Genomic DNA, 109,911 nt, shown 5'->3' on the forward strand with positions numbered 1-109,911 from the left:
TCGGCCGACTGTGTAAGCAGATCTTTCAAAGCACCCATCTCGTCATTCACTTCAATTCTGAGTGCCGGAACACCTGCGCCAGGTATTTTGCGGGGTTTCCTTTTACCAGTGGCTGAATCATCGCTTTAAATTCGTTGATCGTGCGCACGGTAGTGGATTTCCGCAGGCTTACAATTGTCTGGGCCAGTGTGCGGGCGTTGGTCACCTCTCCATATTCCTGGAAAATCAGTTGAAGCTGTTTCTCCGAATAAGTTTTAATGATGTCTGCCGCCGTTTTCTCCGTCCGGTTGTCCATCCGCATGTCGAGCGGACCGTCGAACCGGGTGCTGAAGCCTCTTGCGCCGGTGTCGAACTGGTGGGAAGATACCCCCAGGTCGGCCAGGATGCCATCAGGCTGCGCTTTGTGCAGTCGCAGGAACCTTTGCAGGTGCCTGAAATTCTGCTGTACAAAGGTTACCCGCTCGTCCCGGATACGATTGGCGTAAGCGTCTTCGTCTGGTCAAAGACAATGAGCCGTCCCCGGGTCCCAGTTTTTCCAGGATAGCCCTGGAGTGGCCGCCGCCGCCAAATGTGGCGTCAACGTAGGTGCCGTCCGGGCGAATGTTCAGCAGGTCAATTACTTCGTGCAGAAGTACGGGTAAGTGATATCCGGATGTTTCCATACGCTGCTATATTAAGTCTCCCAGGCTATTGCTCCCGCCGGCCATCACCTGTTGCGCCAGGTCACTGAAATTTGCCGGTGAGAAATTTTCAAAGAACTCCCGGTACTTGGTCTTGTCCCAGATCTCAATTTTATTGGTAGCCGCGGTGAGCACAATGTCCTTGTCCAGCCCCGCGTACATAGTCAGATTTTTAGGAACCAGCAGTCTGCCTGCACTGTCCAGCTCAAGAATCGTTGCGCCGTTTAGAAAATAGCGCCTGAATTCCCTAGCTTTAGGATCGAAATCATTGAGTTTACTGATTTTCTCAAAAATGGGCTGCCACTCGTTCATCGGGTAAAGTGTTAAACACTTTTCGAAACCCCGGTTAAGCACAAACTGGTTGCCCGCGCTCTCTGCCAGCTGCTTTTTAAAGCCGGCGGGGAGCAGGAAGCGACCTTTGCGTCGAGCGTTGCTTCATATTCACCGAGAAATCCAGTCAAATTCAGTGTTTTACCTATTAAATTCCATTTTCTAACACAAAATAACACTTTTTCCCACTTTCTAACGAAAAAATGAGTTGCAAATTTTTTCCACAGGGGGAATTGTGTGTGGGAATCAGCGTTTGAGGGGTTAAAACTGCGTGTATTCGTTGGTTTTTGTGGATAAAATGTTGACAGGGCTCGATATTCGGTGGATTTCGTGTGGATAAAGTCGAGGCCTTCGCTGGAACGCGCCATCATGGCGCAGTAAGGTATTTGCTGAAAATGGGGATTTTGATCAGGAAAGGGTGTTTTTGATGATGTAGTGGCGAAAAGTGTTAGTGGGAAATAAGCGTGGAATTTTGAAAAGTCAGGTGTTATTATAGTTACGGTGTAAAAATGTGGGAGTAGTGGTGAAAAGTGGGGAAGCCCGTCCCACACCATATTTTGCAAAATTTTAACGGTTGCCAACCGCCCCCTTACTTATATTTACATTTCAATCTTAATTTTCTTAACTTTGCGCTTCTTTATGCGGAAATTTCTCTTATTCATCAGTTTCGGGGCAATCATCATGGCGGCGGGCTCTTCCTGTAACAGGGAGCTGCGCAGGATTGAGAAAAGCAATGACGTGGAAAAGAAACTGGCTTATGCGGACAAGCTGTATGGTAAAAAACGCTATCAGCTCGCCCAGACTCTCTACGAAGAATTGATTCCCGTATATAAAGGAACCGAAAAGTTCGACAGCCTGTACTACCGTTACGCGTATTGCTCTTACTACCTGAAAGATTATACGCAGGCCGGCTTCCACTTTAAAAACTACATCGACGCGTTCCCGAGCAGTCCCCGTGCTGTGGAGGTAGATTATATGCAGGCTTACTGCTATTATAAGCTGTCGCCCAAGGTTACGCTCGACCAAACGAATACCTCCAAGGCTATTTCGGCCATGCAAACGTTCATCAATAACTACCCGCAGGCTCCCAAAGTGGCCGAGGCAAACCTGGTGATCGAGCTGTGCCGCAAGAAACTGGAGAAAAAAGAATACAACACTGCCGAGTTATACTATAATCTCGGCCACTATAAAGCAGCAGGGGTATCTTTCACCAACCTGATGCGCAACTACCCGGATTCTGAGCTGAGCGACAGTTATAAGTTCATGGCTATCAAGGCCTACTACCTGTACGCAAAGAACAGCATCTTCGAAAAACAGAAGGAACGCTATGAAACAGTGGTGACCGAGTACGGAGTTCAACGAACGGTATGCGGCCAGCAAATTGCATGGTGATGCCGAAAAATATTATACCTTAGCTAAGAATAACTTAAAAACTCTGGAATGATGAGCAAACTAAAGAGAAATCTAACCAGTAGTCTGAACCCCTGGGTTGAAACTAAAAATACTACTGATATCAAGAACAGGACAGGTAACCTGTACGAGTCTATTGCCATTATTGCCAAAAGGGCAAACCAGATCAATATATCTGTAAAGGAAGAGCTGCATTCCAAACTGGAAGAGTTTGCCAGCCATACAGATAACCTGGAGGAAGTGCACGAGAATAAGGAGCAGATCGAGATCTCCCGTTTTTACGAGCGTATGGCTAATTCTCCTATCCAGGCTACCCAGGAATTCCGGATAACAAAATTTATTTCCGCAAGAACGACGACGACCTGTTCAGCTAATATTGCGAAAAATATTAACTTCATAGCGGCAGAATATTTACTATTCTGCCGTTTTTGTTTATAGTATGTTACAAGGCAAAAAGATCCTGTTAGGTGTTTCGGGCAGTATCGCCGCTTACAAGTCGGCCATATTGGTGCGGTTGCTGGTGAAAGCCGGCGCCGAGGTAAAAGTGGTGATGACACCAGATGCCGCGCACTTCATCACCCCGCTTACGCTTTCCACACTTTCTAAAAACGAGGTGGGTACCGCCATCAGCGAAGGTTCCAGCTGGAGCAATCACGTGATGATGGGCCGTTGGGCGGATGCCATGCTGGTAGCTCCCGCTTCTGCCAATACGCTGGCGAAAATGGCGAACGGTTTGTGCGACAACCTGTTGCTGGCTGTTTACCTGTCGGCCGCCTGCCCGGTATTTTTGCGCCGGCAATGGATGAAGACATGTGGCATCACCCGGCAACGCGCGCGAATGTGGCGAAGTTATTGAGCTTCGGGCACAGGCAGCTGCCGGTGAATAACGGTGAGTTGGCCAGCGGGTTGTTTGGAGAGGGGAGGATGTCAGAACCGGAGGATATTGTGGCGTTTTTGTCGGCACATTTTGCCGGGGAAATACGAAGCCTGACGCTGGTTCACCTGCCTGGTATGGGCAGTCTATCGGAGACGACGTATCTAAGACAGCGAAGCCGCTCACGGGCCAAACCGCCCTCGTAAGCGCAGGCCCCACTGTAGAACTCATTGACCCTGTACGTTTTATCAGCAATCACTCTACCGGTAAAATGGGCATTGCCGTCGCAGAAGCCTTGGCGGATGCCGGCGCCGATGTGAAACTGGTGCTGGGACCAACGTCGATCAGTACTTCGCACCCGGGCGTGACGATCATCCCGGTACAGTCGGCCGCCGACATGCTGGAACAATGCAACACTATATTCCCCGATGCAAAGATCGCCGTAATGGCCGCCGCAGTTGCGGATTACCGTCCCGCCAAAGCCGCCGATCAAAAGATCAAGAAGGACGAAGATGTGTTAAGTCTTCAGCTGGAGAAAACAACGGATATCCTCAAAACCCTGGGTACAAAGAAAAAAACAGGTCAACTGCTGGTCGGTTTCGCCCTCGAAACCAATAATGAAAAAGAATTCGCGTTAAAGAAACTGCAAACCAAGAACTGGATATGATCGTGCTCAACTCCCTCCGCGATGCGGGCGCCGGTTTCGGGCACGATACCAATAAAGTTTTGCTGCTCGACAGGCTCGGCAACGAAACGCCGCTTCCCCTCAAAAGCAAACAGGAAGTAGCCAAAGACATTGTACTCGCAATAATAGCACTGCAACATGCGTAAAATTCTTCCCTTACTGATACTGAGCCTCTGCAGCTCCATGCTGGTCCGCGCCGGGAACTGCGCGCCACTGTAAGCGTGGTGGCGAACCAGGTAGGTACCTCTGTAGACCGCAAAGTTTTTACCACGCTTCAGAACCAGATCACCGAGTTTTTAAATAACCGCCGGTGGACAGACGACTCCTATGCCCAAGGCGAGCGAATCGACTGTAATTTTTTGCTGAACGTAACACAGTCGGTAGGAAACAATACTTACAAGGCATCGCTGACAGTACAGGCAACGCGGCCGGTATTTAATTCCAGCTACACGACCAGTGTAATGAACACAATGGATAACAACATTACGTTCAAGTACGTCGAGTTCCAGCAGCTGGAGTTCAACGAAAACCGCATCGCCGGGAACGATGCCCCGGTATCTAACCTCACCGCCACACTGGCCTATTATGTATATATCATCCACGGGAATGGATTATGACTCGTTCAGCCTGCGCGGCGGCGACCCGTACTTCAAAAAGGCGCAGGTGATTACGAACAATGCGCCCGACGGTAAAGATATCTCCGGCTGGAAAGCCTTTGAAGGTAACCGCAACCGCTACTGGCTGCAGGATAACATCCTCAACTCCAAGTACAGCCGCTTCCATGAAGCCATGTATTTGTACCACCGCCGGGGACTGGATATCATGTACGACGATGCCGCCAAAGGCCGTGGCGCTATCATGAATGCCCTGCAATTACTGCTTGCTATTCATGAAGATACGCCCAATACTATGCTGCTCGCCACCTTTTTTACCGCGAAATCAGAAGAACTGATGCGCGTGTTTTCGAAAGCCTCGCCGCAGGAAAAGCAGCGCGCATCCGCTATGTTGCAGCGTATGGACGTGCCCAATGCACAGAAATATGCGCAATTGAAGTAATTTTGCCTTCCAATAAAGAATTATGAGGAGAACAGCGTTACTGTTGACCATTTGTACCCTTATCGCCGTGGCTTGCGGCGATAAGGGCAAAGTGCCGAAGGAAGTTATCGGGAAGGATAAAATGAAAAAGATCCTGATCGATATGAACCTCGCCGATGCATTTGGGCGCGACATTACGGAATATGATTCGATCCCGATGACCGATTCGCTGCGCGAGCTGCGCGTGAAAAAATATTATTCCCAGGTGCTGGCGTTGAATAAAGTCAGCATAAAGGAATTTATGGATAGCTACCGCTGGTACGAGGCGCACCCGGACGTGTACGAAGAAGTGCTGAAGAACATGCTCAACGACGTAACCGCCCGCAAAGCGCATTTCGATACGCTGGAAACCCGCCGTCAGCAGCACATTACGGATTCAATGAACAAGCGTGAGCAATTCCTCACGGATTCTATTAAAAAGGCGAACCCGAAAGACTCTGCGGATATGCATAAAATAGATTCGATCAAGATCCGGCAACGGTCGATCGCCGATTCTATCCGCACACGCGATCAGCAGCGGGCAGATTCGCTGCTAAGAGTAAAGGCCCGCGCCTCGATGGATTCTACGGCTAAAGTGAATAAAAAACGCTTCCAGTCAGATACGGTAAACCTGCGTAAACGGCAGGATTCGATCCGGAAAATACTACAGCAGAACAAACGCGTAGTTTTATAAGAGAAGGAAGGGCTAACCGTAAGGTGGCCCTTTTTATGCGCCCACGTTGTTCATCCGCAGAAAACTTATATTTGCTCATTAACCACTTTTTTACACCAAAACATTAAACGCTTTATGCACAAAGTCGTTGCAAACGCCGGGGCGGCCATACATGATATAGCCGACGGCGCAACAATTATGCTCGGTGGGTTTGGCTTGTGCGGTATCCCGGAAAATTGTATTGCGGCCCTCGTAAAAAAGGGCATTAAGAACCTTACCTGCATCTCTAACAATGCGGGCGTGGATGAATTTGGCCTGGGCTTACTGCTTAAAACCCGGCAGATTAAAAAGATGATGTCCAGTTACGTAGGGGAGAACGCCGAATTTGAACGGCAGTTGCTTTCCGGTGAGCTGGAGGTAGACCTTATTCCCCAGGGAACGCTGGCTACGCGTATCCAGATGGCGGGCATGGGTATTCCTGCATTCTTTACACCGGCCGGTGTTGGTACGGAGATCGCGGAAGGAAAGGAAGTGCGCGAATTCAATGGTCGGCATTATTTGATGGAGATGGCCTTACATGCGGATTTCTCCATCGTGAAAGCCTGGAAGGGCGATACGATGGGCAACCTGGTATTTCGCAAAACCACGCGCAACTTCAGTACCTCCATGGCGAAGGCGGGTAATATTACCATCGTTGAGGTGGAGCACCTGGTGCAGCCCGGCGAAATAGATCCCGACCATGTGCATGTACCCGGCATTTATGTGCACCGCATCTTCCAGGGCGGCGGCTACGAAAAGCGTATCGAAAAGCGCACGGTAAAAATGTAATCCCATCCACCTAAAAAGTTATGAAACATGTCTCTCGATAAATACGGTATCGCCAAAAGAATTGCGCAGGAGTTACAGGACGGAATGTATGTAAACCTGGGCATCGGCATTCCCACACTGGTGTCGAACTTTGTGCCGGCTGGCATTTCCATCATGCTGCAGAGCGAAAACGGCATGCTGGGCATGGGGCCTTATCCCGCTGATGAAGATATTGATGCGGACCTGATTAATGCAGGTAAAGAAACGGTGACGGTGTTGCCCGGCGGCTGCTTTTTTGATAGTGCGGAGAGTTTCGGCATGATCCGCGCCGGCAAGGTAGATCTTACCGTGCTGGGCGCCATGGAAGTGTCGGACACCGGCGACATCGCCAACTGGAAAATCCCGGGTAAAATGGTGAAAGGCATGGGTGGCGCCATGGACCTCGTGGCTGCGGCCAAGAACATTATTGTGGCCATGATGCACACCAATCCCAAAGGGGAAAGCAAATTATTACCCCAGTGCGGCCTGCCCTTAACAGGCGTTAAATGCGTAAAGAAAATCGTTACAGAACTGGCGGTGCTGGAAATCACCCCGATGGTTTTAAACTGTTGGAACGCGCTCCGGGCGTAAGTGTGGACGAGATCGTGTCCAAAACGGCGGGGCGTTTGGTAGTACCGGAGCTGGTGCCTGAAATGCAATTATAACTCGTTAACAATTCACCGCTTCCGCACAATAAATCGTAAATTAGCCGTATGCTGTTGTGTCATAATGGTAAATTCATTCCGGCAGATAAAACGGTGCTGTCGGCCGACAACCGCTCGTTCCGCTACGGCGACGGATGTTTCGAGACAATGAAGGTGTACCAGGGACAGCTCCTTCTTGCAGATCTGCATTTTGAGCGTCTCATGGCGAGCCTGCATATACTTCATATCGATCCTGCACAGTTTACACGCGAATATATTACCGGCCTGGTACGGGAGTTGTGTCAACGGAACAACGTGAGTGAGCTGGCGCGCGTGCGGCTTACGGTATATCGCAGCGGAAGCGGTTTGTACTTTCCTGAATCCAATGCACCCGAGTTCGTGATCCAATGCTGGGAATTATCCCGCAGCATTTTTGAATTAAATGAAACGGGTTTACATATTGATGTGTTTCCCGATGCGCGGAAGAATACGGACAAGCTGTCTACCATTAAATCGAACAACGCGCTGCCTTACATACTCGGCAGCATTTACGCCCGGCAGCACGAGTTGCAGGAGGTGATCATGCTTAATCCATACGGCCGTGCAGCGGATACCACTATTGCGAATATTTTTTTGTGGTGCAGCGGGAGAAGATTTATACACCGCCTTTAACCGAAGGCTGCGTGTGTGGCGTGATGCGTAAAAATTTACTGCGCATGGATCTGCCCTTCAAAATAGAAACAACCGTTAAGCCTCGAAGATATTGAGAATGCTGATGAAGTATTTTTAACAAACGCAATCTACGGACTGCGTTGGGTAGGCCGCTTCCGCGACAGCAGTTACGGTAATGCCACCGCCGCCATCCTGCACGATTTGCTGCATGAAGGCATCTTATAAAATTTCCCGATGAAAGAAATGGTAAATATCTGCTGGCTACGCCGCGACTTGCGTTTGCACGATAATGCTGCACTCTACCACGCATTGAAGGCGGGTGAAGACGTAGTGCCGGTATTCATTTTCGATACCAATATCTTAAACGACCTGGAGCAGAAAGAAGATCGCCGGGTGACGTTTATTTACGAGGCGCTGGAAGAAATGCAGGCAAAACTGGAAAAGGCGGGCAGTACGTTGGATGTGTTTTATGGTACACCGCAGCAGGCCTTCGAGCATTATACATCTGCCTACAAGGTAAAAGGTGTTTATGCCAACCACGATTACGAACCGTATGCGCGGAGTCGTGATAAAGCGATCGGCGAATACCGGCTACGAAAGAGATTTCTTTTACAACCTATAAAGACCAGGTAATTTTTGAGAAGCGTGAAATAACGAAAGATAACGGGGAACCTTATACGGTTTTCACGCCTTACAGTCGCCGCTGGCTGGATAAACTGAATGATTTTTACCTGAAGTCATATCCCGTTGAAAAGTATAAAAAGCACTTTCATAAGCAGGCGCCAAAACTAATTCCTTCTTTGAAGAAGATGGGATTTTTGGAGACGGACAAGCACTTTCCGGCGAAAAGCGTGAAAGAAGAGATTATCAAACATTATGATGAGCACCGCGATTTTCCCGGCATTAATGGTACATCGCGGCTCGGTGTGCACCTGCGTTTCGGCACGATCAGCATCCGGGAGCTGGCCACCACGGCAAAGGCGCTGAATGCTACTTTCCTGAAGGAACTGATCTGGCGCGATTTTTACATGATGATCCTCTGGCATTTCCCGCAGGTGGTACAGCAGTCGTTTCACGCGCAATACGATAACATCAAATGGCGCAATAACGAAAAGGAATTTGCACGCTGGTGCGAGGGACAAACGGGTTATCCCATTGTGGATGCGGGGATGCGCGAACTGAACGAAACCGGTTTTATGCACAATCGCGTGCGTATGGTGGTGGCCAGCTTCCTCACCAAACACCTGCTGATCGACTGGCGCTGGGGCGAAGCGTACTTCGCGGAAAAACTGCTGGACTATGACCTGGCTGCGAATAACGGTGGCTGGCAATGGGCGGCTGGTTGCGGCAATGATGCGGCGCCCTACTTCCGCGTATTTAATCCGCATCTGCAAACGCAGAAGTTCGATAAGGACCTGAAGTACATCCGCAAATGGGTACCGGAGTTTGAGAGCCTGCAATACGTGCAGCCCGTTGTGATACATGAAGAGGCGCGTAAACGTGCGCTGGAAACCTATAAAAAAGCGCTCAACAAATAGTTTTCAATTGATACGGCGAATTGCGGGATTGGTGCAAACCTTCCCGCAATTCGTGTTATTGGCGGTTGTCTCCGGCGCAGTGCCGGCGTAATATTGCGGAAGATTAAACCCCAAAAATGAAAAAGATATTGTTTGTCATGCTGCTGGCATTACCTTCCTTTATCGCCTGCAGCAAAGAGCGGTCCGGTGGCGAACCGGGATTTGGCACTTCGCACCAGCCCTTTAGCGGTACTGCCTGGCAGTTACCTGCGGGTATCATCCTCACTTCCGGACAAGTACACGAGTACAGCTATTGTACGGGTACCGATAAAGGTGCGTTCGACCAGCATCAGCTGCGCGGCGTTCCCGGCGGTGTATTCAAGGTATGTTTCGAACTCACCAATACGACTACACGTGAGATATTGGTGAGCTTTCCAGAAGATTTACTGATTCAAAGCGATAACAGCAATTACTCCAACGGTCTGCTGATCGGTATCGGCAACGTATGGCTGGCGCCGGGCGAAGTGCGCAAGGTATATGCGAACGCATTTTGCCTGAATGAAGATCGTGCTGTGCCGGGTGCATATGATTACAGCGGTGCGTTGTTATCATTCCGATTCGGACCTTCGAAGGTGCCGGCGAAGTTAAAGACTGTTGCCGATCTGGTGCGTAATAAAGGATTGCAGGCACATCAGTGTGCAGATGCGCAGGGTCATATTGATTACAAGAAATTAAAAAGCGTAGCGTGTGTGCAGGCTGCCATCTGGGAAGTAACCGGTGGTGGTGAGCTGCAGCCCGCTACGAGAAAGGAATTACAAGCAGTAACAGCGTTATAGGATAACAGAAGTGTGTGTGCAGGCGGCCTTCTATTGGGCCGCCCTTTTTTATTTCGGCTGAAAGTATTGGTGGTAGCTGTTTTAGCAAACGCACGCAATAAATATTTTATGAGCTTGATGGATGTAATAGAAATTATCCTACATTTGCAACCCACACAGTGCGAGGTAGAGCAGAGGTAGCTCGTCGGGCTCATAACCCGAAGGTCAGGGGTTCGAATCCTCTCCTCGCTACAAAGCAAAAAAGCCGGACTTATAGTCTGGCTTTTTTTTATGCAGGAAAACGGCGACCTTTTCTCAAAGCCGCCGTCCGCAATAGTTATACCGCCTGTTGCAATCGATCCACCGCTTTCTTCCCCTCCACTCCAAGGTCGATGCTAAATTGATTCACATACAAATCAATATGCTGCCGCATCACCGATTCATCCATTTCCTGCGCATGTTCTTTCACATACGGAGGCAAAGCGGGATAGCGCTCAAATGCATACTCCAGGCTTTCACGGATCAGTGCATCGATCTGTGCCTTCACGGAAACGGGTAAACTTTTACGTACCACAATGCCGCCCAGCGGGATGGCGTGGCCGGTCGTTTGTTCCCAGTATTCACCCAGGTCTACCAGTTTATGCAATCCTTTCTGCTGATAGGTAAAACGGCTTTCGTGAATGATCACACCCGCGTCTACGCGGCCATCCAGTACGGCGTTTTCGATATCGGAAAAATGATCAGCTCCTTGTTTTGTGCATGGGGAAAGCTGTGGAGAACAGCAGGTTGGCAGTGGTGTTCAATCCTGGGATAGCGATTTTATAATCAGCCATCTTATCCATATCGAGCGGACCTTTAGAGATGAGCAGTGGTCCGCACCCACGGCCCAGCGCGCTACCGGCGTTGAGCAATTCGTAGTGCTCCATCACTTTAAAATAAACGCCGAAGCTCAGCTTCGTTACATCCAGTTTGCCTTGCAGGGCCCATTGGTTCAGCGTTTCCACATCTTCTAAAGCGGCGTTGAAAGTAAAACCCTTCGTATCGATCTTACGATTAACGAGGGCGTCAAAAATGAATGTGTCGTTCGGGCACGGTGAAAATCCTAATGTCAGCTCCATGATTCTTCTTTTTGATCTGTTAGTTCGCTTAGGGTATGGATGAGTGCCTGGTTCAGGTTTTTAATGGCCAGCGGGATGTTCCATTTGCTTTTATCGCGGACCTCTACATAATTGGAAATGCTGCGCAGCTGTAAAAAAGGCACCCTTTCGCTCAGGCAAATATAGTGAAAGGCGGCGCCTTCCATGCTTTCTATATCGGGATTGTATTTGCCCGCCAACTTGTCGATCGTGGGCTGGGTACCGGTAACAGTGTTGATTGTCACGCTTTTAGCAGGGCGCAGGGCGGGCATTTTGGTGATGCCGTAGGTGTCGTGGTAAAGGCTGCGGCCGCGGAAAGGGAAGGTGTCTTCTTTCCAGAGGCCGGTGTCGAACAGGTCTTTGTAAGCGTCTTTTTCTTCTACGCCCAGGTCGCCGAGCACTTCTTCTGCGATGAATACGACCTCACCCAAGGGCCAGCTGTGGTGGAAGCAGCCTGCAATCCCCGCCTGTATCGCCAGCTGGGGACGAATGGTGAGCAGGGCCTTACCTACATGCCAGGCGGTGTGCATCATGCCGATACCCGCCGCCAGCACGTGTATTTCGTTTTTGAATAATGTGTAACTATCCGGACCTGTTTTGGTCCCTTTTTCTTCCAGGTAGGCGATGAACGGCCCGATTTCGGCTGCCGTGGCAGCTGTCACCAATATCTTCATAGGGTGAAATTACGCGAAAACCATTAACCGACCGTTATCGTACATCACAGGGATTTGCATCATATCTCAAAGCCCTCATAATTCCCGGATTAGTGGTAACTTTGCGCCAAATTTTTGAATATAATGATCTATTTAACGCGAGTGGAGTCTTTTAATGCCGCGCATAAGTTATCGAACCCGGGATGGAGCAAAGAGCAGAACCAGGAAGTGTTTGGCAAATGCGCCAACGAAAACTGGCACGGACACAACTATGAACTGCATGTTACCGTTAAAGGCAATCCCGATCCGGAAACGGGTTTTGTATATAATGCCAAAACACTCGGTGTGCTTATAAAAGATGTGATTATTGAGCAGGTGGACCACCGCAACCTGAACGTGGACGTACCTTTCATGGCCGGTAAGTTTACCTCTGCGGAAAACTTCGCCATCGCCATTTGGGAAGAACTGGATAAACACCTGCCAGACGGGGTGGAGCTGCACTGCATTAAACTCTACGAAACACCGCGGATCTATGTAGAATACTACGGCGGTAAATAATCAAATTGACCAAAACACATCACCATGGCCTATCATAAAGAGGAGCATTACGACGAGCAGATAACCAACGGACTGATTGAGAATTACCGGAGCAGCATCCAGCTGCTGGGCGAAGACCCCAGCCGCGAAGGCCTTCTGAAAACACCGGAGCGTATGGCCAAGGCCATGCAGTTCCTGACGCAAGGCTATACCCGGATGCTAAAGAGATTCTCAATGGCGCTAAGTTTACCGAGGCTTACAGCGAAATGGTGATCGTAAAAGATATTGAACTGTTCTCCATGTGTGAGCATCACATGCTGCCGTTTTTCGGTAAAGCACACGTGGCCTATATTCCAAACGGTTATATTACCGGCCTTAGCAAAATTGCCCGTGTGGTGGATGTGTTCGCACGCCGCCTCCGGTGCAGGAGCGACTTACCCACCAGATTCTCGACGCCATCCAGGAAACGCTGCAGCCGCAAGGTGTAGCCGTGGTGATTGAAGCGAAGCACCTGTGCATGATGATGCGTGGGGTACAGAAGCAGAATTCGCTGACCACTACCTCCGCTTTTTCGGGCCAGTTCGAACATGTAGCCACCCGCTCGGAGTTCATGAAACTGATAAAATAGGTCGATATCTTCTTTTTCCGTTTCTTTGCCCGACAAATGCAAAAAATTTAACTAATGAAGCATGCATACGTATTTCCCGGACAGGGTTCCCAGTTTCCGGGTATGGGCAAAAATCTCTATGAAACCAACGAGAAGGCAAAATCCTTGTTCGAGCAAGCCAATGATATTTTAGGTTTCCGCATTTCGGACATCATGTTCGAAGGCACCGATGAGCAGTTGAAACAAACGAATGTAACGCAGCCTGCCGTATTCCTCCACTCTGTAATCGCCTTCCTTTGCCTGGAAGATGCGCAGCCCGACATGGTGGCGGGTCACTCCCTCGGTGAGTTTTCGGCCCTGGTAGCCAATAAGGTGCTGTCTTTCGAAGACGCGCTGAAACTGGTAGCCATCCGCGCCAACGCGATGCAGAAAGCCTGCGAGCTCAACCCTTCAACCATGGCCGCTGTACTGGCCCTGGACGATGCTAAAGTAGAAGAAATCTGCGCCTCTATCACCGATGAGGTGGTGGTGGCCGCTAATTATAATTGTCCTGGCCAGCTGGTTATTTCCGGCTCTATCCAAGGCATTGACATCGCCTGCGAAAAAATGAAAGCAGCGGGTGCCAAACGAGCACTGGTACTGCCTGTAGGCGGCGCCTTTCACAGCCCGCTGATGCTTCCGGCACAGGAGGAACTGCAGGCGGCCATCGAAGCTACCGCCTTCAACACCCCGGCCTGCCCGGTTTACCAGAACGTGGTAGCCCGCGCAGTAACCGATCACATGGAAATCAAACAAAACCTGATTGCCCAGCTGACCGGCGCGGTAAGATGGACACAGTCCGTACAAGCGATGATCGCTGATGGGGCTACGCGTTTTACAGAGGTAGGTCCCGGTAAGGTATTGCAGGGATTGGTCGCTAAGATCGACAAAACCGTTGCGACCGACGGCGTAAATTAAGCACAGGAATTGCAGCATACAGGCCGGGTGGTAATAACCATCCGGTTTTTTTATTTTATATGTTGATGCTGATGAAACACCTGTTAACCATTTTTTTGTTAGCCATGATGGCCATTTCCTGCAGGCAGCGCGCCGGCACTGAAACGAAAGCGAAGGAGAAAGCAGACAGCCTGCGCGTTGAGCCCGCTGCTAATCTGTTGCCTTCCAAACTGGTGGCGCCCAAAGCGGTTGTGCCGCCTAAACTCGACGGTCTGCCCGACGATAGTTGCTGGTTTCTCGCCAACTGGCAGCCCATTGATCAGAACTGGGTTGGCCAGTTGTACGATAGCCTGGACTTTGCCGGTCGTTATAAGGTAGCCTGGGATGCCGGGCAGCTTTACATCCTGGCCCAAATTACCGACGACACGCTACGTACGACCAACAAGCCGCTCGAAAGTTATTTAAACGACGATGCGCTGATCCTGTACATAGATGAAAACCACTCAGGCGGCGATCATCAATATAACTATAATGCATTCGCCTATCATTTAAGATTGGACGATCGCACGGTAGACGTCGGGGCAGACAGCAGCGCGCATTTATTCCCCGGCCACTGTACCGTTAATCGGAACACCCGTGGCAATACCACCACATGGGAGATAGCAGTAAGATTATACCCCGACAACTATAAAGACAATGCGACGAATACACCCGTCGAACTAAAAGAAGGAAAACATATTGGCTTTGCCATCGCCTATAACGACGCGGACCGCGGCCCGGCCCGCGATAACCTGGTGGGCAGCGTATACATCGATGGCGACAATAAAAACATTGCCTGGATCGACGCCAGCGTGTTTGCCGATTTATTGGAGGCGAAGTAACATTTACGCATGACGTCCGTTTAACAATCACAAACGCTTCAACATCATGAAATACATACTGGTGCTTGTGATGATGGGAGTCGTGATGACGGCATGTGAAAATGATACAAAAGCAGATCAACCCATTGTAAAACGATCGCTGGAAAGCGATGCGGCAACACCATCCAACGGTGTAGCACATCTTGTATTACGGTCGCGGTACGAACTGGCCATCGTGCGTGCCGATTTTTAATATCCCACTATATATGAAACAAATTATGCTTGCAGCCGCAGCACTGGTGGCGATGACTTCCTGCGCCAAAGAAAAGAAAAAGCCCGAACCCGCTGTCCACATCGTGCCTGCGCCTTTCTGGGTAGAAACTTCCAAACGCCAGGATACCCCGGTATTTGGCAGTGAGCACGAAGGCCATGTTCCCTTGTTTTCGATCAGGCATGGCAACGATACCTCCCGGATCATGGTGGTAGAGCAGGGGAGCGACTTCCTTGGGCTGAAGGCGCTGGATCACACGGCCGGGTTTAACCAGTATGCATTTAAATACGATAAAGAAACCGCTACCCTTATTACCGATAACTTCCTGAAACGCTGGGGCAGCGGTGTGCCCACCGGTGAAAAAATCACTTTTGAAGTGCTGAAGTGACAGCTTGGGCAACTAATCTAGCTATTTTTATTGTTGAAAGGAAGCGTAACCTTTACGCTACCGGGCCGTTTAACAGGGGCTAACGCTTTTGTGACTCCGAACATTTGCGCAGAAATGAATTGAGTGTAAGCCTTTTAACCCGGATCCGTTTAACAATACCCTTTTATATGATTAAAAAGCTCATGATTGGCGCAGCCGCATTATTAGCCCTGGCTGCCTGTAAAAAAGAAAAAGACGAACCTACTGGTATGGACCTCGTATTCCGTGTTGGCGAAGTTTGGGTAGAAAGCTCGCTGAAAGAGGATACGATTTACTTTGAGGGCCGTGATGGTAAAAACCTTCTTGTTCAGATCAAGTACCGCAGCGAAATCGACACCGCTTATCTCGCAGGCTGGTATCCGGACAGGATTATGTTCAAACCTACCGCTAACGGTACTCCTACCACGTATTCGTTTAAACTGGACCAGCAGACCAAAATCCTGCATTCGGACAATTTCCTGACCAAATACGGCAGTGGTAAAGTAACTACCGAAAAAGTTACATTTACTGCAGTGAACCCGTAACTTTTCGTCAGCATGCACGTTACACTATAAAATCACATTGCATGAAATGGTTGCTCCCTCTACTGACCCTTGTTATATTGAGTTCCTGTGCCAAAGAAGGCGATACGGCCGCTAACGGCCTCGATTTTGAAGGCAGCAGCAGGCGCTGGGTAGAAACTTCGTTAAGAAGAGACACCATTTATTTCCCCATGGCAACGCCAGAAAAGGCTACGCAGGGAGCGGCCGCGGTATTGCGCCTACGCTCATACCTCGAGATCTGGGATTCAAGGCACTTCAACAGCGACTACACTTTCGTGCTGTCCGGCGATAGCATGCGTTTAAACAACGTGGGGAGTGTAGACCGTTTTGGTGATAAGTTTTATTTTAAAATGAATGCCTCCGGGACCCGCTTCCAGATAGATAATTTTTACAACCGCGCAGAATTACCCGCACGGCTGGAGTTTGAAAGATTTTAGTGTGATGCAGGAATTATAATAAGATGGGCAGCCGGTAACAGGCTGCCCATCTTCGTTTTATACAAAGTCGATGCTCGCGTTCCACCACTCGGGATCGAATTTGGCGTTGTACTTTTTGTAAAAGTTGATACCCGGTTCGTTCCATTCCAGCACCTGCCACGTCATGCCGTGAAACTTCTTTTCCTTTCCTTCTTCAATGAGGCGGTCGAACAGCAGCCTGCCGATACCGCGGCCGCGGTAGCTTTCGGTCACCAGCAGGTCTTCGAGGTACATGCGGCAGCCTTTCCAGGTGGAATAGCGCACATAATACAACGCAAAGCCGATGATGCGTTCATCATCTTCCGCCACAAAGGCTTTCCACACCGGTTGCGGACCAAAGCCGGTTTCTTCGAAATGTTCCAGCGTTACCGTTACTTCGTCCGGCGCCTTTTCATATATGGCCAGCTCGCGGACGAGGTCCAGCAGTGCGGCGCAGTCTTCGCGTTTTGCTTCTCTTATCTTTATCATGTTGATGGGTATGGCGAAAAAATTAATTCCCGTACATTTAGGGGAAGTGCAATAAAATACAAATATACATGAAGGAATTACTCCGTCAGGCGGCAGCCTATAACGTTTGGGCCAACGAACGTATCCTCCGCACCCTCACCGAACAACCAGATGAAGTGCTGGACTTACCGCTGCCCAGCAGTTTTCCCTCTCTCCGCGCGACTGTGTTGCACATGTATGGCGCCGAATCTATCTGGCTGCAACGCTTCCAGATGGCCGAACGCGCCGTGCCGCCCGCACATGAAGGCAGTTTTGCGGAGCTGGCCGACAAATACAATGCTGTATCCAACGCGATCTTCAATTTCGTAGACAAAGCGAGTGAGGCCCGCCTGGACCACACCATGGAGTATTACAATCTCAAAAAGGAACACACCAAACTGCTGGTATGGAAGGCGCTTTACCAGTTGTGCAATCATAGCACCTATCACCGCGGACAGCTCGTAACGCTTTTACGGGCGGCTGGGGTTGCTAAAATCCCTAATACCGATTATATTGTGTTTCCGGGTAAAAAATGAGGACAGTGAGTCGTGCCAACCGAGCTACCTTTTATTTATTTTGAATAGTATAAACACCACGTATGAATTCGACTGCCTTTTACCCCAATGCACCACGGCACCTGGTGGCCGTAGATTGTATCATCTTTGGGTTTGACAAGGGACAACTGAAACTCCTGGTCGTAAAGCGCTTGCCTGCGCCATATCATGGTGCATGGTCGCTGATGGGTGGTTTTGTGCAGGATGGCGAAAGTCTGAATGCCGCCGCTGCCAGGGTATTAAAAGTAAACACCGGTCTGGATAATATTTATATGGATCAGCTGCATTGTTATGGTGATGTAGACCGCGATACGGGAGGCCGTGTAATTTCAGTGGCCTATTATGCACTTATCCGCATCAGCGAGCATTTACCACAGCTTTCCGCCGAATACGATGCGCACTGGCTGACGTTGCAGGAAATTCCCGAACTCATTTTCGATCATGGCACCATGATTAAAGATGCCCTTGCACGGCTGCGCGATAAGGCGCATTTTCATCCTATCGGGTTTGAGTTGCTGCCGGAGAAATTCAGTTTGCCGCAACTGCGGAACCTGTATGAAGAAATTTACCAGCGGGAACTGGACAAACGTAACTTCCGTAAAAAGATACTGTCGATGGACGTACTCGAGAAGCTGGACGAAAAAGATAAAAGCACCTCGAAGAAAGGCGCCAATCTGTACCGGTTCGATAAAAAGAAATACGGTGAACTGATGGAGCGCGGGATGGTGTTCGAGATATAAAGTGACAGGGGCGGGCAACCGCTCCTTTTCTTTATTGGATCTCCGACAAATCAATCCCCATCTTCTTAAACCCCTTTTCGCCCTCCTGGGTAATGATGTAGTGCTTATCCTCCGTTTTCACTTTGGCAATCCATTCTTTTTCGATGAAATGATGGAGCAGCAGCGTCCCCAATTTGCCACCAATGTGATCGTAACAAAGCTTTGCGGGTTTAGGGGAATCTGTCTTTTTCATATGAAGGCGGTTTTTGCGTAAATATAACAAAGGATTTTTTTGTTGATGAAAATCAATTTCCCGGTTCGTGCCGCGCTGTGCCGGTACGGCCACTACTTTTGCTCTGCTCAAATAGCTGAGCTGTATAGCTTGGTCTGCAGCAATCCAATTCTTACCTTAAAATTGTCGAAGTAATATCATCAGATATCCACATCTTCCCCGGCGGCCTGGCCGTCGGGGAATTTTTATTGCAGGCTAAAGTCATGGGACATGCCCCAATTACCCATCCCGGTTACATCCTTCGTTTATACTAGGTTTATCTTTCGTTAATGGTTCGTTTATCCTTCGTTCGCGAACCTAGGTTGAACCTACCTTGAACCTAGGATGAACCTAGGATGAACCTAGGATGTAGTAAGGACGTCCGTGGGGTGTCACGTCCTAAACCAGGTTTACACCCAGGTTAATAATCCGGATTAAGGTTTACTCCTGTTATTGTTAATCCGTATAAAGGTTTACTGAAATAGGTTTACACTAATCCACCTGGTCATTACCATTTTGCCGCTGTGGTAAGTGCCGAACCGCCCCGCAACCCGGTATAAAATATGCCGGGGCATAAGAACGTTTAAGGTGTAGAAACCGTATCTTTATAAAGGTTAATATGATTTATTTAAATCAACTCAAAATGAAGGCTCTTAAGATCGGTCTGTGCTTTTCTTTGCTGAGCGCGACTATTGCCTGTAAGAAAGGCGGCGGGGACAATAAGCCGGATGGCGGCGGCGGACCTGCAACAGGCACCAGGGCGGAACTCACGCTCGACTCCGTGTACCTATATGGCAAGGAAGTGTACCTATGGTACGAGCAACTTCCTAGTTTTGCCGATTTCAACCCCAGGAAATATACCACTGAAGGTTCCGAAATTGCCAACATCACCAGGGAACTGTACAATATGACCCAGTTAGCGGTGAACCCGCTCACGAACAGGTCGTACGAATACAACGAATTTTCACCCGCACATTCCAAATATTCTTATGTAACCACTCGCGATGGCCTTACCAATGGCCGCCAGGCCTCCGTAAACCTGGAGGAAAGGGGGAAGACTACGGCTTTGAACTGGCGGCTATCAACACCAACGACATCCGGGTATTATATGTAAACCCTGCATCGCCGGCCTTTAAGGCAGGTGTGGTGCGTGGCGACAGGATCACCGCGATCAACGGTACGAATGTAAACTCGTCCAGTTCACTGCTCACCAGTGCATTTAACGGCCCGTCCATGACCCTGACGGTCACCAAGTCGGTGTGGGTACGCAAACCTACAACCTGGCGAAAGCAGTGTATACGAGTAGTCCTGTGCTGAAAACTGCGGTACTTCCCGGTAATGTTGGCTACCTGGCCCTGGCGCGTTTTTCGCGGCTGAGCAAGGCGCAGGCGGACCTGGATAAAGCATTTGCTGACTTTGCCACGGCCGGCGTGAAGAAGCTGGTGATTGACCTGCGTTATAATGGCGGCGGGTATGTGAATACGGCGGATTACCTGCTGAATCTCATCGCACCGAGCTCGCTGAACAATAAAGTAACGTACACCGAATACTATAACGACCTGCTGCGCACCGATAAAGCGCCCATTCTTAAAAACCAGATACTGTACAACGAAGACGGCACGCCGCGCAAGCTGAGCAACGGTCAGATCGCTACATATGCAGATGTATCGTTCTCGGTGGCCGATAATACCATGAAGTTTTCTAAAGCGGGCGCCTTGCAAGGTGTTACCCACGTATACTTCATCGTTACCCGCAACGGCTTCTGCGAGTGAGCTTACCATCAACGCCTTAAAACCTTACCTGAACGTGAAAACGGTCGGTTCCAAAACGTACGGCAAGCCGGTAGGTTTCTTCGCGATCAATATCGATAAATATGCGGTGTATTTGTCCAGCTTCCTGATCCGCAACTCCGCCGGCTCCGCCGATTACTTCGAAGGGATGGCGGCCGATGTGGCAGCGCAGGACGATCCCCGTTACGATTTTGGGGATCCGCAGGAAGACTGTGTGGCTAAGGCTTTGACCTCGCTGGCCAATGCCCGCCTGGCGCCTTCGGCCCCTGTAGAAACGCGGTACATGCCGCAGGGCAGCAAGCTCGAGGCCGGTTTGATCCAGACGTATGAACACCGGAAATTAAAAGAGTAATAGCAGATAGACCTTATAACGAAACGGGGCGGTATACATCGCCCCGTTTTTCATTGTATTTGTATTTAAAAAGCTGTATTTTAGAAAAGTTAGAATGTTTTAGTACAACTGTTACCAGTCGTTTAGTTAGCAGCATAACCCAAAGCACTTAATAGATGGAAGAAAAATTCTGTTGCGCCAGGTTGGGCATCCGGCACAACGCCCCAAGAGAGGCCGGGATGAATTTCCGGGTCGTAAAATACCATCCCGACGGACGGCTTGACAAGACCAACCTGTACCGATTTTACTTTACGCCGGGCTATGCACCGGACGATGCCAAGGTCATGCACATCAATATCCGGTATTGCCCGTTTTGCGGCACAGACCTGTATGAATATTATAATACAGACGATTTCATCAACGAGGAGCCGGGTTTCTTCTAAACAAAAAAGACCTCCGGGTGGGAGGTCTTTCGAAAATTATATACATACGTTTATTTACCGTCGTAAGCCCATTTGATGTAGCTGGCGCCCCAGGTAAATCCGCCGCCAAATGCGGCCAGTACCAGGTTATCGCCTTTCTTCAGTTGCTTTTCCCAATCCCACAGGCACAAGGGAATAGTTCCGGCAGTGGTGTTCCCATAGCGGTGAATATTGATCATCACTTTATCTTCGGGCACATTCAGGTAAGCGGCGGTGGCGGAAATGATGCGCATGTTCGCCTGGTGAGGAACGAGCCAGGCTACGTCTTCACCCTTCAGGTTGTTGCGCTCCATGATTTCGGAGGCAGCGCCGGCCATGTTGGATACGGCGTATTTAAACACCATTTTACCTTCCTGGTACACGAAGTGTTCGCGGGCAGCCACTGTTTCGGCAGTAGCGGGCTTTACAGAGCCACCGGCTTTCATGTGCAGGTACTCGCGGCCGTGTCCGTCGCTGCGCAGGATGCTGTCTACCAGGCCCAGGCCTTCTTCGTTAGGTTCCAGCAGCACGCCGCCGGCACCGTCGCCAAAGATGATGCAGGTGGTACGGTCGGTATAGTCAATGATAGAGCTCATTTTATCGGCGCCAATTACCATTACTTTTTATAACGGCCGCTTTCAATGAAGCGTGCACCGGTGTCGAGCGCGTACAGGAAGCCTGAGCAGGCGGCACTGATATCGAACCCGAATGCATTTTTAGCGCCGATCTTGTCGGTCACTACGTTTGCGGTGCTGGGAAATACCATGTCGGGCGTTACAGTCGCTACAATCAGCAGGTCGATTTCTTCAGGCGTAATACCGCGTTTTTGCAGATCTCCAATGCCACCGGGACGCAAAGGTCCGAAGTGCCTTTTCCTTCCCCTTTCAGTATATGCCGCTCTTTGATGCCGGTTCTCGTCATGATCCACTCGTCAGTCGTATCAACTATTTTTCGAGTTCCTGGTTCGTCAGTACGTAGTCCGGAACATATCCACCCACCGCTGTAATAGCGGCTGTTAGTTTACTCATATAGCTTATGATGTAGTTATTAAAATGGGCGTAAAAATACGATATAAACGAATATTTCCTACAAAACCCTAAAAAGGTTTATGCAGCAATGCTTCACTATATTATATCTCTGTATATACCTATATACCTGATTATTATGAGATAAAGGGATTATTTTACCGGCTTTTAGCTGCCTCATCAGCCTCTGTTGTGTCACTCACTTCAACCGCAACAAGTCCACTGAACACGGTTTTTACGTAAGTTTGTTGCTTACCCAATCTCCTCAACCTATTATATGATCGCTTACCTTAACGGGAAATTGACCTATAAATCGCCCGCGCTTGTACATTTAGACGTGCAAGGCGTTGGGTACGAAGTATTAATCAGTCTAAACACCTATTCTCACATTCAACAGCTGGAAAGTTGTAAATTGCTTACCCATCTCAATATCAAGGAAGACGCGCATACGCTGTACGGCTTTTTTGATGCAGCGGAACGCGATATTTTTCTCCAATTGATCAGCGTTTCGGGAATCGGCACCAATACGGCCCGTATGATGTTATCGTCGCTTCAACCTGATGATATTCGCCGCGCCATCCTGATGGATAATGAAAGGATGCTGGAAGGGGTGAAGGGTATAGGCGCCAAAACAGCCAAAAGGGTGATCCCCGGAACTGAAGGATAAGATGAAGAAACACAAGGAAGAAGATATATTAAATATATCTGTAACGCAGGACAATACAATCCCTGAAGACGCGTTAAATGCCTTGGTCACGCTGGGAATAGCCCGAAACATGGCCGAACAGGCGATCCGTAAAGTGTTGAAGCAGGAGCCACAATTGAATGATCTGGAAGCACTTATCAAAAAATCCCTGAAAAGTTTATAAATTAGTTATCTGACCTCTATAAAACCTTTTTCGCTTGGCAAAAAACACATTTTACGGTGCTTTTGCAGTAATTGGAGTTGTATCTTTTATAATAGTTGACACGGCCGCGAGGGACAATAGATCGAATTTTAATACCTATGGGAATGAGCATCGGAGTAGTCTGACCTGGAAACCAGATACCACGGCAAATCCCGCGCGTCCGGATACCCTGAAATATCCTATCCGCGACCGGAGAGGTACCAGTGTAACTGAACCAGTCAAGAGTGCAATTGATCTAAAAGACCCATCCAGCATCTCCCGAACGGTAGAATATGACCCGGTGACAAAGCAGTACACCGTTAAGGAGAGAATCGGCAACCAGAATTACAGGCAACCCACGTACTTAACGTTCGAAGAATACTACGCTTTGCAATCCCGGCAAAGTGAAGAAGACTATTGGAAAAAACGTGCCAGTACACTCGGCTCTCTTAACCAGCGCAGCTCAGGCCCCAGCCTTAACAACGGCGGCAAGTTGTTCGACCGTGTATTCGGTGGTACAAAAGTGGAAATCAAGCCACAGGGAAGCCTGGGGCTTACATTCGGTTATGAAGGTCAGAACATCAAGAACCCCGTACTGGTAGAACGCGCCCGCAAAAACGGCGGCTTCGCGTTCGATATGGACATCAACATGAACTTCACCGGTAAAATCGGTGATAAGCTCAAGATTCTCACCAACTATAATACGCAAAGCACGTTCGACTTCGAAAACCAGATCAAACTGGAATACACCGGTTATGACGATGAGATCATCAAAAAGATTGAAGCCGGTAACGTGAGCTTCCCGCTCCGCAGCCAGCTGATATCCGGGATACAGTCGCTCTTTGGTGTTAAAACACAACTGCAGTTCGGTAAGTTGATGGTGACCAGCGTACTTTCCAACCAGAAGTCGCAGAAACAAACCATGACCCTGCGCGGTGGTACGCAAACCAACGACTTCGTGATCAAGGCAGACGAGTATGAAGATAACCGCCACTTCCTGTTAAGCCAGTACTTTCGCGATACCTTCAACTATGCCATGTCTAACCTGCCGGTTATCCGCTCGCAGGTAAATATCAACCGCCTCGAGGTTTGGGTAACCAATAAAACCGGGGCTACCGTTAACACCCGCGACATCGTAGCCCTTATGGACCTCGGTGAATCACGCCCTTTCAATCCAAATATTAATTCGCTCACCAGTTCGCGTTTGCCGGACAGGGGATCGAACGATTTATACGGCCGCCTCGTAGCCGACGCCACCACCCGCAACTCCAGCCTCGTTGTAACACGCCTGCAGAACCTGGGTTTAACGGCTATACAGGACTTTGAGAAAACATTTGCCCGCAAGCTGGACTCTACCGAGTACACGTATAACAGGCAGCTCGGTTTCATTTCCCTCAACATTCAGCTGAACCCCGACGATGTGCTGGGTGTGGCTTATCAATATTCTTTTAACGGACGTACCTACCAGGTAGGTGAGTTTTCGCAGGACATTCCGCCGGACCAGAACGCCAGCGCCAACCAGCGCATCCTGTTCCTGAAAATGTTGAAAGCTACCTCCGCCCGCCCGGCGCTTCCCATCTGGGACCTGATGATGAAAAACATCTATAGCACCGGCGCTTACCAGGTAAACCGCGCAGATTTCGAAATGAATGTGTGGTATAAAGACCCGGGGTCCGAAACACGCGCACCCAGTGAAAAACGTTACCTGCCCGATGGACAGGGCGCTTACGCCGGGGCTCCCATCATCACCATTCTTAACCTCGACCGCCTCAATAACCAGAACGACCCGCAGCCCGATGGCGAGTTCGATTACGTAGAAGGGTACACGATCCGTTCCGAGAACGGCCGTGTGATGTTCCCGATGCTCGAACCGTTTGCCTCCGGTATACGGCCGGCACTGGGCGGTAACGCCGCGCTGGAATCGCAATACGTGTACCAGCAGCTGTACGACTCTATCAAAGTTGCCGCACAGCAGTTCCAGCAGTTAAACCGGTACATTCTCCGTGGCTCCTACAAATCCAGCAACAGTTCCGAAATACAACTGGGAGGTATGAACATTCCCTCCAGCTCGGTGATCGTTACCGCCGGCGGACAGGTCCTGCGCGAGAACGTGGACTATATTGTATCGCTGGGCGTATTAAAAATTATCAACGCGGGTGTACTGGCTTCCGGTGTGCCCATTAACGTATCATTTGAGAACAACTCGCTGTTTGGGCAGCAGGTACGTAACTACATGGGTACCCGCCTGGACTATATGGTGAATGATAAACTCACGCTCGGCTCCACGGTGGTGCGCATGAGTGAAAGGCCTTACTACCAGAAAGTGAACTACGGCGATGATCCGATCAAAAATACCGTGGTAGGCCCGGATGCGAACTATGCCTCCGAATGGAAAGGACTCACCCGCGCCCTCGATAAACTGCCGAACTACCAGACCACGGCGATGAGTAATATCAACTTCACCGGCGAGGTGGCGCGCCTGTTCCCTGGTCACAGTAAACTGATCAACGCCGCGGGCAGCAAAGAAGGCCAGACCTACATCGATGACTTTGAAGGTGCCCGTAACGGTTACGATCTAAAGTTCCCGGCTACCAGCTGGGCGCTGGCCTCTACGCCGGCTGGCGCTACCGATGCTGCCGGCAACATCATGTTCCCCGAAGCGCTTTACAATGACTCGCTGGAATATGGCCGCAACCGTGCTAAACTCGCCTGGTATATTATTGAACCAACCCTGCAGATCCCGGGCTCGCCCAACCTGCCGTCCAATATCAACACCGAGGAGCAGAGCGATCCGCGCGTGCGCCTCGTGTACCAGAAAGATGTGTTCCCGAACCGCTCTACCGACTTTGGTCAGAGCCAGTTGAGCACCCTGGACCTGGCTTACTACCCAACCGACCGTGGTCCGTACAACTATGAGCGCACACCGGCACGCATCACTGCGGCAGGTAAACTCACCAACCCGCGCCAACGCTGGGGGATTATGCGCGCCATCGATAATACGGACTTTGAAACGGCGAATATCGAGTTCATCGAATTCTGGATACAGGACCCTTTCATTACCAATCCGTCCAGCACCGGTGGCTCGCTGTACTTTAACCTTGGTAACGTATCGGAAGATATCCTGAAAGATTCCCGCAAGTTTTTCGAAAACGGCTTGCCTAATCCATCTGAAAGAAATAAACTGGATTCCTCTGTGTGGGGCCGCATCCCGGTATACCAGCAGCAGATCACCCAGGCTTTCGATAATGATCCGGCCATCCGCCAGTACCAGGACGTTGGTTACGACGGTTTGCGTTCTGAAGACGAGCGCAGCTTCCGCCAGGCGTACCTGAACGAACTGGCCGCCAACTTTGGTACCGGTTCCGCGATTTACCAGCAGGCACTGGCCGATCCATCGAACGATGACTACCATTATTATAGAGGTAATGATTACGACGCGGCCGGCTTCGGCATCCTGCAACGTTATAAAAGGGTGAACAACCCGGAAGGCAACTCGCCGGTTTCCGACAATAGTGCCCAGTTCTCTTCCGCGGCTACCAACTACCCGGAATCAGAAGACCTGAACAGGGATAACACGATGAACGAAACGGAAGAGTACTTCCAATACCGTGTGGACCTGTCGCCGAACATGCAGGTAGGTTCCAACTATGTGGTGGATAAATTCACGACACCGGTAACCCTTCCAAACAAGCAGACCATCAACGAAACCTGGTACCAGTTTAAAGTGCCTATTTCTGAGTATACTTCGAAAGTGGGCGGTATCCCGGATTTTAAGTCCATCCGTTTTATGCGTATGTACATGACCAACTTCGAGGACTCAACCGTATTACGTTTCGCTAAACTGGAACTGGTACGTAACCAGTGGCGCCGTTACCTGTACAAACTGCAACCCGGCGATCCGGTGGGTATTGACAATACGACCAACTTCGTGGTGTCGGCCGTAAACATCGAAGAAAATGCGAAGCGTACACCTATTCCGTACATGCTGCCCCCGGGCATCCTGCGCCAGAATACGCTGAGCACCAACAATACCAACATCCTGCTGAACGAACAGGCCCTGTCGCTCCAGGTGTGTAACCTGAAGGATGGTGAAAGCCGCGCGTTGTATAAAACACAGACTGCGGACCTTCGCCAGTATAACCGCCTGCAGATGTTCATCCACGCAGAAGCAATGAATGATAACGCCTCGCTGCAGAACGGTGATGTGAATGCGCTCATCCGCCTGGGTAGCGACTTCACCGAAAACTATTATGAATACCAGGTGCCGTTACAGAAAACCGACTGGAACACCCGTCCGCAAACAGAGCTGACGGTATGGCCCGAAGCGAACAACGTAGACCTGGTGCTGGACAAACTGAGCCAGTTGAAACAGAAACGTAACCTGGCCGGTGTATCGCCGTTAATGCCTTACAGCGAAACCGATGCCCAGGGCCGCACCCTCACCGTAGTAGGTAACCCGAACCTCGGCGATGTGCGCAACCTGATGATCGGTGTAGCGAACCCGCAGAATGACGGAGTGGCGAAATGTGCGGAAGTATGGTTTAATGAAATGCGCCTGACAGGCCTGGATGAAAAAGGTGGCTATGCAGCGGTAGGCCGTGTAGATGTACAGCTGGCCGACCTCGGTACTTTCACTGCGTCCGGCAGCATGCACACCGCTGGCTTTGGCGGTATTGATCAGCGCGTAAACGAACGTTTCCGTGATAACTTTACGCAATTCGACGTGGCGACGAACCTCGACCTCGGTAAACTCTTGCCGAAGCGTATGTCGCTGTCACTGCCGGTATACGCCGGTTACTCACAGGCGGTAAGCACGCCCGAGTACGATCCGTATGACCTCGACATCAAACTGAAAGATAAACTGCGCTTAGCCAGGTCGAGATATGAAAAAGACTCGATCCGCCGCGACGCACAGGACTTCACTTCTATCAAGAGCCTGAACTTTACCAATGTACGTGTATTGAATACCGGCCGTTCTAAAACGCACCTGTGGGATATCGAGAACTTTGATCTCAGCTACTCTTTCTCGCAAACCAACCGCCACACGCCGCTCGTCGAAAACGACGTGCTCACAAGACAGCGTGCCGGTTTAGGTTACAACTTTGCGGGACAGGAGAAGTACATTGAGCCGTTCAAAAAGATGATTAAAGCGAAAACGCCATGGCTGGCCTTAATTAAAGACATCAACTTTAACTATGTGCCATCTATGTTGAGTTTCCGTGCGGACGTGACCCGGCAGTTCGGCGCCACCCGCATGCGCAACATCGGCGATGATGCGGGCTTTAAACTGCCGGAAACGTATGATAAATACTTTACGTTCGACCGCTACTACGGCCTGCGCTGGAACTTCACCCGTAACTTGTCGTTAGACTTTAACGCGGTAAACAATGCCCGTATCGATGAGCCGTTCGGACGCATCAACACGAAAGAGAAGAAAGATTCGTTGCGCGGTAACTTCTTTAAACTGGGCAGAACGACGAATTACTACCACAGCGCTACCGTTACCTATAACGTACCGCTGAATAAAATACCGGCGCTCGACTGGACATCCACCTCCCTTACGTACGGAACGGATTACCGCTGGATAGGGGCATCCATCCTGGCGAAATACCCGGGCAACGCGATCGAGAATACGCAGATGCGTACGGCGAACGTGGAGTTGAAGTTCAGCGACCTGTATAACAAATCTAAATTCCTGCGCAAGATCAATACACCAACGATGCGCCTGAATAACCCGGCAGCACCGAAAGGTAATACACCGGCGGCCGCGGCCAACCAGGCGAAAAAGGACGAGCCCCAGGACGTATCGCTGGCGGCGCGTATCCTGCTGCGCCCGTTACTGTCGCTGAAACGCGTAACGATCAACTATACCGAGAACAGCGCCACCCGCCTGCCGGGTTACATCGACAGTACGAAAGTGCTGGGGATGAACTGGGCGTCGATGGCGCCGGGTTATAAGTTCCTTTTCGGTTACCAGCCTGATAAAGCCTGGCTGAACGAGTTCTCTAAAAAAGGACTGATCACCCCGGATACTACGTTCAACATCCAGATGCAGCAGCAGTTTACACAGCGTTTTGATATGATGGCGGTGCTGGAACCGGCAAACGATCTGCGTATTGAACTGAACGTGGTAAAAGAGTTCTCCAAAACCTTTACGGCTTTGTACAAAGACTCTACCGGCGTGGGTGATTACGGCAGCCTGAACCCGTACAGCTCCGGTGGTTTCGACATTACCTTCATCGCGATCAAAACGATGTTCGGCAAAATCCAGACCGACGAATCCGGTGTATCCACCACCTTCCGCAAGTTCGAGGATTACCGTAAACGCGTATCTGAGCGCGTCGCCAATAAGAACCCGTATAATGCCAATGCACCGGTATATGATCCGAAAGATCCCGAATACCGTTATGGTTACGGCCGCTACTCGCAGGATGTGCTGATCCCGGCGTTCCTTGCCGCTTACACCGGCAAGTCGCCCGAAAAGGTATCGCTCATTGAAAACTATAGCGCCAATACCCGCAGTAATCCATTTAAGAAAATACTGCCGCGCCCGAACTGGCGTATCTCTTATAACGGCCTGTCGAGGTTGGAATGGTTCCGGGATATCTTCCAGAGCTTTACCCTGACACACGGTTACAATGGCCGCCTGTCCATGAGCTCTTACAATACCTCGCCTTACTTTTACGATCCACTGGTGATGGGTTATCCGTCTTTCATCGATACTGTTTCGGGCAACTACATCCCGTATTTCCTGGTGCCGAACATGACTATTACGGAAGACTTCGCGCCGTTGCTGGAAGTAGATATGACGTTCGTAAACTCGCTGAACCTGAAAATGGGGTGGAAGAAAACACGTACACTGTCGCTGAGCCTGGTGGATTACCAGCTCACGGAAATGCGCTCGAACGAGTTTACCGTTGGTGGCGCTTACCGGGTGAGAGGCTTCCCGATGCCGTTCCGCATAGGTAAGGACGGCGGCCGCAGGCTGGAGAACGACCTGAACTTCCGGCTGGACCTCAGCTTCCGCGACGACCGCAATACCAATAACAGGCTGGATGCCGACCTGGTAGTGCCCACGAGCGGACAAAAGGTGATCGGCATTATGCCTACGATCGACTATGTGGTGAATAACCGCATTAACCTGAAGTTCTTCTACGATCGGAGACAGTCGATACCGGTAATATCTACCTCGTTCCCGACCACCACCACGAGAGGAGGGGTAACGCTCCGGTTTATGTTAGCACAATAGAAAAGGAGAAATAATACAAGCGGGCGGTCCAGCAATTGGGCCGCCCGTTTTGTTTTATTTTGCCTGCATGATCTAAATCATGCCGGGTTGTACTAGCTTCGCGTAGTTTTGCATCATCGCATGAAGTACCTTTTACCATACCGCTGCTCCTGGGAATGCTGATGCAAAGCTTCAGCAAGGAGATTATTATGGTAGGGTTTAAACTGAACCAGGCGTTTATCGCCAGCGAGTTGTGCGAAAATAAAGCGCGTCCCGAGTTGAACTGTAACGGCCAGTGCCAGCTGAAAAAGCAGCTGACGAAAGAGGAGAAGCAGGAAGACAACGGGAACAGCGTGAAAAGCAAATACGAAGTATATTTTGAGGACGTGGCTGCCGGCATCAATTATAAAGCCTATTGCGCCTCAACTCCGTTAATAACGGTTTATACACCCGAAATTCCGGTTCCCCCGATTTCGGCGATCTTTCACCCGCCCAGTATCTAATTTTACACCGGACCCCATACTGCACATGAACAGGCCTTGCCCTGTACATTCACTATTCCTGTATGGTTTTGTAGCTCATCTGCCGTCAGCTGGCAGCTGGTTTGTAATTGTTTGTCCGTGAGGACATACGTGTAAAATTATGTACTTATGAAGCAGTTTTATTCGACACTGTTCTTATTGTTGATATCGATTATCGCTTATTCGCAACACACCATAGAAGGTCGTGTGCTGGATGCACAAACGCGCGAAGCCTTGCCGGGCGTGAGCGTACAGGCCGGCGCCAATGGTTGCCTTACCAATGCACAGGGGCGCTTCGTCCTGCAGGCGACTGCCGATTCACTGAAGATTACCTACGTAGGGTATAATACCCGTAAAGTGCCAGCCGGCAGTGGTTTCACCGATATATTGATGGAACCTTCATCCACGAAACTCAATGAAGTAATTGTTTCATCCAATCGGATAGGACAGCTGCGCACCGATGCGCCGATTGCGATCAGTACTATTTCCAAACAGATGCTCAATGAAACCAAAGCTACTTCGCTGGAGCAGGTGCTCAATAAGGTGAGCGGTGTTTATATGGTAGATCTGGGTAATGAGCAGCATACCATGGCCATCCGTCAGCCGATCGGGTATAAAAGTCTTTTTCTTTATCTGGAAGACGGCATACCGATCCGTACTACGGGCGACTTTAACCACAACGCCCTGATCGAAATTAATATGGCCGCGTTAAAAACGATCGAAGTGATCCGTGGCCCGGCTTCCTCGCTGTACGGCAGCGAAGCCGTGGGCGGCGCGGTGAATTTCATTACTGCCTCTCCCTCTCAAACACCGATGGTAAAAGCACAGGTAGAAAGCAGTAACTGGGGCTACCGCCGCGCGGATGTTACCGCTTCTTCCACCATGGGTAAGTTCGGTATTTTGATTGGCGGCTATTACGCGAACCAGCAGAACGGTTATATGGACCACAGCGATTTCCGCAAGCTGGCCCTCACCTTAAAAACCGATTACCAGATTAGCGGGAAAACAAAATGGACCAACGGGATCAGCTTAATAGATTATAAAACCGACCAGACAGGCGGACTTGATAGCACGCACTTTTTTAATAAAGACTTCCGCAACTTCCATACGTTTTCTTACAGGGCGGTAAAGGCTTTTCGCTGGAAAAGCTCTTTAGAGCACACCTGGAATGCGAATAACTTCACGAGCTTCAATGTGTTTTTCCGGAGCAGTGAAATCGGCCAGAACCCATTCTACGCCATTCGTTCCACGAGCAATCCATTAAAGGCGAGAGGTGAAATTAACAGCGATGCGTTTAAGAGTTACGGCATGGTATTGCAGCACAAAAAGCATTTTAACTGGAAGAATGCTTCACTGATCGCCGGGCTGAGTGCGGATTTTAGTCCCGCTACTTATTATGCTATTTACATTGATGTGGATAAAAACGCGGCAGGCTTCTTCACCGGTTTTACGAAGAAGGATTCTGTGCTCACGGATTACAACGTAGACCTGCTGAATACGGCCGCTTACCTGCAGGCCGATGCGGAACTGCTGCCTGGTCTGAAAGTAGTTGCCGCGCTGCGTTACGACCGGATGGACTACGACTTTAATAATCATCTGCCGCCATCTGCATTTACGGGGGCGCCGGACGAGCAGAACTTCTTCCATTCCTGGACGCCGAAAGTGGGCGCCACCTATAATTTCGGCAACGACCGTGGTGTGTATGCGAACTACAGCGTGGGTTTTGCGCCGCCGAATATCTCCGAACTGTATCGTGGCGTAAAAGTGCCCACGTTGCAGCCTGCTACTTATCACAATTACGAAGCGGGCGGCTGGTTTGGCTTTGCAAGTAACAAAGGTTACCTCGACCTGAGCATTTACCGCATGAATGGCACGAACGAAATTATCAGTGTAAGACTGGATGATGGCTCTTCCGAAAACCAGAACGCCGGCAAAACCACGCACACCGGGGTGGAATGGAACCTTCGATACGCCCCTGGCTAAATCGCTGCTGTTAAGGGTGAGCGGTACGTACGCGGAGCATCGTTTTGTACACTACCAGGAAAAGGGAATAAAGTATGATAACAATGATATGAACACCGCGCCCCGTGTAATCTCCAATACAGAACTGACCTACAAACCAGCATACATAAAAGGACTGCGCCTTGCTGCTGAATGGCAGTATGTGAGCCGTTATTATATGGATGTGGCCAATACCGAATATTATAACGGTTACAGTTTGTTCAATGCCCGCGCAGGGTATAGCGTAGGGCCATTTGAATGCTGGATCAACTGCCGCAACGTTGCCGACGAAGCGTATGCGGTAACGGTAGATAAAACAGCTTCCGGTAAAAGCTACCGGCCCGGCCCGAAACGTACGTTCAATGTTGGATTGGGTTACTCATTCAATGGTAAAAAAATATCTAAATGATGAAGTGGATATATGCGTTGCCGTTAGTGCTGTTAAGCTGTAAACCGCAACAACCTTCCGAACACCGGATCTCGAAGGGCGACAAAGCCGCCTGCCCTTACCTTACCACCGACGCTAAGGGAAACGCGGTGCTCAGCTGGGTAGAAGGGGAGGCGCTGTACTTCGCCGTAGCGGACAACGATCAATTCGGCGCACCCGTCAGCGTTGCCTCCGCACAACATATTCAGCCGCATGCAGAGAACCTGCCGAAGATGCTCTTTCGCCCGAACGGACAGGTAATTGCTATGTTTGGCACCGCCGCTAATGATGAACGAAACAAATATGCCGGTAAAGTATACTACACCGTATCGCCCGATGGCGGCCGGCATTGGGGGCCGGCCATTCCTTTGGTAAGCGATACCTCCAGCTACGATCAACGCTACTTCGATATGGCATTATTACCCGATGGCCGCGCTGCCGCCGTATGGCTCGATGACCGGAAAAATACCACGGCCGAAGGATCATCCTTATACTACGCCGTGTTATCCGGCGAACGTTTCGGGCAGGAACGTTCTATCACAGATCGTGTTTGCCAGTGCTGCCGCACGGATTTGTATGTAGATGAGGAGGCCGGTATTCACGTGGTATACCGCGCGATATTCAACGATACGGTGCGAGATATGGCACATGTATTGTCCACCGACGGCGGCGCTACTTTTGGCTCGCCGCAGCGTATCAGCGCCGACAACTGGGCCATTAAAGGCTGTCCGCATACCGGCCCCACAATGGTGAAAACCGCAACAGGTTTACACTTTGCCTGGTTTACGATGGGCGGGGGAGAAGGTGTGTTTTATTGTCAATCGAAAGATAACGGCATAAGCTACACGAAAAGGGAAAGCATTGCTGCATTGCCAACGGCTAAACATCCGCAGCTGGCGGTGTTGGGCAATACGTCGCTGGCACTGGCGTGGGATGAAGCAGTAAATGTTGGCGGGAAATATAATAATCGCGTGGGACTGCAACTGAGAAACGCTTCAGGCGTTCACACCCGGTTTATTACCACCGATTCGGCCTTCGCGAGTTACCCGGTCTTACAGCCGGTGCGCAAACATGAATTGCTGGTCGCTTATAAAAAGCGGGAAGGCGAGGCGGAACGGGTGTACTGGCAACTCATCAACCTGGAATAAAACTAAAAAGGGCAAGCCGTTTGGCTTGCCCTTAATATTGTCAGCTATAGCTAAAAGTGAATGATTTTTCACCTTGCCAGCGTTGGCTCATTGCCCACCGTCCGTAGTTGCCTCTGCGAGATTTGCCGGAATACATACGGATTTGCTCGATCCACTGGGGATAATAGAGCCGGAGAATGTAAATAGTAACAAATGTGAACATAGGGATATGGTTATAGGATTAATAGGCACGTTAATCGTCTTACATTGATTCACACTGAACAAGCTGTAAAGATCTAAGGTTCATCGGACAACCGGCTGATTTTTTCTCATAGGGATCTATCAAAGCCGGAAAATATCAAATAGAAGTCCGCTATCTACTGCTACATATGATAGCGGACTTCAAATATAATTTATTTATATAAGACACGCATAACATTTTAATGTTATTTCTGCGTTACTGCTTATGAATGTAGTAAGCATTGGCCTGGGCGGTGGGGGTAACCACGAGGTCGTTGATGCACACATGTTTGGGTAATGTGCTGCAATAGAACACGATATCGGCAATATCTTCGCCCTTCAGCGGTTCAAATCCCTTGTATACATCGTCTGCTTTACGCTGGTCGCCTTTAAAGCGCACGAGCGAAAACTCTGTTTCCGCCGCGCCGGGGTGGATAGCGGTAACTTTAATCCCATAAGGCAACAGGTCGATGCGCATGCCCTGCGTTAATGCATCCACCGCCGATTTGCTGGCGCAGTACACATTCCCCTTGGCATATACGGTTTTAGCGGCCGTAGAACCGATATTAATAATATGGCCTTTGCCCCTTGCCTTCATTAACGGAATAACGGCTTTAGACACGTATAACAGGCCTTTTACGTTGGTGTCCAGCATGGTATCCCAATCGTCGGTGTTGCCCTCGTCGACAGGCGTAAGGGCAAGCGCCAGACCGGCGTTGTTGACGAGGATGTCAATATTTTTCCAATCGCCGGCAAGTGCGGCAATGGCCTGTTCGGTAGCGGCTTTATCGCGAACGTCGAATTGTAACGTTAATACCTGCACGCCAAAATCCTTTTCCAATCGGGCTTTCAGGGTTTCAAGACGTTCCTGGCGGCGGCCTGTAATGATCACATGATAGCCTTCGCGCGCGAACTTTTCCGCACAGGCCTCACCGAAGCCGGAAGTGGCGCCGGTTACGAGTATGGTTCCTTTCATAATGATTTCGGGTTGATTACCGCAGCAAAGTTACCGTACCTTTTCGTAAAATCTTGTTTCCATTAATGTCTAAACCTTCGAGTATCCACAGGTAAGTGTCTGGTTTAGAGGGGTGGCCATTCACATTTCCATCCCAGCCCACGCGGAAGTCGGTGGAGTTGTACACCAGCTCGCCCCAGCGGTTAAAGATCCGGAAGAAGTTATATTGCTGAAACCCTACCGGTATAAACCGGAAGCGGTCGTTCTGCCCGTCGCCATTGGGACTAAAGGCATTGGGCACATAGAGTTCGGGCCCGGCATAGTATTTTATGTTGATGGTGTCGTAACCATAACAGCCCTGCACATTATCTACCCGCAAAACATAGGTTACATCATCGTTCCCCGTCACCTGCGGGTCGCGAATGTACGCATTGCTTAATCCCGCAGCCGGCCACCAGGTGTAACGGTCGCCCCCGCGCCCCTGCAACGTAAACAATTGTCCTTTCGCGATAATGGTATCGTTGCCCGCAAAGGGATTTACTTCGTACAGCGGTACGTTTTGGGTGATGGATTTATCGCAGCCCCGGTCCGATCGCAAAACGAGGTTCACCGTGTACACGCCGCCCTTACCATAGCGGTAACTGGGCTGCAAAGCCCGCGAGGTATCGCTTTCAACTTTATCTACACCGAAATCCCACCGCCGGTAAATGATGCTGCCATAGCGGTAGCTGGAGGTGTCTTCAAAAAATACCGGGTCTTCGCGGCACAAGCCGTTGACGGAGAAGCCTGCCCGGAAGCCCGGGTAGTTGTTTACCAGGCCGGTAGTGCTATCCGTGCACGGCAGCCCGCGGTTCACCACGAGTTTTATTTTATATACGCCCGTATCGGTATAATTATGGTAAAAAATATCGCGGCTATGGGTAATGGTATCTGTTCCATCTCCAAAATACCAATGGAAGGTTGAGGTAAATCCGGCGTTGCTGTTATTAGGGATCGCCACCGCCAGCAGTGGCTCGTCTACACAGTTGTTCAACACCGTTGGCACCGATGCGCGGATCGTGGTATTGCAATCATATACGGTGATTAATATGTCTTTGCTATGCGTACCAATATAAGCCTTCGTTCGCCGGTCATATTCCGTCACGCACACCGTCACCACGAACTTGCCCGCTCTGTCGGGCGTGCCCGTTATAATCCCGGTCGACGATATGCTTAGCCTGGGGTTGCCGCCCATCGGGTCGCCGCCGGAGTAGGGGGCAATGTAACTTACCGTGGTGCTGTAGGGAGGCGACGATATGGCCTCATTATTCCGCGATGCTCCGCCGGCTAATGCGTTACAAAGACTGTACACCAGGCTGTCGCCATCCGCATCGTAGGCAGAGTAGTTATAGACCAAAGGCAGTCCTGCACAAATCACTACTGCTTCATCTTTATTAAAATAAGCGCAGTTGTTATCGGGTTTGCCTTCACTCCCGGGAATCATGGTATAAAAAGTAGAGCCTTCGCGTTCGGAATCGTGTATGTTGGTGAGTGCTTCGCCGCGGCAGCAACGTTGATAGGCAATATAATAGCCGCCGGGAATCGAAGGAAGATGTACGGTGTCACTATAAAAAGCTACTTCAAGGTAAATGGATTGTGGCGCAAGACAGGGATTTTTAAGCGTATCTCTTAAGGGGCGTGTTTCTTTGATATAAAACAGGATCTGCGGACCTACACGGTTGCCAATGGAATTGAAGATGTTGATCGGGACGGGATTCTCGAATATCCAGGCATCCCTGGCGGGTGCCACATGCGAAGTCGCCGTCGCGATAAAGTTTTAAGGTGATTTTATATTTATAACCGGCCACACGGTTGGATATCCCAACTGTTTCATAATAAATTTCCCCACCTATAATATGGTATGCTGCCGCGATATACGGAATCATCAAACAGCAAAGTACCAGCTGAAGGAATTTGCTCATGGGAAGGGGTGTGAAAACGGTGAATAACGTGCTCTCTGAATTTACAAAAAAACGAGCACCTGCCGAAATAAATCTGGCTTAACGAAGCAGGGTAACAGTACCTTTTCTTTCTACATATTTACCACTCTGATCCTTACCGGTTACTATCCAAACGTAGGTGCCAACTTCCGCCGGCGAACTGCCGCGGTTACCGTCCCAGCCCTTTAAATAAGCGTTTGTCTGGAAGATTTGCTGGCCCCACCTGTTGAAAATACGGAACGATTCGAGGGTCATGCCCACGGGTAAGGGTCGGAATACATCGTTTACGCCATCACCATTGGGGGTAAATCCGGTCGGTACGTAAATCTCCGGGCCTTTAATAAAACGAACGAAGATATCATCGCTGCCCATGCAGCCTTCCACGCTGTATGCGTTTACGTGGTAAGTAATATCGCGGTTTAAACGGGTAACAGGATTGTAAATGTTCACGGCGTCCAGTCCATCAGCTGGCGACCATTCATAACGCACACCACCGGTGGCGTGCAGCTGGAACGGTTGCCCGTAAATGATGATGGTATCGTTGCCGGCAAATGCAGGCACCGGCGGCACCACGTTTACGCGTACGGTATCGCGCACCGGTTTGGGACAACCCAGGGTGTCCGTCACTACTACGATGTAATCTATCGTATCGAGCGGCGCGGCCACTGTGAGTTGTCGTGTGGGGGCAGACAGCCATGTAGTCGGTGTCCATTGATAAAACGCGCCGCCACTGGCTCTTAAAGAGATCTTATCACCATAACAAATACTGGTATCCGCACCGGCATATGCCACGGGCGGATCTACTGTGCGCAGTAACACTTCATCATCAGTGAAACAGCTGCCCAGTGAAGCATGCAGGTTATATGCGGTTGTTGCTGGCGGCGTCACGCTGGCATTCGGGCCGTTGCCCACCACTTGTCCCGTGCCCACGTCCGTCCATACATATGCATAAGCGCCATCGCTTTTTGAGCGCAGCGTAACCATATCGCCGGTGCAGATCAGGCTATCGGGGAGGGCTTGTATTAAAAGCGTATCCTTCACATCCACTTTCACATCTACCGTATTTACGCAACCGGTATTATCAGTAAACGTGAGGCTGTACGTGGTATCTACTTTCGGGTATACAACGGGCGATTGTGTTTGCGGGTTCAGTATGTTATAAGTAGCGGGTTGCCATGAATACGTGCCGGGTGTTAAGGCGGCAGCATGTAGTTGCAACGAATCGCGGTAACAAAGCAGTGTGTCGTTTGTCAGCACCGGCAATGGCGGTTTGTCGTACACGGTGTACGTTTGTTCCAGGGTTTGTTCACAGCCCCTGTCTGTCCGCACCGTCAATTTCGTCACATAGGTGCCGGGAGTGGTGTATTGAAATGTGGGACTTCGCTGGCGCGAGGTGTCGTTGGTTAACGTAGGTACGCCGAAGTCCCATTTGTAATAATTGATATTGCCGATGTCGTTGGTGGTAGTGTTGATGAATTGCGATTGTTTGCTGGTACACAGGCCATTCAGGCTAAAGGCCAGCGTCAATTTTGGGAAAGCGTATACTGTTGTCACAGCACTGTCGTTACAGTTGCTGCCCCGGTCTACCACCAGTTTGGCCTTGTACATGCCCGGTGCGGCATAGGTGTGTGGCAGTGGATCGAGACTGAGTGTGGTGAGCGTTTGTCCGTCACCGAAATCCCAGTAGTAAGACTTGCCGGGTGTACTATTATTGACAAAGTTGATGGTAAGCCCATCGCAATCGGCGTATTTATCCGGCATGGCAGCCACCACCTGTTTTACGCAACCGGTAATGCTGAACTGAAATTCTTTATTGTGCTCGCCGATGTAGATGCCATTACGATACTCTTTTGCCGTTACCGTTACAATGTATAATCCTGAAGCCGGCGCCACACCGGATATTACCCCGGTAGTGGGATTAATGGTCACATTAGGTCCCAAAGGTTGTTCGGCGGTAAACGGTGCGCGATAAGACACGGAGCGGTAAGGCGGCGTGGCGGACGTGCGTGGTTTCGGATTAGACTGGGAGGCGCCGTCGAAAGCCGCAGTAAATGAATACACGAGTGAATCGCCATCAGCATCGGTAGCAGCATAGTCATAGATGAACGGCATGGTTGCACATACGATCACCACTCTTTCCTTATTGAATTTGGCGCTGTTGTTCTGGTCAAAGTTGCCCGTGTTACCCGGAATAAACACCGAATATGTAGCGCCCACATTATTATTGGCGGAGTTGATGTTTGTAAGGTTCGTTCTGCGGCAGCAACGTTGATACGAGGCCGTGTAACCCGCTGCGTTTTCCGGCAGCGTAACGGTGGTAGAATAATAGCCAATGGCGTAACAGATGTTCGGCGGGTTCACGATACAGGGGTCTACCTGCCCTGTGTTGTAGTTCTCCACCGCGGTGCGCACAACGCTCTGCGGATTGGATACAAGTTGTTTGGTACCTGCGTCGAAGAAAGAAAAATCTACCTGGTCATCAAATTGCTGTTCGGTAGCGTCGCAGCGGACGAATAATTTGAGGGTAACGCGGTAGCGGTTGTTGGTGCCGGATTTGCCGAGGTAATCATAATACATCTCCCCGCCGATTATGTGATCGGCCTTAACGGCAATGCATATCATGCCGAGCAACAGTGTTAAAAATACTGATCTCAACCTATGGTCCTCTTATACGGTTATTTGTCCTTTAAAAAGGCTACGAACTATGAATGTTGGCAAAACGCTACAAACTGCTGCAATATTATATTGCAGTCCTCGTAAACCTCCCATAAACCCATATGCGCAACGTTTTCAAAAATATGCACACTGCTTACCGGGGGACGGTTACTTGCGGCAACACGCTGTCTGGTGGAACAGCGGTATCGTCTTTCCCAATGATAAATAAAACGGGTACTTTGGTATCTTTCAATACAGCGGTCCTGTCCGGGCGCTGTATCATCGCTTCATAGTAGGCGACCAGCGAAGCGGCTTCGGCCTGCAAGCCGCGGCGGATGTATTCATCCACACGTTGTGGCTGTGCTTCCCTGAAGGCGTTGCTGAACATGTTTGGCAGTGTTTGCCGCACAAACGCTTCTGCGCCATATTGTTCGATCATACGAATCGATTTACGCCGTCCTTCTTTCTTTTCGTCGGTATCCGGTTTGGCGGTGGAATGGAACAAACCAAACCCCTCCAGCATCTCCGGATGCTTGTCGGCGAAGGCCAGTGTTACATAACCGCCCATCGAATGTCCGATCATCGTTACCTGCACAACTTTTTCCTGCAACAGGATGGCGTGAATAAAACCGGCCATGGCTTCCATGCTCACATCGGCAAGGGGCGATTTGCCCGAGCCCGGCAGGTCCGGCACTATTACCCGGCAATAATTAGAAAGATAGGCCTGCTGGTGTTCCCACACACTGCCGTCTTCTCCAAATCCATGAATCAGTACGACTACCTTTCCTTTTCCTTCGTCGCGGTATGCGCCCTTATGGTTTCCGTTGTTTAATTCTTTCCACATTTTGCCTGCGAATAAAACGTAATATGATCGAGGTGTATACCATTAACAAGATACTAAAGATAACGGCAGCTTTCGAAATGTAGTCGCCATATTTTACGTAAAACGTAATATCAGACCTGAGTGTTACATTTCCATCGATAACTGCCTCTTTCCAGTATTCGGTAGGAGCAATAATCCCGCCATAAGGATCAATGAAACAGCTAACGCCGGTATTGGCGCAGCGGGCTATCCAGCGGCGGGTTTCAATAGCGCGCAGGCGGCCGTATTCCGGTGTTGCTTATATCCCTGCGTTTCGCCCCACCAGCCGTCGTTTGTTACAATAGCGATGAGTTCGGCCCCCAGTTTTACTTTCCTGCCTACAAATTCACCGTATATTGATTCGTAGCAGATGATGGGGACGATCGATGTTTTATGTTCGTGATCTTCAAAGATTTCTACACCCGGTGTACGGCCATAGCTGCCGCTGATGCCGCCCATGTCCATCGCCCAGTTCTCCATAAATTTCAGGTAGCGCGAATAGGGAATGATTTCCACACCAGGCACCATTTTGTATTTATGATACACCTGTATGTTAAAGGACGTATCAATCATCAGGGCAGAATTGAATGCATCCCATAACATGCCGTTTTCGCTTTTGCGGGCAGTGGGCGACGCCTCTTCTTTTGTATTATATCTTTTAAGTGTAACCGCTCCCGTTATGATCTTTGCATTTGGGTATTGTTGCAGAAAAGCACGGATCGATTGTATTTCAGCACGATCGTTCAACTCATGTTCAAAAGCGCCTGGCTGAACAGCGCCGTTTCGGGCCAGATGATGTACTCGGTATGTTCGGTCGTTTTTGTGCGCTGAGCCGCAGGAATTGTTGCACCACTTCCGCGGGATCTGCTTCAAATTTTTGATAAGGGTCTATGTTGGGTTGTACGATGACCACCCTCGCCTGGTTGCCGTTAGCTACGTCCGGGCGTATACTTTTTACATAAGAAATCAATAATGGAATGGCCAGCAGCGCCAATGGTTTCCAGCCCTCTTTCCAAAGTACGAAGCTACCGGGCACCGCCTTCATTTCCCGGCGTTTACGCCATACTTCATACAGGCTGATGTTCATTAACAATACCCACAGGGTTCCGCCGTTTGCGCCGGTCACATCGTACCATTGCACCCAGTCGGGGTGCGTGGCGAATACGTTGCCGATGGTGAGCCAGGGCCAGCTAAGCTCCCAGCGGAGATGGATGTGCTCAAACAACAGCCAGAAGGAGACCAACGCAAAATAGCCTACGTTTTTACCCAGCTTTTCCCTGACAGATTTGTAGCCCATCCAGGGGAACGCCATTAACAGGGCATTGGCCACATTGGCCAGTACACCGCTGACAGGAATGGGTGTGTTACCTACCCACCAGGTAGTCAGCACGTTCCATAACACAGTGGTCAGGAAAATGCAGCCGAAGTACGACAATGGGTTCTTTACCCTGTCGGCGATGACCAGCAGGGGAATGAACGCAATGAATATCAGGAAGGTAAGGGGAGAAGTGGGCCATGCTGCCCATAATAACAGACTACTGAGTACCGCCAGGGCTAAAGGAATGAGTTTGCGCATATTTCCAAAAATAGTGGATTGATGTTAACCGGGTATAAAAAAGGAAGGCATTGCCTTCCCTTTCTATATTTTAACATTTTGATATTAGCGGCTGTAGTTCGGCGCTTCCTTGGTGATCGTCACATCGTGCGGGTGATTCTCTTTTACGGTAGCGGAAGTGATTTTCACGAACTGTGCGTCCTGCAGTGTTTTGATGTCTTTAGAACCGGTATAACCCATACCGGCACGCAGGCCACCTACAAATTGCTGTACCACTTCGTTCAGGTAACCCTTGTACGGAACGCGGCCCACAATACCTTCCGGTACCAGTTTCTTGATGTCCGCTTCCACATCCCGGAAGTAACGGTCTTTGCTGCCTTCGCTCATAGCCTCTATAGAGCCCATACCGCGGTATGATTTAAATTTACGGCCTTCGAAAATGATGGTTTCTCCGGGGCTTTCTTCCACACCTGCGAAGATGGAACCTGCCATGATCGAAGAAGCACCTGCCACTAACGCTTTGACCATATCGCCGGTGTAACGGATACCGCCATCGGCAATTACGGGAACGCCTGTTTTACGCAGTGCGGTAGCTGCTTCCATGATCGCTGATAATTGCGGGAAGCCGGCGCCTGTTACCACGCGGGTGGTACAGATGGAACCAGGGCCTACACCCACTTTCACCGCGTCTGCGCCAGACTGTTGCAAGGCCAGTGCGCCTGCCGCAGTAGCTACGTTACCGGCTATCACCTGTAGTTTCGGGAAGGCTTTTTTCAGTTTTTTTACAGACTCGAGTACGTGTATGGAGTGACCGTGCGCGCTGTCCAGCGATACCACGTCAACACCCACGGTCATCAACGCTTTGGCGCGATCAGGATGTCGGCGGTGATGCCGAGCGCAGCGCCTACAAGTAAGCGGCCGTATTCATCTTTCACCGCGTTCGGGAAAGAAGTGAGCTGGAGGATATCTCTATAAGTGATCAGGCCAACCAGCTTGCCGCTTTTGTTAACAACCGGCAGTTTTTCGATCTTATATTGTTCGAGGATTTTTTCTGCTTTTTTCAGGTCCGTGCCTTCGGGAGCAGTGATGAGCTTTTCGGTGGTCATCACGTCTTTGATCAGGCGTTTGGTGTTCTTTTCGAAGCGGAGGTCGCGGTTGGTGAGGATGCCTGCCAGCTTGTTGTCTTTATCAACGATAGGAATACCACCAATTTTGTTTTCCTTCATCAGTCGCAGCGCCTGGCCGATCGTTTGGTCGGGTGTAAGTGTTACGGGATCGAGGATCATGCCGCTTTCGCTGCGTTTCACCTTTCTTACCTGCTCGGCCTGTTTTTCGATGGACATGTTCTTGTGCAGAATACCGATACCGCCTTCACGCGCCAGGGCAATGGCGAGATTCGCTTCTGTAACGGTGTCCATGGCAGCAGATACCATCGGAATGTTCAGTCGTATATTTTTGGTAAGTTGGGTAGAGATGTTTACCTCCCTCGGTAACACTTCAGAGTAAGCCGGCACCAGGAGTACATCGTCAAAGGTGAGACCGTCAGCTACAAATTTCGGTTTTGATTTTCCCGCAGGCATGTTGCAATTATTGAGTCGAATGAAAAATAATTGCACGCAAATGTACGAGTATTTACGCAGAAAACGAAACATAACATTTTGCTATCATCACGTCAGCATGTAGCTGTTTCCAGGCAAAGCCTTTACCATGGCGTGTATTTCAAGATTTAATAAAGCCGCGGCCACCTGGCTGCCGGACAGCTGGCATACACGATATATCTCATCTATATGTAGTTGTTTGTTATGTTGGAAGAGCGACATGATCTGTTGCTCCTCTGTATTCAGTTCTACAAACAATTCTTTTTGACGATTTACAGGCAACAATGCTTCGCTATTCCAGCCCATCATGTCGGCAAGGTCGTGCGCGCCGGTGATCAGGGCTGCTTTGTTCGAGCGTATTAACTGCAGGCATCCCATCGATCGTTCATCATCTACCCGCCCGGGAATGGCTGCTACGTCGCGGTTATAGCTGAGTGCAATATCGGCAGTGATGAGCGAGCCACCCTTTTCGCCGCTTTCGATGACGATGGTCACATCACACATGCCGGCCACAATGCGGTTGCGGCGGGGAAAGTTTTGTTTATCAGGTTGCGTGCCGCTCATAAAGTCGGTGAGGAGGCCGCCGGTGGCCAGCATCTGGCGCGCGATCTGGTGGTGGCCGGGCGGGTACATCCTATCGAGACCGTGCGCCAGTATACCAATCGTGGGTGTTTGGTATTCCAGCGCGGCCTTGTGCGCCTCTACATCAATGCCATAGGCGAGCCCGCTCACAACGGTTGCCCGCAGGGCAGCGAGTCCCTCTACCAGTTGGCGGCAAATAGTTTTGCCATAAGCAGAGGGTTTTCGTGTGCCGATCACATTGACCATACGCGGGGCGTTAAGATCGGCCGTTCCTTTGTAGTACAACATTGCAGGCGCGTCCGTACAGTGCTTCAGGCGTTGCGGGTACGTGGGATCGGTATAAAAGATTGGTTGTATGCCATAACGCTGCATAAAATTCAACTCCTGCGCGGCCCGTGAAAAGTCGGAAAATTGCTTAATGGCTTTCGCTCTCACTGTACCGATGCCGGGAATTTTTTCCAGGTCGGAACTGCGCGCTTTAAAAATGGCGGAGGCGCTGCCGAAACGGTTTAAGAGTTCTTTGGCGACAATATCGCCGATTTGCGGAATGAGGGTCAACGCAAGCTGGTAGCGAGTTTCTTCGGTCATAAACGGTTGGTTAACAATACAATTACTTTCAATTTACGCCTTTCTTCCGAAATTTATTTACTTTAATTGTATGATGATGAGATACTTTTCCTGCATAACGTTGCTGGCCGCACTTGCCGCCTGTCGCACAACACAGCCGGTTACGACACCCTCGCCTACCGCGTCTTTCAGCCATAACGGCGCCGCCTGGGCCGCCCTGTGGCAGCAACGCGCCGGCGAGTACCGGGCATTGTGCTTCCAGGCCTACAAACTGGCCCGCCTTCAGTTGGATGCCGCGCTCCGCGATCCTTCATCCAAGCCGCGCGCTATCGTTACCGACATCGACGAAACGGTGCTCGACAACAGTGCGTATACCGCCATGCAGTCTGGTTTCCATAACGGTTATACGAAAGAAACCTGGGCGGACTGGACCAGCCGCGCCGATGCGGACTCTGTTCCCGGCGCCCGCGCCTTCCTGCAATATGCGGCTTCCCGTGGCGTAGCGGTATTTTATATTACCAATCGTGTAGAAACCGAGCGTAAAGCGACCCTCCAAAACCTGGACCGCTGGTCGTTCCCATTTGCGGATGATGAGCACCTTATCCTGCGTAAGGATGTGTCTTCCAAAGAAACACGCCGGATGGAAGTGGCTAAAACCCACAATATCATTATGCTCCTGGGCGATAACCTGGGCGATTTCGCGGCTGTATTCGACGAGCGCAGCGCCGATGACCGGCAGCGGATAGTAGATAGCCTGCATGGCGCGTTCGGTGAACGGTTTATCGTTACGCCCAACGCGATGTATGGCGATTGGGAGTCGGCGTTGCGGGCGTATAACAATAAGCTGACGCAGGCGCAGAAGGATTCGGTGTTTAAGGCTGGGTTGAGGGATTATCCGAAGGAGAAGGTGCCAAAGAAGTTGGTGATGTAAACCAAGCGCTAAAATGCTGAAACAGAAAACGGCGATGTATCCCTACATCGCCGTTCCATTTATACAAAATCATCGCTACAAACTTATCACCTTCAATACCGTCCGCCTGTTCTGCGCTTTTCCTGCTTCGGTATCGTTGGTCGCTACGGGCTGTGTTTCCCCATAACCTTTCGCTGTTAACCTGCCCGGCGCAATGCCTTTACCTGCAAGGTATTTCACCACTTCTCTCGCGCGGTTTTCCGACAGCAGCAGGTTGTCTTTATCCGCACCTACGTTATCTGTATGGCCGCTGATTTCCACCTTCATGGTGGCATTGTCGTTCAGCAGTTTTACAAGTTTATCCAGCTCTGTATGCGAATCGTCTTTAAGTGTAAACTTCCCGGTTTCGAAGAAGATGTTTTTCAATGTTACGACTGCATTGGCTTCCAGTGGTTGCAGCGGGATATTTTTCTCGAAAGGTTTGCCGTCTGCGCTGGCCTGCAGGGAGAAGTTATCAGAATAGAAAAGATAACCCGGACGGCTTACGTTAAACGCATAGTCCTTGCCCAGTGGCAGCGGCACCAGGTAGCTGCCGTCTTCGGCAGATTTTACCGTGGCGATATTGAAGCCGGTTTGCAGGTCTATGAGTTCCAGGTTGCCGGCAAGGCGCTTTTCGGTTTTGATATCATAAATGAAACCTTTTACGTACGAAGTTTTCTGGGCGCGCGCCGCGGAGGTAACTGGAAACTGTAGATGTCCAGTGCACCGCGGGTGTCCGAGCGGTCGGAGGCAAAGTAGGCGGTGAGGCCGTCGGCGGCTACTACCATGCTGGCGTCTTCGTCCATCGTGTTAATAGGGTAGCCCATGTTTACCGCTGGTCCCCAGCTGCCATCTTCCCGGCGGCGGGAGTAAAATAAATCCTGTCCGCCGAAGCCGGGGTGACCATTGGATGCGAAGTATAGCGTCTGGTTATCCGCATGCAGGAACGGCGTGGTTTCATTCCCCTTTGTGTTGATGTTGGAGTCGAGGCGTTCCGCTACAGACCAGGAGCCGTTAGGTTGCCTTCTGCTTACAAAAATATCATTGCCCGCGTCGGTGGTGCCACGCACGAAATAGAGCGTTTGCTTGTCGGGAGAGAGGCAGGGCTGCGTTTCCCAGGCGTAGGTATTGATGTTTTTGCTGATGCCTACCGGTTTGGTCCAGCCATTATCCGTTTTATAAGAAACGTAGATATCGCAACTGCCCTGGCCTCCGGGGAAGTCGCAGCCGGTAAATACGAGCATCTGGCCATCTTGCGAAATATTCTGGGCGCCTTCGTTAAAAGCTGTGTTGATGGGTTCTCCCATATCCGGGCTTTTGCCAGGGCTGGGCGCTGTCGCGGCGCGATATAAAGAAGTCCTCGTTGCCCGACAACCGTCGGGTAAAGATCAGGGTTTCATCATCGATCGTCAGCGACGGGAAATACTCGGGGTAAACGCTGTTGATGTTGTCGCCGAGATTGCGAGGCTCAAACGGTGCGGGATTTTGTTTGGCCTTTACCGCAAATTCAAAATTGCCCTTTAGCGTAACTCCTGCCGGACTTGGATTTTTGGTGCCGGCCATATACTGATTGATCACGGCCAGTGCCTCATCATACCTGGCCAAACCGCCCAGGGCTTTGGCATATGGGATACGGGCGGGACGAATAGCCCCGGTATCAAGATTTATAAGTTGCTGAAATGCATCTACCGACAGTTGGTATTGCCTTGCGGCTAAATAGGACATGCCGAGCTGGCCGTATGCATCAATAAATTTCGGTTGGGATTTAATGGCGTTTTTAGCAGGTCGATGGCTTCGTTGGGGCGGGCGCCGGCCACGGCGATCGCCTGATCGAAGTATTGTTGGGCTTTTTTTCCGGCGTTATCATAGCGTACACCACGGGCATCCGCCTGCAGGCTCAGTAGCGTTAAACATATGCCAGTGAATAGGATACGTGTCTTCATATGTTGTAAAGGTGATCAAAATAACGCAGAAAGGAAAGGTGATATTGTGTTTTTATTGATGGATAAGCTGTTACTTTTTTGCGGTATGGTCGTCTTTATATTGGAAGTTGCCCAATGCGGCTTCCGCGTAGCGAACCCCAAAATAACTCATAAACTGGTCAGTAGCTCATCACTGACTAATAGCAAGAAGAAAAAAGCGGGGTATTTACCCCGCTTTCTATTTATGGTACATTGATGTATTTGTGGATCTGGAGCGATAGCTGCCATTGTGGATGGTCTTTGATGTAATCGATGATCAGGGGCGTTATTTCATCGCGTTTGCTCCATTCGGGCGCCAGGTATAGTTTACAACCCGGGCCCACCAGTGCGGCATGTTTCTCTGCCCACGCAAAGTCGGACTTATTAAAAACCACTACTTTCAGTTCGCTGGCTTGTTCGCAGGCTTCAGGCAGCGGGGCTTTAAACTTCTTGGGCGATAATGTGATCCAGTCCAGCTCGCCGCTGAGCGGGGAGGAGCCGGAAGTTTCTATATGCGTGCGGAAGCCTTCCTGGTGGAGAGCGGCAGTGAGCGCATCAAGGTTATGCATGAGTGGCTCGCCGCCGGTAATAACGGCAATCCGACCGGGGAAAGACGCCGCTTCGCGCACGATGTCGGCAATAGCCAGCTGCGGATGTTTCTCCGCATCCCAGCTATCTTTTACATCGCACCAATGGCAACCCACATCGCAGCCGCCCAGGCGGATGAAGTAAGCTGCCTGTCCCTGGTAAAAGCCTTCTCCCTGGAGGGTGTAGAAGTATTCCATTACCGGAAGCGTAGTGCTCGTATGTGTTTCTGTTATAAGCATGATTGTACTGCAAAGTTCCGGTATCTGCCCGAACTTTATAAAAGTTTCCCGTGGGGAAGCCCGGTTTTAGTTCAGGTGTTCTTTTTCACCGATGGCTGCGTGATACGTGTTTTTCAGCAACGCAGCGATGGTCATGGGGCCTACACCACGGAACGGGGGTGATGAAGCTGCACTTAGGCGCTACCTCATCGAATTTCACGTCACCTACCAGTCGGAACCCGCTTTCTTGCTGGCGTCCGCAACACGATTAATACCCACATCAATAATGATGGCACCTTCTTTTACCATGTCGGCGGTAACATAATCGGGGCGGCCAATGGCGGCTACGATGATGTCGGCCTGCAGGCAAAGCTCCTTCAGGTTTTTAGTCTGGGAGTGGCAAAGGGTTACGGTGCAGTTGCCGGGCTGTGTGTTACGGCTCAGCAAAATGCTCATCGGTGTGCCGACGATGTGGCTGCGGCCGATCACTACTGCGTGTTTGCCTTTGGTGTCGATATTATAATGCTCCAGCATCAGCATGATGCCATAAGGAGTGGCGGGAACGTAAGTGGGCAGTCCGCTAACCATTTTACCCACGTTCATGGGGTGGAAGCCGTCCACATCTTTACTTGGGTCGATGGTGTTGATAACCAGCTCTTCGTTGATGTGTTTGGGCAGCGGGAGCTGTACCAGGATGCCGTCGATGTCGGCATTTTCATTGAGCATCTGGATGTTATCCAGCAGGTGTTTCTCAGAAATCTGCTCGTCGAAACGCAGCAGGGTAGAGTTGTAGCCGATTTCGGCGCACGCCTTTACTTTGGACGCTACATAAGTTTCACTGGCTCCACTGTTGCCTACCAGGATGGCGGCGAGGTGGGGCGTTTTTTTTTCCTAAAGCTTTCAGCTCCGTTACTTTTTGTGCTAACAGGTCTTTGGTCGCCTGGGATACTAATTTGCCGTCTAAAATTTGCATGCGCAAAATTACGAAAAAAACGGGCGCAAAAAAAAGGCGGGGCCGCTAAGACCCCACCTGATTTCTAGTGGTTGCTAATGAACAGAGTCTTTATTTACTGCAAGGGCCTTGGCGCGGCATCCAGGATTTCCCTGTCGGCCTTGTCTGCATACTTTTCGAAGTTGCGGACAAATTGCGCTGCCAGATCGGCCGCCTGCTTGTCATATGCGTTTTTATCGGTCCAGGTATGTTTCGGATCGAGCAACTCGTCCGGTACGCCCGGGCATGATTCGGGAATGGCCACGCCAAAAATGTCGTGTTCCCGGTAAGCCACCTTGTCCAGTTCACCGGCAAGGGCGGCGGTGATCATAGCGCGGGTGAAGGCCAGTTTAATACGTTGCCCCGTACCATAAGCGCCGCCTGTCCAGCCGGTGTTGATCATCCATACGTTCACCTTATGCGCACGCATCTTTTCGCCCAGCATTTTCGCGTACTGAGCAGGGTGCAGCGGCATAAAGGGAGCCCCGAAACATGCGCTGAACGTGGATTTAGGTTCCGTAATACCTGCTTCCGTGCCCGCCACTTTAGCTGTGTAACCAGACATAAACTGGTACATAGCCTGTCCCGGCGTCAGTTTGGAAACAGGAGGCAACACACCGTATGCATCGCAGGTCAGGAAAAAGATGTTTTTGGGAATGTTGCCAATTGAGGGCTCCAGTGCATTATCTATATAATGTAAAGGATAGGACACCCGGGTGTTTTCCGTGATGCTGCCATCCGTATAATCCACGCTGTTGGTGTTGCCGTGGAACATAACGTTTTCCAGCAGTGCCCCGTCCTGGATCGCGGCGAAGATCTGCGGCTCTTTTTCCGCGCTCAGGTCGATGGTTTTGGCGTAACAGCCGCCTTCGAAGTTAAATACGCCGCTTTCGGTCCAGCCGTGCTCGTCGTCACCAATGAGCTTACGCTGCGGATCGGCACTCAGCGTGGTTTTGCCGGTGCCGCTCAGGCCAAAGAAAATGGCGGTATCGCCCTTTGTTCCCTGGTTGGCCGAACAGTGCATTGGTAATACGCCGTGTTCGTGCGGCAGCACGTAGTTTAAAATGGTAAAATTCCCTTCTTGATCTCGCCCGTGTAAGCCGAGCCGCCGATCAGGATCATCTTTTAGCGAAGTTGACCAGGGAGAAGTTGTGCTGACGGGTACCGTCTGTTTTAGGATCGGCAAAAAAGCCGGGTGCCTGGATTACTGTCCATTCCGCGTCCATGTGGTCCGCTTCCTCTTCGGAGGGACGAAGGAACATATTATAAGCAAACAGATTCGCCCACGGTGTTTCTGTGATCACGCGGATGTTGACGCGGTACGCCGGATCGGCGCACGCATAACAATCGCGTACCCATACCTGCTTGTCTTTCAGGTAAGTCGTGAGTTTGGAAAACAGTTTGTCAAAATGCGCTGCTTCGAATGGTTGGTTAAAGTCGTTCCAGTTCACCGTCTTCGCGGTGCCTTCGTCCTTTACAATGAACTTGTCTTTGGGGGAGCGGCCGGTAAACTCGCCGGTATTAACGGCAAGTGCCCCGCTGTCGGTCAGGCGGCCCTGACCGCGGGCGATCGTTTGCGAAATCAGTTCTTCAGGTGAAAGCTGATAATAGATGTTCGCTGGGTTCTCTATGCCCAAGTCTTTAAGTTCAGTAAGGATATCTCTCACACTACTGATTTGCATAAAGAAAGATTGTTTTGGTGTAAAAGCAAAACTAGTGCATTTTGAAATCATCTAATTTGTTAGGTGTTGTACCATTAAAAAATAGCCAATCGTGGTTTATTTGCCGACAATATTGGAAAATATTCAATGAATATCGATTGCGCTAATGTGTAATTTAAATTATTGCTAATAGTTTTACAGGTGTTTAGCATACGCTTATTCCTATTTTGATAGTTGCCCATTTTCCTGTAGGTTTGGCCACTCAATCGCTTCCAAAGCAGTAAATAATTGACAATATCATCATATGAAGTCTTTACCACTTGATCCACAGATCTTTATTAAGAATCGCCAGCGCTTCACCGAAAAAATGATACCTCAATCTATCGCCATTATTAACAGTAATGACGAGCTGCCTACTAACGGCGACGCCCTGCACGCATTTAAGCAAAACTCTGATCTGTACTGGCTTACAGGCATCGACCAGGAAGATACCATGGTCATCCTGTACCCCGATCATCCGGATCCTAAGTTCCGCGAAGTGCTGGTCCTGGTACGCCCCAACGAACTCAAGGAAAAATGGGACGGAAAACGTCTGCGCCGCCACGAAGCCACCGCTATATCGGGTATTTCCACCATCGTGTGGCTCGATACGCTCGACGGCGTGCTGCAACCCTGGGTACACGAAGCCACCAACATTTATCTTAACACCAACGAAAATAACAGGAAGTCGAACTACGTGCCGGTGCGCGATTACCGCTATGCAGCGCACATGCGCGAACGCTACCCGCTTCATAACTTCCAGCGCGCCGCAGTGATCTTCAAACAATTGCGCGCCGTGAAAACTGCCGAAGAAATCGGCGTGATGCAGGTGGCCATGGACATTACCGAAAAGGCCTTCCGCCGCGTGTTGGGCTTCATTCGCCCGGGTGTATGGGAGCACGAAATTCAGGCCGAAATACTGCATGAGTTCCTGCGCAACCGCGCTACCGGCGAGGCTTATGGCTCTATCATCGCCAGCGGCGACCGCGCCCGTACCCTGCATTATGTAAGTAACAACCAGGAGTGTAAAGACGGTGAGGTAATCCTCATGGACTTTGGCGCTGCCTATGGCGGTTACAATGCTGATCTTACCCGCTCGGTGCCTGTGAACGGCAAGTTCACCACCCGCCAGCGTGAAGTGTACGATGCCTGCCTGCACCTGCACGACTTCTGCAAGGCGTATCTCAAACCCGGCATCAAAATCGGCGAATACCACGAGGCGGTGGGCGATGAGGCCACCAAACAGTTTATCAAATTGGGCCTGATCACCGAGGCCGATGTGAAAAATGAAGACCCGGAAAACCGCGCCTACCGCAAATACCTGTACCATGGTATTTCGCATCACTGGGCGTAGATGTGCACGACCTGGGCCCTTCCATGTACCAGCCGCTGCCTGCGGGCTCCGTGCTCACCGTAGAACCGGGCATCTATATAGAGGAAGAACAACTCGGCATCCGCATCGAGAACAACATCTGGGTAACCGATGGCGGTAATATCGACCTGATGAAGAATATCCCGATCAAAGCGGACGAGATCGAAGCGCTCATGAAAAAATTTCCCCGGACTGCGCGTTGTTACGGCAACGCGCAGTTGATATATCTAAAAACGCTAATGAAACAAGTACCTAATATCCTGACCCTGGCCAATCTCTTTTGCGGCGCGCTCGCCGTTATTTTTATCCTTCATGCGCCGGAATATATCGCCACGTTCAACGGGGCGGATTATATGGTGACCAATCCCGCCCCGGTTTACTGGGCGTCCGGACTGGTGGTGCTTGCCGGCGTGTTCGACTTTTTGACGGCATGGTAGCCCGTCTCCTGAAAGTACAAAGCCCCATGGGTAAGGAGCTGGACAGTCTGGCCGACGTGGTGAGCTTCGGCGTGGTGCCGGGCATGGTGCTGTTTCGCCTGCTGCGGAGCGCCTACATGCAAACCCCGGATGTGTTCGATGTATCGTACTTTAACCTGGCCCCGGCCTTGCTGGTGCCTTGTTTTGCAGCGTACCGCCTGGCAAAGTTCAACCTGGATACCCGCCAGGCCGAACATTTCATGGCGTACCCACCCCGGCGGTAGGCTTGCTGGTGGCATCTTTCCCGCTGATCATGCTGTTCAATCCCTTTAACCTGGCGCATTATTTCGAAAATGTGTACGTGTTGTACTTCATCATCGGCCTGCTCTGCTACCTGATGGTGTCGTCAATTCCCATGATCAGCCTGAAATTTAAAAACTTCAGCATAAAAGATAACTGGCCGCGATTTTTGCTGATTGCGCTCACGATCGGCAGTATTCCCGTACTGCGCTTCGCCGCTGTACCGTTCGTATTTGTGGCGTATGTGGTGCTGTCTGTCGTAAAACCGCCAAAAGCGGCTACACATTAACTTCCGTTTTTAGGAAAATCCCGTAGGTTTGCGTCAAAATTTTTAGAAATGACATTTACTGCACATATCAATGTGATGCCGCTGAAAGAATTACTGGACCCGCAGGGTAAAACCGTGCTGGGCGGACTGAAAAATCTGGGCATCCCGGTACAGGACGTAAGGATTGGTAAACACATCACCCTGCAGATCGATGCGGCTTCTAAAGAAGACGCAGCCAGGATTGCCGAATCTGCCTGTCAGAAACTGCTGGCTAACCAGGTAATGGAATACTTCGAAATCACCATTCAATAGATAAATAATTCCGGGTCCCGCGGATGCATGAAGGCTTAAATGCTGGCATGTTCCGCGGGATCGGCATTATAAAACGCCGTACATGTCAAAGCTTTACATCGTTCCTTCGCCCATCGGCAACCTCGCGGATATGACCTACCGTGCCGTGAAGGTGTTGGAAGAAGCGAACCTTGTACTGGCCGAAGACACCCGCACCTCATCCGTGTTGTTGCGGCACTACGGCATCGATAAGCCCATTACCCCTTATCACCAGCACAACGAGCATAAAGTATTGCAGCACTGGTTATGCAACTGCAAAGCGGCAAATCCATGGCCCTGCTTACGGATGCTGGCACGCCCGGCGTATCCGACCCTGGCTTTCTGCTCGTACGGGAGTGCATTGCGCAAACGTGCCGGTGGAATGCCTTCCCGGCGCAACGGCCTTTGTTCCCGCCCTGGTGAATAGCGGCATCCCCATGAACCGCTTCACCTTCGAAGGTTTTCCTCCCCTGAAAAAAGGTCGCCATACCCTTTTTACTGCTTTGTCAACCGACGACCGCACCATGGTGTTTTACGAATCGCCCATGCGCCTCGTGAAAACGCTGGCCGATTTTATCCAGTACTTCGGGGCCGACCGGCAGTGTTGCGTTAGCCGCGAACTCACCAAAATGTTCGAAGAGAACAAACACGGCACACTGCAGGAAGTGCACGATTACTTCGCCGAAAAAGGCGTGAAGGGCGAAATCGTGATCATTGTTGCCGGGGTGCAGTAAAATTTTCTTTAGCCATCTTTTATTTTTCTCATCAGCCGCCGTTGTGTCCCTCACTTCAGCAGCAGTTTTCCTATGCGCCGATGTAAAGTTAGGCGTTGGATAAACGATTGCCAATAGTCAGTGTCGCAACGTGTCGTTATGTGTCGCGATTGTCGCGATGTGTCGTGATTGTCGCATTATGTCGCTTTCAATATGCAAAAGTTCCAGAGGGAGAGTGCACGGGGAGTGCTTGAACAGTGCACGGGGAGTGCACGAATAGTGCATGAAACATGTTTGATATCTGTCAGGACTCCTGTCAAATAATAATTTCCCTCATACATCCTGTTGCTATCACGTTGTAGCACAATCCACAATCGTTAATTTTTTTGCTGAATAAAAATATTTGCCTAATATTACAGGGAGAGTCAATTACACGAATGTTCAGTTGCCCCAAAAAAACTGACTTCGCAGCAGCAAATAGCCAAGGAATTATTTATTACACCCCAAAAAACGCAGCATGATCAATGAGGCGCTGAAGTTTATTTCTGATGAAGTAAACAAGTACTTATCTGTCAAACTGGGTCCGCTTACCGATCCCCGCCTGGTGCTCGGAAACGTAGCGCGGTTGCAGGATGGCGATCAGGGAGGCCCAATCCGCTGGCCAACAAGGCGATTTTGTCTTTAGTGAATATCGAGGAAGACCGTGTATCCAGATCGCCCGATAACTTCCGGCGCAACCTGGAAACCAATGGCCTGATGTACAAAAATCCACGGGTGCATCTTAATCTGTATTGCCTGTTTTCTGTGAACCGAAATGATTACTTCGATGCATTGAAATGGTTGTCGCTCATCGTACAATTTTTTCAATACCGCAATGTGTTTGATAAGGCTAATTCGCCGGGAATGGACGAAAAACTTGATCGCCTCGTGGTAGACTTCTGCAGTCTCAATTTTGAACAGGTAAACCATTTATGGGCCACACTCGGTGGTAAATACTATCCCAGCGCGTTGTATAAAATACGCGTCGTTGTCATCGACGACGATATGGTAGAAGCAAGTGGTGAACTGATCCGGGAAATCAATATCAGCGAAAATCAGCATACTTAGCTTATGCAGCTTAGTTACAAAATATTGTTCGCGGTAGAAATACTGCACGACTATTACGTTAACGGCCTGTGTCCCGACTTCGAGATCGTGCCGTCGCCGGAAACAGCGCAACTGTTCCGCGACCAGCAGGTAATCTGGAAAAACATGGGTAACAAGGGATATGCGCTGGTGCGTGCCGTGGAAGGCAAACCCATGGCCGCTCCCGCTCCCACAGACGTGTATCGTGTATACCTCAAACTGAAACGCCCGCTGTTCGCAAACTATACGAATCTTGATGGTATTTTCGGTCCGGCGAAACGCCTGTACTTTTCCAACCTCCACCAGGTAAAGGCCGGCACGGTTACGTACTTGTCGGCGCCAATAGCCGCCTACAGTAACGCGGTTACCTACCTGCCCGGCGCGCTTGTGATTAGTGGCAACGATGTGGCAGAGGCCTTGCGCAGCAGCGATAGCGGCAATGCACACACGCCGGGTGAAGCAGTCTTCTGGCGCAACAAAGGAGCACTGCGTTATGCTACTACCGGCGACCTGGTTACCAATGCCGGCGGCACTTTCCGCTTTGTGCTGCCCGCCCCGGCCACAGCTGTTATGACAGATGTTTTCCGCTTTAATCCCGCATCGGGGTTGTACGACATGGAAGCCTTACCCGCAACACTGGACAACTTCGAAACACCGCAATCGGAAATCGCGATCGATTTGCGGTACCGGAGCCGGGCCGCTACCGCGTTACCGCCAACGGGGCCGAAACCATGTTGTACGTAGACGGCCGCCTGCGTCGCGAACAGGTACACGGCGTGATTGAAATATTTAATCACTTCCCCGCCGCCAGCGATTTTTCGCTGCTCGATGTGCAGGGCGGCATGAAAGAAAAGATATTTACGATTCGCTTCGCTAACCGCGCCGCCATCTGGAAATACACTACGGGCGTAGGTTCTAAGGTAACGGCGGTGAAGGATAGCCAGCACAATTACAACTTCGCGCAACAGAGCAATTCATTTATATCAGACAAGCCCATCCCTTTTACCGAGGCGCCTATCAAATCTATCTTCCCGGAAACAGGTAATGTGGGACCGCCCGTACTGAACGTAAGCAATGCAAACGCAGCCAGGATAAAAACGATAGAAAAGGACGGAGACCTGTTTTACTGTTCGGAAATACCCCTCAATTACTGATGTAACCTCAAATTCTTCATCAACAAATCATATTCATCATGCCTTCCACATTTAAGACTCCCGGCGTTTACGTCATCGAAGAACCTAAATTCCCGCCTTCGGTAGCGCAGGTCGAGACGGCCATCCCGGCTTTTATAGGCTACACGGAGAAAGCTGATAAACGCGTTCCCAACGATCTAAACATGACGCCCACCCGCATCACTTCTATGTTGGACTACGAGACTTATTTCGGCGGCCCGCAGCCGGAAGACAATATTGTGGTAACGCTCCGCGAAGAGCAGGACACCAACGGCAACGTACTTTCCATGAACGCGACCGCCGCATTTTCTGCTTCCCCACGCTCCAAACATAATATGTATTATGCCCTGCAACTGTACTTTGGCAATGGCGGCGGCCCCTGTTACATTATTTCGGTGGCTGCGTACTTAACACTTGGCACCGCGCCGGATGCAACCGCCCTCACCAACGGGCTCAAAAAACTGGCAACGGTGGACGAGCCTACGCTGATCGTTTTCCCGGAAGGACCGAATATGAGCACACCGGCTTTGTACTATACGCTGCAACAGGCTGCGCTGGATCAATGTAACCTGCTGCAAGACCGGTTCTCGATCATCGACCTGTACCAGAACAGCGATACCAATACCAATAACATCGATGTGTTCCGCGATGCTTCGCTGGCCAATAACCTCAAATACGGCGCGGCTTATTATCCCAACCTGGTGACCACGCTCACCTACAAGATCAACGAGGCTGCCATCGTGGTGAACCGCAGTGTGATCGTGAATGGTGCTAATACTGATTCTGTATTTGAACTGGACGATCCCGCGAACAAAAGCACCGCGCAATACGCCGCATCTATAGAAGCCATCAACAAACTCAACGTGGAATTGCCGCCCAGCCCCGCGGTAGCCGGTGTATACGCTACTACCGACGCCAATCGTGGTGTATGGAAGGCGCCTGCCAACGTGGGTTTGAACTATGTGATGAAATTGGCTTCACCCATTACGGATGAAGAAAATGGTTACATGAACATTGATCCCACCGCGGGTAAATCGGTGAACGCCATCCGCACCTTTACCGGCAAAGGCACGCTGGTATGGGGTGCGCGCACTTTGGCAGGCAATGATAACGAGTGGCGGTATGTATCTGTCCGCCGCTTCTTTAACATGGTGGAAGAATCCTGTAAGAAAGCCAGCGGCCAGTTCGTGTTTGAGCCGAACGACGCCAACACTGGACCAAGGTGCGCGCCATGATCTCCAACTTCCTCACGAATCTCTGGCGGCAGGGCGCACTGGCCGGCGCTAAGCCCGAACATGCGTTTTATGTAGCCTGCGGTATCGGCACAACTATGACTGCACAGGACATTCTGGAAGGACGTATGAACGTGGAAATAGGCATGGCGGCTGTTCGCCCGGCAGAGTTCATCATCCTGAAATTCTCTCACAAAATGCAGGAATCTTAATCCACCTAAATTCTAAAAATGGCAAATATGGCATCCAATTATCCATTACCGAAGTTCCACTTTCGCGTGGAATGGGGCGGTTCCAATATAGGTTTTACAGAAGTTACCGGTCTGGACAAAAGCATCGACGTGATCGAATACCGCCACGGCGCCAGCCCGGAGTATCACAAGTTAAAAATGCCGGGGCTGCAGAAGTTCTCCAACATCACGTTGAAGCGCGGCACGTTTGCGGGCGACAACGAGTTTTTCAACTGGTTGAAAACCGTACAACTCAATACGATCGAACGTCGCGACCTGATCATATCGCTGCTGAACGAGAACCACGAACCCGTGTTCAACTGGAAGGTGAAAAACGCCTGGCCGGTAAAAGTACAGAGTTCCGATCTGAAGGCCGACGGTAACGAAGTAGCCGTAGAAACGCTGGAGCTGGCGCACGAAGGTCTTGAAATAGAAACCGTCTAGTCAATGTACCATGCTGAATTTTGAATATCCCCTGACCGGGTTTCATTTCCTGGTCGTGTTCGAAATATTTCCGCAAACGCCCGTCGATGTTTGCTTTCAGGAGGTTACAGGGCTGTCTGTGACCATGAACACCGAAAGTATTAAAGAGGGCGGAGAGAACCGTTTTGAACACAAGCTGCCTACCCGGGCCTCGTACACAGACATTGTGCTGAAGCGAGGATTGTTCAACACCGCCCTGCTCACCGAATGGTGCCGGCAGGCGATCGAGAACTACGACTTCAAGCCAACCAACGTGCTCATCAGCCTGCAGGATGAAAATCATGTGCCGGTATTTGGATGGTATGTGATGAACGCCATTCCTGTAAAATGGGAAGTGTCCGGGTTGCACGCTGAAAAGGGACAGGTGGCGATCGAATCGCTGACCCTCAGTTATAATTATTTTAAGATTATCTCACCGGTATCGCTGGCGGCAGGACTGGCAGGAGGCTTGTCCGCCAGTGTATCGGTAGGGATTTAAACGCGTGTTATGCCGGTGATTATCCGGGAAATACAGATTACCGCGGAAGTGGGTCCGGGCAGCAGCAATGCCGGCACCGCCGCGCCCACGGCCGCCCCGGTGAACGGCGCCGACCGCGAAGCGATTATTGCGGCCTGCGTGGAGGAAGTGTTGCGTATTATGCGGGAGAAACAGGAACGGTAGTCGCTGTCATCAGTTGTTTAAGCGCGGGAAACAGCGGCGGGTTAATGCCGCGGCCATCCCGATCGAAAATTCTCATCAAACTAAAGCCTACTGCACATGTTCGACGAAGGAACATTGGAGAAAATGAAGATCATTCCCTGCGAGGACGCCAACTACACAGAGGCATCCGGCATGGAACCATACCTGGTGCAGATCAATCCCGAATCGTATTCGCTGAGCCAGCAGATACGCTTCAACGAGGCCCAGGCCCCGGGGCAACAGCGCCGCGCAGTTGCAGTTTGCGGGTGGCAGTCCGCAGGAGCTGACGTTCGACTTCATTTTCGACGGAACAGGTGTGATCAGCCAGGGAAACGCCCTGCTGAAAATAGCCAACATCTTCGGCGCGGGCGAGAAACTAAGTGTGCCGGAAGAACTGGAAAAATTTAAGACCGTGGTGTTGACTTATGCCGGCGACATCCATGAACCGCGTTACGTGAAGCTGGTGTGGGGTACCTTGTTGTTCAAGTGCCGGCTCACTAATCTCCGCGTAACTTATAAACTCTTTAAGCCCGATGGCACGCCGCTGCGCGCCTCGGCGAATTGCACATTCCGCGAAAGCGTGGAGCCTGTAGAGCGCGAGGCGATCGAGAGTAACAGCTCGCCCGACCTTACGCACGTGCGGGTCGTGAAAGAAGGGGACACGTTGCCGCTGATGACTTACCGCATTTACGGCGACAGCAAACATTACCTGGAAGTGGCGCGGGTGAATAAGCTCGTGAACTTCCGGAGGCTCACGGTAGGGCAGAAAATCTATTTTCCACCGATCCAAAAATAAACCAGTTTGAGTCTTAGCAGGACAATACCCGTTAATGGCGTTGCCTCACTTGTATCCTTTACCGTAAAGGTGGAAGGTACCGAGATTCCCCGTACGGTGAATCTCTGGCACCTGGCGGTATACCGCGAAGCCAACCGCATAGCGCGGGCCACGTTGTTCATCATGGATGGCAGCGCCGCCGCCGGTGATTTCCCGGTGAGCAACGCGGATACATTTTTACCGGGAAAGGAAATTGAAGTGCAGCTGGGGTATAGCGGTACCAACCAGAAAGTGTTCCGGGGTGTGATCGTGAAACACAGCCTGAAAATACGGGCATCCGGTTCGCCGCTGCTTTGCATCGAATGCATGGATAAACTGGCCAAACTCAGTATCAGCAAGAAGAATAAATACTTCACAGAGATGAAAGACAGTGAAGTGATAGAAGAACTTATAAGCGACGCCGGCCTGGACGCCGATGTGGAAGCTACCAGCGTGAAACACAAGGAACTGGTGCAATACTATTGTACCGACTGGGATTTTATTATGACCCGCGCGGAAGCGAATGGCAAATTATGTTTTACGGAAGATGGGCTGCTCGTCGTGAAAAAGCCCGATCCATCGCAGGAACCGGTGTTCGATCTGTTATTCGGTTCTACCATTTTAGAACTCGATGCCGAGATCGATGCGCGGCACCAGGTGAGCAGTGTAGCATCTAACGGATGGGATGCGGCCAGCCAGTCGCTGGTGACGGCAGACGCGGTGGAGCCGGGGTATCCTGGTCCGGGTAATATTTCCAGTGATGACCTGGCGAACGTTTTTAAGGCCGATCCTTTTCGCTTGCAACATGGAGGTGGATTGGCGGAGAATGAACTGCAGGCCTGGGCGGACGCGCAAATGATGAAAAATAGGTTGTCGAAGATCCGCGGCAGGGTGAGGTTTCAGGGCTTTGCAGGGATTATGCCGGGGCAGGTAGTGAATGTAGGCGGAATAGGAGCGCGCTTTAACGGCAAGGTATACGTGAGCGGTGTGCGTCATGAAGTGAAAAACGGGGCATGGCATACGGATGTACAATTCGGCTTGTCACCGCAATGGTTTGCGGAGCAGCAGCAAGTAACGCATGCCTCCGCCAGCGCCGTTATCCCGGGAATTAAAGGACTGCACATCGGTGTGGTAACCGATCTCGAAGACCCGGATGGCGCCTTCCGTGTAAAGGTGCGGCTGCCCGAAGTATCAACACAGGAAGAAGGGATGTGGGCGAGGATCGCGTCTTTTACGCGGGGAATGAGCGCAGCGCTTTTTTCGTCCCGAGATAGGTGATGAGGTGATCGTTGGTTTTTTACATGAAGATCCGAATTACCCCGTGGTGCTGGGCGCTTTGCATAGTGCCGCCAATCCTTCGCCGGAAGCCCATAGCAATGATAACTATATTAAGAAGATCATGACAGCTGAAAAGCTGGAACTCGTTTTCGATGATAATAAAAAGTCGGTAACGATCCGCACGCCGGGTGGTAAAATTATCACCATAGATGATAATGGCAGTTTGATTAAACTGGAAGATGAGAATGGGAACAAAGTAACGATGGAGCCGGCTGCGATTAAGCTGGAGGCCGCGGCTAACCTGGAGTTGAAAGCAGGCGCGGAATTGAAAATTGCGGCGCCGAATATTTCTATCAAAAGCGATGTAGCCTGTGAGCTGAATGGCAGCGCTTCCGTAAAAGTGGCCAGCAGCGGGAGTTGTGTGATACAGGGCGCTATCGTTCAAATAAATTAAACAATGTCCAGACCAGCAGCCAGGATAAGCGATATGCATGTATGTCCCATGGTGACCGGCACCGTGCCGCACGTTGGGGGCCCGATATTACCTCCGGGTTGTCCGATGGTGATGATCGGCGGTTTACCGGCTGCGCGGGTAGGCGATATGGCGGTATGCACGGGTCCACCGGATACGATCATTATGGGCTCTGCTACGGTGATGATCGGTGGTATGCCCGCGGCGCGGATGGGCGACAGCACAGCACACGGTGGCACCATTGTACTGGGATGCCCAACGGTGTTGATTGGCGGATAAATATTATGGACCTCAAAAATATTCCACATGGCAGATAAACCTTTTTTGGGAAGAGGCTGGAGTTTTCCACCGGTGTTTTCCAAAAGCACCAGGCAGGTGGCAATGCTGGAAGGGGGAAGCTGATATCCAGAGCAGCCTGGATATACTATTATCCACGATGTTGGGCGAACGCGTGATGCAGCCCCGTTATGGCTGCGATATGCGCGACCTGCTATTCGAATCGGTCAACACTTCGCTGAAAGCCCTGATGGCTGACCGTGTAAAAACGGCACTCCTGTTCTTCGAGCCGCGCATCGAAACAGAAAAAATAGACATTCTCACGGATAACTCGCTGGAGGGGCTGATACAGATAGAGATCGTGTACCGCGTGCGCAGCACCAACAGCCGGATGAACTACGTATTCCCCTTTTACCGTAACGAAGGCACCGAAATACAAAGCAGCCAGCGTGTGGCTGCAGGCGGATAATCTACTTAAAGCAGACCATGGCCCCCAAAACACATATCAGTACGCACCTGCGCGATGGCGCCAGCCAGCATGCCCGCGACACCGCCGAATTAAAAGGCGGCTTCGTGAGCGTAGATGAGCGCAGCCTGACCGACCTGCTGGACTTTGCGCGGCAATACGCCCGTTCGGTGAAATATTTCGATCACACCGGCGCAGCTCCGAATACAGAGAACGGCGCCTGGGATGTGTTTTTCGACTTCGACAGTGCATCGATCGAACGGCAGTTATCGGTGCGCAATGACTTTGAACCGCACCTTGCGCTGTACCTGGCATTTATACAGTTGTTCCAGCATGCGCGTAAACAGGTAAATGGGTTTACACAACAACACCTCGATTTCTATTATCAGCAGGTGTTGGGCTTAAAGCCGCTTAACGGCCGCCCAGATGAAGTGCATGTGGTATTTGAGCTCGCGAAAAACATTACCGAACAGTTTTTGCCTGCCGGCGCAGCGCTGGATGGTGGCAAAGATGCAGCGGGCAACAAGCTGGTATACGAACTGGATAATGAGATAGTACTTAATACCGCGACTATTACGGATATGCGGAGCACCTATATAGCGGGCAGCGCGCCGGACGTGGTCAAATACGCTACTGTGGCCAACAGTAACGACGGTCTTGGCGATAAGCAGCCGCCTTCATGGTTGGCGTTTGGGAGCGATAGCCTGTCTGTACAGAAAACCGGCTTTGCCGTGGCGTCCGAATTGCTGGCCTTAAAAGAAGGTGATCGTAAGGTGGTCGCGGAGATTACGCTCTCCGTAGGCGCAGACTTCAATCTCGCCACAGCCAACACACTTACCACGGGCGCTTTTGAAGTTTTCTACAGTGGGGAAAAAGGATGGATAGGTCCCAATGCGGCTACGGCTTCGTTTAAACAATCGGGCAACGCGTGGTACTTACCTTAACCGATGCCGGTTTAACTAAAACAGCACCGGCGGTAACAAGTTACAATGCCGCATTGCTCGGGAAAGACTTTAATACCACGCTGCCATTGATGCAGGTGTTGTTTTCAAAAACGACGACGGGCGTATTGCGCAAGATGTTGCTAAGCGCCATGGTACATAGTGTCCAGCTGAGGGCAGATGTGAAAGGCATTACCAGCCTGCAGCTGCAGAACGACCTTGGCGTACTGGACCCCAAAAAGCCTTCATGCCATTTGGGCCCATTCCCGTTACCGGCGCGAGCTTTTATGTCGGGTACGACGAGGTGCTGAAGAAAAACATCGATACTTTTTCTTTTGAAGTAGACTGGCAGGGCGCGCCCAAAAACTTCCGGGACCATTACAGGAATTATTTTCCGCAGGAATTTATGCTGGGTCATTCGCCAGGCGGCTTTCCGTACGTGGGTATTTACTATGGCCCGAGTATCGTGATCAATAATAATAACCCTGTGGATGACAATGGCTATTTCACGGCGAGCATCAGCATCAAGGGAAAGAATGATAAAATACAGACCCGGTTGTTTGCGAATGACGGCACGGCGCATATCCAGTGGCCGTTCCGGGAGAACAGCGCGCCGGTGGTAACAAGCATCTTTTCTGATTACGCCAGCCTGGCGACCACGTTTAACAGTTACTATCCGACTCAATATAGTTTGTATTCCAATCCAAACTTCTTTGCGTATACGGGACTAAGTTTGAATACCATCTGGCAGATGCCGGTGTTTAGTTTGCTCAATCCCGCTAAACCCGTAGATACTTCGAAGGGGTTTGTGCGTATTGATTTGGATAAAGATTTCTTTCATAAAAAATATCCGCTGGTATATGCAACGAAAATGCGCGATGAAGCGGGTGAAGCCGGGTTGCCGCAGGAGCCATACACCCCGTTGATCAAAACATTTTCGTTTAATTATACCGCTTCTACGAACCTCGTGGCGGTAGACAGTAACAGTTTTGCGGCCTTTAACACGCGCAGTATTCAATTTTTTAGTGTAGATGTTTTTGGGGTGGCGGAGCAGCATGGTTACCTGAAAAACAGCCTGGCTGCACCTTTACAGCTGGCCACCACCAGTGTTCCATTGTTGCCGCAGTACGCAGTTGGCGGTGCGTTTTACATAGGCCTGGAGAAAGTGTCGCACGGACAATCCGTGAGTTGCCTGTTCCAGCTCGCCGAGGGCAGCGCCGATCCGGAAACCGACACACAGGAGGTGGAGTGGAGCATTTTGTGCAACAACGAATGGCGGCGGTTTTTACCGGAGGAAATTGTGCTGGACCGCAGCAATCACCTGTTGCGCTCGGGGATTATTCAATGGGCGATCCCGAATGAAGCAACTTTTGACAATTCGTTAATGGGCAAGGGTCGTTGCTGGATAAGGGCGCGGGTGCAGCAGCCGTTGGGCGTTTGTCGGATGGTGCAACTGCACACACAGGCTGTTCGGGCTACATTTCAGCCCGAAAGCGGTACGCCGCTCATGAATGTATTGCCGGCCGGTGTTATTTCAAAGCTGAAAGACAAGCTGCCTACGATTAAAAAAGGTGCAGCAGCCCTACGCATCTTCAGGCGGTAAACTACCGGAGAGCGCCGACGCTTTTGCAATCCGCGTGAGTGAACGATTGAGGCATAAACAGCGGGCCATTAATGCCCGGGATTATGAGCACCGGTGCTGCAGCAATTCCCGGAAATCTATAAGGTGAAGTGCCTGCAACACAGTTCCGGCGCAACCGGGCATTGCTGCGCACACCAGTCACCCGGTGATGTAACGCTGATCGTAGTGCCCGACCTGCGCAACGCGAATGCCATCCATCCGCTGGAGCCTAAGGTGAGTAAGGATGTGCTGGTGCGGGCGGCAGATTACCTGCAACAACATTGCTCGTTCTTTACGACTGTGTATGTGGAAAACCCGCGTTATGAAAAAGTGCTGCTCGAATGTAAAGTCCGGTTTACTACGCAGGGCGCGAACGGCTACTATAAAAAGAAGCTGAACGAAGAACTTGTGCAGTTCCTGTCGCCCTGGGCATTCGACAGCAGCCTCGATATCACGTTCGGTGGTGCGGTGCGGAAAAGCGTATTACTGAATTTCATTGATGAAAGGCCGTACGTGGATTTTGTGACCGACTGCCACATGTATCACGTAGTGAACGGACAAAGGAGCGGCGACCTGGGCGAAATATTCGTATCCGATCCCCGTGCCATATTGGTGTCGGGCAGCCAGCATACAATTTCCGATTTCACCTTACAAGATGTTTGCACATGAATAACGCCATCAGCATATCCCCGCAGCCGCCGGCAGTGAGCAGCATGGATTACCAGCTGCTGCGCGATGAGGGGCTGCGTTATATAGAACAAATTGCCAGCGGGTTGTGGACGGACTACAATGTACACGATCCCGGAATTACGATGCTGGAGCTGCTTTGTTACGCCATCACCGATCTGGGCTACCGCACTGGTTTCCCGGTCGCCGATCTGTTGGCCACGCGCGAGAATAACCGCGATACGTTTGCGCAGCAGTTCTTTTCCGCGTCAAAGATTTTACCGGTACGACCCGTGACCGCGAACGATTATCGCAAACTGTTCATCAATATTCCCGGTGTAAAAAACGCCTGGTTACGCAAAGCGGCGTACACGCTGCAACATGATCTGAAAGATGATGTATTGCTGGGTACTCCGCCGGAAGGCCACAAATATCAACCCTTATCGCTGAATGGCATTTATGATGTACTGCTCGAACTGGACCCGCTCACGCCGCAGGAAGCTGCGAATATGACCGAAAGCGAAAAGCGGGAGCGGGAAACGGCGATCATTAACGCTGCGCGGGAAGTATATCATCGCAACCGCAATCTCTGTGAAGACCTGGCGACGATTTCGCTGGTGCAGGAACAGCGGTTCCTGATATGCACCGACATTGAAATTACCGCTGCTGCCAACCCGGAAGCGGTAATGGCCGAAATACTGTTTGTCATCCAGGAATATATGTCGCCTCCCGTGCGCCAATACTCGCTGGACGAGATGCAGGCCATGCGTCATGCGGATGGCAGCGCGTACCGCGTGGATGAAATATTTGAAGGCCCCTGGCTGGACAATGGTTTCATTCCCGATGAAGAACTGGAACGGGCTACGCTGCGGACGAATATTTACACCTCCGACATCATCAACCTGGTGATGGATATTCCCGGCGTGCGTTCTATTAAAAACATCCTACTGAACTACTGCGATACGCCGTCCGCCAAACGGCACGAATGGTGCATTCCCGTAACACCCTGGCGTAAAGCTGCGTTGTGTGTCGATAAAAACGCGATCCATCTTTTTAAAGATGTCATTCCTGTTAGCATAGACAAAACAAAACTGCAGCAACAGCTGGATGCACGGATGAAAGCTGTGCAGGATGCGGCAGATGCCGTGAGAAGCAGCGATCTGCCCTACACGCTGGGTACTTATCATCCTATGGCGGACTATACGCCATTGCTGCACCAGCTGCCCGCTACATACGGGGTGGGGCCGGACGGATTGCCCGCCAATGCTACGCCGGCCCGCAAAGCGCAAAGCAACCAGCTGAAAGGATATTTATTATTTTTTGACCGGTGCTGGCGAACTATCTGTCGCAGTTGTCCAACCTGCGCTCCCTGTTCCGCCTGAGTTACGACGGGGCATCGCTGCTGGAAAAGCCGCAAACTTACTTCTACCAGAAAATAGCAAGACAAACTTTCCCGGGCCTCGAAAACCTGGTGAGTGGTTATGATACATTTGAGCAGGCATCTGCCGACCCGGCTAAACCACATTTACCGGAACTTACCGCCGCTTACGACGATGCGGTGACACGCTCCAACCGTTTTCTTGATCACCTGCTGGCGCGTTTCGCCGAGCATTTTTCTGATTACGTGATGCAGTTGTATTCCCTGTATGGCCAGAAAGCTGCGGCGGACGTGGTGACAGACAAACGCATCTTCCTGAATGAATACCCGCGCATCAGCGCCAACCGCGGCGGTGGTTTTGATTACTATAATGAAGACGTAACGGTATGGGATACCGATAACGTGAGCGGCATGGAACACCGCATTGCACGGCTGCTGGGCATGCCCAACTTTAACCGCCGCGTGTTATCCACCATCAAGTACGAAATTTTCCAGGAGAAGGATACGGATGGTAAAGACGAGTACCGCTTCCGCCTTATGGACCCGGTGACGAATAAGATTTTGTTGAGCAGCAGCACCAAATACCTCGACAAGGCCGAGTGCGAAGCGGTGTTTAAAACCGCCATGCGGCTGGCGGCTGACCGGAATAACTATGCGCAGAAGAAAACAGTGGATGGCAAATTTTATTTCAACCTGGTAGATGAAACGAATGATGTGGTAGCCCGCCGCATCGAGTACTTTGATACCGAACAAAAGCTCGACGAAGCCATTGCCTTCCTGTTACAATTTGTGAGAAAGAATTATAGCGATGAAGGAATATTTGTGGTAGAACACCTGCTGCTGCGTCCCGGCCTGGCGGCACTGGCGGAAGCCGGCGACGAATTAGCCAACCCCGCGAATTTTTTGCCCGTTTGTCCCGCAGGCGATTGTGAAGATGATTGCGGCGAAGATCCTTATTCGTTCCGTATTACAGTGGTGCTGCCCGCCGAAACCGCGCGGTTCCGCGATATCGGTTTCCGGCAGTACATAGAGCAGCTGGTGCACATGGAAACGCCGGCGCACATTCAGCCGAAAATCTGCTGGCTGAACGACCGCGAACTGCAGCAGTTCGAAGAAGCACTGAAGAACTGGCTGGAACACAAGCAGGCAGGGGAGCTGGATTCACCGGAAGGCTTAGCGGCCCTGCAACGGCTGGTGTACGTACTCTATCATGTAAAAAGCGTTTATCCGACAGGGAATCTGAGCGATTGTACGCATCCCACCGATACGCCGGTGGTGCTGGGACGTACGAACCTGGGCAACCTGGAGGCATAACATCCACCTAAAAATATTAAACAGCGATTTATGGAAAACGTTCCCGTAAAACTGAAAATAACCCCGCCCGCACTGCACTACTTTGAAGATAACCAGGTGCTGACGGCCTCGCAGCTCAATAACCTGGTGCGTTATTTCGATTACCAGGACCGCCTTACCCGCACCCGCTTGCTGGGCGCAGGCATTGTTTGCGGCCTCAAGGTGGTGAATGCTACCGGCATGATCACCGTGACCAAAGGCTGCGGCATCACCTCCGACGGCGACCTTATTTCGCTGGAGCAGGACGTGCAGTACACGCAGGCATTGCCTTTTGATGATAAGAAAGCACAATACAGCCTGTTCAAACGGGCAGAAAATACACAGTTGGAATTGTTTGAATTGCTGCCCGCACGCGGCGATAACGGCGGCAGTAACGAAGTAACGCAGTTGCGGGACTTTTTGCGAACAGGCAGCCGGCCGATTATGTGGTGTTGCTCTATTTGAGCCAGTACATTGAAGATGCGGACATCTGTTCATCGAACGACTGTGATAATAAAGGGATATTGATGCAGTCGGCGTTAAAAACGCTGCTGATCAGCAAAGCCGACTACGAACGGATGCATAGGGAGGATGATTGCTGCGGGGAAAGTTTTTTCAGTCTGCCCGACGCTTACGTAAGCCGCCCTGTATGGAACCCGGTGAACAATGGCATTTATACCTATTCGGAAATGTGGAACCGTTATAACCTGGCGATCCAGAGCACGTCCAAAGTACTGGACGTGGCGCTGTCGCAGGCAGACGCGGTAGCGGCTTCGCTGGAACGCTGTTTTGCACAGAACGGAGAATTGCCGCAGGCTACTACCGTGATTACGCGTCCCGCTGGCACGGCGCCCACCCGGGTAACAGAAACAGCGGCGGTTTCGGCGAGCATTGCGGGGCTGGCTTTGCGGCTGCCGGCGAGTTTGCTGAACCGTTTCCGGGCCTTGTCGGGATCGGCGGCGCCATCGTTTTCGGCCGCTTTGCAGCGTGAAGCGCCAAAGGCGCAGAACGACTTCAGCATTCAATACTTTTACGATTTTGTAAAGGATGTGACGGATGCGTATAATGAATTCCGTTTATCCACGCTGGACCTTTGCCAGGGCTGCTGTATCGATGCGGCATTGTTCCCGAAACACCTGGCGCTTGGACTGGTGGCCGATTCTTCGCCTATACCATCGTGCCACTACCGGCAGTGTTTTATCGAATCGCCGATTTTGAATCATAAGGATGCGCAGATGCGCCGCTCATTGTTCCTGTATAATCGCCTTGTGCAAATGATTCAAAATTATCAATATGAAGAAAAGAATGTAACCGTGCTGCGTGTTACGCCCAGTGTGAGTTATAAAGGGCCGGTAGGGGAAAGGAGTATTCCTGCCTACTACGCGGCCGGTACCTTAAATGAAGAATGGGATTACGATAAGTTTCGCCGCAACGAAACGGGCAAACACCTGTCGTACTTCGCTGCCACGGTAAATCCACAGGGGCCGCCACAGGTGATCAATCCGCTGGACTACGACCGGATAAATATGATTTCTTCCGGATCGAGGGGCATGTCGGTAAAACTTATGAATCGGCTTATGGCCAGCTGAACAAGTTGTGCCGGGATAAAGACCTGCCTTTTGATATTCTCGGGTTGCAGCTGGATAATAATCCGCGCTTCGTTATCCCGAAATGGGACTTTACGCCGCCGCACCTCGACACTGTTTTCGAATTGCAGAAGTTCAAATTCAGCAATTATTTAGATAAGATGAAGTCGTACAACGACGAGCTGGAGAAAAACATTCCGGCGGAAAAAGACCTGGACGTGCCCGGTGTGACCGAACATTACGGCAGCGCCAAACAGCTCCGCTCCGCCGCCATTGACCGTAAAAAGGCGCTGGACAGCGAGCTGGAAAGCGTAAAACCGTTTTTTCAGGTAACTGCTGCGCAGGCTACACCGACCCAGTTTACCAATATTCATGCGTCGATTGCGAATAAGGCGGCGGTGATGAACAACAGCGCCAAACTGCTCACCCGCGCCACACTGGCCACGCCGTTACAGAACGTTGCGCAGATCGCGCATCCGGAGGCGTTATCGTGGCTCACGCAATTGGTAGCCGATACCCGCGAGGCGCTGAAGCAGTCGTACATTTTTTCCAATTTCATCAGGGTGAATCCCGGTGTGATGCATAATGCGGGGGTAACAAAGGGCGGAACGTTCCTGTTGTTGTACACGCAAACGACAGATGCCAACGGTACCACCCAGCGCCGTGTGGTGGGCGATTTTTACCTGCCTTACGCCGTGAAGCCGGAAACAATTGCTGCTACCACGGTGCCGCCTGTTCGTCCGGGTGTAATTCCAACACCACCGGTATATATTCCGCCAGACATTTTCCAGATTCGCCCCGACCTGATCAAACCGCCGTTGCTGAACGCGGATCTGTTAAAGCTAAAAGATAACCTGGTGCTGGATAAAAATGATTTGCTTTCCCGCGTCACCGACCTGCAAAGCTCCGTTAATACCAAGCTGTTCGACATCAATGAGCATGTGGATACGCGCCTCAGTGGCGTGGCGAAGAAGGCCGACCTGGAAGATAATATATCCGCTGTGAAGTCCATGATCAACAATAATATGACCACCGTGGTGCAGAATTACCAGGAAACCTTTAACCGCGTGGTAACATCCTACGACAATGTGCTCAACAAAACGAAAGCGGGCACCGTGGGCGTGGCCGACCTGGGTAAATTGACACTGGATGAAGCCAGCATCAAAAATATGAGCAAGGCGGAAATGACGACCCTGGCGAAAAACTACCAGGAAGCCATTACACTGATGCAGAAGTCGCGCAACGATTTTGGTGAATTCTTTAACATCAGGCAATAACTATGGGCGCTGAGCACCCGCATATTATCCGCAACATCCGTTTACGCCTGCAAATGCCGGGCGTGGACAAAGCCTTTGCCCTGCAACAACAGGCGAAGGCCAGCCTGGAAGGCGCGTTGCAGGAGGCGCTCGGTGAGATACTGAATAAATATGCCGGCGATGGCGAATACCTGCACATTCCGCGCCTGGAGCTTGCGTTGGACCCGTTGCCGGAAGCAGACTTTGAAAGGCACTTTCATCAGGCAGTATTAGCGGCGGTAGATAAAGCCCGGCAGCGCTGCTGGAACGGGAAGCGATTGCTGCTACCGGCGGGGCATTGGCAGAACAGGCCACAGCGGCTGTTGCCCGCGTGTCGCAGGAAGCGCAGTGCTTGGACGGCTGGTTTTATTTTCTCGGAAAAGGCACTTTGCCCTGGTGGCAGTCACCAACCGGATCGCAAACTTTGGAGCAACAGTGGATTGCGGCGGCGCGCGCCAAACCGGTGCTGTTCCGCGAACGCTGGTATCGCGCCTGGGCGCACCGGCAAATCAATGTGCCGCGCTGGCTGGAACAAAGCTCGCCGGCCTGGCGACAGGTGATGCTGGAGGCGCTTTGTCCCGCGCCATTGATCGAATACTACCGGCAACTGGAGCGGGATATGGGTTCCGTAAAATATGCGGCCTGGCATAGCTTCTTTGATTTCCTGGATGCAGGGCATCAATATAAACCGGAAGCAGAATCCTTGTTACGCATCTTTTGGCGGCCTCGTTAGAAACGCATTGGAAACTGTATGCACACGAGCCCTTAGATGGGCAGGCAATCGAACGCTTACAGCGGCTGTTACTGGAGGATGGGAAAATAGCGCCTTTATCGGGCAGGCCGCCTGCAACGGAACGTGATGAACGAGTAACGGTGCCGGATACACGTGTTATTTCTCTGCCCGAAGAGGGGATTCCAGTACAGGATGCAGGCCTCGTATTACTGCACCCTTTTTTATTCATTTATTCAGGAGGATGGAGTGGCTCACGGAAAAAGATCACCAGCTGAACGCGGCGGATCAACAACAAGCCGTGCACCTGCTGGCATTTTTGGGCAGTGGCGCGGAGCAGCCCGCCGAATATGAAATGGTGTTGCCGAAAGTACTTTGCGGTATGCCACTGGAAACACCGATCGCGCGCGATATTATACTTGGCGACCAGGAGCGGCAGCAGGCGGAAGCGCTGTTGCAGGCGGTATTGGAACACTGGCCACCGCTGAATAGTTCGAGTATTACGGCGCTGCGTGAAACCTTTTGCAAAGACCGGGGCTGTTGCAGTATCGCGACGGACAATGGATATTGCAGGTAGAGCAACGCACCGTTGATGTGTTACTAAACCGCCTGCCCTGGGGGATCAGCATGATTCGCCTGGCATGGATGCCGCAGCTGATGCGGGTAGATTGGGCTTTATAGCTTTTAGCTTTTAAAAATAAACAGTTTGTTATGATTAGTCCCGATATCAAAAAGAAAATCATCCGCATTGTAAATGTGTTTGAAACCGGCAGCCCTGAAGGCCGGTACGAACAAGTAACGATTTTGCCGGACGGCCGCAATGGCAGCCGGCAGATTACTTACGGCCGCAGCCAGACGACGGAACAGGGCAACCTGCGTAACCTGGTAGAGCGTTATGTGCAGTTGCAGGGAACCTTTGCCGCGGAGTTTCAGCCGTTTCTGCCAAAGATCGGTGTGAGCCCGCTGGTGGATAATAAAACTTTTAAAGACCTGTTGCGTACCAGTGCCAAAGAAGATCCGCTGATGCGGCAGGCGCAGGACGAAACGTTTGAGGTATTATACTACCAGCCCGCACATCATTTTTTTGAATCGGAGCGGTTCACGTTGCCATTGAGCATGTTGGTGATATACGATAGCTATATCCATTCCGGCAGCATTCCGCCATTCCTGCGCAGTCGTTTCCCGGAGCGGACGCCATTGCGGGGTGGCGATGAAAAGGCCCTGGATACGCGCCTATACGAAGGCCCGGCAGAACTGGCTCGCTACGCACAAGCGGACGGTGTTAAGACCGACGGTGTACCGGACGGAGTGTTTCCTGAATGAAATGGAAAAAGACAACTGGAGTTTGGAGAAAACCGTGCTGGCGCACGGCGTGAAAGTTCCGTAACCCTAAAAGATCAATGCATATGCACCAGGCTCGCGAAGCAGCAAAAACAACCGGTCCCTCGTTCCGGCACGACACGCCTTTCTTTGGCGCATCGCCCGCCCCGGTATTCTTTCAGCCAAAGCTGACCGTGAATGAACCGGGTGATCCTTATGAGCGGGAGGCCGATGAAGTGGCCGATAAAGTGATGCGGATGGAAGACGTGACGGTCCAGCATTGCGCGACCTGCGATGACGAAGCGGTACAGCGGAAATGCCCCGAATGCGAAAAAAGAAGCAATAATGCCTTCTGCAGAAACCAACGCTAACGTCATCCCGGCTGGTATAGAGGCACAATTGCATCAGTCACGCGGAAGGGGCCGGTCGATGGATGCCGGTACGCAGACCTTTATGGAACAACGGTTCGGTGCTTCGTTCCGGGGGTGAATATTCATACAGATGGTACCTCGGCTGATATGAACCGCCAGCTTCGTGCGAAGGCGTTGCCGTTGGCAGCGATATTTATTTCAACCAGCAGCAATACCAGCCGCAATCTGCCGCCGGCCGTCATTTGCTGGCGCATGAACTGACGCACGTATTGCAGCAGCGGAACGGCTTGCAACGCATTTCCCGCAAGGATTATAATGTGGGTACTACTGCCAGTCCTGTGAATGTGCTGATCGATTATAGTTTTTTAGAAACCACTTATTTCGGTCGTTTCGGCCAGGGCTGTGAAGATTTGTTTGCCCGGTTTACGGGTCAGCCGGTAGGGCCGGTGCAGGCCGCTATTGCGGCTTTGAGCAACACGCACCAACGCTGGCTGCTCTTTGCGCTCGACCTGCTGATAGATAATCCCGTACCCGGTTTAGATAAAACGGCCGCGGCCAGTGCGCTGATAGCGTATGCGCCATCAGCACGTTATACGCCGCTGGGCGGCCGTACGGATACGGTATTTGAAGATGAAGTATTCCGTAGCAGCGGCTGGTTCGAACGGTCGTTGACGCGGGGATTGCCTGCACCTACTGCGACCGAGGCCTCCTCACTGGATGTGTTGTACAACGGCGCTGCCGCCAGTGGCGGCAGTTCGTCTGCCTGTCCCGCCGCCCGTACTCCGCTCGATGAACCTGCCTTACGCAACGGCGTGCGACCGGCATTTACCGCATTTGTCGCCAGTCAGCTCGCTATCCTCTCCGGCGCTACGGTGGGTACGCAAAGCATCAGTGATATTCGTCCGATAGCCGATCTCGTACAGGAAGAAGCGCGTGAGTTTTTTCACCCTTACTTCGGTCGCAGCAGTACGCGTGCGTTTTTAGATCAATGGACTTATTCCGCGCGCATCCAGGCCAGCACAGCGGCGGGTGCAATCCCCGCCGGTATGCGCCGCGCCTTTATCGACAACCGCGCCATGCTAAAGGCCACGGAAGCGGGTGTGATCGGCGCTACCCATTTTGATTCGCGTTGTGCGGGTGATATAGCGGTGTGGGACGACATTATAAACATCCGGATGCCGATCCAACGATACAGGCGGATGTATCGCGACTCCTTTCCTGGCAGTCGTTTACGGAACATGATAATGCACATGCGGAGGTAACGATGAACCTGCAGTTCATTGACCGCGGCAACAGCGGAGATGCCTGCAGCGCACGCTGGCGCAGCGTGCGGACGCTCTGTCATGAACTGATGCATGCTTATAATGCCCAGACTTTTTTAATGCCAATCATGGCAGGCAAATCATCCGCGAAGGATTTGCGGAAGTGCTCGGGGTGCAGTTGTTCAATTCCATCCGTGCAAAAGCGGCCAATAATTCTTACCGGCGGCGCTTTGAAGGAGGACTGCCGGCGGGAGATTGTATAGGTGTATCCATTCCCGTGGCCGCTCCTGGTTACCAGGATGCCGGCGCCAATGCCGCTTCGGTATTGAGTACAGTCGGTAATGACCGCTTCCGGGCGGCGTTTTTCCTGGGACAAACAGACCTGGTAAGCTTGCAGCCGTGCCTGGAGCAGGGTGGGGAAGATAATGTATACGAACGGGAAGCGGCGGCGAAAGCAACGGAGGTGTCCGGGTTTTCGGATGCTGTATCAGCATAAAAAGAAATGAGATGAAGCCACGCTACAAGAAACACCGTCCCGCGCAACAGCAGGACAAACAAACAGACGTGCCTTTCTTTGCGCCGGCAGCACATGCGCCTGTCGTGCAACGCGCGGCCAATGGAACGCCTGCCGCTGCTTTTGTTCCACCTGGTCCGGGCAGCCCGCTGCCCGCCACCGTGCAGCAGTTCTTCGCGCCGCGAATGGGGCTGGACCTGAGCGGGGTGCAGGTGCATACCGGAGACAAAGCCGCTGCATCCGCACAATCGCTGGGTGCTAAGGCGTACACATATGGCGGCCACATCGTGTTTAATAACGGGCAATATAACCCAGAAGCCCGCGACGGGCAACGATTGCTGGCGCACGAGCTGACGCATGTGGCGCAGCAGCAAAGCGGCCGTAGCAACGGTATTCAGCGTGAGCCACTGGGTGGCGATGACAACGAAAAGGGGACTGCGCTTATGACTTCCTATCAAAATTCAATAGAGATAGACGGTTTCGAATTCGGAAAACCCGAGCTGACGCCAGACCACCAGGCGCGGCTGGCCGATTATAAAAAGCAAATTTCGGGGCTGCTGATGCGTTATCCCGATTCATTCCTCACCTTGTGGGGACATACCGATGCGGTAGATTCGGAGGCGAAGAACGAAGCGCTGGGCCTTGCCCGCGCCGAAGCCGTGAAAGCGGAACTGACCAGTGGCGAAAGCGCCCTCCCGGAAGCGATGATCAGTACCCGCACCATGGGCGAACGTGAGCCGGCAGTGAAGTCTGCCAGCCGCGAACCGAAGAACCGCCGCGTGCAGCTGACGTTTTCGGCCCGACGTTTCCTTTCCACACCAAAACTTGACTGGACGCTGCAGCCACCGCCGAAGTTCGATTACAAACTGCCTGAGCAGGGCACGCTGTATCCGCCTTACCGCGATCCCGGCCCGGACTATACCCGGAAAATACCCGATCTCAAGATCAAACGGAAAACACCGATAGAAGCCATCCTGGAAGATGACCCCATCCTGAAAAAGCTGCCGCCTGACTGGCGGGAAAAAGTAATCGATGCGGCCAAAGACGGCGATGAATCGCTGGTAGAAAAGGCGCTGGACTTTTTACCGGTGGAGGGCAGTGCGAAAGAAGGCATCAAGGCAGCAGTGAAAGCTGCGATCCAGTCTGCGAAAGGGAGGAAGTGGGAGCCGCCGCCAGAGCCGCTGTACCCGATGCCGCCTTCGGGCGCGCCGCCCTATGTGCCTGCGCCGGGCGAGCAGCTGTATAAACTGCCACCGATTAAATTTGATGAAAACGATATCATAAAATGGTTTAAGCGAAAGTTTTAAACCAGGAGAATCCATGACATGAACGAAATAATGCAGGCGCTGGACCAACTGGCCCTTTTGTTGCAAGCCCGCCTGTCGGCCCATTTCTCGAACCGCGACATGGACCCGCAGGCATACCTCGATGATATGGCCGAAAATACATCAGCCCTGTCTACTTTCGCCCCCTTTTCGCAAACGGAGCAGGCTTTGTTGCTGATAGCCCTGGTGCCGCACCTCCAGCCTAATTTCTTTGAAAGCGTTATTCAACAATACCTGCCGCAGGGTGGCGACTTCGCAGAGTTTGGCGGGGTAAAGGCAGGCAACCACCGCGGGATGCTGCCCACCGGCGAAACCGTGCTGTTCCTGCTCGCCGGGCGGCAATTGGGCAAACGCTTACAGATTCAGAAATTGTTTTCGGAAGACGGCCTGCTCGCCCGCGAAGCCGCACTGTCGCTCGGCGAAGTGAAGGCCGGTGAGCCCATGATGAGTGGCCGCCTGGTGCTCACGCAGGATTGGCTGGACAAAACCCTGCTGGGCCGGGAATTGCAACCGCGTTTTAGCCAGGACTTCCCGGCCCGCCGGTTGCAAACGAATATGAAGTGGGAAGATGCCGTATTACACCCAATCACACGCGAACAGATAAACGACATCAGTACTGGCTGCAGTTTCAACATCAATTTAAAACAGATGCCAACCTTGGCCGTAAAATAAAACCGGGCTACCGGGCGCTGTTCTATGGCCCATCGGGAACCGGTAAAACGCTGACGGCCACACTGCTAGGCCAACAATTTCAACAGGAGGTATACCGCATCGATTTGTCGCAGGTGGTGTCTAAATACATCGGGGAAACGGAAAAGAACCCGGAGAAGGTGTTCGCCCGTGCCGAAACCAAAAACTGGATTTTGTTTTTCGACGAAGCCGATGCCCTGTTCGGTAAGCGCACCAATGTACAAAGCGCCCACGACCGCTTTGCCAACCAGGAAGTATCTTACCTGTTACAGCGGGTAGAGGACTATCCCGGCTTGCTGATCCTCGCTTCCAACTTTAAAAATAACCTGGACGACGCTTTCCTGCGCCGTTTTCACGCTATTATTCACTTCCCTTTGCCCAATGAAGAAGAACGCCGGCAGCTCTGGGAAAAATCCCTCCCGGCCAGCCTGCAGCCCTCGGCAGACATTGACCTGCGGCAACTGGCTGGCCGGTTCGAGTTAACGGGCGCGGCTATCCTGAACGTGATGCAGCACGCCAGTTTACGCGCGTTTTCCCGCGCGGATGGCCAGTTACAGCTGAATGACGTGCTGGAAGGTGTGCGGAAAGAGCTTGGCAAGGAGGAAAAGTCGCTATAATTTGTATTTTCGCTGCTTAACATTCCTGTTTAGTATGAGAAAATTTTTGTTATCGGGCCTGATGGCGCTTGTGGCCTTATCCGCCACGGCTCAGCCAGACAGGTGGCAGCAGCGCGTAAAGTATAAGATGGACATTGATGTGGACGCCGCGGCTAACCGGTTTACGGGTAAACAAAGCCTGCAATACTTTAACAATTCCCCCGATACCTTAACTAAAGTATTTTATCACCTTTACTGGAACGCGTTTCAACCAAACAGCTCCATGGATGTCCGCAGCCGCGAGCTCGGAAAAATTTACCTGGGGAAAGACAAACAGGGGCGTGATCGGTATGATTGGGACGGCCGCGTATTAGACCGCATTTCCAAACTACAGCCGAACGAAATCGGCTACCAGAAAGTGTTATCGCTGAAGATGAACGGTCGCCAGCAAAAGTATCAAACGCGCGAAACCATCCTGGTGGTGGAGCTGGACAAGCCCATTCTGCCTAAAAGCAGCGTAACGTTCGAGATGGATTTTGAAGCGCAGGTGCCGGTGCAGATCCGCCGTAGCGGCCGCCATAACAGGGAGGGGGTAGACTTCTCCATGGCGCAGTGGTATCCCAAAATGTGCGAGTACGATTATGAAGGCTGGCATCCAACGCCTTATATTGCCCGTGAGTTTTACGGCGTATGGGGCGATTATGAAGTAAACATCAAAATGGATAAAAGCTATACCATTGCGGCTACCGGTTATCTCCAAAACGCTGCACAGGTGGGCAAAGGCTACGAAGCTCCCGGCGTAAAAGTTGTGCCGCCGGCAGGTAACAAGCTGCTCTGGCAGTTCGTAGCACCGAATGTGCATGATTTCGTATGGGCCGCCGATCCGAAGTACACACATATATCTAAAAAGATCGACGACTTTACCGCCCATTTCTTTTATATCTCCACCGATACCACCAGCAAAACCTGGCCACTGCTGCCGGATATGATGGCGAAGGCATACGCCTATGCGAAAGCGCACTACGGCCCGTATCCGTATAAGCAGTACTCTTTCATCCAGGGCGGCGATGGCGGCATGGAGTATCCCATGGCGACTTTGATTCTCGGTACCGGCAAAATCGATGGCCTGTACGGCGTGGCCGTGCACGAATGGATGCACAGCTGGTACCAGTGGTATGCTGGCCACGAACGAAAGCCTGTACCCATGGATGGACGAAGGTTTCACTACATTTGCGGAAGATAACATCATGCAGGCTACCATTGATTCCAACGCGCACAAATGGGCGCTGGAAGATTCTTACAGAAACTACTTCGCTTTAGTGGCAAATGGCCGTGAAGAGCCGATGAGCCAGCATGCGGACCATTTTAATACGAACAACGGTTACAGCATATCTTCTTATTCCAAGGGCGCAGTATTCTGGAACAGCTGGGGTATGTGATTGGTGCGGCGAACCGCGATAAAGGTTTGCTCAACTACTACTGGACCTGGCGTTTCAAGCATCCGAACGTGAACGATTTCATCCGCGTGATGGAAAAAACCAGTGGCCTGCAGCTCGACTGGTATAAAATGTATTTCGTGAATACCACCAAACATATTGACTATGCACTGGACAGCATGTTCGAGAAAAACGGCAGCGCGGTGATCCGCCTGCGCCGCAAAGGTCTGATGCCGATGCCGGTGGATTTCCAGGTGGAAACCAAAGATGGCCGTAAGGTGATGCATTACATTCCGCTCGACCTGATGTTTGGCAGCAAGCCGAACGAAATACCTTCGCAGCAGCGCGTAGAGCACGAGCCGTGGCAGTGGGTGGCGCCTACCTACGAAATTAACCTGGGCGTGCCTTTCAGGGAACTGAAAAGTGTCGAGATCGACCCCAGCCAGCGTATGGCCGATATTGACCGCAGTAATAACAAGGCAGTGGCGTAAGCGGCACGGCTATTGTCAGCCGCGGTTGGTCACTTACTCAGCAGATCAGTTGTCTTATCAACATAAAAAAAGGACTACCGGTACGGGTGGTCCTTTTTGTGACAATCAGTTTCATTTAAAAGATCATTTCTTCCAGCGCACTGTTCCAGGGGTTCTTCCGTAACTGCTCGCGGGTTTGCAGGTCGTGCAAATGGTGAGCGGCATGGTAAGCCGTGAAGTAAAGCATTTCGCGTACCGTGATTTTTCCCAGCAGCGGGTGTGGCAGCTGGTATTGGTCCAGCGCGGCTTCGTCCCAGCTATTCAGTTTGGCAATTAATTTATCTTTCTGTAATTGAAATTGCTTTAACAAGGCCGCACGTTGTGTGTGCTTCACAATGCCAGGGATGCACTCACGTACCGCCGGGGCGCCGTTGGCGAGCTGTTGGCGGTAGTCTGCCACCAAAGCCTCGTATGGGCGCGAAGCCGTTTTAGGACGGCCATAGATACGCAGTGCCAGTTTGGGCAGGTTTAATGCCTTATTTACTGGTTTGGTGGCGCGCAGCAGGTGGTCGAGTTGTTGTCCGGCTGACCATTTGCCCTCCGGCGAAACGGTAAAGCGGTGATCGGACAGCGTGGTGATAAAATCGGCGAAGGCGTCGAAGTTTGTATTTAGAAGTGTAGTAATATCTCTCCTGTTCATAAATTAAGGTGGTTTTTCTGGTGAACAGTGATGCAGTTGCCGGTTAAGCAGGTAGAAAAGACGGCGGAAATGCCGCAGTATGCTAATTTACTATTCTTTTCAGTACCGGCCTAATGTGCTGATGCTATTCCAGTATTTCGCATTGATAACCCTGCGCTTTCACAAAATCGACCATCTGATCTTCGGTAACTTTCAGGTCAACGATGCGCAGTACGCGGTCGCAATCTTCAATATCAACGTTACAGTGACCCACGTCAAAGTGTTGGCGAATGGCTTTGAGCACATTGTGGCTTTCGCTATGGGTAGCGATATTGGTTTTGAAGATCCCTATCATTGTGCTGTGGTTTAGGTAGTGAGCGGTTTCCATAAAAGGTATATACAGTCAGGTAGTGTAAAAAACGTTCCGGCGGGCGGGCACGCCGGAACGCGGCGTCTTAGTGATTGTTGTTTTCGGTACTGTGTGGCGTGCTGTCTTTCTTTTCTTCTTCCTCCAGGTCGTTCCAGCGGCCACCTACGCAGCGGGAAAAGTTTTCTTTCCATTTGGCGCGTTCGTCGTCGGACATATGTTTCATCTTTTCCTTCATTTTTTCCTTCCACTGCTGCCGGCGTTTTTCGCCCCAGGGAGCGCCGCCGCCTTTGGCGAAGCTGCCCAGCAATAGTTTGCTCAGGATGAGCAGTCCTAATGCCTGCCAGAAGTTGATTACCGGTCCATGGAAAAGTTCAGGTACCAGCCAGTTCCACAGGCCCATGGTCACAAATCCGATGAGTGCGCCGCAACCGACGATCATCACCACCACTTTCAGGAAAAGGCCTACAGAAAAACGTTTCATAATAAGTTTAGTTTAAGCATTTAAAAACTCGTCGTACACATTGGCCAGTCTATCGCGTAAAAACAATACCGCATAGCGCTTCCGGGATAGCAGGGTGTTCACGGTCACACCTGTTACTGCGGAAATTTCTTTAAAGGATTTGCCTTCCACCTCGTGTTGAAGAAATACATAACGTTGTTCTTCGGGTAGTTCGTCCAGCGCTTCCATAATAGCTTCCATGGCTACCTTTCGCAGCATGGGAGCGTCTGCACCGGCGGTATTGTCCGGCAGGATGTCTGATAGAAACAGGGGTTCCTGTCCGTCTTCGCTTGTAAACTGGTGATCAGAAAAGTTCTCCTCCCGTTTTTTCCGGAACCAGTCCGTGATCCTGTTCCTTGTAACGGCAAACAGCCAGCCGGTGATGGAATCCACCTCCGTACCCACTCTTAAGTATTGGGTAAACTGGTAGAATACATCTTGCAAAATGTCTTCAGCATCGTCTGCATTATTCACCCGTTTCCGGATGAAGTGCAGTAAACGCTTCCGTTCCTTTTGCACCGTTTCCTTTATGCGCTCATTTTGTTCGGCTGCCATAGCTGTATGTGTCAGGAGCAACTCTCTCATCTTACTTAGGTAGACGAGCAGGGAAAGCTGATATTTTAAAGGCCAGCAAATATTTTTAAAAAAGATGAAGATTTCCCGGAATCGGTCGTTAATCATCTCATTATCAATACAGACGCGCCAAAGTGTCGCTAACCCCTATGCAACACAGGGCTATTTTACGCTCAGGATGTACTTGTCTTTGAAGGATTCTTCCGGGAAAAGTTTGTAGATGTCTACTTTTTTAGGCCGGTAGCCGCTTTCGGAGATCTCCTGTGCCAGGTCGCCACCTTTCAGGCAAATGAGCCCAGAAGGCACGCCGTCGTTGTTTTGCGGGGATTTTTTGAGAACGGGTTTACTCCAGCGCATCAGGTCTGCCAATGGCGCCACCGCCCGCGATACCACCACATCAAATTTCCTGTTTTTGATTTCTTCTGCGCGGGTATGCTGAAAGGTAACGTTCTTGAGGTTGAGGGCAGCAACCACGGCTTCCACCACTTTTATCTTTTTGCCGATAGAGTCGGCGAGGTGAAAATGTACGTCGGGAAAGAAAATAGCCAGGGGGATACCCGGAAATCCGCCGCCGGTGCCTAAATCAAGCACCTGCATGCCAGTTGGGAAGTTGGCGATGGTGGCAATACTGAGGGAATGCAGCACGTGTTTCTCGTACAAAGCGTCGATATCCTTACGGGAAATCACGTTGATTTTCTCGTTCCACTCGCGGTACACCGCGTCTAATGCCTCGAACTGGTTCAGTTGTTCGGGCGTAAAGTCGTCAAAATATTTGAGGATGATCTCCATATGCTATTTCCACTTGTTCTTCGGTTTGAAGAGCAATGCGGGCGTGAAGATAACATAATATAGGAACATGAGGATGTCCATCAGCCAGCTGTACACGAATAAGTCCTTCTCGTCCAGCTTTTTAAGGGCATTATAGGTAATGACAGACTGGATGAGCAGCTTGCCGCCGATGATGCCCAGCGTCCAGTAGAGCATAGGCGGGTAAAAGAGCGCCGCTACCATGGCTGGGTAAAACAGGAAGTGGGAGAGGGAGAACAGGCCGAGCATTACTTTATGTCCAAAGCGGTACATCTTGCCGGTGCTCATGTGCCGGGTCTTCTGCCGGAACCAGCTTTTCCAGGTGTCTTTCGGCTCGCTGTAGGCAAACGCCTGCTTGTTGATCACTACGCTGGTATTGTGGCGGGTGGCGGCCTTGTTCACGAACAGGTCATCGTCGCCCGAAGCAATATGCTGGTGAGAAGTAAACCCTTTGTGCGGAAAAACAGTTCCCGTTTGTAAGCCAGGTTGCGGCCCACGCCCATGTAAGGGATGCCTGCCATGGCAAAGGACAGATATTGCAAAGCGGCAAAGTAAGTTTCGTAGCGGATCAGTTTGTTCAGGAAGCCGGGCTTCTTATAGTAAGGGCCGTAGCCCAGCACGATTTCGGTGCCGTTGGTAAAACCCTGGCTCATGATCGACAGCCAGTGTACGCTGCCGGGCCGGCAATCGGCATCCGTCAATAACACCGTGCCGTTCTTTGCGCCATTGATGCCCATGCTTAGCGGGAACTTTTTACCGGGAATAAACTGGGCCGACTGTTTCAGCTCAATGTTGCGGTAATGTGGATAACCGGGCTCGATGGAGCGCAGGTAATATTTGGAATCGTCTTCAGAGTTGTCGTTTACCACGATCACCTCGTACGAAGGATTTTTGTGCTGATGATACTTTTGCTGCAACACCGTAGGGAGGTTCCGCTGCAGGTTGTTTTCCTCGTTTTTGGCGCAGATGATCACGGACATGTCCTGTGCGGGTGTATGGTCCTCGTCAAATTTGCGTTTATAGAAGGCTACCCTCGAGAAGAAAATGAGGTAATAGAGGGTTTGAACGCCAGCAGCGGCGGCGAAGATATAGAAGATAATAATCCCGATGTTATCAGACATAGCAGGAGCAAAAATATATGTTTTTAATTGTCTATGTATTACTGTGGAAAAAAAAGAGGTTTTTCCCTTCTTCCTTTTTCCAATAGCTTTGCAGCCTGTATGGATTTTGAACTTATTTCGACCGATAGTGGTTCGGGTGCCCGGGCCGGCAAAATTACCACCGCACATGGGGTGATAGAAACGCCTATTTTTATGCCTGTAGGCACCGTGGGCAGCGTGAAAGCTGTTACCCAGGAGCAATTGCGCAGCGATGTACAGGCCCAGATCATCCTGGGTAATACCTATCACCTGTACCTGCGCCCGGGACTGCAGGTGCTGGAAGCCGCCGGCGGTTGCATAAGTTCAATGGCTGGGAGCGGCCGATCCTGACCGACAGTGGCGGATACCAGGTGTTTTTCCTGGCGGCCAACCGTAAAATTAAGGAGGAAGGTGTGCTGTTCCAATCGCACATCGACGGTTCCGGCATTTATTTACGCCGGAAAACGTGATGGACACCCAGCGCATTATCGGCGCGGATATTATCATGGCTTTTGACGAATGCCCGCCTTATCCGTCCGAATACCGCTACGCCCGCAAATCGATGGAGCTGACCCACCGCTGGCTGGACCGTTGTATTAAACACTTCGGCGAAACCGAGCCTAAATACGGATATGAGCAGACCCTGTTTCCAATTGTACAGGGTAGTACCTATAAAGACCTGCGCGTAGCCTCGGCGGAGTTCATTGCTTCGCGCGACTGTGCGGGTAATGCCATCGGTGGCCTGAGCGTGGGTGAACCCGAGCAGGAAATGTACGATATGTGCGGACTGGTATGCGAAAAGCTGCCGGTAGAAAAACCCCCGTTACCTGATGGGGGTGGGTACGCCCCGGAATATTTTGCAGAATATTGCGCTGGGCGTGGATATGTTCGACTGCGTAATGCCTACCCGCAATGGCCGCAACGGTATGTTGTTCACCTGGGAAGGAGTCATCAACATAAAAAATAAAAAATGGGCCGATGACTTCAGCCCTATTGATGCCAACAGTAACTGCTCCGCCAGCCGCGAGTACACCAAGGCTTACCTGCGCCATTTGTTCGTTGCCGGAGAGTTCTGGCGCTGACGCTGGCGAGCATCCATAACCCGGCATTTTACCGGAACTGGTAACGGAGGCCCGCAAGCAGATCCTGGCGGGTACCTTTGCAGCCTGGAAAACAAAAATGGTGCAGCAATTGCAGGTAAGGCGCTGATGAAATGTGGTAAAAAACTATAATTTTAGGGCAACAACAGCGCAATGAAAAAACTAGATTGGTATATACTCCGCAAGTTCATCGGCACATTCGTTTACTCTTTGGGTATCCTGCTGGTTATTTCGGTGGTGATCGACATTACAGAAAAGGTGGATGATTTCATGAAGCACAACTTGTCTTTCTGGCAGGTGGTGACGGAGTATTATATCGGGTTTGTGCCGCATATTGCTGCCTTGCTGTTCCCGCTGTTCATCTTCATTTCTGTTATCTTTTTACTTCCAAGCTGGCTTACAAATCCGAGATTATCGCGATACTGGCTTCGGGAGTGAGTTTTAAGCGTTTTATGCGACCTTATTGGGTAGGTGCTATCCTGTTCGGCACTATCCTCTACGTGGCTAACCTGTGGGTAATTCCAAGGGCGAACCGCATCCGCACCACCTTCGAGAATAAATATGTAGGCCGCCAGAAAGACCTGAACGGCATTAACGATAAAACCTTGCGTATCGATACGGTTACCTATGTAACGTTCCGGTATTACGACCCGAACTTTAAAACCGGCTCCAACTTTACCCTGCAGCGTGTTCGTAACAACCAGGTGTATTACAAGCTGAAGGCCGAAAGCGTGGCCTGGGACTCCACTAAAAAGTCCCGGAAACTGAGCTATGCCTCCGAGCGTACCATCAACGGGCTCAACGAAAAACTAACCCGGTTGCAGGACACGATGCTGAAAATTCCTTTGTCACCTACCGAAATGGTGGAGGAAAAAAACATGCAGGAGGCGATGACCACTTCTGAGCTGAACGCCTATATTAAGCGGGAGGAGCTGCGCGGTGCGGAAGGACTGAATGTTTATTACGTGGAAAAGTATCGTCGCCTGTCTGCCGGCGTGGCGGTGGTGGTGTTAAGCCTTATCGGCGTGATCATGAGCAGCCGCAAAGTACGTGGCGGCAGTGGTTTGCACATGGCCGTGGGGATCGTGATCAGTGCGAGTTACATCCTGTTCCTGCAGTTCTCTACCGTATTTTCTACAAAAGCTAATTTGAACCCGTTGCTGGCGGTATGGATACCAAATTTCGTGTTTGGCGGGCTGGCGTTGTACCTGTACCGGCGGGCGCCTAAATGATAACAGAAAAGGAGTGAGGTGACTCACTCCTTTTTTATTTTTCCAAAGAATGTTCATGAATCTGTTTTTATGTTGATGCTGTTGATTAGGTCGTCGTCTTCGGAGGCGATATTTTGCAGCTGCTTTTTGTGTAAGGAGTGTACGACTAACAAGTAAGTTATGGTCAGCATAAAATTTCCCGCGTGGCTCGCTACGGCCAGATCATTCACCCCAAAGAGGTTTTGTACTGCCATGAACAGGGATAGCAGAAGGTTGTATACGAAGAAATACAATAACCACCTTGATCGATTATATAAGGTCATCCGCCAGGAAATCAGCGCAAATAAACCAGCGTACACTAACAGCAGCCCGGTGTTTATTAACATACCCAGGTAGTAAGGCCTGCTTCGCGAAAAGTCACTGTCGGGATACATCACCATAAACAATATCCTATAAAAAACGATGGTGATAGCCTTATGGATCAGGCTATGTTTGGCGAAGAAAAGAAAGCGGTGGGTGAGGGGGATTTGCTTACTCATGAGTCGTATTAATACTAAAAATTTCTTCCGTTAACGAAGCCTTATTTCGCTCATAGAAGTTGCGCATATAAAAGAAATAAAGCACGATCAGGCTACTACAGATAAGCGGAGCCCACCACGAACTGTCAAAAACACCATCACTTTCATAAACCATATACGCGGAGGCAAGGAATATAAACATAAGTGGCGGTATCACTACGGCAAGTAGCCAGCCGGAGCGCTGTTGCTTCGTCATGCGAAACGAGATCAGCGTAAGCAGCAAAACGTAGCCGGCGGATACCATGCCGATGGTTGCGGCCTCGTCCAGAGCAGCAGCCAGAGGCCTTTCCTGAAAAGACCTGCCTGCAGATACTCGGACGCATGCAGTAATTCCGTAACAAAGAAGAAAAATGCTGCCGCCGCAACATGCAATGTAAAAAAGATAATCGCCGGATAAACGGCATGCGATCAGGAGTGTTCATTGTCTGCATTTATACTTTCCAATAATTCATCCACATCCGGCTCACGTTCTTCTTTCCGAAGCTTTATCCAACGGATCAGACAATAAATACTGCTGGGGATGCAAAATACCACGAATGTACCGATGGCCGCGTACAGCTTCGCCTCAATGGTGCTTACAAAGGCCATCAGGACGGGGAGCAGGAGCCATAAGCCGCCTATGACGGCCACCATAGTACTGTCTTTTATTTTCGCTGAAAAGGAGATCGAAGCCAGTACCAGTGCGATGAGTGCAAAAAGACAACCCCGGATAGCACGCTGACAAATAATTGGTTGGCGCTCATGAACAGCCTGTTCATGGCTGTTAGGATGATCCAGGCGCCGATCATTGAGATCATGAAGGGAATCTGTCCGGCGCAGAAGTAGATTTTCCAGCGTTCATAAAAGCTTCTCTGCATATTAAAAATATTATAGTGTTGCGGCAATACTGTTCACCTCCGCTGCCTCTCTCTCTGCCATCCTCCTGTAATAATGTCGTTTTAGCAGCAGTGGGTAAGGGATAATGAGGAGGGCGTCGATAAACATGGCGGAGATGAGAAAGTCCAGCGCGTCACTGCCAAGCGATATGATAAAAAACATAACGGCCACGAATATAAACGGCAAAAAATATCCCAGGCTCCAATCGATGCGTTGATACATTTTCATTTTGAAGGAAATGATGGCGAAAAGCAGCGCGTAGGGGGCGAGCAGTACCCCATCGGGATGCTGCAAAACGACAAAATGCCTACGAGCGGGATAATGAGTCCCGGGATAGCGCCGTCGCTGTTTGTTGTAAGGGCCATTAAAAGCCCAAGTAAGAGGCCGGGTGCAAACAGGGCCATGAAATAGATCAGGAAGCGTTTGCCGAAGGAACGTTGCATATATTCAGGTATAGTCCGGGTAAAGATATAAATTATATTATGTATGTAACAACTGCGCCGCCCCGGGCAATTTAGTAAATCGTTGTAGATCAATCATACCGCCATTGTCACTTTCTTTCCAAATTTTAACCTCAATTTCATCTTTAATTTTGTCATTAATCGTTACTTTTGTACATTGATCGAATTAGTTTTTGTCTTAAATAATTGCGTCAAAATGAGTTACATAAAAGAAAAATTCAAGGTAAAGGCGGATGAGCTGAGCGCAGAGGTGAAAGACCTGCTGAAAAACCACGGCAGCAAGGTGATTGGCGATGTGACGATTGCACAGGCATACCAGGGAATGCGCGGAATTACAGGGTTGGTGACTGAAACATCCCTCCTGGACGCTAATGAAGGCATCCGGTTCAGGGGCTATTCTATTCCGGAACTGCGCGAAACCCTGCCCAAAGCGACAGGCGGCGCCGAACCCCTCCCAGAAGGTTTATTTTATCTCATGCTGATGGGCGAATTGCCCACAGAAGCAGACGTACAGCATCTTTCCAGCGTATGGGCACGCAGATCCCACGTTCCAAACCACGTTTTTGACGCAATTGAAGCCCTCCCCATCACTACCCATCCGATGACCATGTTTAACGTGGGCATCCCGGCGCTGCAGACAGAATCGTTGTTCGCGAAAGCTTACTCAGAAGGGATCAACAAAAAAGATTACTGGAGCTACATGTACGAAGACGCAATGAACCTCATCGCCCGCCTTCCCCGCGTAGCTGCTTATATTTATCGCCGCAAATACAAAGGCGGCCAGCATATTCAGCCGGACGGTCTGCTCGACTGGGGCGCAAACTTTGCGCACATGTTGGGCTACGACAATGAAGGTTTCAAAGAACTGATGCGTTTGTACATGACCATTCACGCCGACCACGAAGGTGGTAACGTGAGTGCACACACGACGCACCTGGTGGGTTCCGCGCTGAGCGACGCTTACCTGTCCTTCGCCGCTGGTATGAACGGTCTTGCAGGTCCCCTGCACGGCCTCGCCAACCAGGAAGTGATCCGCTGGATCCTTGCCATGCAGGAAGAACTGGGCGGTGGTACTCCCACTAAAGACCAGATCGAAAAGTATGTGCGTAAAACCCTGGCCGATGGTAAAGTTGTTCCGGGTTACGGTCACGCGGTACTCCGCAAAACCGATCCGCGTTTCACCGCGCAGATGGAGTTTGCGAAAACTCACCTGCCGGAAGACGAGCTCGTGAAAATCGTATGGATGGTATACGATGTGGTACCTGGCGTACTCACCGAGTTGGGTAAAGCTAAAAACCCATGGCCTAACGTAGATGCTCACTCCGGCGCGCTGCTGGTACACTACGGAATGGTGGAGTATGAGTTCTACACCGTATTGTTTGGCGTGTCCCGCGCGCTCGGCGTACTGGCTTCCCTGTGTTGGGACCGCGCGCTCGGCCTTTCTATCGAACGTCCGAAATCCGTTACAACAGAATGGATGAAGAGCTTCGTAGAAGGTAAAGTAGAAGCAAGCGCTGAATAATTTCAGCTCATGATATCGAAGGCCGTTCCGCAGGGAGCGGCCTTTTTTGTTATCAGCTTTTTCCGCTTTCCCCAGCCGCCGTTGTCACTCCCTTCAACGGCTTTACTACTATCAACCCTGCAAAGATAAACCGGCCAATGCCCGGAAAATTGACCTGGATGGAGGAAAAATGTACCGGGATGGAGGTAATTTCGGGCACTGATAGCATTTTAACAAAAAGCCTCAAAGCATAGGTGAAGCATGGTGAAAGCATGGTGAAAGCATGGTGGAGAGGTGGAGAAGAAGGTGAATATAGTATAGGCATGAAAAACAACGTTGTAGAGGGAGAGTCCAATAGGAGTCCAATGGGAGTCCAATGGGAGTCCAATAGGAGTTCAATCACACTCCAATGGGAGTCCAATGGGAGTCCAATGAACGGGTAACATTCGCCCGGTTCCACTGGCGGTATTTTCTTCTTTTCCCTCAATGCCGTATTTTGCATCCTTAATTAAAACCGGAAAGGGACATTACTTACATCTCCTCCATATTAAACAACCCGATAGAATACCTGAAGGGCGTAGGCCCGCAGAAAGGAGAGCTGCTGCGCAAAGAAGTCGGCATCTTCACCTTTCGCGACCTGCTCGAGTATTTCCCTTTCCGGTATGTCGACCGCACCCGCGTCACGAAAATTACGAGCCTGCACATGCAGCTCGATTATGTGCAGGTGAAGGGGCGTATCGTACATATGGAGGTGATGGGCGACAAGCGCGCCAAACGCCTGGTGGCCCGCCTCCAGGACGACACCGGTACGCTCGACCTGGTATGGTTCCAGGGCTGGCAATGGATGCAGAAATCACTGCGCGAAGGTGTACAATACCTCGTGTTTGGAAAAATCGCCGTGTTTAATGGCAACCTGCAAATGAGCCATCCCGAAATGGACCTGCTCACCGAAAACATTGCAGATGGCAAGCGCCACCGGAGCCGGTGTATTCCACTACCGAAAAACTAAAATCCCGCGGACTAACGGCAAAGGCTATCGGAAAACTGTCGCAGGCGTTGCTGGAGCAATTGAACCTCGGCGAAATTCCGGAAAATATACCAGCTCCCATCCTGCAGCAATACCGGCTGATGCCCAGGTCTATGGCATATTTTAAGATACACATGCCCGCCAGTGAGGAAGAGGCGAAACAGGCGCAGCGCCGGTTAAAATTCGAGGAACTCTTTCTCGTGCAAATGAAAATCTGCCGCCTCAAAATGCGTCGCCAGTCGCAGTCACACGGCTTTGTATTTAACAAGGTGGGCGACCTGTTCAACGACTTCTATAACAATCATTTACCCTTTCCTTTAACCGGCGCGCAAAAGCGGGTATTAAAGGAAATTCGCCAGATACGGGTACTGGCAAACAAATGAACCGCCTGCTCCAGGGCGATGTGGGCAGCGGCAAAACGATGGTGGCCCTGCTCACTATGCTGCTCGCCAACGATAACGGGGTGCAGGCATGTCTTATGGCGCCTACAGAAATCCTTGCGCAACAGCACTTTAAGGGGCTGGCCGCGCAGTTGGAGAAGATGCCGATAAATATTGCACTGCTTACCGGCAACATCAAAGGCAAGGCGCGTAAGCAAATATTGGAAGCGGCGGCAGATGGCAGTTTGCACATTCTGGTCGGTACGCACGCCCTCCTGGAAAAAGAAGTGGTGTTTAAGAACCTCGGGATGTCAATTGTAGATGAGCAGCACCGTTTTGGGGTGGCTCAGCGCGCCCGCCTTTGGGAAAAAAACACCACACCGCCGCACGTACTGGTGATGACCGCCACCCCCATCCCGCGCACGCTGGCCATGACCGTGTATGGCGACCTTGATGTATCGGTGATCGATGAAATGCCGCCCGGCCGTAAACCCATTACCACCGTACATAAAACAGAGTTTCAACGCCCGCAGGTGATGGATTTCATCCGGGAGGAAATAAAAAAGGCCGGCAGGCTTACCTGGTATACCCGCTGATCGACGAGTCCGAAAAAATGGACTATGAAAACCTGATGAAAGGATATGAGGAAGTGAAAGCCTTTTTCCCCGAACCCAAATATTACATCAGTATGGTGCATGGCCGCCAGCCGGTGGAAATGCGCGAAAATAATATGCAGCGCTTCGTCGCCGGCGAAAGCCAGATCATGGTGGCCACCACGGTGATAGAGGTGGGCGTGAACGTGCCCAATGCGTCCGTGATGGTAATCGAAAGTACCGAGCGTTTCGGCCTGTCCCAGCTGCACCAGCTGCGTGGCCGCGTAGGCAGGGGAGCCGACCAGTCGTACTGTATCCTGATGACAGGCAACAAAGTCGGCAACGATTCGCGCGAACGCATTAAGGTAATGGTACAAACCAATAACGGTTTTATTATATCTGAAAAAGATATGGAATTAAGAGGCCCCGGCGACCTCGAAGGAACGCGGCAAAGCGGCATCCTGGATTTGCGTTTGGCAGACATTGTGCAGGATAAAGCTATGTTAGCAGCCGCCCGGGAGTGTGCCGAAAAATTGCTGGAAGAAGACCCGGACCTGTTAGCCCCTGAAAATAAAGGACTTTCTGACTTCCTGACGAGTCAAAAAACAAAATCCCAGTGGAGTAAAATATCTTAAGGTTTTTACGTTAATGGTGTAACCATGTTGGTGTACAGGGCCATGTAATCATTTAATCAAAGTTAGCATCAGTAAAGGTTTTTTAGCGGGAACGGTAACATTGGACAAACCCGTGCGTTAAAAAAATAGTATATTAGTTGTAGTGAGATAGTCTAATTTTAAATCTAGCCGCTTGAAAGCAATTTTCCCTATCGGTCTGTTTAGCGTTATGTTAGCAATGCTGGTACAATCTGCGGTAGCGCAGAGTGCCGGTAGCGACTTTACGCCGCTTGAGTTTGTTGAAAATAAGGGACAATGGAAAGGTGATTTCCTTTACAAAACCGACCTTGGCGGCACCAGTATCTTCCTTAAAAAGAACGGGTTTACTTACCTCATGCTAAGCAAGGAAGATATGGAACGCGTGCCCGAACTGAATCATGGACATAAGCCCAAAGAACCTGGTTATGTATGGGACCCCTCCGGCAAAGCAGCCAGCGGAAAAATACCACCACCGCCCGCCAGGCCGGCACCGGCAGCACTGGTCCTTTGACCATGAGCCAGGTGAGAGGGCACGCTTACGAAGTAACCTTCCTCAATGCTAATCCTAATCCGCAACTTGTGCCGGACAAACAAACCGGCGGCGTAAGCAACTACTTCATCGGCAATGATCCGAAGATGTGGGCAAGCGGTGTTTTAAGTTACCAATCCATTACTTACAAAGACTTATATCCTAACGTTGATTTGCACGTGTATTCCGATGGCGGTCAGATGAAATACGATCTGATCGTACACCCCGGCGCGGATCCTTCAAAGATTGCACTGCAATACACCGGTGCAGAGAAGATGAGCATCAAAGAACAACTGGTCATACAGACCAGTGTGGGCGAAGCAATGGAGCTGATGCCGTTTGCTTATCAGTATGTTGACAACCAGCGTGTAACCGTAAAAGTGAGTTACCAGCTGAAAGGCAATAATGTAACTTATAAAATTTCAGGCAGGTACGATAATGCTTATCCGCTGGTGATAGACCCGAACGTGGTGTTCTCCACGCTTACCGGTTCAAAGGCAGATAACTGGGGTTATACCGCTACTTATGATCCCGCAGGCAACTTTTACGCTGGCGGTATCGTGTTTGGTGCAGGTTACCCCGTTACTACCGGCGCGTTGCAAAATGCGATGGGAGGCGGTGATTATGATATTGCGATCACGAAATTTAACCCGGTAGGTACCGGGGTTATTTATTCCACTTACCTGGGTGGCAGCGGCGAAGAGCAACCGCACTCACTGGTGGTAGACTCGCAGGGGAACCTGGTGATTTCGGGCCGCACTAATTCCTCCAATTATCCTGCCCCCACACTGATCGGCTCGGGCGGCGGTTATGATATGGTGATCACCAAATTGAACGCCACCGGATCTGCCCTGATCGGGTCCATTAAAATCGGTGGTTCAGGTAACGATGGTGTAAACATGCGCCCCTCTAAATCCGGCGGCGCCTACAGCTTGCTGCGTAACTACGGCGATGATGCCCGCAGCGAGGTGATCGTAGATGCTGCAGATAACATTTATGTGGCCGGCTCCACACAGTCGTCTGCCTTCCCGGTTACAGCCGGTGTTTTCCAGGGCACTTATGGTGGTGGTTTACAGGATGCAGTAGTATTGAAAATCAATCCGGCCTGTAACGCCCTGCTCTGGGGCAGCTTTTTAGGAGGAAGTAAGGAAGATGCAGCCTACGTGCTCGCATTGAACATTGATAATTCTATTTACGTTTCCGGCGCTACCGCCAGCAATAACTTTCCGATGGCAGGCAGCGGCGTGTATAATACGTATCGCGGCGGCATCTGCGACGGATACATCGCACATATTACGAACGATGGTACTACCTTGCTGCACAGCACTTTCATCGGCTCCGACAACAGTCAGGCCGACGAAGTATATGGTGTGCAAACCGACGTAGGCGGCAACGTTTACGTGATGGGCACCACGGAAGGCACCTGGCCGGTGAAGCAACCAACGGGCACTACCACTTTTTACAACGACAATTCCAAACAGTTTATCATGAAGTTGCAGGCCGACCTTGCAACCGTAGTATATTCGACCACCTTTGGCAAACAGGCGTCTTACCCAAGTATATCGCCCACCGCTTTCCTGGTAGACCGCTGCCAGAACGTATACGTTTCCGGCTGGGGAGGTGAACTGAACAGCCTGGCCAAGTATCCGAACTCCGGTACCTACGGCCTGCCTGTAACGCCGGATGCACGTAAATCCACTACGGATGGCAGCGACTTTTACTTCTTCGTCATGGAGCGCGATTGCGTGGGACAACTGTACGGCACCTTCTTTGGCGGCAACCAGCTGCTGGAGCACGTGGACGGCGGTACCAGCCGCTTTGACCGCAACGGCGTAATTTATCAGTCTATCTGTTCCTCCTGCGGTAATGGTAACCGTCCCCGCTTCCCGACGACTGCCGGCGCTTATGCCAGCGGTCTGCCGCCGAACTGTAACCTGGCAGCGCTTAAAATAGCGTTTAACCTGGACGGTGTAAAAGCGGGTTTCAAAACACAGGAAAGAAAAATAACTACTGCGTACCCGCAGATATCACCTTTATCGATACCACTAACCTGTCGGCGCAGAGCTGGGAATGGAACTTTGGCGATAACTCGCCATCGGTGACCACCACTACCGGTACGGTAAGCCACACTTACCCGTTGGTAGGCGACTACAGGGTAAGGTTGATCAAGTACGATCCGGCGAGCTGTAATGTGTACGACACCGCTTACCTGCCGATCCGTATCCGTGCCGACGAGGCCAATGTTGGCTTTACGGCGACCAGGATCATTCCGCCTTGTACCAGCTTGCAATACCGTTTCGACAATAATTCGACACCACCGGCCGGCAAACCTTTCACCAATCAATCCTTTGTATGGGATTTTGGCGATAACACGCCTACGGTAACAGCCGATGCTGCCACGCAGTTCCATCAATATGCCGCCGAAGGCGTATACAATGTAACGCTGACGCTGGTAGACACCAACTATTGTAACGCGCCGGAAAAGGTGACCCAGCAGCTGCGTGTGGCGGCGAATGTAGTCGCCCGTTTTGAAACACCGGCCGACGGTTGCGTGCCGTACACCGCGGTTTTCAACAACACCTCATCCGGTGGCGTGACTTTTGAGTGGGATTTTGGGGATGGAAGTCCGATAGCGACCGATGTTTACCCGGAACATACCTATACTGCTCCCGGTACCTACCCGGTAAAACTGAGGGCGTATGATCCGAACACCTGTAACCTTGTGGACAGCACCACGTTTAACATTACCGTACATGCTATTCCGGTGGCAGGGTTTGATTACGCGCCGCTGAAACCGCAGGAAAACACGCCAACGACGTTTACGAATACTTCTACCGGTGCGAGCATTTACTGGTGGACATTCGGCGATGGCGACACATCGACACTGGCTAACCCGGTGCATCAGTACAACAAGACGGGTACTTATGATGTTTGTTTAGTAGCGGAGAATGACTTTTTGTGTGCGGATACCATTTGTCAGACCGTAGACGCGATCGTGATCCCGCTGTTCGACGTGCCTTCGGCATTTTCACCGAACGGAGATGGACAGAACGACGTGTTTATGGTAAGAGGTTTTGGTATTTCGAAATTCAACCTGAAAGTATTTAACCGCTGGGGCCAGCTGATGTTTGAAACAAACAACCCAAAAGTAGGCTGGGACGGCCGTTTCAAAGGACAAATACAGCCGATGGACGCATATGCATTTACCGTGGTGCTCGAGTTCAGCGATGGACAGAAAGGATCGCGAACGGGCAGTGTGACGCTTTTGCGGTAACAGATTTAGTTATAGACGATTTAAGTTGAAAGGAAGATGAAGCAGTTTGCAACATATATTGGCATCATGGTATTGTGCGTAACCACAGTGGGGACGAGCGTTGCCCGGGACCTGCATTTTTCGCAGTTCTTCAACTCGCCCCTGACCACAAACCCTGCCAATACCGGGTTTATACCCGATGGCAACTACCGTCTCGGCGTGAATTACCGCAACCAGTGGTCGTCCATCCCGGTACCGTATAAAACGATGTCGGCCTTTGGCGACTTCCAGTTGTTCCGCGAACAGCTGACTTATGGCTGGGTGGGCGTTGGGGGCATGTTTCTCCGCGATGTGGCGGGTGCCGGCGACCTCACTTCCACCAAAGCTTACGGTTCTGTGGCCTATCACCAGCTGATGGGGAGAGCAGCCTGCTTTCTGCCGGATTTAACGTAGGCATGGCTAACAAACGCATCGACATTACCAAACTTACTTTTGATAATCAATGGAATGGCTACTTTTTTGATTCACAGCTGCAAAACGGCGAGCCGATCACACAAAGCGGCATCACCTATTTTGATATGCAGGTGGGCATGAACTACGCCTATTTTCCAAGTGAACTGGTGTACATCAACGGCGGCTTCTCTGTACATCACGTAAATAAACCGAAAGAAACTTTCTACGATAACAATAACCAGATTGACCGGCGTTACATCGGTTTCCTGAATGCGAGCCTGAAACTGACGGACAATATCATCGCCAATCCCGGCGCCTATTATTCGGTGCAGGCAAAAACATCGGAGCTGATGTTTGGCGGCTATGTGCAGTATAACCTGTCCGGCGATGGCGACAAACAGCTGCTGGGTGGCGCCTATTACCGCTGGAACGATGCCTTTGCCTTCCTGGTGGGTTACCAGATGAGCAATGTACGGCTTAACTTCAGCTACGACGTAACAGCTTCATCACTCGCGATGTATAATAACCGCCGCGGTGCGTATGAGCTGGGACTGGTATACACCGGTTTATATCCCAACCGGAGTTTCAGCAGTGCGAAACGTACCACACTTTGCCCAACCTTTTAAACCGGTCGTTATTACCTGGTACCCCTTCCCGGCCCCCTGGCCCGGAATGCGGCATAATTCAGCAAAAACAGATAAATTCGATGTCAAATCACTATTTTATGAAGCGTGTATTTGTGGCACTGCTGTTCCTGGCTGGCGTGGAAACCGCTATGGCGCAGGATACTCCCTATCAGCGCAGAATTTTCACCGAGCCGCCTAAGCCGGAACAAAAGGAGAAAACCGGGTTCGACCGCAGCAAATTGTTTGTGGGTGGTGGACTGGGCCTCAGCTTTGGCGATTATACCAATGTTAACGTATCGCCGATGGTGGGATACCGCTTTTCGCGGCTGTTCGCTGCCGGCCTAAATGTGAATTTTCAATACGGTTCGCAGCGCTGGCGCGATTACGACGGTGAAACCTATCTTCGTGACCAGTATACCATGCTGGGTGGCGGCGTGTTCGGCCGTGTATATCCCCTGGAAATGATATTTATACAAGTACAGCCTGAATATAACAGCATCAAAGTAAAAACCACGGACTACCGCAATGATCCGAAGCAGGTGTATACTGATCGTTATGGTGTGCCGAGCCTGTTGCTGGGCGCTGGTTATGCGCAACCAATAGGTGGCAATTCCGCATTTAACATCATGATACAATACGATGTGCTGCAGGATGAACGTTCACTGTACTACAACCGTCCCGTATTCTCAGCGGGTGTAAACATTGGTTTATAAAATAATTATTTCCAACTTTGTGAAACTTCGATCTATAGTTTAGAAGAAACGGTGACTACCTCCCTTTCGTGAACATATCGGGCAGCCATTGCGCTGCCCTGCGCAGTTCCCGGCCGGTTCAGGCATCTTTTCCATTTTACATGAATTGAAATCAAGATATTAAGATTTTGGGATCGTAATCCCATATTGTGTTTCACGTAACCGGGGCTGTTATCCAACTGCCCCGTTTTTGTATCCCCTAATTGCCTAATTTAGCCGCCACTTATGGCTCCAGTTGTGTTTCTGGCATGTATTGCCGCTTACTTTTGCGTGCTGCTGCTCGTGTCCTATTTTACCACGCGCAAATATGATACGCAGTCTTATTTACAGGCAACCGCAATTCGGTATGGTACCTGGTGGCGTTTGGCCTTATCAGCGATACCCTGTCCGGCGTGTCCTTTATTTCCGTGCCCGGCAAAGTAGGCCTGGCGCAGTTTGGCTACCTGCAAACGATTCTTGGCTATATTGTCGGTTACTTTATTATAGCCGCCGTGTTGGTGCCGCTGTTTTACAAACGCGGTCTCACCTCCATTTACGCGTACCTCGACGAGCGCTTCGGCGCTGCCACGCAAAAACGGGGGCGTTGTTCTTTATCCTGTCGCGGCTGACCGGCTCGGCAGCTCGCTTGTTCGTGGTAGCGGGTGTGCTGCAGCGATTTGTGTTCAGTCATTACGGTATTCCGTTTACGTTGTCAATAACCGCCATGGTGGCGCTGATGCTCGTGTATACGTATCGCGGCGGGATTAAAACGCTGGTATGGACGGACGCGCTGCAATCCCTGTTCCTCTTATCATCTGTGCTGATCATTACTATAATGGTGGCCCGGGAACTTGGCTGGGGGCTGGCGGAACTGCCGCAGCGACTGTCGGAGTCGGCCTATTCCAAAGTGTTTTTCTGGAGCGACTGGAAAGCGCCGAACTTCTTTCCCAAAGAGTTCTTTGGGGGATGATGATTGCTGTTGCCATGACTGGCCTGGACCAGAACATGATGCAGAAGAACCTGAGCTGCCGCACGTTAAGCGAAGCAAAATTGAATATTTACAGCTTCAGCATGATTCAGGCGGTGGTGAATGCGGCCTTCGTACTGCTGGGCGGCTTGTTTTACGCCTACATCAACATGAAAGGAATGACTTTGCCAACGGATGCCGCCACGGGGCGGGTGCTGACGGACAGCCTCTTTCCTTCTATTGCCCTCGATGACATCGGCGGACTGGCGGCCATCGCATTTATCGTAGGTTTGACTGCTGCGGCTTTTTCCAGTGCTGACGGGGTGCTTACGACGCTCACCACCTCTTTTTATATTGATATATTAGGCCGGGATACAGCAGAAATGAGTACGGGACAGTCGCGCCTGAAAAACCGAATCCACATTGGTATGGCAGTTGCGTTGTTGTTGACCATCCTGCTGTTCCGGTGTTTAATAACAGCGCGTTGATCGATACGGTGTTATTTCTGGCCGCTATTACCTATGGCCCTATGCTGGGATTATTCGCTTTTGGCATCCTGCATCAACAAAAAATATGGGATAAAGGCTCGGTACTCGTGTGCTTGATTGCCCCCGCATTGTGCTTTATACTGAGCAAAAATGCTCAAAATTGGCTTGGAGGCTATAAATTTGGTAATGAACTGCTGATTTTGAACGGTTTGTTTACTTATATTGGATTATGGCTGATATCGAAAAAGCAGCCGCTAAAATAGATAGGAGATGAACGAAAGTATTATGAATTTAAAAGCGCGCGACTGGGCGGAAACCCGCGCTCACTCCAGCTGGCAGATATTTAAAATCATGGCCGAGTTCGTGGAAGGCTTCGAAGCCCTGGCGAAGATTGGTCCCTGTATTTCGATTTTCGGATCAGCCCGTACCAAGGAAGGTAACCGCTATTACGACGCTGCACTGCAGATCGCGGAAAGCCTGGCCCAAGAAGGATTTGGTATTATTTCCGGTGGTGGTCCCGGTATTATGGAGGCCGCTAATCGTGGCGCACAGCGCGCAAACGGCAAATCGGTAGGGCTGAACATTACCCTGCCGCACGAGCAGAATCCGAATGGTTATATCGACAAGGACAAGAGCATCAACTTTGATTATTTTTTTGTTAGAAAAGTGATGTTTGCCAAGTACTCGCAAGGCTTTGTGATGATGCCCGGCGGCTTTGGCACCATGGATGAATTTTTTGAAGTAGCTACCCTGATCCAGACGAAAAAAATGACGGAGACACCGATGGTGCTTGTCGGCAAGGAATACTGGAGCGGCCTGCTGGACTGGATCGATACGGTAATGATGAAGAAAGAAAGCAACATTCACCCGGAAGATCTGAACCTGCTGAAAGTGCTGGATACACCGGAGGAAGTGGTGGAATACTTCCGCGTATTTTACACCACGAGCAAGCTGCGGCCTAACTTTTAGGGTTTTCGCTTTGCGCTTTTTGGAGTACGTTTGCAAAAATTAGTTTGCATGGAGGTGATACCTACACAGGTACAGGAGTTTGCGGAGAAGTATACGACGAAAGAAGACCATTTATTATACCGTCTTCATCGGGAAACTCATTTGAAAGTTGAGCAGCCGCATATGTTGAGCGGGCACCTCCAGGGCCGCTTTTTAACCATGGTAAGCCAGATGCTGCGTCCCCGCCGCATCCTCGGAACTTGGTACCTACACTGGTTACTCCGCCATTTGTCTGGCCCTCGGCATGGCGCCGGATGGTCACCTGCACACGATAGACATCAACGAAGAACTGGAGGCCATGTGCCGTAAATACTTCGTTGAAGCCGGTTTGGGTGATAAAATTACCCAGCACATCGGTCGCGGCCTGGACATCATTCCGCAGCTGGACGAAGTATTCGATCTCGTTTTTATTGATGCGGATAAAGGCAATTACGGTAATTACTATGACCTGGTATGGGACAAAGTAAGGCCCGGCGGCTTTCTGCTGGCGGATAACGTGCTTTTTCACGGCGATGTGTTCGATGAAGTATCCAAACAAAGCACGCAGGCAAAGGCCATGATCGCGTTTTGTGAGAAGGTGACCGCGGACGGCAGGGCGGAGCATTTATTGCTCACCTTACGGGACGGACTCCTTTTAATACGAAAGAAGGATTAAATTCGTTATATATAGATTGTCGTTTTACTTACTACCCGAACCATTAAATTCATTTTCATGCAGGTAAGAAAATATTTGCTGCTTCTTTGTTTTCTTATTTGTGCATCCGCAACGCGGGCGCAAACCATTGCTACGCCGCAGTATATCAGCAATTACAAAGGTCTCGCGATGTCCGAAATGCAACGTTCCGGGGTGCCGGCGGCCATTAAACTGGCCCAGGGCATCATCGAAACACAATCGGGCAATAGCTGGCTGGTACAGAATTCTAATAACCACTTCGGCATTAAATGCAAGAACAACTGGAGCGGCGCTACCGTTAATTACGACGATGACGAGAAGCAGGAATGCTTCCGCAAATATGCGCAGGCGGCTGATTCCTGGAAAGATCACTCCGACTTCCTGCGGAATAATCCCCGCTATGCCTTCCTTTTTGAGTACGATCCCAAAGATTATAAATCCCGGGCCTACGGCTTAAAACAAGCCGGTTATGCCACCAGCCGCACTTACCCGCAACAGTTGATAGAAGTGATCGAGCGATATGACCTGAACCAGTACACCCTGATCGCTATGGGCGACAAACCCGCTGATAACGGACCCTTCATTGCGGATAACCAACCGGTTTCGGGCAAAAGCAATAACAAAGTAGTACCGGCGGCCAAGCTTACGAATTATCCTTCGGGAGAATTTAAGATCAACGGCCGCAAGGTGATGTACGCTCCGGCAGGCACTTCGCTGGTGGTATTGGCAAATGATAAAGACATCCGCGTAAGCAACCTGGTGCACTATAACGATCTGCAGGACGCGGTACTGCTCGAAGAAGATATGCTCATTTTCCTGCAACGCAAGAACCGCACCGGCGCGAACGATTACCATATCGTTGCACAGGGCGAAACGCTGCACAGCATCTCGCAGGCAGAAGGTATCATGATCGAGTGGCTGCGTAAACGCAATAAACTGGAAGAAGGCGAGGAGCCAGCCCCGGGTGAAAAACTGTTGCTGGATGGCTATGCCAAGGAAAAGCCGCAGGTAACGGGCATCGCCATCATCAAAGAAGAAGATCAGCAACCGAAAGACTTATCCCTGAAGAAAATTGTACGGGATGTGAGGGGAGAAATCAACAAAGCCAGGGAAGGCAGTGCGGCGCCGGCGAAACCCGGCCCCTCCGCGGAGCCTGCGGATAAAAACAGTCTGCCCCCGCAAATGGTGGAAGACCTGAAAAAGATAGACGGCGCGCAGGTAACACAATCTACGATGCCCGTTTCTCGCCCGGCCACACCAACGGCCAGCGTTAAATACCATACCGTGCAGGGCAAGGAAACCATGTACGCGATCTCTAAGAAATACAACGTAAGCGTGGCGCAGCTGCAACGCTGGAATAACCTGCCCGACAACAACATTAAAGCGGGGCAGCAGCTGGTAGTAAGCCAGTAACCTAAACCGAAAAATCTGCCAATAACATGTCTATCATCACTGTACACGACAAACAATTTCAACCATACATTACCGCTGCGGACATCCAGCAGCGTATAATGCAGATGGCGGCCGAGATAAACCGCGACCTGCGGGGCAAGCGGCCTTTGTTCATCGCTATTCTGAACGGTAGTTTTATGTTTGCGGGAGATATGTTCAAGTATATCAATATTGACGCGGAGATATCTTTTATTAAGCTCGTTTCGTATAAAGGGACCAAATCGACGGGGAACGTCATTACTTCCATTGGCCTGGATGAAGACCTGTACGGCCGCACCGTCGTGATACTGGAAGATATTGTGGATACGGGCAAAACATTAAGCATGTTTTTACCGCAGCTGGAGCACCAGCAGCCGGAGCAGCTATTAATCGCGTCGTTGCTGCACAAGCCCGAGGCGCAAACACACCCGGTGAAAATCGATTACCTGGGATTTTCGGTGCCGAATAAGTTTTTGCTGGGGTATGGGTTGGATTACGATGGATTGGGGCGGAACCTGCCGGAAATTTACCAGTTAGTAGATTAAAATATCAGATGGCTCGCGGCGGCGGGCCATTTTTTTACCCTAAACAATCCTCACTGCAACCTTAGGGCAGTCTGCAATGACTTAAAAATAAACGGCTAACAAGTTATTATTTTTATTAACTTTATATTGGCCACAAGCCATTATACCGTTATAACTGATGCGAAAGCTCCTTTTCAGCTTATTGCTGTTGCTGGGGGGCCTGCGCGCCACCGCACAACAGGTTTCATGGGCGGCTGGCGTTGTACAGGACAGCGCTCAGCAAACTCCCGTAACTGATGTCGTGATCACCATTTGGAAAGACACCGGCAGAACAGTCAGCAATCGCTATGGCCTTTTTCGTATAGCCACACCCAGGACCGGCGCCATCCTCGTATTCGAACATCCAAAATATCAAACTAAACAAGTAAAGGCCGAAGATCATATGGTCGTTGAGCTGAGTCCGCGCGCCAAACCGGCGGATGTTATCGGCCTGGCCAAAGCCCGTGCCCGCATTGCCCGCAATTCCAATCCTAATTACGGTAACCTGGCAATGGGCACCTCCGCATTTTTTGATGAAACGTACGGGCAACTCTACGAGAACAAATTCATAGAATCGGGTAAGGAAACGGCTTCTACTTTTGCGATAGATGTGGACCGCGCGGCTTATAGTAACATGCGCCGCTTCGTCCGCAACAAAGAACAGATTCCCGCCGATGCGGTTCGTATAGAAGAACTGGTCAACTATTTCCCATACAACTATCCATGTCCCGGCCGCGATAGCATCTTCGGCATCTACAGCGCTTATGCGGAATGTCCCTGGAAAAAGCAGCATAACCTGCTGCAGATCGCTGTTCGTGCCCGGAAGGGAGCGGTGGATAGCCTGCCGCCGAGTAATCTCGTATTTCTTATCGATGTTAGCGGATCAATGGCGGATAAAAATAAGTTGCCGTTATTACAGGCCGCCTTCCGCGTACTCACCAACAATTTGCGCGATAGCGATAAGGTGGCCATTGTGGCCTATGCCGGCACACCGGGTGTGATCCTGCCCAGTACGCCGGGGTCTGAAAAAGGAAAGGTGCTGAAGGCGATCGACAACCTCAATGCAGGTGGTGCGACCGCAGGAGAGGCAGCGATCAAAATGGCTTACCAGATAGCGGAGGATAATTTTATCCGCGGTGGTAACAACCGCGTAATACTCGCAACGGACGGCGATTTCAACGTGGGGCAAACCAGTGATCTCGACATGGAAGATCTTATCGAAAAGAAAAAAGAAAGCGGCGTTTTACTTACCTGCCTCGGCTTCGGGATGAAGAATTTTAAAGATTCGAAGCTGGAATCGTTGGCCACTAAAGGAAACGGCAACTTTGCATATATCGATAACCTGGAAGAAGCCACCAAGGTATTCGCGCAGGAATTTGGCGGTACACTGTTCACGATTGCTAAAGATGTGCGCGCGATGGTAAACTTTAATCCGGCGCTGGTAAAGTCTTACCGGTTGCTGGGTTACGAGAATAAATCTTTAAAAGATGTAGAGGAAGATTCAATTAAAGTAGTAGGTGGCATTGTTGGTACCGGGCATTGCGTGGTGGCGATGTATGAAATTGTTCCGGAAGAACATCCCGCAGCAGCCGACAGCCTGCTTGCCCGCGTGAAAATCTGCTACCGCACGCCTTATGATACCACCGAGCAATATGTGCAGCAATACATCACATCACCCCGAAGCACTTTTGCAAAGGCATCCAGCGACTTTCGCTTTGCTTCGTCCGTAGCGCTCTTCGGCATGTTGGTCCGCAAATCAAAATATAAAGGAGATGGAGATGTGAAAATGGTGCTCGACATTGGCAAAGCTTCCCTGGGAAAGGATGAAGGCGCTTATCGCGCTGAATTCCTGAAGCTCGTTAAAACCGTCTGGAAAAAAACAGAATGGTTGAAGAATCCCGAAGCGAAGCACTAAACTTCTGCCACTGGTGGTGGAAAGAACTTCCTCTCTGCCAGGCTTCCAATCACCATGGCCGCAGTGCTTGCCAGCAATCCCACCATCAGGGAAGGTATTTCACTATTGAACCATTCCGCTAAAAAGTAAGCCGCCGTACCCGCCAGTATCGAAGCTATGGCGCCTGCATTGGTGGCTGCTTTCCAGTACAGTCCCGCCGTTAACGGCACAAACAACGACACCAGGCTCAGGATGGACGAGGCCCCCACGAGCTCATAAATATTACCGTTCCCCACCGCCATGAACAGCGATAAAATAGATACGGCTACTACCGACAGGCGAATAATGAAAAGGAATTTTTTATCAGAGAGCTCTTTGAAAAACGGACGGATAATATTCTCGCCCAAAACCGTTGCCGGAGCGAGTATTGCGCCGCTGGTCGTGCTCATGATGGCGGACAATAATGCGCCAAAGAAAAGTATCTGTATAAAAAGATTGCCGTGTTGCAGCACCATCGTTGGTAAAATGCCTTCCGGATCTTCGTGGAACAGGGCGGGGTACAGGATGCGCGCGCAAAGTATGATCAGCAGCGGTAGCGAGCCAATAGTAAAATACATCAATGCACCGAGGAACGATGAACGTACCGCTACCGTTTCACTTTTGGACGACATCAACCGTTGAAATACATCTTGCTGCGGAATGGAGCCAAGCCCGATCGTCATCCACGCTGCGAGGTAACGCAGCCAGTCGCTGAAGTTACGGTCGGGGAAAAAGCGGAAATACTGCGGGGGCGTTTTTTCAATGACCGTTGATATACCGCCTGCCTGGTTTACCACGATAATCGTAATAATGATCAGCCCTGCGATGATCATGATCGTTTGAATAAAATCTGTTACAGATACGGACCACATACCGCCCATATAGGTGTACGCCATCACCAGTCCGCCGCTCGCGATCATTGCCACGGTTTGATCAATGCCCATTACTTTATTGACCACGATGCCCATGGCCACGATCTGTGCGGCGATCCAGCCGAAATAGGAGGGCACCATCAACAAGGCGGATACTAGTTCTGCCTTACGTCCGTAACGGATGCGAAAGAAATCGCAGAAGGTGAGAATGTTGAAACGGTAAAGTTTGCGGGCATAAAACAGGCCCACTAATACCAAACATAAAGATGCGCCGAACGGGTCCTCCATCACGCCGAGCAATCCGTGTTGCGCATACTCCGCAGTGGCGCCCAGCATGGTTTCTGAGCCGAACCAGGTGGCAAATATTACGCAGGCGCTGATGCCCAACGGCAGGTTCTTGCCTGCCACCACAAAGTCTGCGGCGCTGTGTACGCGTTTGGCGGCCCAACGGCCGATCAGGATCGTAACAAGCAGGTACAAGATGACGAAGGCGGAAAGGAGCATCTATTTGATGATTTTATAACACTTGCGGATGATTTTTCCTTCAAAGTCGAAGGGGATGGTTTGTTTCGTGATATCACGGATAGAGCTGGCAGCAATGTTCGGCGTATCCAGCTCAAACTTGCGGTAGTTGTTGGAAAAGATGATCATACCACCCTTCTTCGTGGCCAGCAGCACTTTGTTCAGGATGTCCACATGGTCGCGTTGTATATCCGGAAGTCTTTCATGCGTTTGCTGTTCGAAAACGTCGGTGGGTCCAGCACGACGAGGTCGTACGTGTTCAGCTTCAGGGTGTCGAGGTATTGCAGCACGTCGGCATGTATAAACTGATGCCTGGCCGGGTCGAGGAGACCGTTCAACTGCATATTATCTTCCGCCCATTGCAGGTACGTTTTGGAAAGGTCCACCGATGTTACCTGTGAGGCTCCGCCGGCTGCGGCGTACACCGAAAAGGAGCCGGTGTAACAAAAGAGGTTCAGCACTTTTTTATCCTGTGCATCCATCCGCACCATGTGCCGTGCAATGCGGTGGTCGAGGAACAGGCCGCTGTCAGGTAATCGGAAAGGTTTACCTTAAATTTGAGTCCATCTTCCTGTACTTCAAATTCATACTTTTCCGTATCTCTTTTTTCATATTGCGATTGCCTGTTGGCCTTACGTTTTCGCTGGCGCAGGTAAATCTTTTCGTCGGGCACTTCCAGCACCCTGGCAATTACTTCAATGCAGGCCTCCAGCCATTCTTCATGTTCCTCTTCCTCCATGCCGTGCTTATGCTGATACTCGGCCACAAATACATGGTCCTCGTAAAACTCAATGCTGAAGAGGAATTCCGGCAGGTCGCGGTCGTACACGCGGTAACAGGTAATGCCCTGCCGGCGCGCGGTTTTCTTCAAATGCCGGAACACTTTGGTAAGCCGGTTCTCGAACATCGGCAATTTGTCGGTATGCTGCATAGCTGTAAAAAAACTAAAAAAACGGAGAAAGACGCTGTGACTGTCTTTCTCCGGTAATTTATCTCGTGTTGATAAGGTGCTGATTAGCTGAAAATGTCTCTCACTTTTTCGAAGAAGCCTTTCTCAGATTTCTCAGGATTCGGTTTGAAGTTGGTAGAGTTTTGCAGCTTCTCGAGCATGCTCTTTTCGTCGGCATTGAGGTTTTGCGGTGTCCAAACATTCACATGGATCAGCTGGTCGCCTTTCTCATAGCTGTTTACAGACGGGAATCCTTTTCCTTTTAAACGGAAGATTTTGCCGCTTTGTGTGCCAGCTGGTATTTTGATTTTCGCTTTACCGTCAATCGTTGGTACTTCCACTTGTGTGCCGAAAGCGGCGTCGGGGAAGGAGATATGCAGGTCGAAAGCCACGTTCAGGCCATCGCGCTGCAATTCCGCATGCGGTTCCTCTTCAATGAGGATGAGCAGATCGCCTGGTGCGCCGCCACGTTCGCCGGCATTACCTTTGCCACTCAGGCTCAGTTGCATGCCTTCCTGTACGCCTGCCGGGATGTCTAGTGACACCATTTCTTCACCGTACTGGCGGCCTTCGCCCTTACAGGAGGTACATTTGTTCGTGATGGTTTGTCCTTCGCCATTACAGTTCGGACAGGTGGTAACCGTTTGCATCTGGCCGAGGAAAGTTTGGGTTACTTTCCTGACCTGGCCCGATCCGCCACAGGTGTTACACGTATGGAACGCGTTTTTATCTTTTGCACCCAGGCCGTCGCAGGTATTACAGGGTACATATTTTTTTACCTTGATTTTTTTGTTAGCGCCTTTGGCGATCTCTTCGTAGGTTAAACGAATTTTCACGCGCAGGTTAGATCCGCGGGTGCCGCGTCCACGACGCTGGCCGCCGCGACCACCACCGCCGCCAAAGAAGCTGCCGAATATGTCTTCGCCAAAAATATCACCAGTTGGAGAATATGTCATCCATGTTCATGCCGCCGCCGTAGCCGCCGCGGTTGTTCATGCCGGCGTGACCGAACCGATCGTACTGGGCGCGTTTGTCCGCATCACTCAACACTTCGTAGGCTTCTGCAGCCTCTTTAAATTTTTCTTCCGCCTCCCTGTTGCCCGGGTTCCTGTCCGGATGGTGTTGCATGGCCACCTTCCGGTAAGCCTTTGATCTCATCCTGAGACGCGCCCTTGGCTACCCCCAGTATCTCGTAATAATCTCTTTTTGCTGACATTGTTGGATACTTGTTAGCCTGCTCCGAGAGCAGGCATTGTGATCTAGTTCTAATAGTTTAATAGCAATCCGGCCTGTACAGTCGCATATTTCTGTCAGATCGTCATATTTTCTATTTACCGACTACCACCCTGGCATGACGGATCAATTTGTCATTAAGGTAATACCCTTTTGCAGCTCGTCAATCACTTTTCCCTGC

The 109,911-nt window shown here is 50.9% G+C and carries 138 protein-coding genes, 1 tRNA gene and 12 pseudogenes (2 of these 151 only partly in view); 104 read left to right on the top strand and 47 right to left on the bottom strand.

Annotated elements, in window-relative coordinates; all coding sequences use genetic code 11:
* The 5 genes in view from mraW (MKQ70_RS40355) to MKQ70_RS33515 are tightly spaced (at most 6 nt apart) and all read right to left on the bottom strand, a layout consistent with a single transcriptional unit that may run on beyond the window.
* On the bottom strand, positions 1–50 hold the start of the coding sequence (gene mraW, locus MKQ70_RS40355; RefSeq protein WP_308199308.1) for a 16S rRNA (cytosine(1402)-N(4))-methyltransferase. Its footprint begins 67 nt before the window's first position; 50 of the gene's 117 nt are visible here — the first part of the coding sequence; the start codon lies at positions 48–50; the stop codon falls past the left edge of the window.
* The gene (mraW, locus tag MKQ70_RS40360) at positions 47–472 is read right to left on the bottom strand and encodes a 16S rRNA (cytosine(1402)-N(4))-methyltransferase (protein ID WP_308199585.1); all 426 of its coding nucleotides are present in this window, start codon (positions 470–472) and stop codon (positions 47–49) included. The genes mraW (MKQ70_RS40355) and mraW (MKQ70_RS40360) overlap by 4 nt, the downstream gene beginning before the upstream one ends.
* The gene (mraW, locus tag MKQ70_RS43020; RefSeq protein ID WP_372490055.1) at positions 390–662 is read right to left on the bottom strand and encodes a 16S rRNA (cytosine(1402)-N(4))-methyltransferase; all 273 of its coding nucleotides are present in this window, start codon (positions 660–662) and stop codon (positions 390–392) included. The genes mraW (MKQ70_RS40360) and mraW (MKQ70_RS43020) overlap by 83 nt, the downstream gene beginning before the upstream one ends.
* A gap of 6 nt (positions 663–668) precedes the next feature.
* Entirely contained in the window at positions 669–1,088 is a 420-nt protein-coding gene (gene mraZ / locus MKQ70_RS33510; RefSeq protein WP_308199586.1) for a division/cell wall cluster transcriptional repressor MraZ, read from the bottom strand.
* A complete protein-coding gene (locus tag MKQ70_RS33515; RefSeq protein WP_248079502.1) occupies positions 1,004–1,591 on the bottom strand; it encodes a hypothetical protein in 588 nt (195 codons plus the stop codon). The genes mraZ and MKQ70_RS33515 overlap by 85 nt, the downstream gene beginning before the upstream one ends.
* 58 nt (positions 1,592–1,649) lie before the next feature.
* Between MKQ70_RS33515 and MKQ70_RS33520 the strand changes: the two genes are divergently transcribed.
* The 15 genes and pseudogenes from MKQ70_RS33520 (at position 1,650) to MKQ70_RS33585 (ending at position 10,472) form a co-directional block, all read left to right on the top strand.
* Positions 1,650–2,402, top strand: a complete 753-nt coding sequence (locus MKQ70_RS33520; RefSeq protein ID WP_248079504.1) for an outer membrane protein assembly factor BamD — start codon at positions 1,650–1,652, stop codon at positions 2,400–2,402.
* 48 nt (positions 2,403–2,450) lie between these two features.
* A complete protein-coding gene (locus tag MKQ70_RS33525; protein ID WP_248079506.1) occupies positions 2,451–2,858 on the top strand; it encodes a DNA-directed RNA polymerase subunit omega in 408 nt (135 codons plus the stop codon).
* 1 nt (position 2,859) lies between these two features.
* Complete coding sequence (locus tag MKQ70_RS33530) at positions 2,860–3,276, top strand: flavoprotein (protein ID WP_504909565.1); 417 nt, start codon at positions 2,860–2,862, stop codon at positions 3,274–3,276.
* Positions 3,231–3,500 (top strand): hypothetical protein, encoded by a 270-nt coding sequence (locus MKQ70_RS43955; protein WP_504909813.1) that lies wholly within the window; start codon positions 3,231–3,233, stop codon positions 3,498–3,500. The genes MKQ70_RS33530 and MKQ70_RS43955 overlap by 46 nt, the downstream gene beginning before the upstream one ends.
* A gap of 23 nt (positions 3,501–3,523) precedes the next feature.
* A pseudogene (locus MKQ70_RS33535) lies at positions 3,524–4,125 on the top strand (phosphopantothenoylcysteine decarboxylase domain-containing protein).
* A 75-nt stretch (positions 4,126–4,200) separates the two neighbouring features.
* Positions 4,201–4,596, top strand: a complete 396-nt coding sequence (locus tag MKQ70_RS40365; protein ID WP_308199309.1) for a type IX secretion component PorD family protein — start codon at positions 4,201–4,203, stop codon at positions 4,594–4,596.
* Complete coding sequence (locus MKQ70_RS40370; protein ID WP_282456935.1) at positions 4,586–5,035, top strand: type IX secretion component PorD family protein; 450 nt, start codon at positions 4,586–4,588, stop codon at positions 5,033–5,035. The genes MKQ70_RS40365 and MKQ70_RS40370 overlap by 11 nt, the downstream gene beginning before the upstream one ends.
* Positions 5,036–5,078: 43 nt before the next feature.
* On the top strand, positions 5,079–5,747 hold the full coding sequence (locus MKQ70_RS33550; protein WP_248079510.1) for a DUF4296 domain-containing protein: 669 nt from the start codon (positions 5,079–5,081) through the stop codon (positions 5,745–5,747).
* Positions 5,748–5,861: 114 nt separating this feature from the next.
* Positions 5,862–6,554 (top strand): CoA transferase subunit A, encoded by a 693-nt coding sequence (locus tag MKQ70_RS33555; RefSeq protein WP_248079512.1) that lies wholly within the window; start codon positions 5,862–5,864, stop codon positions 6,552–6,554.
* A gap of 27 nt (positions 6,555–6,581) precedes the next feature.
* Positions 6,582–7,163, top strand: a complete 582-nt coding sequence (locus MKQ70_RS33560) for a 3-oxoacid CoA-transferase subunit B (protein WP_248079514.1) — start codon at positions 6,582–6,584, stop codon at positions 7,161–7,163.
* 122 nt (positions 7,164–7,285) lie between these two features.
* Entirely contained in the window at positions 7,286–7,888 is a 603-nt protein-coding gene (locus tag MKQ70_RS33565; protein ID WP_248079516.1) for an aminotransferase class IV, read from the top strand.
* A 234-nt stretch (positions 7,889–8,122) separates the two neighbouring features.
* The gene (locus MKQ70_RS33570) at positions 8,123–8,521 is read left to right on the top strand and encodes a deoxyribodipyrimidine photo-lyase (protein WP_282456936.1); all 399 of its coding nucleotides are present in this window, start codon (positions 8,123–8,125) and stop codon (positions 8,519–8,521) included.
* A gap of 185 nt (positions 8,522–8,706) precedes the next feature.
* On the top strand, positions 8,707–9,426 hold the full coding sequence (locus MKQ70_RS33575) for a cryptochrome/photolyase family protein (protein ID WP_248081808.1): 720 nt from the start codon (positions 8,707–8,709) through the stop codon (positions 9,424–9,426).
* Between the two features lie 116 nt (positions 9,427–9,542).
* Complete coding sequence (locus MKQ70_RS33580; RefSeq protein ID WP_248079518.1) at positions 9,543–10,241, top strand: thioester domain-containing protein; 699 nt, start codon at positions 9,543–9,545, stop codon at positions 10,239–10,241.
* Positions 10,242–10,400: 159 nt separating this feature from the next.
* Positions 10,401–10,472, top strand: a tRNA-Met gene (locus MKQ70_RS33585).
* Between the two features lie 85 nt (positions 10,473–10,557).
* Here MKQ70_RS33585 and MKQ70_RS40375 read toward each other — a convergent pair.
* From MKQ70_RS40375 to mqnB, 3 genes are read right to left on the bottom strand one after another with little or no spacing between them, the layout of a single operon-like run.
* Positions 10,558–10,908: an MqnA/MqnD/SBP family protein gene (locus tag MKQ70_RS40375; RefSeq protein ID WP_308199311.1), complete on the bottom strand. Its 351-nt coding sequence runs from the start codon at positions 10,906–10,908 to the stop codon at positions 10,558–10,560.
* A gap of 52 nt (positions 10,909–10,960) precedes the next feature.
* The gene (locus MKQ70_RS40380; protein WP_282456937.1) at positions 10,961–11,338 is read right to left on the bottom strand and encodes an MqnA/MqnD/SBP family protein; all 378 of its coding nucleotides are present in this window, start codon (positions 11,336–11,338) and stop codon (positions 10,961–10,963) included.
* Positions 11,329–12,030, bottom strand: coding sequence for a futalosine hydrolase (gene mqnB, locus MKQ70_RS33595; RefSeq protein ID WP_248079528.1), 702 nt, complete (start codon positions 12,028–12,030; stop codon positions 11,329–11,331). Before mqnB ends, MKQ70_RS40380 begins: the two co-directional genes overlap by 10 nt.
* A 123-nt stretch (positions 12,031–12,153) precedes the next feature.
* On the opposite strand from mqnB, the gene MKQ70_RS33600 reads away from it, so the two are divergent.
* The 9 genes and pseudogenes from MKQ70_RS33600 to MKQ70_RS33635 all read left to right on the top strand — a co-directional run bounded on the left by MKQ70_RS33600 (position 12,154) and on the right by MKQ70_RS33635 (position 16,626).
* Positions 12,154–12,567, top strand: a complete 414-nt coding sequence (locus tag MKQ70_RS33600) for a 6-pyruvoyl trahydropterin synthase family protein (protein ID WP_248079530.1) — start codon at positions 12,154–12,156, stop codon at positions 12,565–12,567.
* Positions 12,568–12,591: 24 nt separating this feature from the next.
* On the top strand, positions 12,592–12,819 hold the full coding sequence (locus tag MKQ70_RS43545) for a GTP cyclohydrolase I (RefSeq protein ID WP_443657863.1): 228 nt from the start codon (positions 12,592–12,594) through the stop codon (positions 12,817–12,819).
* A pseudogene (gene folE / locus MKQ70_RS43550) lies at positions 12,813–13,174 on the top strand (GTP cyclohydrolase I FolE). Before MKQ70_RS43545 ends, folE begins: the two are co-directional and overlap by 7 nt.
* A gap of 54 nt (positions 13,175–13,228) precedes the next feature.
* Positions 13,229–14,110 (top strand): ACP S-malonyltransferase, encoded by an 882-nt coding sequence (fabD, locus tag MKQ70_RS33610; RefSeq protein ID WP_248079532.1) that lies wholly within the window; start codon positions 13,229–13,231, stop codon positions 14,108–14,110.
* Positions 14,111–14,181: 71 nt separating this feature from the next.
* Positions 14,182–14,970, top strand: coding sequence for a sugar-binding protein (locus tag MKQ70_RS33615; RefSeq protein ID WP_248079534.1), 789 nt, complete (start codon positions 14,182–14,184; stop codon positions 14,968–14,970).
* Between the two features lie 46 nt (positions 14,971–15,016).
* Positions 15,017–15,202, top strand: a complete 186-nt coding sequence (locus MKQ70_RS33620; RefSeq protein WP_248079536.1) for a hypothetical protein — start codon at positions 15,017–15,019, stop codon at positions 15,200–15,202.
* 13 nt (positions 15,203–15,215) lie between these two features.
* Positions 15,216–15,608, top strand: coding sequence for a hypothetical protein (locus MKQ70_RS33625; protein WP_248079538.1), 393 nt, complete (start codon positions 15,216–15,218; stop codon positions 15,606–15,608).
* Positions 15,609–15,775: 167 nt separating this feature from the next.
* Positions 15,776–16,171, top strand: a complete 396-nt coding sequence (locus MKQ70_RS33630) for a hypothetical protein (RefSeq protein ID WP_248079540.1) — start codon at positions 15,776–15,778, stop codon at positions 16,169–16,171.
* A 41-nt stretch (positions 16,172–16,212) separates the two neighbouring features.
* Positions 16,213–16,626, top strand: coding sequence for a hypothetical protein (locus MKQ70_RS33635; protein WP_248079542.1), 414 nt, complete (start codon positions 16,213–16,215; stop codon positions 16,624–16,626).
* A 57-nt stretch (positions 16,627–16,683) separates the two neighbouring features.
* Here MKQ70_RS33635 and MKQ70_RS33640 read toward each other — a convergent pair whose 3' ends face one another.
* On the bottom strand, positions 16,684–17,133 hold the full coding sequence (locus MKQ70_RS33640) for a GNAT family N-acetyltransferase (protein ID WP_248079550.1): 450 nt from the start codon (positions 17,131–17,133) through the stop codon (positions 16,684–16,686).
* Between the two features lie 68 nt (positions 17,134–17,201).
* Between MKQ70_RS33640 and MKQ70_RS33645 the strand changes: the two genes are divergently transcribed.
* Together MKQ70_RS33645 and MKQ70_RS33650 are read left to right on the top strand one after the other, a co-directional pair.
* Positions 17,202–17,687, top strand: coding sequence for a DinB family protein (locus MKQ70_RS33645; protein ID WP_248079552.1), 486 nt, complete (start codon positions 17,202–17,204; stop codon positions 17,685–17,687).
* Positions 17,688–17,749: 62 nt separating this feature from the next.
* On the top strand, positions 17,750–18,445 hold the full coding sequence (locus tag MKQ70_RS33650; RefSeq protein WP_248079554.1) for an NUDIX hydrolase: 696 nt from the start codon (positions 17,750–17,752) through the stop codon (positions 18,443–18,445).
* 31 nt (positions 18,446–18,476) lie between these two features.
* Here MKQ70_RS33650 and MKQ70_RS33655 read toward each other — a convergent pair whose 3' ends face one another.
* Positions 18,477–18,677 (bottom strand): hypothetical protein, encoded by a 201-nt coding sequence (locus tag MKQ70_RS33655; protein ID WP_248079556.1) that lies wholly within the window; start codon positions 18,675–18,677, stop codon positions 18,477–18,479.
* A gap of 661 nt (positions 18,678–19,338) precedes the next feature.
* Between MKQ70_RS33655 and MKQ70_RS33660 the strand changes: the two genes are divergently transcribed.
* The 5 genes from MKQ70_RS33660 to MKQ70_RS33675 all read left to right on the top strand — a co-directional run bounded on the left by MKQ70_RS33660 (position 19,339) and on the right by MKQ70_RS33675 (position 21,259).
* Positions 19,339–19,809 (top strand): hypothetical protein, encoded by a 471-nt coding sequence (locus tag MKQ70_RS33660; RefSeq protein ID WP_248079558.1) that lies wholly within the window; start codon positions 19,339–19,341, stop codon positions 19,807–19,809.
* Positions 19,791–20,012, top strand: a complete 222-nt coding sequence (locus tag MKQ70_RS43025) for a PDZ domain-containing protein (protein ID WP_372490164.1) — start codon at positions 19,791–19,793, stop codon at positions 20,010–20,012. Before MKQ70_RS33660 ends, MKQ70_RS43025 begins: the two co-directional genes overlap by 19 nt.
* Positions 19,955–20,467 (top strand): S41 family peptidase, encoded by a 513-nt coding sequence (locus MKQ70_RS33665; RefSeq protein WP_248079560.1) that lies wholly within the window; start codon positions 19,955–19,957, stop codon positions 20,465–20,467. The genes MKQ70_RS43025 and MKQ70_RS33665 overlap by 58 nt, the downstream gene beginning before the upstream one ends.
* Before the next feature lie 34 nt (positions 20,468–20,501).
* The gene (locus tag MKQ70_RS33670) at positions 20,502–20,837 is read left to right on the top strand and encodes a S41 family peptidase (RefSeq protein WP_248079562.1); all 336 of its coding nucleotides are present in this window, start codon (positions 20,502–20,504) and stop codon (positions 20,835–20,837) included.
* Between the two features lie 155 nt (positions 20,838–20,992).
* Positions 20,993–21,259 carry a hypothetical protein gene (locus MKQ70_RS33675; RefSeq protein ID WP_248079563.1) on the top strand — a complete coding sequence of 89 codons (267 nt, stop codon included), beginning with the start codon at positions 20,993–20,995 and terminating at the stop codon, positions 21,257–21,259.
* Positions 21,260–21,309: 50 nt separating this feature from the next.
* On the opposite strand, the gene MKQ70_RS41720 is transcribed toward MKQ70_RS33675, so the two are convergent.
* Together MKQ70_RS41720 and MKQ70_RS43030 are read right to left on the bottom strand one after the other, a co-directional pair.
* Positions 21,310–21,723 (bottom strand): 3-oxoacyl-[acyl-carrier-protein] synthase III C-terminal domain-containing protein, encoded by a 414-nt coding sequence (locus tag MKQ70_RS41720; RefSeq protein ID WP_372490165.1) that lies wholly within the window; start codon positions 21,721–21,723, stop codon positions 21,310–21,312.
* An 81-nt stretch (positions 21,724–21,804) separates the two neighbouring features.
* A pseudogene (locus tag MKQ70_RS43030) lies at positions 21,805–22,043 on the bottom strand (3-oxoacyl-ACP synthase); the annotation flags it as partial.
* A gap of 536 nt (positions 22,044–22,579) precedes the next feature.
* On the opposite strand from MKQ70_RS43030, the gene ruvA reads away from it, so the two are divergent.
* The 7 genes from ruvA to MKQ70_RS33720 all read left to right on the top strand — a co-directional run bounded on the left by ruvA (position 22,580) and on the right by MKQ70_RS33720 (position 34,514).
* A complete protein-coding gene (gene ruvA / locus MKQ70_RS33690; protein WP_248079565.1) occupies positions 22,580–22,969 on the top strand; it encodes a Holliday junction branch migration protein RuvA in 390 nt (129 codons plus the stop codon).
* Position 22,970: 1 nt separating this feature from the next.
* A complete protein-coding gene (locus tag MKQ70_RS33695; RefSeq protein ID WP_248079567.1) occupies positions 22,971–23,171 on the top strand; it encodes a RuvA C-terminal domain-containing protein in 201 nt (66 codons plus the stop codon).
* Between the two features lie 34 nt (positions 23,172–23,205).
* Positions 23,206–30,438, top strand: coding sequence for a T9SS outer membrane translocon Sov/SprA (gene sov, locus MKQ70_RS33700; protein ID WP_282456938.1), 7,233 nt, complete (start codon positions 23,206–23,208; stop codon positions 30,436–30,438).
* A gap of 155 nt (positions 30,439–30,593) precedes the next feature.
* Positions 30,594–30,920, top strand: a complete 327-nt coding sequence (locus MKQ70_RS33705; protein ID WP_248079571.1) for a hypothetical protein — start codon at positions 30,594–30,596, stop codon at positions 30,918–30,920.
* 147 nt (positions 30,921–31,067) lie between these two features.
* Positions 31,068–32,921, top strand: a complete 1,854-nt coding sequence (locus tag MKQ70_RS33710; RefSeq protein ID WP_248079573.1) for a TonB-dependent receptor — start codon at positions 31,068–31,070, stop codon at positions 32,919–32,921.
* 16 nt (positions 32,922–32,937) lie between these two features.
* Positions 32,938–33,348: a TonB-dependent receptor gene (locus MKQ70_RS33715; protein ID WP_248079575.1), complete on the top strand. Its 411-nt coding sequence runs from the start codon at positions 32,938–32,940 to the stop codon at positions 33,346–33,348.
* Positions 33,345–34,514: a sialidase family protein gene (locus MKQ70_RS33720; protein ID WP_248079577.1), complete on the top strand. Its 1,170-nt coding sequence runs from the start codon at positions 33,345–33,347 to the stop codon at positions 34,512–34,514. The genes MKQ70_RS33715 and MKQ70_RS33720 overlap by 4 nt, the downstream gene beginning before the upstream one ends.
* A gap of 436 nt (positions 34,515–34,950) precedes the next feature.
* Here MKQ70_RS33720 and MKQ70_RS33725 read toward each other — a convergent pair whose 3' ends face one another.
* The 9 genes and pseudogenes from MKQ70_RS33725 to dprA form a co-directional block, all read right to left on the bottom strand.
* On the bottom strand, positions 34,951–35,709 hold the full coding sequence (locus MKQ70_RS33725; protein ID WP_248079579.1) for an SDR family NAD(P)-dependent oxidoreductase: 759 nt from the start codon (positions 35,707–35,709) through the stop codon (positions 34,951–34,953).
* A 16-nt stretch (positions 35,710–35,725) separates the two neighbouring features.
* Complete coding sequence (locus tag MKQ70_RS33730; protein ID WP_248079581.1) at positions 35,726–37,477, bottom strand: PKD domain-containing protein; 1,752 nt, start codon at positions 37,475–37,477, stop codon at positions 35,726–35,728.
* A 250-nt stretch (positions 37,478–37,727) separates the two neighbouring features.
* Positions 37,728–40,322 (bottom strand): PKD domain-containing protein, encoded by a 2,595-nt coding sequence (locus tag MKQ70_RS33735; protein WP_248079583.1) that lies wholly within the window; start codon positions 40,320–40,322, stop codon positions 37,728–37,730.
* A gap of 154 nt (positions 40,323–40,476) precedes the next feature.
* Complete coding sequence (locus MKQ70_RS33740; RefSeq protein WP_248079585.1) at positions 40,477–41,166, bottom strand: alpha/beta fold hydrolase; 690 nt, start codon at positions 41,164–41,166, stop codon at positions 40,477–40,479.
* The gene (locus tag MKQ70_RS43035) at positions 41,135–41,422 is read right to left on the bottom strand and encodes a hypothetical protein (protein ID WP_372490166.1); all 288 of its coding nucleotides are present in this window, start codon (positions 41,420–41,422) and stop codon (positions 41,135–41,137) included. The genes MKQ70_RS33740 and MKQ70_RS43035 overlap by 32 nt, the downstream gene beginning before the upstream one ends.
* The gene (locus MKQ70_RS33745) at positions 41,392–41,931 is read right to left on the bottom strand and encodes a nitrilase-related carbon-nitrogen hydrolase (RefSeq protein WP_248079587.1); all 540 of its coding nucleotides are present in this window, start codon (positions 41,929–41,931) and stop codon (positions 41,392–41,394) included. Before MKQ70_RS33745 ends, MKQ70_RS43035 begins: the two co-directional genes overlap by 31 nt.
* A gap of 7 nt (positions 41,932–41,938) precedes the next feature.
* Positions 41,939–42,760: a hypothetical protein gene (locus MKQ70_RS33750; RefSeq protein WP_248079589.1), complete on the bottom strand. Its 822-nt coding sequence runs from the start codon at positions 42,758–42,760 to the stop codon at positions 41,939–41,941.
* Between the two features lie 84 nt (positions 42,761–42,844).
* Positions 42,845–44,391, bottom strand: a pseudogene (gene guaB / locus MKQ70_RS41730) (IMP dehydrogenase).
* Positions 44,392–44,406: 15 nt separating this feature from the next.
* Positions 44,407–45,507 carry a DNA-processing protein DprA gene (gene dprA / locus MKQ70_RS33760; RefSeq protein ID WP_248079591.1) on the bottom strand — a complete coding sequence of 367 codons (1,101 nt, stop codon included), beginning with the start codon at positions 45,505–45,507 and terminating at the stop codon, positions 44,407–44,409.
* Between the two features lie 70 nt (positions 45,508–45,577).
* On the opposite strand from dprA, the gene MKQ70_RS33765 reads away from it, so the two are divergent.
* Positions 45,578–46,417: a 5'-nucleotidase, lipoprotein e(P4) family gene (locus MKQ70_RS33765; RefSeq protein WP_248079593.1), complete on the top strand. Its 840-nt coding sequence runs from the start codon at positions 45,578–45,580 to the stop codon at positions 46,415–46,417.
* Positions 46,418–46,492: 75 nt separating this feature from the next.
* On the opposite strand, the gene MKQ70_RS33770 is transcribed toward MKQ70_RS33765, so the two are convergent.
* The 8 genes from MKQ70_RS33770 to MKQ70_RS40400 all read right to left on the bottom strand — a co-directional run bounded on the left by MKQ70_RS33770 (position 46,493) and on the right by MKQ70_RS40400 (position 51,830).
* A complete protein-coding gene (locus MKQ70_RS33770; RefSeq protein WP_248079595.1) occupies positions 46,493–46,978 on the bottom strand; it encodes an OmpA family protein in 486 nt (161 codons plus the stop codon).
* A 119-nt stretch (positions 46,979–47,097) separates the two neighbouring features.
* Entirely contained in the window at positions 47,098–47,742 is a 645-nt protein-coding gene (locus MKQ70_RS33775) for a TolB family protein (RefSeq protein WP_248079597.1), read from the bottom strand.
* Positions 47,714–48,160, bottom strand: a complete 447-nt coding sequence (locus MKQ70_RS33780) for a hypothetical protein (RefSeq protein WP_248079598.1) — start codon at positions 48,158–48,160, stop codon at positions 47,714–47,716. Before MKQ70_RS33780 ends, MKQ70_RS33775 begins: the two co-directional genes overlap by 29 nt.
* Entirely contained in the window at positions 48,148–48,378 is a 231-nt protein-coding gene (locus MKQ70_RS33785; protein WP_248079600.1) for a hypothetical protein, read from the bottom strand. The genes MKQ70_RS33780 and MKQ70_RS33785 overlap by 13 nt, the downstream gene beginning before the upstream one ends.
* 221 nt (positions 48,379–48,599) lie before the next feature.
* A complete protein-coding gene (locus MKQ70_RS33790) occupies positions 48,600–49,223 on the bottom strand; it encodes a 7-carboxy-7-deazaguanine synthase QueE (protein WP_248079603.1) in 624 nt (207 codons plus the stop codon).
* A gap of 204 nt (positions 49,224–49,427) precedes the next feature.
* Positions 49,428–50,066 (bottom strand): bifunctional 5,10-methylenetetrahydrofolate dehydrogenase/5,10-methenyltetrahydrofolate cyclohydrolase, encoded by a 639-nt coding sequence (locus MKQ70_RS33800; RefSeq protein ID WP_308199587.1) that lies wholly within the window; start codon positions 50,064–50,066, stop codon positions 49,428–49,430.
* Positions 50,067–50,269: 203 nt separating this feature from the next.
* Positions 50,270–51,247 (bottom strand): phosphoenolpyruvate carboxykinase (ATP), encoded by a 978-nt coding sequence (locus tag MKQ70_RS40395; RefSeq protein ID WP_308199319.1) that lies wholly within the window; start codon positions 51,245–51,247, stop codon positions 50,270–50,272.
* A gap of 64 nt (positions 51,248–51,311) precedes the next feature.
* Positions 51,312–51,830 carry a phosphoenolpyruvate carboxykinase (ATP) gene (locus MKQ70_RS40400; protein ID WP_282456941.1) on the bottom strand — a complete coding sequence of 173 codons (519 nt, stop codon included), beginning with the start codon at positions 51,828–51,830 and terminating at the stop codon, positions 51,312–51,314.
* Positions 51,831–52,158: 328 nt separating this feature from the next.
* On the opposite strand from MKQ70_RS40400, the gene MKQ70_RS33810 reads away from it, so the two are divergent.
* The 43 genes and pseudogenes from MKQ70_RS33810 (at position 52,159) to MKQ70_RS34005 (ending at position 81,073) form a co-directional block, all read left to right on the top strand.
* Positions 52,159–53,247 (top strand): aminopeptidase P N-terminal domain-containing protein, encoded by a 1,089-nt coding sequence (locus MKQ70_RS33810; protein ID WP_372490056.1) that lies wholly within the window; start codon positions 52,159–52,161, stop codon positions 53,245–53,247.
* A gap of 2 nt (positions 53,248–53,249) precedes the next feature.
* Positions 53,250–53,702: a M24 family metallopeptidase gene (locus MKQ70_RS43040; protein WP_372490057.1), complete on the top strand. Its 453-nt coding sequence runs from the start codon at positions 53,250–53,252 to the stop codon at positions 53,700–53,702.
* A complete protein-coding gene (locus MKQ70_RS33815; protein ID WP_248079606.1) occupies positions 53,696–53,965 on the top strand; it encodes a CDP-alcohol phosphatidyltransferase family protein in 270 nt (89 codons plus the stop codon). Before MKQ70_RS43040 ends, MKQ70_RS33815 begins: the two co-directional genes overlap by 7 nt.
* 2 nt (positions 53,966–53,967) lie before the next feature.
* On the top strand, positions 53,968–54,270 hold the full coding sequence (locus MKQ70_RS33820) for a hypothetical protein (protein ID WP_248079608.1): 303 nt from the start codon (positions 53,968–53,970) through the stop codon (positions 54,268–54,270).
* A gap of 48 nt (positions 54,271–54,318) precedes the next feature.
* Positions 54,319–54,561: a phosphoribosylformylglycinamidine synthase subunit PurS gene (gene purS / locus MKQ70_RS33825; protein ID WP_248079611.1), complete on the top strand. Its 243-nt coding sequence runs from the start codon at positions 54,319–54,321 to the stop codon at positions 54,559–54,561.
* Between the two features lie 82 nt (positions 54,562–54,643).
* Positions 54,644–55,006 (top strand): SAM-dependent methyltransferase, encoded by a 363-nt coding sequence (locus MKQ70_RS33830; protein ID WP_248079612.1) that lies wholly within the window; start codon positions 54,644–54,646, stop codon positions 55,004–55,006.
* Positions 54,999–55,313, top strand: coding sequence for a 16S rRNA (cytidine(1402)-2'-O)-methyltransferase (rsmI, locus tag MKQ70_RS33835; protein WP_248079614.1), 315 nt, complete (start codon positions 54,999–55,001; stop codon positions 55,311–55,313). Before MKQ70_RS33830 ends, rsmI begins: the two co-directional genes overlap by 8 nt.
* Positions 55,314–55,949: 636 nt before the next feature.
* Positions 55,950–56,399: a Pvc16 family protein gene (locus MKQ70_RS33840; protein ID WP_372490167.1), complete on the top strand. Its 450-nt coding sequence runs from the start codon at positions 55,950–55,952 to the stop codon at positions 56,397–56,399.
* A 3-nt stretch (positions 56,400–56,402) separates the two neighbouring features.
* The gene (locus MKQ70_RS33845) at positions 56,403–57,161 is read left to right on the top strand and encodes a hypothetical protein (RefSeq protein WP_248079615.1); all 759 of its coding nucleotides are present in this window, start codon (positions 56,403–56,405) and stop codon (positions 57,159–57,161) included.
* The gene (locus tag MKQ70_RS33850) at positions 57,149–57,571 is read left to right on the top strand and encodes a hypothetical protein (protein ID WP_248079617.1); all 423 of its coding nucleotides are present in this window, start codon (positions 57,149–57,151) and stop codon (positions 57,569–57,571) included. Before MKQ70_RS33845 ends, MKQ70_RS33850 begins: the two co-directional genes overlap by 13 nt.
* A gap of 38 nt (positions 57,572–57,609) precedes the next feature.
* The gene (locus MKQ70_RS33855; protein WP_248079619.1) at positions 57,610–58,824 is read left to right on the top strand and encodes a phage tail sheath family protein; all 1,215 of its coding nucleotides are present in this window, start codon (positions 57,610–57,612) and stop codon (positions 58,822–58,824) included.
* Complete coding sequence (locus MKQ70_RS33860) at positions 58,812–59,033, top strand: hypothetical protein (RefSeq protein ID WP_248079621.1); 222 nt, start codon at positions 58,812–58,814, stop codon at positions 59,031–59,033. The genes MKQ70_RS33855 and MKQ70_RS33860 overlap by 13 nt, the downstream gene beginning before the upstream one ends.
* A gap of 27 nt (positions 59,034–59,060) precedes the next feature.
* Positions 59,061–59,495 carry a phage tail protein gene (locus MKQ70_RS33865; RefSeq protein ID WP_248079623.1) on the top strand — a complete coding sequence of 145 codons (435 nt, stop codon included), beginning with the start codon at positions 59,061–59,063 and terminating at the stop codon, positions 59,493–59,495.
* Positions 59,496–59,505: 10 nt separating this feature from the next.
* Positions 59,506–60,012: a phage tail protein gene (locus MKQ70_RS33870; protein WP_248079625.1), complete on the top strand. Its 507-nt coding sequence runs from the start codon at positions 59,506–59,508 to the stop codon at positions 60,010–60,012.
* A 9-nt stretch (positions 60,013–60,021) separates the two neighbouring features.
* Complete coding sequence (locus MKQ70_RS33875; protein WP_248079634.1) at positions 60,022–60,195, top strand: DUF5908 family protein; 174 nt, start codon at positions 60,022–60,024, stop codon at positions 60,193–60,195.
* Between the two features lie 123 nt (positions 60,196–60,318).
* Positions 60,319–60,426: pseudogene (locus MKQ70_RS43045) on the top strand (hypothetical protein); the annotation flags it as partial.
* Between the two features lie 25 nt (positions 60,427–60,451).
* Positions 60,452–61,009, top strand: a pseudogene (locus MKQ70_RS33880) (CIS tube protein); the annotation flags it as partial.
* A 6-nt stretch (positions 61,010–61,015) separates the two neighbouring features.
* On the top strand, positions 61,016–62,305 hold the full coding sequence (gene vgrG, locus MKQ70_RS33885; protein WP_248079635.1) for a type VI secretion system tip protein VgrG: 1,290 nt from the start codon (positions 61,016–61,018) through the stop codon (positions 62,303–62,305).
* 4 nt (positions 62,306–62,309) lie between these two features.
* Complete coding sequence (locus MKQ70_RS33890; RefSeq protein ID WP_248079637.1) at positions 62,310–62,759, top strand: hypothetical protein; 450 nt, start codon at positions 62,310–62,312, stop codon at positions 62,757–62,759.
* Positions 62,760–62,762: 3 nt separating this feature from the next.
* Positions 62,763–63,056 carry a PAAR domain-containing protein gene (locus tag MKQ70_RS33895; protein ID WP_248079638.1) on the top strand — a complete coding sequence of 98 codons (294 nt, stop codon included), beginning with the start codon at positions 62,763–62,765 and terminating at the stop codon, positions 63,054–63,056.
* Between the two features lie 157 nt (positions 63,057–63,213).
* Positions 63,214–63,522 (top strand): GPW/gp25 family protein, encoded by a 309-nt coding sequence (locus MKQ70_RS33900; RefSeq protein WP_248079640.1) that lies wholly within the window; start codon positions 63,214–63,216, stop codon positions 63,520–63,522.
* A gap of 17 nt (positions 63,523–63,539) precedes the next feature.
* A complete protein-coding gene (locus MKQ70_RS33905; RefSeq protein WP_248079642.1) occupies positions 63,540–64,463 on the top strand; it encodes a baseplate J/gp47 family protein in 924 nt (307 codons plus the stop codon).
* A complete protein-coding gene (locus MKQ70_RS33910; RefSeq protein ID WP_248079644.1) occupies positions 64,448–64,771 on the top strand; it encodes a hypothetical protein in 324 nt (107 codons plus the stop codon). The genes MKQ70_RS33905 and MKQ70_RS33910 overlap by 16 nt, the downstream gene beginning before the upstream one ends.
* On the top strand, positions 64,708–66,063 hold the full coding sequence (locus MKQ70_RS33915) for a baseplate J/gp47 family protein (protein WP_248079646.1): 1,356 nt from the start codon (positions 64,708–64,710) through the stop codon (positions 66,061–66,063). The genes MKQ70_RS33910 and MKQ70_RS33915 overlap by 64 nt, the downstream gene beginning before the upstream one ends.
* Before the next feature lie 93 nt (positions 66,064–66,156).
* Complete coding sequence (locus tag MKQ70_RS33920) at positions 66,157–66,750, top strand: baseplate J/gp47 family protein (protein WP_248079648.1); 594 nt, start codon at positions 66,157–66,159, stop codon at positions 66,748–66,750.
* Positions 66,747–68,129, top strand: a complete 1,383-nt coding sequence (locus MKQ70_RS33925) for a baseplate wedge protein (RefSeq protein ID WP_248079649.1) — start codon at positions 66,747–66,749, stop codon at positions 68,127–68,129. The genes MKQ70_RS33920 and MKQ70_RS33925 overlap by 4 nt, the downstream gene beginning before the upstream one ends.
* On the top strand, positions 68,075–69,439 hold the full coding sequence (locus MKQ70_RS33930) for a hypothetical protein (RefSeq protein ID WP_248079651.1): 1,365 nt from the start codon (positions 68,075–68,077) through the stop codon (positions 69,437–69,439). Before MKQ70_RS33925 ends, MKQ70_RS33930 begins: the two co-directional genes overlap by 55 nt.
* 30 nt (positions 69,440–69,469) lie before the next feature.
* Positions 69,470–69,922 carry a hypothetical protein gene (locus tag MKQ70_RS33935; RefSeq protein ID WP_248079653.1) on the top strand — a complete coding sequence of 151 codons (453 nt, stop codon included), beginning with the start codon at positions 69,470–69,472 and terminating at the stop codon, positions 69,920–69,922.
* Positions 69,919–71,046 carry a hypothetical protein gene (locus MKQ70_RS33940; protein ID WP_248079655.1) on the top strand — a complete coding sequence of 376 codons (1,128 nt, stop codon included), beginning with the start codon at positions 69,919–69,921 and terminating at the stop codon, positions 71,044–71,046. The genes MKQ70_RS33935 and MKQ70_RS33940 overlap by 4 nt, the downstream gene beginning before the upstream one ends.
* Positions 71,047–71,051: 5 nt before the next feature.
* On the top strand, positions 71,052–72,320 hold the full coding sequence (locus MKQ70_RS33945; protein ID WP_248079657.1) for a hypothetical protein: 1,269 nt from the start codon (positions 71,052–71,054) through the stop codon (positions 72,318–72,320).
* Positions 72,321–72,373: 53 nt separating this feature from the next.
* A pseudogene (locus MKQ70_RS43050) lies at positions 72,374–72,529 on the top strand (hypothetical protein); the annotation flags it as partial.
* Positions 72,530–72,636: 107 nt separating this feature from the next.
* Positions 72,637–73,071, top strand: a complete 435-nt coding sequence (locus tag MKQ70_RS40410) for a contractile injection system tape measure protein (RefSeq protein WP_282456943.1) — start codon at positions 72,637–72,639, stop codon at positions 73,069–73,071.
* Positions 73,072–73,312: 241 nt separating this feature from the next.
* A pseudogene (locus MKQ70_RS33955) lies at positions 73,313–73,749 on the top strand (contractile injection system tape measure protein).
* Positions 73,750–73,779: 30 nt separating this feature from the next.
* The gene (locus tag MKQ70_RS33960) at positions 73,780–74,391 is read left to right on the top strand and encodes a chitosanase (protein ID WP_248079661.1); all 612 of its coding nucleotides are present in this window, start codon (positions 73,780–73,782) and stop codon (positions 74,389–74,391) included.
* 83 nt (positions 74,392–74,474) lie between these two features.
* On the top strand, positions 74,475–74,759 hold the full coding sequence (locus MKQ70_RS33965) for a hypothetical protein (protein ID WP_248079663.1): 285 nt from the start codon (positions 74,475–74,477) through the stop codon (positions 74,757–74,759).
* 182 nt (positions 74,760–74,941) lie between these two features.
* Positions 74,942–76,021: pseudogene (locus tag MKQ70_RS33970) on the top strand (eCIS core domain-containing protein); the annotation flags it as partial.
* 172 nt (positions 76,022–76,193) lie between these two features.
* Positions 76,194–76,517: a hypothetical protein gene (locus MKQ70_RS33975; protein WP_248079667.1), complete on the top strand. Its 324-nt coding sequence runs from the start codon at positions 76,194–76,196 to the stop codon at positions 76,515–76,517.
* A gap of 11 nt (positions 76,518–76,528) precedes the next feature.
* On the top strand, positions 76,529–77,842 hold the full coding sequence (locus MKQ70_RS33980) for an eCIS core domain-containing protein (RefSeq protein ID WP_248079669.1): 1,314 nt from the start codon (positions 76,529–76,531) through the stop codon (positions 77,840–77,842).
* An 18-nt stretch (positions 77,843–77,860) separates the two neighbouring features.
* On the top strand, positions 77,861–78,532 hold the full coding sequence (locus MKQ70_RS33985) for a hypothetical protein (protein WP_248079671.1): 672 nt from the start codon (positions 77,861–77,863) through the stop codon (positions 78,530–78,532).
* Positions 78,421–79,167, top strand: coding sequence for an ATP-binding protein (locus tag MKQ70_RS33990; protein WP_248079673.1), 747 nt, complete (start codon positions 78,421–78,423; stop codon positions 79,165–79,167). The genes MKQ70_RS33985 and MKQ70_RS33990 overlap by 112 nt, the downstream gene beginning before the upstream one ends.
* A 34-nt stretch (positions 79,168–79,201) precedes the next feature.
* Positions 79,202–80,389 (top strand): M1 family metallopeptidase, encoded by a 1,188-nt coding sequence (locus tag MKQ70_RS33995; RefSeq protein ID WP_248079675.1) that lies wholly within the window; start codon positions 79,202–79,204, stop codon positions 80,387–80,389.
* Positions 80,355–80,585, top strand: coding sequence for a hypothetical protein (locus tag MKQ70_RS34000; protein ID WP_248079677.1), 231 nt, complete (start codon positions 80,355–80,357; stop codon positions 80,583–80,585). Before MKQ70_RS33995 ends, MKQ70_RS34000 begins: the two co-directional genes overlap by 35 nt.
* Positions 80,582–81,073 carry a hypothetical protein gene (locus MKQ70_RS34005; RefSeq protein WP_248079679.1) on the top strand — a complete coding sequence of 164 codons (492 nt, stop codon included), beginning with the start codon at positions 80,582–80,584 and terminating at the stop codon, positions 81,071–81,073. Before MKQ70_RS34000 ends, MKQ70_RS34005 begins: the two co-directional genes overlap by 4 nt.
* A gap of 115 nt (positions 81,074–81,188) precedes the next feature.
* Here the strand turns inward: MKQ70_RS34005 and MKQ70_RS34010 are convergent, their stop codons facing one another.
* The 7 genes from MKQ70_RS34010 to MKQ70_RS34040 form a co-directional block, all read right to left on the bottom strand.
* The gene (locus MKQ70_RS34010; RefSeq protein WP_248079682.1) at positions 81,189–81,752 is read right to left on the bottom strand and encodes a DinB family protein; all 564 of its coding nucleotides are present in this window, start codon (positions 81,750–81,752) and stop codon (positions 81,189–81,191) included.
* 124 nt (positions 81,753–81,876) lie between these two features.
* Positions 81,877–82,086, bottom strand: coding sequence for a hypothetical protein (locus tag MKQ70_RS34015; RefSeq protein WP_248079684.1), 210 nt, complete (start codon positions 82,084–82,086; stop codon positions 81,877–81,879).
* 100 nt (positions 82,087–82,186) lie between these two features.
* Positions 82,187–82,582, bottom strand: coding sequence for a hypothetical protein (locus MKQ70_RS34020; RefSeq protein WP_248079686.1), 396 nt, complete (start codon positions 82,580–82,582; stop codon positions 82,187–82,189).
* Between the two features lie 12 nt (positions 82,583–82,594).
* Positions 82,595–83,155, bottom strand: a complete 561-nt coding sequence (locus MKQ70_RS34025; protein WP_248079688.1) for an RNA polymerase sigma factor — start codon at positions 83,153–83,155, stop codon at positions 82,595–82,597.
* Positions 83,156–83,335: 180 nt separating this feature from the next.
* The gene (rsmG, locus tag MKQ70_RS34030) at positions 83,336–83,962 is read right to left on the bottom strand and encodes a 16S rRNA (guanine(527)-N(7))-methyltransferase RsmG (protein ID WP_248079690.1); all 627 of its coding nucleotides are present in this window, start codon (positions 83,960–83,962) and stop codon (positions 83,336–83,338) included.
* A 3-nt stretch (positions 83,963–83,965) separates the two neighbouring features.
* Positions 83,966–84,382 (bottom strand): glycosyltransferase family 2 protein, encoded by a 417-nt coding sequence (locus MKQ70_RS34035; protein WP_248079698.1) that lies wholly within the window; start codon positions 84,380–84,382, stop codon positions 83,966–83,968.
* Positions 84,379–85,101, bottom strand: a complete 723-nt coding sequence (locus MKQ70_RS34040; protein ID WP_248079700.1) for a glycosyltransferase — start codon at positions 85,099–85,101, stop codon at positions 84,379–84,381. The genes MKQ70_RS34035 and MKQ70_RS34040 overlap by 4 nt, the downstream gene beginning before the upstream one ends.
* Before the next feature lie 99 nt (positions 85,102–85,200).
* On the opposite strand from MKQ70_RS34040, the pseudogene tgt reads away from it, so the two are divergent.
* A pseudogene (gene tgt / locus MKQ70_RS34045) lies at positions 85,201–86,132 on the top strand (tRNA guanosine(34) transglycosylase Tgt); the annotation flags it as partial.
* 240 nt (positions 86,133–86,372) lie between these two features.
* Positions 86,373–87,451: pseudogene (locus MKQ70_RS34050) on the top strand (LptF/LptG family permease).
* A 53-nt stretch (positions 87,452–87,504) separates the two neighbouring features.
* Here the strand turns inward: MKQ70_RS34050 and MKQ70_RS34055 are convergent.
* The 4 genes from MKQ70_RS34055 to MKQ70_RS34070 form a co-directional block, all read right to left on the bottom strand.
* Positions 87,505–87,969, bottom strand: a complete 465-nt coding sequence (locus MKQ70_RS34055) for a hypothetical protein (protein WP_248079702.1) — start codon at positions 87,967–87,969, stop codon at positions 87,505–87,507.
* Between the two features lie 447 nt (positions 87,970–88,416).
* Positions 88,417–88,641, bottom strand: coding sequence for a hypothetical protein (locus MKQ70_RS34060; RefSeq protein ID WP_248079704.1), 225 nt, complete (start codon positions 88,639–88,641; stop codon positions 88,417–88,419).
* Between the two features lie 234 nt (positions 88,642–88,875).
* Positions 88,876–89,106, bottom strand: a complete 231-nt coding sequence (locus MKQ70_RS34065) for a hypothetical protein (protein ID WP_248079706.1) — start codon at positions 89,104–89,106, stop codon at positions 88,876–88,878.
* Positions 89,107–89,108: 2 nt separating this feature from the next.
* Positions 89,109–89,327 (bottom strand): hypothetical protein, encoded by a 219-nt coding sequence (locus MKQ70_RS34070; RefSeq protein WP_248079708.1) that lies wholly within the window; start codon positions 89,325–89,327, stop codon positions 89,109–89,111.
* Positions 89,328–89,541: 214 nt separating this feature from the next.
* Here MKQ70_RS34070 and MKQ70_RS34075 point away from each other — a divergent pair, with 214 nt between their 5' ends.
* From MKQ70_RS34075 to MKQ70_RS34160, 20 genes and pseudogenes are all read left to right on the top strand, one after another.
* Positions 89,542–90,867 (top strand): citrate (Si)-synthase, eukaryotic, encoded by a 1,326-nt coding sequence (locus MKQ70_RS34075; protein WP_248079711.1) that lies wholly within the window; start codon positions 89,542–89,544, stop codon positions 90,865–90,867.
* Between the two features lie 547 nt (positions 90,868–91,414).
* Positions 91,415–91,855, top strand: a complete 441-nt coding sequence (locus MKQ70_RS34080) for an OB-fold nucleic acid binding domain-containing protein (protein ID WP_282457868.1) — start codon at positions 91,415–91,417, stop codon at positions 91,853–91,855.
* The gene (locus tag MKQ70_RS34085) at positions 91,831–92,256 is read left to right on the top strand and encodes a hypothetical protein (RefSeq protein WP_248079713.1); all 426 of its coding nucleotides are present in this window, start codon (positions 91,831–91,833) and stop codon (positions 92,254–92,256) included. The genes MKQ70_RS34080 and MKQ70_RS34085 overlap by 25 nt, the downstream gene beginning before the upstream one ends.
* On the top strand, positions 92,253–92,849 hold the full coding sequence (locus tag MKQ70_RS34090) for a DEAD/DEAH box helicase (protein ID WP_248079715.1): 597 nt from the start codon (positions 92,253–92,255) through the stop codon (positions 92,847–92,849). Before MKQ70_RS34085 ends, MKQ70_RS34090 begins: the two co-directional genes overlap by 4 nt.
* A 17-nt stretch (positions 92,850–92,866) precedes the next feature.
* Positions 92,867–93,481 carry a helicase-related protein gene (locus MKQ70_RS34095; RefSeq protein ID WP_248079717.1) on the top strand — a complete coding sequence of 205 codons (615 nt, stop codon included), beginning with the start codon at positions 92,867–92,869 and terminating at the stop codon, positions 93,479–93,481.
* A 172-nt stretch (positions 93,482–93,653) separates the two neighbouring features.
* Complete coding sequence (locus MKQ70_RS34100) at positions 93,654–94,010, top strand: DUF7948 domain-containing protein (RefSeq protein WP_248079719.1); 357 nt, start codon at positions 93,654–93,656, stop codon at positions 94,008–94,010.
* Positions 93,929–96,130 (top strand): DUF7948 domain-containing protein, encoded by a 2,202-nt coding sequence (locus tag MKQ70_RS34105; RefSeq protein WP_248079721.1) that lies wholly within the window; start codon positions 93,929–93,931, stop codon positions 96,128–96,130. Before MKQ70_RS34100 ends, MKQ70_RS34105 begins: the two co-directional genes overlap by 82 nt.
* Positions 96,079–97,302, top strand: a complete 1,224-nt coding sequence (locus MKQ70_RS34110; RefSeq protein ID WP_248081818.1) for a T9SS type B sorting domain-containing protein — start codon at positions 96,079–96,081, stop codon at positions 97,300–97,302. Before MKQ70_RS34105 ends, MKQ70_RS34110 begins: the two co-directional genes overlap by 52 nt.
* Before the next feature lie 36 nt (positions 97,303–97,338).
* Complete coding sequence (locus MKQ70_RS40420; RefSeq protein ID WP_282456945.1) at positions 97,339–97,734, top strand: type IX secretion system membrane protein PorP/SprF; 396 nt, start codon at positions 97,339–97,341, stop codon at positions 97,732–97,734.
* 2 nt (positions 97,735–97,736) lie between these two features.
* Entirely contained in the window at positions 97,737–98,360 is a 624-nt protein-coding gene (locus MKQ70_RS40425; protein WP_282456946.1) for a type IX secretion system membrane protein PorP/SprF, read from the top strand.
* Between the two features lie 98 nt (positions 98,361–98,458).
* On the top strand, positions 98,459–99,073 hold the full coding sequence (locus MKQ70_RS34120; RefSeq protein WP_248079723.1) for a hypothetical protein: 615 nt from the start codon (positions 98,459–98,461) through the stop codon (positions 99,071–99,073).
* A gap of 374 nt (positions 99,074–99,447) precedes the next feature.
* A pseudogene (locus tag MKQ70_RS40430) lies at positions 99,448–99,720 on the top strand (sodium:solute symporter family transporter); the annotation flags it as partial.
* Entirely contained in the window at positions 99,696–100,061 is a 366-nt protein-coding gene (locus tag MKQ70_RS40435; protein WP_282456947.1) for a sodium:solute symporter family transporter, read from the top strand. The pseudogene MKQ70_RS40430 and the gene MKQ70_RS40435, both read left to right, overlap by 25 nt.
* The gene (locus tag MKQ70_RS34130; RefSeq protein WP_248079724.1) at positions 100,058–100,546 is read left to right on the top strand and encodes an SLC5/6 family protein; all 489 of its coding nucleotides are present in this window, start codon (positions 100,058–100,060) and stop codon (positions 100,544–100,546) included. Before MKQ70_RS40435 ends, MKQ70_RS34130 begins: the two co-directional genes overlap by 4 nt.
* Entirely contained in the window at positions 100,543–100,809 is a 267-nt protein-coding gene (locus MKQ70_RS34135) for a hypothetical protein (protein ID WP_248079726.1), read from the top strand. Before MKQ70_RS34130 ends, MKQ70_RS34135 begins: the two co-directional genes overlap by 4 nt.
* Positions 100,810–100,816: 7 nt before the next feature.
* Positions 100,817–101,515, top strand: a complete 699-nt coding sequence (locus MKQ70_RS34140; protein WP_248079728.1) for an LOG family protein — start codon at positions 100,817–100,819, stop codon at positions 101,513–101,515.
* 283 nt (positions 101,516–101,798) lie between these two features.
* Entirely contained in the window at positions 101,799–102,209 is a 411-nt protein-coding gene (locus MKQ70_RS34145; protein WP_248079730.1) for an O-methyltransferase, read from the top strand.
* A gap of 57 nt (positions 102,210–102,266) precedes the next feature.
* Positions 102,267–103,640: a glucosaminidase domain-containing protein gene (locus tag MKQ70_RS34150; protein ID WP_248079732.1), complete on the top strand. Its 1,374-nt coding sequence runs from the start codon at positions 102,267–102,269 to the stop codon at positions 103,638–103,640.
* Positions 103,641–103,666: 26 nt separating this feature from the next.
* Positions 103,667–104,203, top strand: coding sequence for a hypoxanthine phosphoribosyltransferase (gene hpt / locus MKQ70_RS34155; protein ID WP_248079734.1), 537 nt, complete (start codon positions 103,667–103,669; stop codon positions 104,201–104,203).
* A 157-nt stretch (positions 104,204–104,360) separates the two neighbouring features.
* Positions 104,361–106,136, top strand: a complete 1,776-nt coding sequence (locus tag MKQ70_RS34160) for a vWA domain-containing protein (protein ID WP_248079736.1) — start codon at positions 104,361–104,363, stop codon at positions 106,134–106,136.
* On the opposite strand, the gene MKQ70_RS34165 is transcribed toward MKQ70_RS34160, so the two are convergent.
* The 7 genes from MKQ70_RS34165 to MKQ70_RS34190 all read right to left on the bottom strand — a co-directional run.
* Entirely contained in the window at positions 106,133–107,530 is a 1,398-nt protein-coding gene (locus tag MKQ70_RS34165) for a high affinity choline transporter 1 (RefSeq protein ID WP_248079738.1), read from the bottom strand. The two genes, MKQ70_RS34160 and MKQ70_RS34165, sit on opposite strands and share 4 nt — an antisense overlap.
* Entirely contained in the window at positions 107,531–107,722 is a 192-nt protein-coding gene (locus MKQ70_RS34170) for a hypothetical protein (RefSeq protein WP_248079740.1), read from the bottom strand.
* On the bottom strand, positions 107,710–108,039 hold the full coding sequence (locus tag MKQ70_RS34175; RefSeq protein ID WP_308199328.1) for a class I SAM-dependent methyltransferase: 330 nt from the start codon (positions 108,037–108,039) through the stop codon (positions 107,710–107,712). Before MKQ70_RS34175 ends, MKQ70_RS34170 begins: the two co-directional genes overlap by 13 nt.
* A complete protein-coding gene (locus tag MKQ70_RS34180; RefSeq protein ID WP_248079742.1) occupies positions 108,003–108,479 on the bottom strand; it encodes a hypothetical protein in 477 nt (158 codons plus the stop codon). Before MKQ70_RS34180 ends, MKQ70_RS34175 begins: the two co-directional genes overlap by 37 nt.
* Positions 108,480–108,562: 83 nt before the next feature.
* On the bottom strand, positions 108,563–109,453 hold the full coding sequence (locus tag MKQ70_RS34185) for a DnaJ C-terminal domain-containing protein (protein ID WP_282456948.1): 891 nt from the start codon (positions 109,451–109,453) through the stop codon (positions 108,563–108,565).
* Positions 109,431–109,625, bottom strand: a complete 195-nt coding sequence (locus MKQ70_RS40440) for a DnaJ domain-containing protein (protein ID WP_282457869.1) — start codon at positions 109,623–109,625, stop codon at positions 109,431–109,433. The genes MKQ70_RS34185 and MKQ70_RS40440 overlap by 23 nt, the downstream gene beginning before the upstream one ends.
* Positions 109,626–109,893: 268 nt before the next feature.
* A protein-coding gene (locus tag MKQ70_RS34190; protein ID WP_248079744.1) for a nucleotide exchange factor GrpE crosses the window boundary here: on the bottom strand, positions 109,894–109,911 show its end. The gene runs 462 nt beyond the window's last position; the window shows 18 of its 480 coding nt (coding positions 463–480); its start codon lies beyond the right edge, outside the window — the gene reads right to left on this strand; it ends in the stop codon at positions 109,894–109,896.

Origin of the sequence: Chitinophaga sedimenti, from assembly GCF_023156195.1 — a bacterium.
GTDB lineage: Bacteria > Bacteroidota > Bacteroidia > Chitinophagales > Chitinophagaceae > Chitinophaga > Chitinophaga sedimenti.

Excerpts from the sequence above, each read along its gene's own strand:
- mraW (WP_372490055.1), bottom strand. The coding sequence starts at position 662 with ATGGAAACATCCGGATATCACTTACCCGTACTTCTGCACGAAGTAATT.
- MKQ70_RS33520 (WP_248079504.1), top strand. The coding sequence starts at position 1,650 with ATGCGGAAATTTCTCTTATTCATCAGTTTCGGGGCAATCATCATGGCG.
- MKQ70_RS33525 (WP_248079506.1), top strand. The coding sequence starts at position 2,451 with ATGATGAGCAAACTAAAGAGAAATCTAACCAGTAGTCTGAACCCCTGG.
- MKQ70_RS33530 (WP_504909565.1), top strand. The coding sequence starts at position 2,860 with ATGTTACAAGGCAAAAAGATCCTGTTAGGTGTTTCGGGCAGTATCGCC.
- MKQ70_RS43955 (WP_504909813.1), top strand. The coding sequence starts at position 3,231 with ATGTGGCATCACCCGGCAACGCGCGCGAATGTGGCGAAGTTATTGAGC.
- MKQ70_RS40370 (WP_282456935.1), top strand. The coding sequence starts at position 4,586 with ATGGATTATGACTCGTTCAGCCTGCGCGGCGGCGACCCGTACTTCAAA.
- MKQ70_RS33555 (WP_248079512.1), top strand. The coding sequence starts at position 5,862 with ATGCACAAAGTCGTTGCAAACGCCGGGGCGGCCATACATGATATAGCC.
- MKQ70_RS33560 (WP_248079514.1), top strand. The coding sequence starts at position 6,582 with ATGTCTCTCGATAAATACGGTATCGCCAAAAGAATTGCGCAGGAGTTA.
- MKQ70_RS33565 (WP_248079516.1), top strand. The coding sequence starts at position 7,286 with ATGCTGTTGTGTCATAATGGTAAATTCATTCCGGCAGATAAAACGGTG.
- MKQ70_RS33570 (WP_282456936.1), top strand. The coding sequence starts at position 8,123 with ATGAAAGAAATGGTAAATATCTGCTGGCTACGCCGCGACTTGCGTTTG.
- MKQ70_RS33580 (WP_248079518.1), top strand. The coding sequence starts at position 9,543 with ATGAAAAAGATATTGTTTGTCATGCTGCTGGCATTACCTTCCTTTATC.
- MKQ70_RS40380 (WP_282456937.1), bottom strand. The coding sequence starts at position 11,338 with ATGGAGCTGACATTAGGATTTTCACCGTGCCCGAACGACACATTCATT.
- mqnB (WP_248079528.1), bottom strand. The coding sequence starts at position 12,030 with ATGAAGATATTGGTGACAGCTGCCACGGCAGCCGAAATCGGGCCGTTC.
- MKQ70_RS33600 (WP_248079530.1), top strand. The coding sequence starts at position 12,154 with ATGATCTATTTAACGCGAGTGGAGTCTTTTAATGCCGCGCATAAGTTA.
- MKQ70_RS43545 (WP_443657863.1), top strand. The coding sequence starts at position 12,592 with ATGGCCTATCATAAAGAGGAGCATTACGACGAGCAGATAACCAACGGA.
- fabD (WP_248079532.1), top strand. The coding sequence starts at position 13,229 with ATGAAGCATGCATACGTATTTCCCGGACAGGGTTCCCAGTTTCCGGGT.
- MKQ70_RS33615 (WP_248079534.1), top strand. The coding sequence starts at position 14,182 with ATGAAACACCTGTTAACCATTTTTTTGTTAGCCATGATGGCCATTTCC.
- MKQ70_RS33620 (WP_248079536.1), top strand. The coding sequence starts at position 15,017 with ATGAAATACATACTGGTGCTTGTGATGATGGGAGTCGTGATGACGGCA.
- MKQ70_RS33625 (WP_248079538.1), top strand. The coding sequence starts at position 15,216 with ATGAAACAAATTATGCTTGCAGCCGCAGCACTGGTGGCGATGACTTCC.
- MKQ70_RS33630 (WP_248079540.1), top strand. The coding sequence starts at position 15,776 with ATGATTAAAAAGCTCATGATTGGCGCAGCCGCATTATTAGCCCTGGCT.
- MKQ70_RS33635 (WP_248079542.1), top strand. The coding sequence starts at position 16,213 with ATGAAATGGTTGCTCCCTCTACTGACCCTTGTTATATTGAGTTCCTGT.
- MKQ70_RS33640 (WP_248079550.1), bottom strand. The coding sequence starts at position 17,133 with ATGATAAAGATAAGAGAAGCAAAACGCGAAGACTGCGCCGCACTGCTG.
- MKQ70_RS33645 (WP_248079552.1), top strand. The coding sequence starts at position 17,202 with ATGAAGGAATTACTCCGTCAGGCGGCAGCCTATAACGTTTGGGCCAAC.
- MKQ70_RS33650 (WP_248079554.1), top strand. The coding sequence starts at position 17,750 with ATGAATTCGACTGCCTTTTACCCCAATGCACCACGGCACCTGGTGGCC.
- MKQ70_RS33655 (WP_248079556.1), bottom strand. The coding sequence starts at position 18,677 with ATGAAAAAGACAGATTCCCCTAAACCCGCAAAGCTTTGTTACGATCAC.
- MKQ70_RS33660 (WP_248079558.1), top strand. The coding sequence starts at position 19,339 with ATGAAGGCTCTTAAGATCGGTCTGTGCTTTTCTTTGCTGAGCGCGACT.
- MKQ70_RS33675 (WP_248079563.1), top strand. The coding sequence starts at position 20,993 with ATGGAAGAAAAATTCTGTTGCGCCAGGTTGGGCATCCGGCACAACGCC.
- MKQ70_RS41720 (WP_372490165.1), bottom strand. The coding sequence starts at position 21,723 with ATGAAAGCCGGTGGCTCTGTAAAGCCCGCTACTGCCGAAACAGTGGCT.
- ruvA (WP_248079565.1), top strand. The coding sequence starts at position 22,580 with ATGATCGCTTACCTTAACGGGAAATTGACCTATAAATCGCCCGCGCTT.
- MKQ70_RS33695 (WP_248079567.1), top strand. The coding sequence starts at position 22,971 with ATGAAGAAACACAAGGAAGAAGATATATTAAATATATCTGTAACGCAG.
- MKQ70_RS33705 (WP_248079571.1), top strand. The coding sequence starts at position 30,594 with ATGCTGATGCAAAGCTTCAGCAAGGAGATTATTATGGTAGGGTTTAAA.
- MKQ70_RS33710 (WP_248079573.1), top strand. The coding sequence starts at position 31,068 with ATGAAGCAGTTTTATTCGACACTGTTCTTATTGTTGATATCGATTATC.
- MKQ70_RS33720 (WP_248079577.1), top strand. The coding sequence starts at position 33,345 with ATGATGAAGTGGATATATGCGTTGCCGTTAGTGCTGTTAAGCTGTAAA.
- MKQ70_RS33725 (WP_248079579.1), bottom strand. The coding sequence starts at position 35,709 with ATGAAAGGAACCATACTCGTAACCGGCGCCACTTCCGGCTTCGGTGAG.
- MKQ70_RS33740 (WP_248079585.1), bottom strand. The coding sequence starts at position 41,166 with ATGTGGAAAGAATTAAACAACGGAAACCATAAGGGCGCATACCGCGAC.
- MKQ70_RS33750 (WP_248079589.1), bottom strand. The coding sequence starts at position 42,760 with ATGCGCAAACTCATTCCTTTAGCCCTGGCGGTACTCAGTAGTCTGTTA.
- dprA (WP_248079591.1), bottom strand. The coding sequence starts at position 45,507 with ATGACCGAAGAAACTCGCTACCAGCTTGCGTTGACCCTCATTCCGCAA.
- MKQ70_RS33765 (WP_248079593.1), top strand. The coding sequence starts at position 45,578 with ATGATGATGAGATACTTTTCCTGCATAACGTTGCTGGCCGCACTTGCC.
- MKQ70_RS33775 (WP_248079597.1), bottom strand. The coding sequence starts at position 47,742 with ATGGGAGAACCCATCAACACAGCTTTTAACGAAGGCGCCCAGAATATT.
- MKQ70_RS33780 (WP_248079598.1), bottom strand. The coding sequence starts at position 48,160 with ATGTCCTATTTAGCCGCAAGGCAATACCAACTGTCGGTAGATGCATTT.
- MKQ70_RS33785 (WP_248079600.1), bottom strand. The coding sequence starts at position 48,378 with ATGAAGACACGTATCCTATTCACTGGCATATGTTTAACGCTACTGAGC.
- MKQ70_RS33790 (WP_248079603.1), bottom strand. The coding sequence starts at position 49,223 with ATGCTTATAACAGAAACACATACGAGCACTACGCTTCCGGTAATGGAA.
- MKQ70_RS33810 (WP_372490056.1), top strand. The coding sequence starts at position 52,159 with ATGAAGTCTTTACCACTTGATCCACAGATCTTTATTAAGAATCGCCAG.
- MKQ70_RS33815 (WP_248079606.1), top strand. The coding sequence starts at position 53,696 with ATGGTAGCCCGTCTCCTGAAAGTACAAAGCCCCATGGGTAAGGAGCTG.
- purS (WP_248079611.1), top strand. The coding sequence starts at position 54,319 with ATGACATTTACTGCACATATCAATGTGATGCCGCTGAAAGAATTACTG.
- MKQ70_RS33830 (WP_248079612.1), top strand. The coding sequence starts at position 54,644 with ATGTCAAAGCTTTACATCGTTCCTTCGCCCATCGGCAACCTCGCGGAT.
- MKQ70_RS33845 (WP_248079615.1), top strand. The coding sequence starts at position 56,403 with ATGCAGCTTAGTTACAAAATATTGTTCGCGGTAGAAATACTGCACGAC.
- MKQ70_RS33850 (WP_248079617.1), top strand. The coding sequence starts at position 57,149 with ATGTTGTACGTAGACGGCCGCCTGCGTCGCGAACAGGTACACGGCGTG.
- MKQ70_RS33855 (WP_248079619.1), top strand. The coding sequence starts at position 57,610 with ATGCCTTCCACATTTAAGACTCCCGGCGTTTACGTCATCGAAGAACCT.
- MKQ70_RS33865 (WP_248079623.1), top strand. The coding sequence starts at position 59,061 with ATGGCATCCAATTATCCATTACCGAAGTTCCACTTTCGCGTGGAATGG.
- MKQ70_RS33870 (WP_248079625.1), top strand. The coding sequence starts at position 59,506 with ATGCTGAATTTTGAATATCCCCTGACCGGGTTTCATTTCCTGGTCGTG.
- MKQ70_RS33875 (WP_248079634.1), top strand. The coding sequence starts at position 60,022 with ATGCCGGTGATTATCCGGGAAATACAGATTACCGCGGAAGTGGGTCCG.
- MKQ70_RS33895 (WP_248079638.1), top strand. The coding sequence starts at position 62,763 with ATGTCCAGACCAGCAGCCAGGATAAGCGATATGCATGTATGTCCCATG.
- MKQ70_RS33900 (WP_248079640.1), top strand. The coding sequence starts at position 63,214 with ATGTTGGGCGAACGCGTGATGCAGCCCCGTTATGGCTGCGATATGCGC.
- MKQ70_RS33905 (WP_248079642.1), top strand. The coding sequence starts at position 63,540 with ATGGCCCCCAAAACACATATCAGTACGCACCTGCGCGATGGCGCCAGC.
- MKQ70_RS33915 (WP_248079646.1), top strand. The coding sequence starts at position 64,708 with ATGCCATTTGGGCCCATTCCCGTTACCGGCGCGAGCTTTTATGTCGGG.
- MKQ70_RS33925 (WP_248079649.1), top strand. The coding sequence starts at position 66,747 with ATGAATAACGCCATCAGCATATCCCCGCAGCCGCCGGCAGTGAGCAGC.
- MKQ70_RS33935 (WP_248079653.1), top strand. The coding sequence starts at position 69,470 with ATGGAAAACGTTCCCGTAAAACTGAAAATAACCCCGCCCGCACTGCAC.
- MKQ70_RS33960 (WP_248079661.1), top strand. The coding sequence starts at position 73,780 with ATGATTAGTCCCGATATCAAAAAGAAAATCATCCGCATTGTAAATGTG.
- MKQ70_RS33965 (WP_248079663.1), top strand. The coding sequence starts at position 74,475 with ATGCACCAGGCTCGCGAAGCAGCAAAAACAACCGGTCCCTCGTTCCGG.
- MKQ70_RS33980 (WP_248079669.1), top strand. The coding sequence starts at position 76,529 with ATGAAGCCACGCTACAAGAAACACCGTCCCGCGCAACAGCAGGACAAA.
- MKQ70_RS33985 (WP_248079671.1), top strand. The coding sequence starts at position 77,861 with ATGAACGAAATAATGCAGGCGCTGGACCAACTGGCCCTTTTGTTGCAA.
- MKQ70_RS33995 (WP_248079675.1), top strand. The coding sequence starts at position 79,202 with ATGAGAAAATTTTTGTTATCGGGCCTGATGGCGCTTGTGGCCTTATCC.
- MKQ70_RS34000 (WP_248079677.1), top strand. The coding sequence starts at position 80,355 with ATGGACGAAGGTTTCACTACATTTGCGGAAGATAACATCATGCAGGCT.
- MKQ70_RS34010 (WP_248079682.1), bottom strand. The coding sequence starts at position 81,752 with ATGAACAGGAGAGATATTACTACACTTCTAAATACAAACTTCGACGCC.
- MKQ70_RS34015 (WP_248079684.1), bottom strand. The coding sequence starts at position 82,086 with ATGATAGGGATCTTCAAAACCAATATCGCTACCCATAGCGAAAGCCAC.
- MKQ70_RS34020 (WP_248079686.1), bottom strand. The coding sequence starts at position 82,582 with ATGAAACGTTTTTCTGTAGGCCTTTTCCTGAAAGTGGTGGTGATGATC.
- MKQ70_RS34025 (WP_248079688.1), bottom strand. The coding sequence starts at position 83,155 with ATGGCAGCCGAACAAAATGAGCGCATAAAGGAAACGGTGCAAAAGGAA.
- rsmG (WP_248079690.1), bottom strand. The coding sequence starts at position 83,962 with ATGGAGATCATCCTCAAATATTTTGACGACTTTACGCCCGAACAACTG.
- MKQ70_RS34040 (WP_248079700.1), bottom strand. The coding sequence starts at position 85,101 with ATGTCTGATAACATCGGGATTATTATCTTCTATATCTTCGCCGCCGCT.
- MKQ70_RS34055 (WP_248079702.1), bottom strand. The coding sequence starts at position 87,969 with ATGAGTAAGCAAATCCCCCTCACCCACCGCTTTCTTTTCTTCGCCAAA.
- MKQ70_RS34060 (WP_248079704.1), bottom strand. The coding sequence starts at position 88,641 with ATGGTGGCCGTCATAGGCGGCTTATGGCTCCTGCTCCCCGTCCTGATG.
- MKQ70_RS34065 (WP_248079706.1), bottom strand. The coding sequence starts at position 89,106 with ATGTATCAACGCATCGATTGGAGCCTGGGATATTTTTTGCCGTTTATA.
- MKQ70_RS34070 (WP_248079708.1), bottom strand. The coding sequence starts at position 89,327 with ATGCAACGTTCCTTCGGCAAACGCTTCCTGATCTATTTCATGGCCCTG.
- MKQ70_RS34075 (WP_248079711.1), top strand. The coding sequence starts at position 89,542 with ATGAGTTACATAAAAGAAAAATTCAAGGTAAAGGCGGATGAGCTGAGC.
- MKQ70_RS34090 (WP_248079715.1), top strand. The coding sequence starts at position 92,253 with ATGAACCGCCTGCTCCAGGGCGATGTGGGCAGCGGCAAAACGATGGTG.
- MKQ70_RS34095 (WP_248079717.1), top strand. The coding sequence starts at position 92,867 with ATGGACTATGAAAACCTGATGAAAGGATATGAGGAAGTGAAAGCCTTT.
- MKQ70_RS34105 (WP_248079721.1), top strand. The coding sequence starts at position 93,929 with ATGGGACCCCTCCGGCAAAGCAGCCAGCGGAAAAATACCACCACCGCC.
- MKQ70_RS40420 (WP_282456945.1), top strand. The coding sequence starts at position 97,339 with ATGAAGCAGTTTGCAACATATATTGGCATCATGGTATTGTGCGTAACC.
- MKQ70_RS40425 (WP_282456946.1), top strand. The coding sequence starts at position 97,737 with ATGGCTAACAAACGCATCGACATTACCAAACTTACTTTTGATAATCAA.
- MKQ70_RS34120 (WP_248079723.1), top strand. The coding sequence starts at position 98,459 with ATGAAGCGTGTATTTGTGGCACTGCTGTTCCTGGCTGGCGTGGAAACC.
- MKQ70_RS34130 (WP_248079724.1), top strand. The coding sequence starts at position 100,058 with ATGATGATTGCTGTTGCCATGACTGGCCTGGACCAGAACATGATGCAG.
- MKQ70_RS34140 (WP_248079728.1), top strand. The coding sequence starts at position 100,817 with ATGAACGAAAGTATTATGAATTTAAAAGCGCGCGACTGGGCGGAAACC.
- MKQ70_RS34145 (WP_248079730.1), top strand. The coding sequence starts at position 101,799 with ATGGCGCCGGATGGTCACCTGCACACGATAGACATCAACGAAGAACTG.
- MKQ70_RS34150 (WP_248079732.1), top strand. The coding sequence starts at position 102,267 with ATGCAGGTAAGAAAATATTTGCTGCTTCTTTGTTTTCTTATTTGTGCA.
- hpt (WP_248079734.1), top strand. The coding sequence starts at position 103,667 with ATGTCTATCATCACTGTACACGACAAACAATTTCAACCATACATTACC.
- MKQ70_RS34160 (WP_248079736.1), top strand. The coding sequence starts at position 104,361 with ATGCGAAAGCTCCTTTTCAGCTTATTGCTGTTGCTGGGGGGCCTGCGC.
- MKQ70_RS34165 (WP_248079738.1), bottom strand. The coding sequence starts at position 107,530 with ATGCTCCTTTCCGCCTTCGTCATCTTGTACCTGCTTGTTACGATCCTG.
- MKQ70_RS34175 (WP_308199328.1), bottom strand. The coding sequence starts at position 108,039 with ATGGTGCGGATGGATGCACAGGATAAAAAAGTGCTGAACCTCTTTTGT.
- MKQ70_RS34180 (WP_248079742.1), bottom strand. The coding sequence starts at position 108,479 with ATGCAGCATACCGACAAATTGCCGATGTTCGAGAACCGGCTTACCAAA.
- MKQ70_RS34185 (WP_282456948.1), bottom strand. The coding sequence starts at position 109,453 with ATGACATATTCTCCAACTGGTGATATTTTTGGCGAAGACATATTCGGC.
- MKQ70_RS40440 (WP_282457869.1), bottom strand. The coding sequence starts at position 109,625 with ATGCAACACCATCCGGACAGGAACCCGGGCAACAGGGAGGCGGAAGAA.